Origin of the sequence: Lentibacillus populi (assembly GCA_014642895.1) — a bacterium.
GTDB lineage: Bacteria > Bacillota > Bacilli > Bacillales > Amphibacillaceae > Lentibacillus_C > Lentibacillus_C populi.
This window is the reverse complement of record BMJD01000005.1, coordinates 1-115,343: the sequence shown is the minus strand read 5'-3', so window position 1 is coordinate 115,343 and position 115,343 is coordinate 1. Positions and strand designations below refer to the sequence as shown.

The following is a 115,343-nucleotide window of genomic DNA, read 5'->3' as shown; positions in this document are numbered from 1 at the left end:
GGGAAGAGAGCAACATCAACAGTGGAAAGGTGAGCATCGACAGAGAAGAGAGCAACATCAACAGTGGAAAGGTGAGCATCGACAGGGAAGAGAGCAACATCAACAGTGGAAAGGTGAGCATCGACAGAGAAGAGAGCAACATCAACAGTGGAAAGGTGAGCATCGATAGAGAAGAATGCAAAGTCAGTCGGGGCTTTCGCAGATTAATACGGAAAACAATCAGAATGGAAGCTTTGATTAAGATTAATATAAAGAATCCATTTTGAATAAAGATTGATCAAAATGGATTCTCATCTATCAAATTTCAAAAAAGTTAGATCATTTTCTGCTTGTGTCACTCAACAGTCCAGCAGCTAATGTAATATTAATCAAATAGTTGAAACACAGACTTATGCTTACCCGGGTAATCGGAGTTTTGTGGATAATTTTCAATACTTGGGGCGAGATATTTTCTTGCACTATTTTTCCCAACATAGTGGAGTTTCATTGACTTCAGTAGATAATACATTACACTTGGTGAATCAATTTTTAGTAGTTCACGGCATTGCCGGTTGGTGATTGTATTATTAAAAAGTAGGAAATAATCCAAAATAATACGCTCATGCAACAATTTAATCTCTGCAGTACAGCTTCGGCAAGTCCACTTCTTGTTTATGCGTTCGACTGCTGTCTGCCAGCATGAGGGACAAACAATTCCATCAATAAGGTGCTTCTTTTGAATATTATATTGTTTTATTAAGTTGGGGTGATGTGGTATATCCCCACTTAATATGGCATTATTTAAATTTTTTATTTGAATATTGCTTAGCACAGTTTCAGTGTAATTGTCTGTTAATGCTTTTAAATGTAAATGTAAACTTTCCTTCCGTATCAATTTTCGATAAATAACGGGATCGTCCTGTTGGATTTTAATTATCGTTGATGGGTTACTGCTTACGACTAATGTTTCGATTGGGATAGACATGTTAAATTGCTGCAGCCATGCTTTTAAATGCATTTTTTGTGTCTCTGCCTGTAAAACAGGATCCTGAAATGCGGTGATTTTTCCACCATTAATCTGAACTAACTGATGCAACTCCGGATCGTATTCAATTGTACCAGCGAGATTTTTAATTTCTACAATGCATAAGAATGTTTTGGAAACGATCAGTGTATCAATTTGAAAATTCTTATTGTGGATTTTCAGGCGAATGTTGTGGAAAATGTAGAAGTTTTTATGGGGAAAAAGCGATAAGTTATAATCTACATCTTTTTCACCGCGATACCCGGCATTAAATCGATTAAAGTCTTCTGTGAGCTTTCGGTGTGTCCGGTAACCTTCTTTCAAATTCCGAAACAATGCCTCATAGCATAAAATAACGTATGGTTTTGTTCTATACTTTACCGTAAACAAATAAAAATCCTCCTCCTAGTGGTTGATATTGTAAGATATTCGACAAAAAAGATGAAATTCCTTTATTAATATAGGAACTTTTCATGATCTATTTGCCGATAATATCAAAATGCCCATGGAATATCAGGGGGAGAGTACGAAGCATCAACAGTAGAACGCGCAACATCGATAGCAAAAAGCAGAACATCAACAGTAGAACGCGCAACATCGATAGCAAAAAGCAGAACATCAACAGTAGAACGCGCAACATCGATAGCAAAAAGCAGAACATCAACAGTAAAACGCGCAACATCGATAGCAAAAAGCAGAACATCAACAGTAAAACGCTCAGCAACGTCGGCAGTAAAACCCGAAACACCAAATACGTCCCTCAACATCTTTCATATAGTCTAGCCCGGAATATGCAATAAATAAAAAATGCCTCTCAATCAAGGAGGCATTTCCATTAATACATTGCCGCAATTTCCTTCTGCAGCCTCTGATCCTGTACATACTCATCATAGCTCATCTCTTTATCGATGATTCCATTTGGTGTAAGCTCAATCAAGCGATTGGCAATACTTTGGATGAACTGATGATCATGCGATGTAAAGAGAATGGATCCTTTAAACTTGATTAATCCATTATTTAAAGCGGTAATCGACTCCAAATCCAAGTGGTTCGTCGGTTCATCAAGCAGTAAAACATTGGCATGGCTGAGCATCATTTTTGACAGCATGCAACGGACCTTTTCGCCACCGGATAATACACTTGCTTTCTTTAATGCTTCTTCTCCCGAGAATAGCATTCGTCCAAGAAAGCCGCGTAAAAATGTTTCAGTTTCGTCCTCCGGTGAATATTGCCGTAACCAGTCCACTAGTGGCAGATCATTGTTTTCGAAGTACTCCGAGTTGTCCTTTGGAAAATAGGATTGGGAAGTGGTGACACCCCATTTATACGTACCAGTGTCAGGCTCCATTTCTCCCATAAGAATTTTAAATAAGGTTGTCTTGGCGATATCATTTTTCCCGACAAAAGCGACTTTGTCATCTTTGTTGATCGTAAAACTAACGTTATCCAATACTTTTTTACCGCCAACCGTTTTGGTCAAACCTTCTACACGGAGTAAATCATTGCCGATTTCACGACCCGGTGTAAAAGCAATATATGGATATTTGCGGGATGATGGTTTAATGTCATCCAATGTAATAGTTTCCAGCAGCTTTTTCCGTGATGTCGCTTGTTTGGATTTGGAAGCATTCGCGCTAAATCGGGCAATGAATGATTGTAATTCCTTGATCTTCTCCTCTTTTTTCTTGTTCGCCTCCTGTGCCATCTTTAATGCAAGCTGGCTTGATTCGTACCAGAAGTCGTAGTTGCCAATATAGATCTGAATTTTGCCGTAGTCGACATCGGCAATATGGGTACACACTTTGTTTAAAAAATGCCGGTCGTGAGAAACAACGATAACGGTATTTTCAAAGTTAATCAGGAATTCCTCCAACCATTGAATGGCTTGGATATCCAAACCGTTTGTCGGCTCATCAAGCAATAAAATGTCCGGATTTCCGAATAATGCTTGGGCGAGCAATACCTTAACCTTCTGATCACCAGCTAAATCAGCCATTTTTGTTGTGTGAAGTGATTCATCAATACCTAATCCCTTAAGCAGGATCGCAGCGTCTGATTCAGCCTCCCAGCCATTCATTTCGGCAAATTCACCCTCAAGCTCTGCTGCACGCATTCCATCTTCCTCGGAAAAATCTGTTTTCATGTAAATAGCGTCTTTTTCCTGTTTTACCTTGTATAAACGCTCGTGCCCCATTAGAACAGTATCGATAACTTGATAGTCCTCATAGGCGAAATGATCCTGTTTTAATACAGCCATCCGCTCACCCGGAGACAGCGAAACATTGCCGGATTGGGCTTCCACTTCACCGGATAATACTTTCAGGAAGGTGGACTTGCCGGCACCATTCGCACCGATCACTCCATAACAGTTGCCATGGGTAAATTTTAAATTTACATCTTCAAATAATTTTTTATCACCATATCGCAAACTGATATTTGTAACAGTTACCATTTGTTTCATATCCTCCTTAGAAAAACTCGGCATCCGCCTCGTCCTTAATCGTGGGTGCCGAAGTTTTTCTTATACTTTAATATTATAAAAACGTAAACTTTCTTAAAGAGGATGTTCAAAAAGTCACCAAATGATAAGCGGCGACTTTTTGAACACGCACTTAAAGTAAAAAAAAGTAATCATGGCTAGCTTAAGGGATTTACAGGGTTTCGTCAATCTTAAATGTGCATATAATAGAAAAAGCAATGTAAATTGTAAACCTAATCAGGAAAACATTCACAAAATAGCAAAAATCAGCTTGTATATTTTCGGCTTTTTCGGTAAAGTTTTAGGTAGTGTTTATTTTCATTAATTTTTTTATGAAAGGACTATATTTTTACAGGAAAATATGTAACAATGAAGCAACGTGATTTTTGTTTTGTGATTAGCATATACAGTCATTATACCCTAGGAAGCTTAATGGAGGGGACATTATGGGGGAGAAAACGATCTATTTCCTCTTTACTGACACGGGCACATACTTAGCCAAGGCAATCAATTATTGTACAAAGCAATCCTTGAACCATGTTTCCATAGCTTTTGACCATGAGCTAAAGGAGGTTTACAGCTTTGGAAGAAAAAGGCCTAGAAATCCATTTATCGGCGGATTTGTCAGAGAAGATATACGCAGTGACTTTCTGAAAGAGTCAGCCTGTGCCATCTATTCGTATCGTTTATCCGAGGCGGATTGTGAAAAAGTGCTTCGAAAAATCAAAGAAATTGAAGCACGAAAGCATGACTATAAGTATAATTTTCTTGGTCTGATCGGGGTTTTACTCCGAATTGAGATTGAACGGGAACACGCCTTGTTTTGCTCTCAATTTGTTGCGACGGTTTTACGGGAAACAGAATCATTTGATGTTAAAAAACCGCCTTGTTTCGTCACACCGGCAGACATCCGTAATCATATAGGGCTAAACCTGATTTACCGGGGGCGGCTTGGAGATTATCAGCAGTGTATGAAGCAAGCCGAGCACAAATTGGTAAAAGGCGAACAAACATTATCAAAGCAATCATTTATTTATACATTATCAGAGAAAGTTAAACAGTTTGTCATCAGGTAGGGAGCCATTCACATTTGTCGATGGTTCCTTTTTTATAGAGGATGTGGGAGCTGTTTAGGGATCCTATTGCGAGCAGAATAGAACTTGAATTTATATCCTTTCTTATCTTTAAAAATATAGCCAAATGATTAGCGGTCAACCTCAGACGCCTTACTTGTGTCTACTGATCGATATCGGCCGACTTAACCTTCAGGATTAATCTGGCAGCTTTTTTTAACAATTAAAAGGAGGTAAACAAAATGGAGCGGACAAGCAATTATCGCTTACTTAAAATTAAGGAAATTTTATTTAATGAGACCGATGATTTTCATGAGCTTGGAATCGATGAACTACAGGAGCGGTTAAAGGAGATCATGAATGATGCTACCTATGATAGCCGTACGATTAAACGTGATTTGCAAACGCTTGATGATATGGACTTTGAAATTGTCCGTAATACCGGCAAGTTTGGCAAAACATTTTTCAGTCATCAGGCGCGACTGTTCGAAACCTATCAATTGCGGTTAATCATTGATGCAGTGCTATCTGCCCGCTTTATCACAACGAATGAAAAAAAACAATTAATTAACAAAGTGAAACAACTGACAAGCAAGCATACTGCCAAAACATTGCCTGAGCCGATTTTATTCAGTCAATCAGCCAATACGAATTATGAGTTAGTCAAGCTTAATATCGATTGTGTTCATCGGGCAATTGCTGAGAGAAAAGTACTTACATATCAATATGGCAAGTTCAATGTCAACAAGGAGTTTGTTTATCATCGTGACGGTGCCATTTATCATGTTGCACCATATGCCTTAATCTGGCAAAACGATTATTACTACTTAATTGGTTTGTTTCAGGAAACAGATGAAATCCGCCATTACCGACTTGACCGTATCCGCAACATCTCCATAACCGAACAAACCTTTACGAAAAAGGATTTTCAGCTGAATGATTATGTGAATCAAAGCTTTCATATGTTTGCCGGTGATGAAATATGGATCAAGGTTCGTTTTCATATGAATCTGGTAAATGTCGTATTGGATCGCTTCGGGCATGAGGCAGATATTAAGCAGATTGATGAAGACTATTTTGTCCTGACAACGAAAGCAAAATTATCGGATGGGTTGCTTAACTGGATACTTACATGGGGGCATCAAGCAAAAGTGTTATCACCGGATTATCTTGTGGAAAGGGTGAAGGATAAAATCAGGCAGATGCAGGATGTATACGAAGATTAAGGAGAACAAAAGGAAAGACGGGGATTTTTGAAAAGTCCCGTCTTTTAACAAGTGCTAGTAAAGTTTTGCTAACTCAATCCCTAATGTCTCATAAGGGATTTCAATCTTAAACGCTATGTCATTTGCTTCCAAATCAAACCGATCAATACTTACCTGGAAATTACTTTTGATTTCCATGTCCTTTACAGCTACATAAATTTCCTCATTCTTTGGGTCAATGGTTACCCAGTCAGGCATTGGCAAATACTTTTTCATGTATTCCATTATTTTCCGATTTGGCAGTTCCAGCAATCCGACAGAAATCGATTTCTGCTTGAGAACGACATTCCCATCATCCTGGACAATTGGTTCGAGATGAACGGATAATGGCACAGTTGTCGAAAATACCGGCAGCTCACCAATTAAATGGACATCATCTTCAAGTGAAACCCGGTAATGATGCTTGGAATCGTTTAATAGTTTATCAATATAAGCATTGACTAAATCGTTTAGGTTCTGTTTCGTTGTACGTACGATAAATTCAGAGCCTTCTTGTGCATTTTTGCTGTCCGGTTCTGGAACGGCTGTATCGGAAACAGGCCAAAAAATAAATAGAATCAGCATGATAACAATGAGCACATTAAGGGAAAGCAAGCCATAAAATAATCGCTTCCACTTATTTCGTGATTGCCTGCTTTTCCTTGGTTCTGACATACTACCTTCCCCCCTTTATCCAGATAGTAATCAAGAAGTATTGGTTACCATTCCTTTACTCTGTCAAATATTCCAATACCCGCTTGGCGATGCGCTGATAGCCAAGGGTGTTTGGATGGAAATTATCCTCGGCATATAAATCAACATTAGTATCTGCTAATAAATCTATTGTCGGTATAAATGCAGCATTTTCATACCCACTTGTGACATTTTTTCCGATCGTATTCCAGTCCTTAACAATAATACCGAGTTCTTTTATCTCCGGGAAATACTTTTCAAACGGGTTATAAAAACCGATCAGGTAAATTTTGGTTTTTGGGTTTAATTCGTTTATTTTATCAAAAATTTTGGTTAACCGGTTTTTATAATCATCGCGTTCCTTGGCAAAGTCATTGTAAGATAAACTAGTGAAATTTTCCTTGAGTACTTTCATGATGTCATTTGCCCCAATTGTGATGATGACAATATCGGATTCTTTAATGGATTGGACAATTTGCGGATTGCCAAGACGCTTAAGCAACTGGTCGGATCGATTCCCACGCTTACCGTAATTCTCAAACTCTGCCAGATGCGTTCTTTTATTTATCGTATTGTCGAGGATTCCGACATAACCGCCTTCTCCAGACGAATCACCGACTCCTTGTGTTAAAGAATCCCCAATTGCGACAATGTGTGCTTCCTTGTTTGTAAAGTAATCAATTGTGCTTTGTACCGCATCCTCCACGAACGTTTTAACATGTGTTTTAGCATCATCATTTTCAGATTCTTCCCTTTTCTCCTGTTCCTGTTTTGGCTCGCCCGTCTTGTTGTTATCATCGGTTGCTTCTTGCACAGATGGCACGCTTTTAAAGGTCTCCTGTACTTCTGTATCCGAACTGGTAAAAATGAAAAAAACTCCAATGCCAGTAAAAACTAGTATTATAATCAAAATAAATGCCATTTTTCGCCTCATGTCCATCACACCTATATGGAAAAAATTCTTGTTGTCCTGTGCAGGGAATTTATCTATCTATAAAAATATAACTGTTGTTCCAATAGTATATGTATACCCGTTTTCATTGGCAAGTATATCATGTTTTATTCGTTCATTTTTTTTGTTATAAATTTGTAATGAAATTGAGAAATTGTCGTGGAAAGAGAAGGAGGCTGTCCATTGATGAATGGGGACAGCCCATGGTAAAGTGAAACTTCATTCAGTGGGGGGATTCCGACGCACAGGACGTGCTAGTGCAGGCGAAGGTATTCGGACGTGACGGTTTTCCTCCCCACCTTCTTCGTTTTTGGTTTACTCACGCTAAGGACGGAGGTATTAAAGCCCATTAATACGTGATAAAATTCTACGGAAAAGCTAATGCAGCCACCGGCGATGCTGGCACTTCCGGATGTCCCCATATGTGGCAAAAATCCTCGATCATGGCACTGGCTGTCGGGAGAGAACCCGCGCCAGGGCCAACCAGTGTTAATGGGCCGAGAATATCCGCTTGCAGATGAATGGCATTGCTGACACCGTCGATTGCATATAATGGATGGGTTTCCGGGACGGCTACAGGCTCTATGCTTGCCGAAATAGTATCATTCGTAAAGGTAATTTCTGCAATATGTTTAATACGTCTATTAGCATGCGCCTCTTCTATGTGCATTTCTGGTGTGATTCCTGTAATGCCAGTTCGTCTAACCTTCTTCCATACCGGCTGTTTGGCAAAAATAAGCTCACTTAAAATCATCAGCTTATAAAAAGCATCGTAGCCCTCAATATCATTCGTTGGGTCAGCCTCTGCATAGCCCAGTTGCTGTGCTTCTTTTAATGCGTGGGAAAAAGTTGCCTTCTCTTCCCTCATTTTCGTCAATATATAATTTGAAGTACCATTAAGGATTGCTTGCAACTTGTCAATTTGATTCACATTTAACAGCCTTTTGACGGTTTGAATAATCGGAATTCCTCCGGCTGTTGTTGCTTCAAATCCAATCGTTACCTGATTTCGGGCGGCAAGTTCTGTTAATTCTTTTCCATGAAAAGCGAACATTTCTTTATTCGCCGTAATGATATGTTTTCCTTTTTCTATGCAGTGTTTCAGGTAGGTAAAAGCTGGTTCCCGCCCGACAATTGCTTCAAAAACAACATCAATGGCCGGATTTGATGCAATCTTATCGATATCCGCCGTAATTATCGCATCACCGGCTTTATTTTGATGCTTTTCCGGGTGTTCTACCAAAATAGCTGATACAGAAATCGGAAAACCGGTTATTTTTTGCAAGCGGTTTTGATGTCTCTGGATCGTTTCATAAACCCCGCTTCCAACCGTTCCAAAACCAAGTATTGCTACGGACAGTGTCTTCATAATCGGAATACCTCCCTTGTGCTTTATCACCCTTAAACTTGAACAGTCGTTTGCTCAGGTTTTTTACTGCGGAGGCGGGCAAATTCGTCATAAGGTTTTACTCCTGTAATCACCTTAATACCTGCTGCCTCGGCATGTTCCAATGTTTGATCCGTAACATTAGGCTTTTCAATCCATAAAATTTTGCCTTGCTTATTGATAAACTGCTCGATGAAGCTTGCAGGTACAGATCCTTCTTCCAGCCAAACGGCATCAATCGTAAATGGCAGATCATTCAACTGCTCATCGTCATTTACCGTTACAATTTGATATCCGAGTCGTTTTAATTTATCCGTTTGCAGCCCTGAGTCATTTTCCTTGCTGATGACAGCGATTGCCTTTTGTCTTACATTGCCACCTGTCCGGTCAAATGGTGAAGAAAGCAGCCATTTGACAGCGTCCTCGTTTGTTGTTTGGAATGAGGCTTTAGAATTGGTTGCCTTGGCAATAGCTTGGTCCAGGTCAACTAAAATATCATGAACACGCTCAATTCCAATTGACAGGCGAACCAGTTCTTCTGATACACCACTTTTTTGTAAATCTTCCGGACTTAATTGCTGGTGTGTGGTGGATGCCGGATTGATAATCAGCGATTTTGCATCACCAACATTGGCAACATGTGACCATATCGAAATATTGTCGATTAATTTTCTTCCCGCTTCACGGCCGCCCTTTATACCAAATGTAATAATGGAGCCAAAACCGTTTTGTAAATACTTGGTTGCTAAGACGTGTGCTGGATGATCCTTCAATCCTGGATAATTAATCCATTCTACAGCTGGGTGATTGTTTAAATATGCGGCAACCTCTTCTGCATTTTGATTATGACGTTCCACCCGCAAATGCAACGTTTCCAGTCCTTGCAGAAGCAGAAAGGCATTTTGCGGGCTCAGGCATGCTCCGATATCGCGCAAAAGCTGTACGCGTAACTTTGTGGCAAAAGCGGCTGGGCCAAGATCGGCATAGCGTATCCCATGATAGCTTTCATCTGGTTCGGTAAAGCCAGGGAATTTTTCATTATCTCAGTTAAACCGTCCGCCATCAACAACAATTCCACCAATTGAGTTGCCATGCCCACCAATCCATTTCGTGGCAGAATGGATGACAATGTCTGCTCCCCACGTTAATGGTTTGGCACTGTATGGTGTTGCAAATGTATTATCGACAATTAATGGAATGTTGTTGCCGTGGGCGATTGCTGCAATCCCTTCGACATCGAGAACATTAAGACTTGGATTAGTAATAATTTCACCATATATTGCTTTCGTTTTCGGAGTGATGGCAGCTCGAATCGCCTCGAGGTTTGTGCCGTCAACGAATTTGACATTTATCCCATACCGTGGCAGTGTAATGGCAAACAGGTTGTATGTTCCGCCGTACAGGTTGCTGTCGGCAATAATCTCATCCCCTGCACCTGCCAGGTTAAGTATGGCTAGTGTGATAGCCGACATACCGGATGATGTGGCAACAGCAGCAACCCCGTCCTCCAGCTGTGCTAAACGCTCCTCAAGAACAGCGACCGTGGGATTGCCGATTCGTGTATAAATGTTGCCTGGCTCTTGCAGGGCGAATAAGTTTTGTGCATGCTCCGTGTCGCGGAACACATAGGAAGTAGTTTGGTAAATTGGTACTGCCCGAGACCCGGTTGTTGGGTCTGGTTCCTGTCCTCCGTGAAGTAATAGGGTTTCCTGATCGTGAAAATGAAAATTTGTCATGAAAAACTCCTCCTTTTTAATTTGTGTTCAAAAAGTCGCCGTTTCAACTGGTGACTTTTTGAACGTCTCTTTTAATAGTCGAAAGCTTCGGTCAAATAAGGATAGAGAGAGGGGAAAATAAAAAGCCCCCTTCCTTAAGAAGAGGGCGTATCATCAACGTTCCTCCTCTTATCTTCCAGATCGTAATTGACCTGTAGGATGTAGCACCTTTCAGATCTGATGTCCAGTCTGATGGTTGCCGGGCTTCACAGGGCCTATTCCCTCCACCACTCTTGATAAGAGATTAAAGTTTGGAAAATTTAATTTAACAAGAATTATATACCTGACTTTGTGTATAAGTCAACTGTTTTTTTAAATTATTTTTTTAGGGTACGGGATTGCAAGAATGCAGGGACTTGGGGGAGAAACATCAGCCGGAAAGCAAAAATATCAGCCGGAGCCTGGAAACATCAGCCGGAAAGCAGAAATATCAGCGGGAGGGCGGAAGCATCAACCGGAGGGCAGGAACATCAGCGGGAGAGCAGAAACATCAACCGGAGAGCAGAAATATCAGCGGGAGGGCGGGAAACATCAGCGGGAGGGCAGAAACATCGGCCTGAGAGCGGAAACATCAGCGGGAGGGCCGGAACATCAACCGGAGAGCAGAAACATCAGCCGGTGCGCGATGCTCCGTCCATCCACTGCCAAGAACGATCCGCTGACCTTCCTCAACTAGACATTCGTTTCTCCACGCGTTTTAACGGGCGCCGCTGTGCAGAGCTCATATAAATAATTAGTGCAATCCAAATTAGCGAAAACGATACGAGATGGGCACGTGAAAATGTTTCATGATAAAGAAACACACCCAATAGCAGCATAATGGTTGGGGCAATGTATTGCAGAAAGCCAACCATTGATAACGGAATTTGTTTTGCGCCGCTTGCAAATAACAATAGCGGAACAGCTGTTGCAACTCCGGCACCAATCAACAGGAGCGAAGTACTGGTGAAAAGACTATCCATCGTTAACACATGATTCGGTATCGCGATCAAATAAATAAGGGCAATCGGGGTTACGATCATCGTTTCAATTGCCAAACCGAACATTGCACCGATATCAACAGTTTTTTTCAATAACCCATACAGTCCGAAGCTAATCGCCAGCAATAAGGAGATCCATGGGAATACTCCATAGCTGACAGCAAGATTAATGACCCCGATGGCTGCAACGAGAAATGACAATAGCTGTCTTCGTGTTAATCGTTCTTTTAAGATAATAATTCCCAGCAAAATACTGATTAGCGGATTAATATAATACCCCAGACTTGCCTGAATGACATGGCCGTTGTTGACAGCCCAAATATAGGTAAGCCAATTGATACTAATCACGATCGATGCAGTCGTGATACCGAACAATTTCTTTTTATCCTTAAAAATTGCTTTACATTCCTGAATAAATCCGGGCCATTTGCGAACAGAGAGAATGACCGCAATCATAAAAACAAATGACCAAACAATTCGATGGGCAAGAATGACGCCAGCAGGAACATTGTCGACCAGCTTCCAGTAAATTGGCAGGAATCCCCAGAGCAAATAGGCAAAAGCAGTATAGATAATTCCAAGTTTCTTATCCGTTTGGTTCATATTGTTTCCCTCTCAATCTGTTAAAGTACGTAGTCAAAGATCACCAAATGAGAACAACAGTACCACGTTAATAGCCAGCATCGATATTAACACCATGCGTTGCAAGAATGACGAGACGATGACGCTTTTGAGGAACGGGGCTTTACAGGGCTTGCCAACTTCTCTTGTTGGCGGTTGAATGGCGGTTTTAATAAGGCTCCCCTATCGCTAACTCTACACTTTTCGTTTATCATTTGATGACTTTTTGAACACCTGGCAAACGGAATTTTTGCAAATCAAAGTAAGACAATTTTAGAATGTTGATTTAAAAAACGCAATGATCTTGCCTATAAAAAATGAAGTATCCGTAACATGGATAAAGACGGCATTCTGGCTTGTTAATGACAGAGGTTCTTGGTGTTTTTAATAATCCCGAGAACGCTTTCAATATCAGCTCATTTCCGCTATCATAGAAGTAGACAAATAAAAGGTTAAAAAGGGGAGAGGGCAGGATGGCAGGGAAATATAAGCATTTTGAAACGTCGGTCATTCATGAAGGTTACGATGCAAAAGACATGTTAGACAGTTTAACAACACCATTATTTCAAACGTCGACATTTACATTTGAAACAGCAGAACAGGGTGAACGGAGATTTGCAGGGGATGAAGCAGGGTTTATTTACTCACGTTTGGGAAATCCGACGGTGAGTGTTTTGGAAGAGCGAATTGCCGCCCTCGAAAATGGCGAGCGGGGACTCGCATTTGGTTCTGGCATGGCTGCAGTATCCGCCGTATTAGTGGCGCTGACGAAGGCGCACGACCATATTGTCTGCTCATCCGGATTGTACGGGTGTACGTTTGGGCTTTTGGCCATGATGGAAGAAAAGTACCATATAACACATGATTTTTCAGGGATGGAATCCACTGAAAAGCTTCGTGCCATAATCAAACCGGAGACCGCGTGTATTTATGTGGAAACACCGATCAATCCGACGATGAAGCTGATTGACCTGGAAATGGTTGCGAATGTTGCCAAGGAATTTAATGTCCCAGTTGTGGTGGATAATACATTTTCCTCACCATACTTGCAACGACCGCTTGATTTGGGGTGTGATGTTGTCATTCATAGTGCAACAAAATATATCGGTGGGCATGGAGATGTCGTGGCAGGTCTTGCTGTCGGGAAAAAGGAATTTTTGGATTCGGTGCAAATGACGACCCAGAAGGATATCGGCGGGATTATTTCCCCATTTGATGCATGGCTCTTAATCAGGGGTTTAAAGACGTTGCCGATCCGTCTTGACCGGCACTGTGATAATGCCGAGAAAATTTTTGTGAAGCTGCGGAATCACCCGAAAGTGGCAAACGTATATTATCCTGACGACGAAGCCCATCCGGATTATCTGATTAGGGAAAAGCAGATGAAACGTGGCGGTGGTGTTATTTCGTTTGAAATCAACGGAACGAAACAGGATGCACAGGCGCTGTTAAATGCATTGTCGTTTTTGAAAATTGCGGTTAGCCTTGGAGACGCCGAGACGTTAATCGAGCATCCAGCAACCATGACCCATGCGGTTATCCCGGAAACGTCGAGACTGAAAATGGGAATAACCGATCAACTCATTCGCTTATCAGTCGGATTGGAAGCATGGGAAGATATTTGGCATGATTTGGAACAGGCGCTGGATAAAATGTAGGGAACGCGGATAATGGAAAATGACCTTGTAAGTCGTACTGCTCTTTAAGTGGTACGGCTTTTTGCGATACAATATGGAGTGGCTTTTTTTTCCATGCTTGTTTTTTGCCAATACTAGTATACAATAATAACTTAGCTGAAGCTTTTTACTGGATTAATCCGTATTAATTAACAGGAAGTACCTGGTGTGTTGGCGAAGGGAGGATCTCCATGGTTTTCATTCCCTATTTTTTAGGTTTTATAATCATTTTCAACATTGCACTTGCTTTTACGATTATTTTCCTTGAACGTAAGGATCCGCAGTCTACATGGGCATGGCTGATGGTCTTGTTATTTATTCCGATTGCCGGTTTCTTTTTATATTTAATATTTGGCAAAAATTTAAGCAGACAGCGGATATTTACGTGGGATACGAAAAGCAGGCTTGGAGTTAAAAAAGCGGTACAGGCGCAAATGCGGGCACTGGAAGAGGACCGGTTTGTGTTCAAGCATCCTGATATTGCTGCCTATAAAGATCTGTACTTTTTACATTTACGAAACAATGATGCAATTTTCACCCAGGATAATCGGGTAGATATATATACCGATGGCAAGGAAAAGTTTGCTGCCCTAATCAAGGACCTGGAGCAAGCAACTGACCATATTCATTTGCTTTACTATATTATTCGCTACGATCAGCTAGGTAAACAGATTGCGGATTGTTTAGTTAAAAAGGCCAATGAAGGTGTGGAGGTACGTGTTCTTTATGATGATATGGGCTCGCGATCATTAAGCAGAAAATTTATTAAGCGGATTCGGCGTGCGGGAGGTCAGATCGAAGCATTCTTCCCGCCAAAGATTCCTAAGGTAAACTTTAAAATTAACTACCGTAACCACCGGAAACTGGCAATCATTGATGGCCGGATTGGCTATATTGGTGGCTTTAATATTGGTGATGAATACCTTGGGAAGGCTAAAAAGTTTGGCTATTGGCGGGATAATCATTTGCGGGTTGTTGGTGATGCGGTTACGAATATGCAAACCCGTTTTATCCTTGATTGGAACCAGGCATCACGAAATGATATTTTGTATGAAGATCGCTATTATGCGGCCGTTCCGGAGGGGGATGTTGGAATTCAGATCGTTTCCAGCGGGCCTGATTCGGAATGGGAACAAATAAAAAATGGGTACATCAAAATGATTTTATCGGCAAAGGAGTATGTTTATGTGCAAACACCGTACTTTATTCCCGATGAAAGTCTGCGTGATGCTCTAAGAATAGCAGCTTTATCTGGTGTGAATATTAAGGTTATGATACCAAATAAACCGGATCATCCATTTGTTTATTGGGCAACACTGTCCTATGTTGGCGATTTATTAAATGCTGGTGCAGAGGTTTACATTTATCAAAATGGTTTTTTACACGCGAAAACAATTATTGTCGATGGCAAAATTGCTTCTGTGGGAACGGCTAACATTGATGTACGCAGTTTTCGCCTGAATTTTGAAGTGAATGCATTTTTATATGATGCGGTAATTGCCGAAAAATTGGTCGAGGCATTTCAACATGATATTTCCCTGTCAACGCAAATGACCAAAAAATTGTATGAAAAACGCTCGTTGGGAATCCGTTTTAAAGAATCACTATCCCGGTTATTGTCACCGATTTTGTAATAAGGAGGAACTGTTAGCGTTTCGTGTGTTGGAGAGTAGTACATTACCAATAATTCCCGACAGTAAAATATTTCTTAGCATGAATTCAATAGGAGGAGAGGTAGTAAAATGGACAGAAAACCATGTTCAAATTCATTAGCAGTTAAAACATCACACGTTTTACCACCGGATACGAACAACCATGGTACATTGTTTGGTGGAAAATTAATGGCGCATATCGATGATGTAGCAGCGCTTGCGGCTATCAGACATGCACGGCTGCCGGTTGTTACGGCTTCAACTGATTCCGTGGATTTTCTCGAGCCTGTCAAAGAAGGAGACTCCATTTGTGTTGAGGCCTTTGTCACGTGGACACATAATACGTCGATGGAGGTATTCGTTAAAGCCGTTACGGAAGATTTATTGACAGGCGAACGGAGCGTTTGTACAACTGCCTTTTTAACGTTTGTAGCGGTCGATGATAATGGACGCCCTATTCCAGTCCCGGAAGTTTATCCGGAAACCGAACAGGAAAAACAATTGCATCAATTTGCCCCTGAACGTGCTGCGCAGCGGAAAAAAAGAAGACAGCATGCAAAAGAACTGGCAAAAAATTTCGGTACAGCTTACCCTTGGAACTAAGAAAAGCGGAAGCGCCCGGTTAGCGGCGTATGTGCTGGACTGAACCGCAGGAGATAAAGGAAACACGGTGAGCTGGAAGCGAACCGATGTTGACTTATCGTACGGAGGTGAAGGAAGCACACTAGCCGCTGGGCGCTGGAGCTGGACATGGCACATTCTGGTAATGAATTGTTACAGGTAAAATATATATGCTTTCTTTACTACGAACGAAAAATATGAAAAATGAAAAGTTTGTTTCGGAACAAAGAATAAGCTACAATATTTAAATATAACATATGAACAGGAGCCTGCTTGAACGGCTTCTTTTCTTATGAATTATTTTCCTTCTTGCACTTATTTTAGGGATTTCTGCTTATCCTTATTGCATACATCAGTATGGACTGTACAACACAAGTTTCCACTTTTCTAAAACGTTTCTTTTATATAAATATCGGGAAATGTAAAAGAATACATATAGTGTAAAGGGTTTCATCAATTTGAAGGGAGAATTTCACCATGGGTTTCATTGAAAATTTAGTAGGGGAAGTTAATGACGTATTGTGGGAGTATGTCCTGATTATCGTTTTAATTGGATTAGGTCTATGGTTCACAGTAAAGACAAATTTTGTTCAGTTCAGAATGTTTCCCGAGATGTTCCGGGTTATTTTTGATAAGCGGGCTGTGAGTGCGGAAGGAAAAAAGGGTACATCATCGTTTCAGGCTTTTGCCATCAGTGCTGCATCAAGGGTTGGAACAGGTAACCTTGCTGGTGTTGCAACTGCGGTAGCCGCTGGCGGTCCTGGTGCTGTCTTTTGGATGTGGCTGATAGCATTGCTAGGTTCGGCGTCTGCCTTTGTAGAAAGTACATTGGCACAAGTTTATAAGGTGCCAGAGAAAAATCAGTATCGTGGCGGGCCTGCTTATTACATGGAGAAGGGGCTTAATAAGCGATGGCTGGCAATTGTCTTTGCGATTACGATAACATTCACATATGGGCTTGTTTTTAACTCTGTCCAGTCAAATACGATTAGTCTGGCATTCTCCGGTGAATTTGATTTTAATAAAAATTACATGGCTGTTATATTGGCTTTATTAACTGCTATTGTAATCTTTGGCGGCCTGAGAAGCATTGCCAATGTAACACAAATTATTGTGCCGATAATGGCAATTTTATACATTTTTATAGCAATTTATGTACTTATTATTAATATTACAGCAGTTCCTGATATGATTGGATTGATTATTGAAAATGCCTTTGGAATACGTGAAGTGGCTGGTGGCGGATTTGGTGCCGCGATTATGATGGGGATTAAGCGTGGTTTATTCTCGAATGAGGCTGGTATGGGTAGTGCGCCAAATGCTGCAGCAACGGCTGAAGTTACACACCCGGCCAAGCAAGGATTAATTCAGGCTTTAGGTGTATTCTTTGATACGATACTCATTTGTAGTGCAACAGCATTTATTATCATTTCGGCTGGGGGCTATGAGGGAAGTGAGCTGGATGGTATTCAATTGACACAAAATGCTTTTGGAATTCATATTGGCGACTGGGCTGCAGTGTTTATAGCGATTGCAATCTTCTTGTTTGCCTACAGTTCGATTTTAGGCAACTATTATTACGGTGAAAACAATATTGGTTATGTGAAGGACAGTAAAGTAGGTCTATTCATTTACCGCATCGCCGTCCTTGCAATGGTCGTATTTGGGGCAATTGCGACATTCGACCTCGTCTGGGCACTTGCAGACCTGACGATGGCGATCATGGCATTAATCAACCTTTACGCCATTACGAGATTGTTTAAAGTTGCAAGTCGTGTCCTGAAAGATTATCAAGAGCAGCGTAAGGCAGGGAAAGACCCAGTCTTTTACCGCGATACCCTGGAAGATGATACAGGCGTTGCATTTTGGGACCGTGAGCAAGCGGAACACGCTGACAAATAAGGCTAAAGGTTAATCGCCAGGTATTGGCTAATTTTGCTGGTGAACGCGATAGCCTGGTTATTTATCTAAAAGGAAAACTGTCCGCCTGGAGGCGGGCAGTTTTCAATAATTCTCGGATAAGCGGCCGAATGTGATACTGACCACTGGCTTTTTGCTATGCCCGGTAATTTTATTTTCGGATAAAACGCGGGGAATTCGCTGATATCGTGCAGAACCGGCTTGAAATCGTCCGGAGACCGGGGATCGTCGGGAATGTAGGATATCATGCGGAACTGCGAGAAATCGTTCAGAACTCCTGAATTGCAGGATACCTTCCTGACTCCAAAGAAACTATCCAAAATTAGCGAAATATCGTCTAAGCTGGCGAAACATTATCCACGAATTGACGATAAATCTGAGGAAAAGTAAATTCACCTCTTGCCAAAACAGAAGAATTGATTTAGTATTGGTATTACATAATTAATACAATATATTGTATTAATTATTAACAATAAAACTATATATAGTATTTTAACCTAGGCTAAGATGCCGTTTGGCTTAATTGGGAATCTGGTGAAAGTCCAGAACTGCCCCCGCAACTGTAAATGCTGACGAAAGTGAAGAGATCCACTGTGTACGTGGTATACGGGAAGGAATCAGGAGTAGGTGGAAGCATCAGTCAGGAGACCTGTCTAGTATAAGGTGAAATTTCAGCTTCTTCGGGGATTGAGAAGATGGGATGATGGTGCTGTAGGTGTGTGTTCAAAAGGGAGGATAAATGTGTCTTTATTTACTGGATCTTTTGAACAACCTCTGTAGGGACAAGTTACCCTTCGTTTAGTTGTGCTGTCGTTTCATCCACTCAAATAATATTGGGTGGATTTTTAATTCCCGGAAAAGGATGTTCAAAAAGTAAGGGTTGACTTCGGGCACTTGTTTTGGACATATATCGGAAAAGGGAGGAAGAAGAAATGAGTTTACAAACAGCTTCAGTCATGGATGACATCATTGCCGAACTGGATGCAGCTGCACAAAAATATCATCTGGATACAGCAAGCATCACACAACAAATAAAGGCTTTAGACGTATCAAAAGAGGAAGCAAACCAGCAGGCATTATTCTATGCGCTGAATAATATTGCGATGGATCAGCCGGGGTGGACTTTTGTTGCTGCCAGAATGTATTTAAACGAATTATATCAGCAGGCGGCCACAAACCGCGGCTATAACGAAGACATAAAATATGGCGATTTTTATCAACTAATCAGGACGCTTTCAGAGAAAGGAATCTATGCAGAAGATCTGCTCTGTTTTTACGAAAAAGACGAAATCAAAGCATTGGAAAAAGAAATCGATCCTGAACGGGATCAATTGTTTAATTATATCGGCCTGTTTTTGCTTGCTGACCGTTACATAACAAAGGACCATGAACATCAGATTTATGAACTGCCGCAAGAGCGATTCATGATTATCGCCATGACATTGATGAAGCACGAACCAAAGGAAAACCGACTGGAATTGGTAAAAGAAGCTTACTGGGCAATGAGTAACCTGTATATGACTGTAGCAACACCAACACTTGCCAACGCGGGAAAAAGCTTTGGTCAGCTTTCCTCGTGCTTTATTGATACGGTTGATGACTCACTTGATGGGATCTATTTAAATAACTGGGACATTGCCAGACTTAGTAAAGATGGCGGCGGGATCGGTGTTTATTACGGAAAAGTGCGAGCACTTGGATCGGATATTAAAAAATTCAAAGGAAATTCATCCGGTGTTGTTCCCTGGATCCGTTTGCTGAATGATACAGCGGTCAGTGTTGATCAGCTTGGCCAGCGTCAAGGAGCTGTTGCGATTTATCTGGATGTGTTTCATAAGGACATCATGAATGGTTTCCTTGATCTGAAAACGAATAATGGGGATGAAAGGCGTAAAGCTCATGATATTTTTACCGGTGTAGCGATTCCTGACTTATTTATGGAAAAACTGCAGGAAGTTGATGAGAATGGCCGCAGTATTGGCCAGTGGCACACTTTTTGTCCGCATCAGGTGAAACAGATAATGGGATGGAAAGATGAATTCGGTAATGCACTTGGTTTAGAGGACTTTTATGACGAAATAGACCAGAAATACTTTGCCGAAAAATACGAGGAAGCGGTGAACCATCCGTTGCTCCCCCGGAAAACGTATCGGGCGATGGATATTATGGCGCGAATCATGGTTGCCCAGCTCGAAACCGGTACACCGTACATGTTTTACCGCGATGAAGCGAACCGGCAGAACCCGAATAAACATGTACGTGGGGCTGGTCGTACATCGATTTACTGCAGCAATTTGTGCACGGAGATTATGCAAAATATGTCCGCGACGATGATTACCAATGAATATCAAGATAATGAAGGAAATATTGTCATTGTAAGGAAACCTGGTGATTTTGTTGTTTGTAATCTATCATCCATTAATCTTCCGCGTGCAGTAGAGGCAGATGTATTAGATCGACTTATTCCGATCCAAATGCGGATGCTTGACAATGTAATTGATTTGAACACGATTATGGTTGGACAAGCGCAAGTAACGAACCAGAAATACCGTGCAGTGGGATTGGGAACTTTTGGTTGGCATCATCTATTGGCACTGAAAGGTATTTATTGGGAATCCGATCAAGCGGTAGCATATGCGGATGAATTGTACGAGAATATTGCCTATCATGCGATTAGGTCATCGATGCAGCTTGCTAAAGAAAAGGGAGCATACAGTAATTTCTCAGGTTCGGAATGGCAGACGGGTGCCTATTTTAACCGGAAAGGGTACAATAAAGATCGCTGGCTGGAACTGAGAGAACAAGTTGCAAAGCATGGTATCCGTAACGGTTGGCTAATGGCTGTAGCACCCAATTCATCGACTGCGAAAATCGGTGGCTCAACAGACGGGATTGATCCGATCTATGCTGTAGAATATGCCGAGGAAAAGAAGAATTTCAAATTCAAAGTTACAGCACCAGATTTGGATCATACGACATATGCCTTTTACCGCAGATCCCGGCATGAATTGGATCAGCACTGGAGTATTAGACAAAATGCGGCGCGACAACGTCATGTCGATCAATCGATTAGCTTTAATTTATACGTCCGGCATGATGTTAAAGCAAGGGATTTGTTGAATCTGCACATGGACGCTTGGAAGCAAGGGTTGAAAACAACGTATTATGTGAGAAGCACTTCGCAGGCGGAGATAGAAGAATGTGAAGCATGTCATAGTTAGGAGACGCAATTAACTGTTTGCAGATTTGACAGGAAGAAATCGGCCTATCGCTGATTTCTTTCCGTAAATACTCCGGTAATGTTTTGATTAAATAGGGGAGGAATAAAATAAATGACTGTCAATACACCGATAAAGCGAATCAATTTATTAAACCCGGAATTTCCTAATAAATCGACCGGTATCATTAATGGAAAATCTTCCGGGCTATTAAACTGGAATGATATCGCTTATCCGCAGATGTACGATTTATATCAAGCATTGTTGTCAAACTTCTGGAAGGCTCAGGAGATAAATATGCAGGATGATATTAAACAATGGGATTTATTAAGTCAAAATGAACAAGATATTTTCTTACGGGTCAATACCCAGCTGGCGATGCTGGACAGTCTGCAAACACCAACAATGAATCAGGTGATGGACTATGTTTCGGATTCAAGTTTTAAAGCTATTTTTGCTGTAATATCCCAGCAAGAAGCGGTTCACAATGAATCATACTCGTATATTTTAAGCTCGTTAGTACCACTAAAAGAGCAAAATGAACGCTTTGACCAAGCGAAAAGTGATCCGATTGTTTTAAAGCGGAATCAGCTTATTTTAAATACCTATGACGCCTTCAGAAATAATCCGACACCAGAAAATATTTTCAAACTTGGCGTGAACTCGATCAATTTGGAAGGAATTTATTTTTATGCGGGATTTGCCTTTTTCTATAATCTGGCACGTCAGCAAAAGATGTTGAAATCAAGTACGATGATTAGTTATATTCAACGTGATGAAATGCAGCATACGTACTTTATTACCCAATTCATCCGGATCCTGCTTGCTGAAAATCCGGAGTTAAATACAGATGAAAATATTGATTATATCTATCAATCGATTACCAATGCTACAGAATTGGAAAAAGAATGGGCGCATCATATTTTAGCTGATATTGAAGGAATTGATTTGACCGAATTTGATCAGTATGTCGAATATCTTGCCAACAAACGGTTGCGTCAATTAGGAATGAAAAATCTTTACGAGGAAAGAAAAAATCCAATGCCATGGATCCATGTATTTAGCGATGAAATGATCAATGAAACGAAGTCTGACTTCTTTGAACAAAAGGCAAGGACATATTCCAAAGTAACCCAGTCCAATGGGTTTGAAGAATTGTAGGTGATAGTTTTGCGAATTGCGGTTGTTTACGCGTCGGTAACAGGTAATACAGAAGAATTGGCGGAAATGATCCAACAACAATTTACCGCCTCTTCTATTCACGTTGACCTTTTTTCGGTCAAGCATTTTCCACTTAATTGTATTACCGATTATGATGGGATTGTGATTGGTACGTATACTTGGGCAAATGGCACCATTCCTGGAGAAATGCTTGCACTATATGAGCAAATTGAGTCAGCCGATACACAACAATTAACGACAGGTGTATTTGGTACGGGTGACAGCTTCTTCCCTTATTTTTGCGGAGCGGTAGAGGAATTTCGCGATATGCTGTACGTCCATACGAATTTAGCAGTGACAATGAAAGTAGAACTTAGACCTCAATCACAGGATTGGAGCAAATGCCGGAAATTTGTCGATTGCATTTTAGAACAGCTGGAGCACGAGTTGCAACCAATAGGGTAATCGAGTCGGAAGCATGAACAGATGAACAGATTAGAAAACGACGTATAGGAGATAATAAGCGAGAAGTATTACGTCAATTATTGTCGATATTTCCCGGGAAATAAGCTCCCTCATAATATGTGAGGGGGCTTAAATTTCGAGCAGACGAGGCAGGGAAGATCTAACTACTATAATGTTCAATATATCACCTATTAACCACCAGTAGCCTATCATATTTTACCCACATCAAGTAACTTGTTAAATTATTATTTTAAAGGTATGAAGTTGGGATCTAACGGTTACAGGTTAAATTTTCACTGTAAACTAAATCACCACTCGTGTTAATCGTAACGAATTCAGTACAACCGACAACGAACTAAACGCCATTGCGGCTCCTGCTATCCAAGGGGCCAATAATCCAAGCATCGCGAATGGGATCATAATGATGTTATATAAAAATGCCCAAAGGAAATTCTGTTTAATATTTGTCATTGTTTTTTTGCTGATGGTAATGGCATCGATCAACCGTTTTAAATCGCCTTTGATGATCGTTACATCTCCGGTTTCGATTGCAATATCTGAACCAGTTCCTATCGCAATTCCTACATCTGCAGACGCCAATGCCGGTGCGTCATTTATCCCATCACCGACCATCACTACTTTATTACCTTGATTCTTCAACTGCTGGATGATGCGTTCCTTATCCTGTGGTGTTACTTCAGTTTGATAGTTTTTAATAGCTAGTTTTCTGGCAACAGTCATTCCGGTATTTCGGTTGTCACCTGTCAGCATGATGATACCCAATCCAGCTTGTTTTAAGCGAGAAACAGCAACGATTGATGATGCTCTTATTTCGTCTGCAACAGCGATGATCCCGGCAAGGCGTGAATCGATAAAGACGATCATCACTGTTTGTCCCTTTTCAGTGAGATCATAAACCAGACTATCTGCTTGCGGAGGAATAAATATATTATTTTTTTTATAGTATCCAGGATTTGCAATGATTACCTTTTGTCCGTTCACCATTGCTTTAACACCGTAACCCGGCATAGAAACAGCTTTGTTTACCCTTGGCAGGAAATGGACTTTCGATTTTGCTTTTTGGGTAATCGCTTTAGCAATAGGGTGATTTGAGGTTTGTTCCACCGCGCCAACGATCTCCAAAAATGCATTTTCGCTTAAACGATTAACGTAAATATTCGTTACTTCAGGTTTTCCATTTGTTAGTGTCCCGGTTTTATCCATGATAACTATTTTGCACTTTCCGAGGATCTCCAGAAATTTTCCTTCTTTAAACAAAATTCCCATTTGTGCGGCTCGTCCACTCCCGACCATAATAGATGTGGGCGTTGCAAGCCCGAGTGCGCAAGGACAGGCGATAATGAGTACGGCAATAACCTTATCTAAAGCTTCACCAAAATCACCTGGTTGAAAAGTTGTATACCATACCGTAAATGTGGCGAAAGCGATCAGTACAACAATTGGTACGAATACACCTGTGATCTTATCCGCTATATGCTGAATGGGTGCCTTAAAGGCTTGGGTCTCCTCAACAATGCGGATTATTTTCGATAAAGTTGTTTCCGACTCTGTTTTTGTGACGTTGATTTTCAGTACCCCATTTTGATTGATAGTTCCTGCATATACGTGACTTCCAACCGTTTTTTCAACGGGGATACTCTCACCGGTTAACAATGCCTCGTCAATTGTCGTAAAACCGTCAACAATTTGCCCATCAATCGGCACTTTTTCCCCGGGCTTCAGAATAATGGTGTCTCCCGGTTTGATGCGTTCAACAGGTGATTTCAATTCTTTATTGTCGAAATAAAGTGTGGCCGTTTTTGTCTGTAATTGATATAACTTTTTAATAGCTTCGGTCGTATTTAACTTTGTCTTTGCCTCCAAAAGCTTTCCCAATAAAATGAATGTAATGATGAATGCACTCGTATCGTAATACAGCACAATGGAATCTGCAGACGCAGGATTTTTTACCATAGCAATTGTTAGAAAATGACTGTAGAAAAAGGCTGCTGATGTACTTAACACTACGAGGACGTCCATGGTTGCACTGCCATTTTTTAGTGCCTTCCATGCACGCTCATAAAACGCAAACCCAATTATAAATTGAATAGGTATTGTAATTATAAATTGGAAAAAAGGGTTGGTAAATAGTTCTGGAACGTAAACAAAGGAAGCCCATTTGAAATGAGCTAACATTGCCCATGCGAGTGGAAATGTGAGCACAGCCGAAAGAATAAATTTCCACTTCAGAACACTGACATCTTTTCTTTTTTCACTTGTTGAATTACTATACTTGTTGATTTTCTTTGCTTCAAAACCGATTTTGTTAATCCTTCGGGTAATTTCAGCAATGCTTGTTCGATTTTTATTAAACGTGACCCTTCCTTTTTCCGTCGCTAAGTTAACAGAAATCTCCCTTACCCCATCGATTTTCGCGACAGTTTTCTCTATTCTTGCGGCACAGGCAGCACAATGCATTCCTCTGACATCTAAATAGTTTGTCTCGTCCATGTCTTTCTTCACCAGCTTTATCCTGATTTTAGTATATTCTATTAGATCTAACATTTGTTTAGAACAACGTATAGTTACAGAGAAGAGGGAACATTGACACGATGGCGTGTGCAAACTGATACAAGTATAGGAATATCGACTTTACCTGGGAAAAGCACCAACGGGAGTACTGGAACATCAACGCATATGAGCGAAATATCAACGTGAGGAGGGATCCGAGCAACATTGACAGTAAGAGCACGAGATCAACAGCAAAGTGGAAAACATCGGCAGAAAAATACAAAACATTAACACGCAAGCAGAAACATTATCGAAATAATAGAAACGTCGGGTCGTTCGAGCAAAATATCACATAAATAACAGCCAAACTCTCTCCGGAACCCGAATGTTTGGCTGCACGAAGGTCTTTCACTTTTACGGAGCATTTATGGGCTTATTTGTTTATGCAAGTATGCTCCAGCAAAATGGGAATTTGCCTCTTTGCCGCCAAGTTTAACCGTGATCATCAGACCAATTTTGTGCAATCCCATCATGAAGACACCTGCCGCCAATTGATCAAGCTTCGTGTTAAACGGTGGCGGAAGTAACGAGACAGGACCCGAACCGGACTGTAATGGAAAACAGAGATTGGAGGTTGCTTGAGCAAGTAATGGATTATTTGTGCCATCAAATAGTGCATTCAAGATGAACAAAACACAGGCCGGCATTAAAATAAGCCCACTCAGCAATGCATACCGTTTTTTCTGTTTATTCGATAAGCGCTGTTTTGGATCAGGGGTTGCGATTGGCCACCACATACCAAAGGATAAAACAAACAGAAAACTTAAATATCCATTATGAAGAGAATTACTTTTTGTCAGAACGGTTAAGACAATTGGCAAATGGTACATAAAGAATAGAATAGCAAACGTAATCAGGGCAATCATCGACGGGAGCAATAACTTGCATATTTTTTTCATCCAGGGGGTTTTCCATAAAAATTCAAATAGGTGTTTTGGAATTCCCAACAATATAACAGGCGGGACAATAAAATAAAGGATGCTCATCTGCGTCATATGCAGACTAGATGAGAGGTGACTAAATTTTGCTAAAGGACTACCAGTTATCACGTATAACAATCCGATGCCAAACAAAAAGAGAAGGACTTGCGGATGAGTCAGGTTGATCTTCGCAACTCGTTTAACGAAGAATACGTATAAGCTGGCTATACATAAAAGACCAGTCAAGAAAGGAATATGCCATGTGATCGGTCCTAATAGCAGTATCTTATCAAACATGAGCCAACCCCTCCTTGTTTTGATTAGCTATTATACCACATTAACAGAAGTACACTATGTCAATATCGAATTTGGGAATAGCGGGGCACTCGGGCTTGCGTCCAATTAAGGAATAAAAAAGAACACCTCGCTCTTATAACCCGTCAAGTTTGATGACTACGGTTTACATTCCATAAAATTAACAGCATTGAAATCCCCACTGCATGAAGTACTTAATAATATAAGGATATTCATGGTTATTGCTGAGGGATTTTTAGAATTTATGTGCGTATTCAAAAAGTCGCCACTTATCATTTGGGACTTTTTGAACATCCTCTTTAAGGGGAATTTAAAACAGTTTGGTTTGTACCGTCTTTCATGGATGGGGAAAAATTTCGTCACCGTTTTACCATATGTTTGGATAGGCTTGGGTTATTACTAAAAACGCTCAGTATTGTGTGAGAATATAACAAATCTTTGAATAGCTTAAAAAGGGCTGATAGTTGGAAAGTTTACCAAGTATTCACAGATCGTTCACATAAATTTCATTGATAAATCGAACTGTAATCGCTATACTTTGTTTGGAATTGTTATTTTTAGTTATAAATAATCAAATTGTGAATGGGGAGAAAATATGTTACCAATAGAACGCCAAAATCGTATTAAAGAATTGGTACGAGATAAACAAAACATAAAAATTACAGATTTAAGCGAGCTGTTGGGTGTATCGGAAATGACCATTCACCGAGATATTAAACCATTGATCAATGAAGGGGTTGTTATGAAAACCTTTGGAGGCATTTCGTTAGTTCGGGAACAACAACCCGGTAATCATTCTAACGTCGAAGTTTGTGTCTTTTGCAGCCGAAAAATTCAAGACAGATTAGCGTACCGGCTTATTCTATCAAACAATGAAACGGAAATGGCGTGTTGTGCACATTGTGGACTGCTCCGCCATCGTCAACTAGGTAAAAAGGTTGTTCAAGCAATTTGTCCTGATTTTTTTAAACAAACGACCATTAGTGCCCCGTTAGCCTGGTATGTAGTGGACGCATCTGTAGATATTGGCTGCTGTAAACCACAGGTTCTAACATTTGAGCAGAAAGAACCTGCGGATAATTTTGTCAAAGGGTTTGGTGGCCAGGTGAATACATTCAGTGAAGTAATCGAGGTTATTTTCCAGAAAATGAACGGTGGGCATTCGTGTTGCGGTAAACACCACCAAGAATAGGAAACCTAATAAAGCTGCTAGTCGGAAGCGAAAACCGCCGATCGACGTGAAAAAAATTACCAATCCAAGCTAGGAAAGCTGCCAATCGGACGCAGAAGGCAGCCTAGCCAATTCGGAATGGTGGGGGTCCAACTTGCCTATCTTCTGATGTAAACAAAGTTACTTGAGTTGGAAAATGATGGAGGGATTATCATGATGAAGAAGTTAGTAATGTTGGTTTTGTTCATTTCATTAGCTGTACTCGCTGCTTGTGGTAATGATGATAATGCAAGTGGTGGTGATGAAATCAAAATGCTGGATGTTGTTTTTAACGTTCCGAAGACTGCTAAAGTAGATGAAACTGTCGAACTAAAAGCGAATGTTACATACGGTGATGAAAAAGTGAAAGAAGCGGAAGAAGTCGTTTTTGAATATTGGGAAAAGGGAGATGAAGACAACAGTACAAAGGTCGATGCGAAAAATAATGGCGATGGAACATACACGGCAGAAGTAGCTTTTGACCATGAGGGCATTTTTGAAATGTATGCACATACGACAGCTGAGGGTCTGCACAAGATGCCGAAAAAGTCAATTACGGTTGAAAAAGGTTCAGATACGAAGAATTAGGAAGGGAACGAAATGGGCCGCGGGTTCTTCATTTCTTTCAATAGATAAATGATTTTTGTTAAGAATGTGAGTTAGGAAATTAGCTGAGCTGTCCCCCACTATAGCCTGTTTTAGGAAGGGTGACGGGAATGCTTGCTTTCGCTTCAACAGGAAAGAGAGAAATAATCTGTGAGAGGAGGGGATTACAATAAATAAAACAGCAGGCAGTTTACATAGCAAAGGGTTTACCCGTTGTGCTAAGTTTATTGCCTTACTCATCGGGTTTTGGCTCACATTCCTTTATACTTCAAATGTTGAAGCGCATTCCACTTTATTGGAGATGACACCAGCTGAAAAGGTAGTCGCAGAGGAATCGCCACCGACCTTAAAATTGCGTTTTAACGAGCCGATTGAGCAGGATCTTGCTACGGTTACCATTTACGATTGGAATGCAAAACCGGTCTTTACAGGGAATCCCGATGCGGGCGGGCCAGAGCGGTCTCCACTCCTTGAGTTTACGCTGCCAGAGCTGATACAAGGGACTTATACTGTTCAATGGAATGTGGTCTCGTTGGACGGTCACCCCGTTAGTGGTTCATACGCTTTTGCTGTAGGTGAGCCAACCGCGGGCGGGGCTAAGTCGGTCGCTGGCGCTGGGGAGAATGCAGGACCTCTAATTGCCGCCCGTACGATTGTGGAAGGATTAATACTTTTGGGGGCAGGTTTGTTCTGGTTTGGCTGGCTAGCTGAGAGACGTCATTTTCCAAGCCTTGATACAACATTTAAGAAAGGTAGACGAGTTGGTGCTGCGGCCCTTTTGTTAGGAACAATCGTCGAACTGGCAACATATGGTACGGCCCTGCCACCGGGGTTGATGAAAACGGTATTCAACGGAAGATGGGATTTATTAATTCAGTTTCCTTTCATACTTATGCTGTTCGCGCAATTGTTTGTTCTGATTATGCTGCTCATTCCGGGAATGATGCGTGGCTGGTATTTGTTTATGTGGTTGTTACTTGCTGTCATTCCAGCCTTTGGTGGCCATGTTTGGGGATTGGAAAACTCAACGCTTGCTTTGATTCCGCGGATTATCCACCAGCTGTCAATTGCTTTTTGGCTTGGGGCGCTTGCGTATGTTATTTTACTCGTAATTTGGCAGCGAAAGCAGGACAAAGATATTTTATGGAAGGAATTTAGGCCATTTTTTGTAACCAAGATGATGATTGCTTCGGGATTAGTAATCGTTTCCGGATTTATCATGGTCTTTCTCCAGACTGGTTGGACTGCGGTGATAACCGATTGGATGGGATGGAGTACCTTGTTGCTTATTAAAATCATCTTGACGATCCTTATGCTATGTTTGGCGCTATTCCAAACGTTAAGATGGAGAAAACGTGAGAAGTTTACTACATCTCGTGTTATCCGGGTGGAATGGATTGTCGGTTTGGTTGTCATTGTAATAGGTGTATGGATGAGTCAAACAGCTTACCCAACTGCTGTTAAGTCATATGAAGATACATTGGCAGATGGTCAGGCCAAAGCAGCCGTCTACATCGATAAGCTAAAAACAGGCGACCAGAAAATGACCATCGAAATTCCTGAAGTGAATGGTGAACAACCGGAAGAAGTGACCGTTGCTATTTCCATGCCCGACCATGGAATGAAAGATGGCCCATTTACTGCAGAAAAAGCGGAATCCGGTGATTATGGAGTAGTATTACCATTTTCCATGTCTGGAACCTGGCGTCTCGATATTATAGCGAAATATCCGGGGGGTGACCAGAAAGAATGGACAGATGGTGATATATTTGTTACCGGAGACGGAAATCATTGATGATAAATTATAAATAGGAGGTTCAGTTAAATGATAAAAAGAACAAAATGGTTCATACCATTATTCGCAGTGCTCTTCCTGTTCGTAATGGTGCCTATTGCTGAGGCACATGTGACGGTACATCCGAGTGAAAGTTCAACAAATGCCTACGAAAAATACACAGTGCGTGTCCCTGTAGAGAAGGATACGAATACAACCGAAGTAAAATTGGAAGTCCCGGAAGGTATAAATCTTGTTTCTGTTTTACCGATGCTAGATTGGGATTATAAATTGAAGAAGGACGACAATGATGTGATTACCTCAGTAACATGGCTTGCAAAGGATAAAGGCATTGGACCGAATGAATTTATCGAGTTTTCTTTTATCGGGGCAAATCCTGGTGAGCCTGGAGAATTCAGCTGGAAGGCTCACCAGACATATGACGATGGATCAGTTGTCGATTGGGTTGGTCCTGCTGATGCAGATGAGCCAGCTTCTGTGACAAAGGTTGTCGAGGGGGATGGTGCTGCACCTCACGGGGATAACCAAATAGCTGATTCGGGTAATACAACAGAGGAAAAAGCCGATGAAGATAATACCACCTCAGGCACTACTAACAACTTGTTACCGATTTCACTCGCAACAATTGCAATCCTGTTAGCGATTATCAGCTTATTCCGTAAACGTGCCTGACATATATAAACAAATTGGAAAGTTATGGTTCGAAGCGTTACCAAACGATACAATGAGACTTTTAAACACAGACTTATTAAAAAACCGATTATCTCACAATAGTGATGCATAATCGGTTTTTAACATTCATAGGCCAAATTCAATAGGTAATCCCATCTTCATATAGAAGGTCAGAAAGGGCATTAAAAGTAGCCTTTTATGCTTTAAAAAACGGGTTGACTTTGTTACTTTATTGCTTTACCATAATAAAGTAATATTTTTTAAAATAAGCTCAACCAGAATAATAAACGGGTTAAATTAGCCGTTGATAATCCAAATATACTGTTTCTTGTATTTTTGAGGTTATAAATTCATAGATTTGTAGAAATAGATAAAGAAAATTACCAAATTGGAGGCTATGAAAATGGAAAAGCCCAAAAAAAAGATCTCATTAGGTTTAGCGTTGATCCCGTTTTTGGTCATGATTGTGGCCATGACATTTGTCATTATTGTGTTTGAAGGGTCGCCGCATATTCCTATTCTTCTTGGGGCGGTTGTGGCTGCTTTTATCGCATGGATGTGTGGTTATTCGTGGAGTGATTTGGAGAAATTTATTTACCAAGGAATTACGAAAGTGCTGCCTGCGGTGATTATTTTGATATTGGTTGGCCTGATTATCAGTGCCTGGATTGGTGGGGGAATTGTTACGACTATGATCTATTATGGACTGGAAATTATTTCACCATCATTTTTCCTTGCTGCCATGCTCATTATTTGTGCTATCGTTACCGTGATGATTGGCAGCTCATGGTCGACAATTGGAACGATCGGTGTTGCTGGAATGGGGATTGGAATCAGTATGGGGATCCCGCCTGCTATGATTGTCGGTGCAATTGTTTCTGGTGCCTTTTTTGGTGATAAAATGTCTCCCCTTTCTGATACAACCGTTCTTGCATCCGGAATTGCTGGATCGAAATTGTCTGAACACATTAAACACATGCTTTATACAACGGTACCTGCTTTTATTATTGCTTTTATTGTGTATTTTTTTATGGGGTTGAAGTTTGCTGGTAATACAGTCAATACGGAAAATATTGATGCTGTAATGAATAATTTGCAGGCTAATTTTGTCATTTCGCCATGGCTGTTACTGATCCCGCTTGTTGTCATTCTTCTGGTAGTTAAGAAAGTTCCAGCCCTGCCAGCACTGACTGTGGGAATTATTTTAGGATTTCTGGCAGATATCTTGATTCAAGGAGGGAGTATCGGGGAAGCAGTTAATGCTCTGCAAGGCGGATATTCCATTAAGACAGGAAATGAAACGGTTGATCATTTATTGAAACAGGGCGGATTGGATTCCATGATGTATACCATATCGTTAGCCATGGTAGCCATGATATTCGGCGGCCTGATGGAGAGTACCGGAATGTTAAATGCCATCGTCGAACAAATTTTAAAACTGGCGCGTACAGGTAAAAGCCTGTGTGCAACCACTGTCGTTTCATCCTTTTTCACAAACGTGATAACGGCAGAACAGTATATATCGATTATTATTCCAGGTAGAATGTATGCAAAAAGCTTTAAGGATAAAGAACTGCACCCGAAAAATCTTTCCCGTGCCCTAGAAGACGGTGGAACCATTACCTCGGCATTAGTGCCTTGGAGTACAGATGCTGTTTTCGTATTGAGTACGTTAGGTGTCAGTGCATGGGCCTATGCACCTTATGCCGTGTTAAATTATTGTGTGCCAATTATATCGATTATTTTTTCCTTGATCGGGTATTCGGTTGTTTATACAAATAAAAAGGAAGCAACCGATTAATAGGTTGGCTTGCATCTCCAGAAGAAAGCGGTGATGCCAATTCTTAAGGTGTTTCTATATTAAGTAGCCCATAACGATGAAACTCCAATTGAATCATATACGCAGGAGCGAATCTCCTGTAAAAGAATGTTCGTGTTGCTCCTTGCAACTACGCCAAACCACACTAAAGCACATACCTCGCGGAACAGGGCAGTGTGCTTTTCCTTTATAAAAAAGCAGGCTGTCTCATCAACAGCCTGCTGCAACTTAACCGTTTTGCTCCTTAATTTCTTCCATCGTAATCCAGTCTTCCGCCCATTCCTGAATTTCTTTGATGACTGGTTCTAATGCTTTTCCCTTTTCCGATAATGAATATTCGATTCGAACCGGGAATTCCGAGTATATATTTCGCTCAACAATTCCTTCTTTTTCTAGCATTTTTAACCTGTCAGAGAGCAATCTTCCGCTGATTGGCAAGTCTGTTTCCATTTCTGAAAAACGTTTGGTACCTTTTAACAGTTCGAACAAAATAAGCCCGACCCATCGTTTACTCATAAGCTGCATTGCCTTTTCAAAACGTGGACATAATTCTTCCATGAAGATCACCTTCACTATGGTATAATTAGTTTTATCTTGACATTATTATATCATAACCCAGCAATGGCTTTAATGAGAGCTATGACATAAGTAATTACGAAAAGTAACCTAATATGATCATAACATATGAAAGGCTTTCCGTAAATAAATACATGATGATCCGAAAAGTCGCAAAAATAAATCGCACAATTAAAAAATTATTTGGTAATCCTTTTATTTTTATGAAATAATAGTCGTAGGGGATGTTCAAAAAGTTGTAATCAGAACAAAGAAATGCGGGCACAAAGAACGTGCCAGGTCGACGTTGGCTAATGATTTGGCGATCTTGGTGACCTGTTAATTTGACAACTTAAGAACACGTATTAAACGAAATTTTTGGGAGGTAGAAACGATGGTAAGTAAACAAACACAGGAGAAATATGCTGAATTAGCATTAAAGAAGGGAGTCAACTTACAAAAAAATCAGGCACTCATGATTAATGCGCCAATTGAAGGTGCAGATTTTACCAGAATTGTCGTTCGAAAAGCATACGAATTGGGAGCTAAAGATGTACACATTAATTGGGGTGATGACGAATTAACAAAGCTATTTTATGAAAATGCACCAGACGAAGTTATCAATGACTTCCCCGATTGGAAAGTAAGGCTGCATGATACATATGCCGAAGATGGTGCAGCTGTTTTGTCCATACGTTCGACGAACCCCGATTTGTTAAAAGATATTGATCCGTCACGTGTTGCTAAAGCTAGCAAGGCGCGCGCACAGAAGATGAAGAATTTCCGGCAATACACGATGAACGATCGTATAACATGGTCAATCATCTCGATTCCAACTGGTGATTGGGCCCAAAAAATTTTCCCGGATAAATCAAAAGAAGAGGCGATAGAAAGCCTGTGGGATGCCATTGTAAAAATTGTCCGGGTTGACAAGGATGATCCAATTGCTGCCTGGAAAGAACATAATGCAACATTAAAAACGGCTCGTGAACTGCTGAATAAGAAAAATTACAAAAAACTAATCTTTAAAGCACCGGGAACAAATCTGGAAATGGAACTGCCTGAAGGTCACATTTGGAAAGGGGGTTCGGCAGTATCAGAGAAAGGAATTACCTTTAATCCCAATATGCCGACGGAAGAGGTTTTTTCTATGCCACATAAATACGGTGTGAATGGTACAGTTTCCAGTACAAAGCCATTAAATTATGGTGGAAGCTTGATCGACAATTTTACGTTGACATTTAAAGATGGAAAAGTTGTTGATTTTAAAGCAGAACAAGGGGAAGATACGTTAAAACATTTACTGGATACGGATGAGGGCGCACGGAGGCTTGGCGAAGTCGCACTCGTACCACATGAGTCACCGGTTTCCCAGTCCGGACTGATTTTTTACAATACGCTATTTGATGAAAATGCTTCATGCCACATCGCACTCGGAAAAGCATATCCGACTAATTTGGCAGGCGGTGCGGAAATGAGCGAGGATGACCTTGATAAGCATGGTGTTAATGACAGCTTGAACCATGTCGATTTTATGATTGGGTCGGAGCAGCTTGACATTGATGGAGTCAAGGAAGATGGGACTTCAGAAGCGGTATTTCGTAATGGTACGTGGGCGTTTGATATTAAATAAAATGTGAGAACGCCATGCAGTCCAGATTGGGTGCATGGCGTTTGTTAATGTGCAATGTCGGCAGGATCACATCGTCCGGAATCACGGAAGTATCAGCCAGAATAGCGGAATATCAACCGGAACTCTGGAAGTATCGCCCGGAACCGTCTGAATATCAGCCGGAATCGCAAAACATCGACCAAAATGGCGGTAACATCGGCCGGGATCACTAATCTATGTCATCATTACATCAGTCCGTTCTTTACCAAAACCGCTTTTATTTTCGTATAACTATAGTCTTCGGGAAGTGCCTCACGTAACGGTTTCAATCTTGGCTCATCAATTTCCTCACGTGCGGCCAAAACTGCCGCCTCTTCCGCTTTATCAAAAAAGATATTCCAGGCAATTGGATATCCGTCTTTGAATGCTTTAAATATATGTCCCTCAATCGTTTGGGGAGAGAGCTCCCGGATAGCTGCAATGTCCTTGATTGATTTTCCAGATTGAAACAGTTGATAGCTGACAATATGACTTGGACCATCTTCGTCATTCCTTTTCACAGACCTTGGTTTAACCGGGTCGGAAATTCGTATTTTTGCTTTTACTTCCGGATTAGCGGCTCGCCATTCTACAATGGCACCGAGAAATGCATCACCGTACTGCTCAAATTTTTTCTCACCAACACCTTTAATCGTTAGCATGTCTTCTTTATTATCCGGGAAATAACGGCTTAATTCCTTTAATGTTGCATCAGAGAACAAGACATACGGTGGCACACCTTTTTCATCGGCAAGTTTTTTCCGTAGTCTACGCAAATTATCAAACAAGTCCAGATGGTAATCCGCTTCTTCCGTTACCGGAATTGGTGCTGTATAGATCCAAACTGTCCGGCGTCCTTTGAGCACTTCGACAGATTCTTTGTTCAACTTTAATGTAGGAAAACGGCCTTCCTCGGTATCAAGCAGCTTCTCGGCGACCAAAAAATGGATCCGTTCGGTTAATTCCTTTTCTGTATAAGCGGATAGGATGCCGTATGTTGTTAGCTTATGTAACCCAAAATTATGCAGCTTTTTATCGTTTGACCCTTTTAAAACTTTAGCCGTCATGCCAACACCGAAACGTTCGCCCATCCGTTTTACACAGGAAAGGATCATTTGTGCTTCTTCCGTAATATCGGTCTTTTCCTGCCGGTTGAGGCAATTGCTGCACCTTCCGCACGTTGTTTCAGCAGGTTTATCGTCGAAATATTCCAGGATGAAAGCAGTTAAACAACCGTGTGTATGGCAGTAGTTGATCATTGCCTGCAATTTTCGGTATTCAGCACGTTTGGCCTCGTCATCCATCAACGATTGTTCAATTAAAAATTTCTGCAGCTGCACATCCTGAGGTGAAAATAACAGGATGCAGTCACTTGGTTCCCCGTCCCGTCCAGCACGCCCTGCTTCCTGGTAATACGACTCGATTGTCATTGGCATTGCATAATGAATCACATAGCGCACATTCGATTTATCAATTCCCATACCAAATGCGTTTGTAGCGATCATGACTGTTTTCTCATCCTGAATAAATGCTGCCTGTGCACGCTTTCGTTCATCCTCCCCCATTCCAGCATGATATTTTTCACAGGCGATCCCTCTTCTCGAGAGCTGTTCGTATAACGTATCAGCCTGTTTCCGTGTTGCAGTATAAATAATCCCTGATTCATTAAGGTGTTCTTGTAAAAAAGAACGAACATAGGTGGCCTTGTCCTTCCCTTTCACAACATGAAAAGATAGGTTTTCTCGTTCAAATCCGGTATTAATTACATGGTTGTTTTTAATGTTCAGTAAAGATTGAATGTCGGTAATAACCTCTTCTGTAGCAGTTGCAGTTAAGGCTACGAAGACAGGGATATTCGTTAACCGGGTTAAATTGGGAACGATCGATCTGTAGCTCGGTCTGAAATCATGTCCCCATTGGGAAATACAATGGGCTTCATCAAATGCAACCAGTGATAGTGGAATGTTTTTAACAACATTAACAAAACTGCCGGATTCAAATCGTTCCGGAGCAACGTACACAAATTTATAGCGTCGGGCTGCCATGTTTTTTAAGCGCACTTGCTGTTCATTTGCTGACAGGGAGCTGTTAATAAATGTGGCAGGAATACCCAGGGCATTAAGGCCATCAACCTGATCTTTCATTAATGATATTAATGGAGAAATGATGATCGCGGTTCCATCAAGCGAGAGGCCGGGGATTTGGTAACATAAGGACTTCCCGCCGCCTGTTGGCATAACAGCGAGTGTATTGTTTGTCTGTAAAATATTAGCGATTGCTTCCTTTTGGCCTGGACGAAATGATTCATAGCCAAAATAGGTTTGCAAAATTTTTTCTTCTTCGCCCATCTTGTTCAACTCCTTTGCTAGTAGGTAAAGAAAGTATAAAAATTTAGGCTCTATTCTGCTTGCGTCAGAGTTGGCCATGTCCAGCTCCAGCGCTAAAGCCAAGTTAAACTTCACACTCCTTCACTACGATAAGTCAACATCGGTTCGGGTAGGAAGGAAGGCCAACTAAAAGCGGACTTTGCGTCCAACTCACGTCTACCCCTATGAAGGGGCATGTTTCCTTTATCTTATTGCGGAGTGCTCCAGTTTGTACGTTGCTAAACGGGCACTTGCGCTTTTCTTATATAATCCTAACATATTTTTTTGACTCAGATGGCGTATTTTTTAAAATGATAATTTCGCAAATTTAGATGCCATAAAATAGAATTTTGTTGTTCAAACAGTGTTTAAAACAGTAAAAAGAGCTAACTTATATTGTTAGCTCCTAATGAGAATAATCTTGTGCAGCAGGTTCTCGAAAAAGCAATCCGATTAATCCGCCGGCTATAGCGGGAACAACCCAGCCCAGTCCGATGGAGAAAAACGGTAAATATTCCATGAATGGGGTAATTGTCTCTAACTTGAATCCATATGCAACCAACCCATCATACAAACTGGTAAGGGAGGTTAACACTATTGCCCCACGGTATACAGCCTTTGATCTGTGAAATAAGTTTTGCATAAATGTTAACAATATAAGTACAATGGCTATTGGATAAATAAATGTAAGGACTGGCACTGAGTAACCGATAATAGTGTTCAATCCTTGATTGGCAATGAGAAAACTGCCAATTGTTATAATAAGAACTATCCATCGATAGGAAAGGGCAGTAATTTTAGTGAAAAATTGCCCGCAAGCGACGACTAATCCTACTGAAGTGGTAAAGCATGCCAGGGTAACGATCACTCCAAGTAATAACGCACCGTAATTGCCAAACATGATAGTTGCAGCATTGGATAAAATATCGCCGCCATTGTCATAACTTCCTGTAGAGGCTAATTTTGCCCCGATCCAGCCGATCGAAACATAGACCGCCATTAATCCGATCGCGGTGATTAGCCCGGCTTTCAAGGTTGATCTGACCAATTCCCTCTGGGTGGATACCCCGCGTTCTTTAAAAGCATTGACGACAATAATGCCAAATGCCAGTGCAGCAATGGCATCCATTGTCAAATACCCTTCAACAAATCCTGTGAAAAAGGGGTTAGCCGCATATTTATCTGTCGGGCTTTCAAGCGGGTGATCCAATAGTAAGAATCCGCCAACACTCAGTGCAATGATGGCAATTAACAAAATAGGTGTTAAGAATTGGCCAATTCGATCTACCATTTTTGACGGGTTTAAGCTTACCAAATAAACGAGAATAAAAAAGATCGTTGTAAAAATAAGTAATGAAAGTGTTGATGTGTTGCCTGTAAAAGGCTCTACACTCATTTCGTATGCAACGGTTGCCGCCCGGGGGATGCCAAAGAAAGGTCCAATTGCTAAATAAACGAGCGATGTAAAAATAAGTCCAAATAATGGATGAACCCGGTCAGCTAATTCACGAGCGTCATTTTTAACAAAAGAAATGGATGTGACAGCGAGGATTGGTAAACCAACCCCGGTAATGACAAATCCAGTGATCGCAGTCCAGTAAGAAGTACCAGAGTCGATTCCAAGTGTAGGCGGGTAAATTAAGTTCCCCGCTCCAAAAAATAAAGCAAAAAGCATAAATCCAATCGTGAAGATGTTTTTATTCATGTGATGATCCTCCTGCTATAATATCCGGCGTACCTGATCAGATGGTTATTTTCTATATTATCTGATAATTTGTATCAAAAAGTAGTTTGAAATGTCGCAAAGCAAAGTAATTTTAACAAGATTAATAAATGCTTGTCAATCCGAGTAACGTGTTTCGTTTTGACTATTTTGTGACATCTGGGAAAAGTAGAAGTGCACGATAAAGTAAAACTTCACCTGAGTGGGGGTTTCCGGCGCATAGAACGTGACGGTTTTAGTCTTTGTACCTATGATCGAATCTTTACGGACTGTTTATCCCCCACCTTCCCGTTTTTGGTTTACGCATGCATAGGGGTGGGGTATTACACCGGTAAATACGTGATAAAATTTTTCGGAATCCACGGTTAAAATTGTTTACATTATTTCAAACCGCGTTTAAAATACCTATATATTTAAGAAAAGAATGGGGGTATGATATGTTTCCATCTGTTTTGTTTGAAATTATGTTAATAGGCCTTCTCGGGATTGGCTCACAGTGGTTATCATGGCGCTACCGGATGCCGGCTATTGTTGTCATGTCGGTTGCCGGGTTAATAGTGGGACCATTTTTGGGCATCATGAATCCCCAGGAAGACTTTGGAACGCTATATAAACCAATCATTACTGTCGCAGTAGCGATTATCCTGTTTGAAGGCAGCTTAAATTTGAATTTTAAAGAACTGCGCGGGCTGGGACGACCGGTATTTCGCATTTCGACAATTGGTGCGTTTATTGCCTGGATATTAGGGTCACTGACTGCGCATTATATTGCAGGCCTGTCGTGGGCAGTTGCTTTTGTAATCGGTGGTCTGTTCATTGTAACCGGTCCTACCGTTATTTTACCTTTATTGAGACAATCCAAATTAAAACCGCGTCCTGCCAAAATATTAAAATGGGAAGGAATTATTGTAGACCCAATCGGTGCGCTGCTCGCGGTATTTGCCTTTGAGATTATTTCTTATTTGACCGACAACGATCCTAGTGGTGTTTCACTTCTTTTATTTTTTGCTGCCTCGGTTTTTGCTGCAATACTTGGCTGGGCATTCGGCAGGGGAATTGGCTGGATGTTTGAAACAGGGAATATCCCTGAATATTTAAAGTCACCTACAGTGTTTATTGTTGTCATCATGTGTTTTACCATAGCGGATGAAATTACGCATGAAACAGGACTGCTTGCTGTTACTGCTATGGGGATGACGCTGGCAAATATGGGAATAAGCTCCGTTGAAGATATGCGCCATTTTAAGGAAAATATGTCCATCTTACTAATATCGGCGATCTTTATTATGCTTACTGCTTCCTTAAATATAGACACGATTTTGCATATTTTTGAACCAAGAATTATCGGGTATGTGGTATTGATGATGATTGCAGTACGACCACTATCGATTTTTCTGTCAACGATTGGAACTGACTTGGCGCTTAATGAAAAAGTGCTAGTCGGCTGGATTGCTCCACGGGGTATTGTAGCATTGACAGTTTCCAGCTATTTTGCTGCGATATTAGGGGATGCCGGATATGAAGATGCATCGATTATTACGACGCTAACCTTTGGGCTTGTCTTTTTTACGGTTGTTGCCCACGGTTTTTCAATTGGCTGGCTGGCAAAAAAACTTCATTTATCGATGGAGGGCAGGCCTGGGACGATTATTGTCGGCAGCAACACATTTACCGTAGAATTGGCAAAGTCGCTTATCAAAGCCAAAGCACCGGTAATCATTGTCGATTCCTCATGGGAAAAATTGCGAAAAGCTCGTGAAGCGGGGATCCCGTTCTATCACGGGGAAATGCTGTCAGAGCAAACAGAATATCATTTGGATACAACACCTTATGAATATTTAATCGCGGCAACTGATTATCATTCTTATAATTCACTCGTTTGTACAACGTTTATGCCGGAATATGGCCGAACCAATGTCTATAAGGTAAGTCCGTATAAGCAAATCGATAGTGACACAAATGATATTGTCAATAAAATTGGTGGACGTATCTTGTTTGGGGAGGAAGTTTCCACAGAAGATTTAAATCAGAACATTGCATCTGGCTTTGTTGTTAGACAAACAACTTTAACCGATCAATATAACTATAAGCAATATGTAAACGAACGTGATGATGCAGCGGTTCTCCTATATATGATCAAACCGTCTGGGAAAATTATTTTTTATGCCGAAGAGATGAAGGCAACACCTGAATCCGGTGATATTGTTGTCAGCCTTGCTCCACAGGATAAAAAAATCCAGGCAAAACTGGAAAACCGGCGAAATGGTACGAACGAGAATGGAAAGTAGGTAAAAATTGATTTAATCGTACTTGTTAAATAGCCCTATAATAAACGAGCGCAGATGAAGTCTGCGCTCGTTTATTTATAGGTGGCCATCTATTTGTTAAAAACATAGTTTGATCATTTGTAAAAAAGACTGATGTTTTGAAATAAAGATCGATCATTTGGCATAGAGTTTGATAAACTTCCCCATTAATATTGTGATTAAAGGGAACGGTTGTTGATAATGTCCTTTGCTTTGGCGCATATACCTTGGTAATTCCTTTTAACCTTAGATAAGTCAGCCTAAAATGCGGTATTAATGTTCTAATATTTGAAAGGAATCTTACAAGGTTTGGCGAATCTATTAACGAGGATAATCAGTTTGCTTTGTCATTAACTTACCTTGGAAAGGGGTGAATAATTTTGGGCCAAATCGATAAACGCAATCGTTTGGATGAGGAGTCTTTTAGTTATCGGGTCACCAAAAACAATACAGTTTTTATTGATTGGCAGAACAAACAAGTAAAGATTCTTAAGGGGAAGGAAGCCGAGAAGTTTCTGAACAAAATTAATCGTGTTAGGGATGAAAAAGAGCTGCAGCTATTAATGGCTAAAATAACCGGAAACTTCAAAAGAGGAAATGAACGAACTGTTAATAAAAATAAACGGTAAATATATTAAGAGCGTGTTTTGATCAATCTTTTTTCGAAACACGCTCTTTCCTTTTGTTTGTTCAAGTTTTTTAGTATCAATTTTACCAAACCTTTTTTAAGTAACATCTATTTCTTCTAATTTGCGATACATGTCCGCGATTTCTTTCTCTAATTCGATCAGTTTTTTTTCTGCAGTCGCCGTATTCTGACCAACCAATACCAATTTCTCAGCATCACCCTGGATTCGGACATAATCCGATTTCAGCTCCGCGATTTTAGCCTCAATTTCTTTTTTTGTCATGTTTATCACTCCTATTCCTATTCTAACGGATTTTCTCTTTACAAAAAAGGATATTACGCTAAAATTAGTGAAAAAGGAGAATTGGATGAACATAACACTAGTATCCTCACCACAGGAATTTTCCCGGCTTATTGAACCATTGTTAATGCAAAAAGAAGCTTGCAACAATCTGATGCTTGGTATTATTCAGCGCTTATTGGATGACCCAGAAGGAGAGGAATACGGTTATTTAGGCTATGTAGAACAAGATCATAAGGTGGTATTTGCGTTCATGCAAACCCCAAAGAACTGGATATTAGCTGATGCATCCAATGTAGATGAACGTGTCGTGCAAACGATAACCCAGTTTTTGTTTAACCGGCACATCCATATTCCCAGTATTATAGGGCCGGAAAAAGTAGCTACTATGTTTGTTAAACAATGGGAACAACTCAGGGGCTTGAAAGCAACCATTCATATGGAACAATTAATCTATCAGCTGGATAATGTAAATACAGTACCTATCGCGGAGGGGGAATTAATCCCTGCATCCGAAACCGATCACGACCTGATTGCCCTGTGGCTTGTTCAATTTGGGATTGAGGCAAACGAACATATTTCTGAGGAACACGCAAATAAAGCTGCTGCCAAATTTATCGGTAATCAATCCATGTACGTATGGCAAGTGAAGGGTGAGCCGGTTTCCATGGTCAACCGGTCCAGAAGAACAAAACATGGTGCAACAATCAATGCCGTGTTTACTCCTGACATCCATAAACAAAAGGGATATGCGACTAGTGCAGTTGCAACGTTATCAGAGAAGCTGCTGGAAAGCGGGTTTCAATTTTGCAGTCTATATACCGACTTGAAAAACCCTGTATCCAATAGTATTTATAAAAAAATTGGTTATTATGTTGTTGGGGACTCCATCGTTTATAAATTTTCGTAATGCTATCAAAAGGAAGGGCGAGCAATAATTTGTCCTTTCTTTTGCCAGCTATATTAACGCATCCTCTTTATTGTCTTTCGAGTCCTGATACGTTCTATAAAAATGGACAATAATCGTTTTCACAACCGCATAGAACGGTACGGCAAAGAGGATGCCAAGGAAGCCAGCGATACTTCCGGCAGCCAGAATCAACGTAATAATCGTTAACGGGTGCAGCTTTAGTGCCCGCCCCATAATATTTGGCGAAATAAGATTACCTTCGAGCTGCTGGGCAACAATCATGACAATCGCAACCCAAACAGCCATCATCGGATCCTGGAAAAAGCCGACGATCATTGCTGGAACAACCGAGATAAATGGGCCGATAAATGGGATGACACACATTATCATACCAAATAATGCTAAGGTCAAGGCGTATTTCAAATGAATGATTAGATAACCAATAAATAATAATATACCAATACATAGACTGACAAAGAGCTGTCCGAGAATATAAGAAGCCAATGTTTCATCGATTTTGTGCAAAAGACTGCGAATATTGGCTGCCTTTTTCTTATTAAATATTTTCGTGACAAACGGGACGAATTTGTCACCATCCTTAAGCATAAAAAACAGGAAGAAAGGAACCAATACCAAGGAAAAGACAAATCCGATCAACTGGCTGATAAACCCGAATAAAAATGACATGGCACCTTCAATGTACGATTGCAGATTGGACGTTACATGGTTAATTGCCTGATTCATATCAGCGGGAATCATGTCCTGGTTTGATTGCCATAAAGTGATTAAATTTTGCGCTCCCTCAACCATTTCCGGCACATTGTTAATCAAATTGGTGAATTGTTTTTGGGCAATCGGAGCGATGTAATTGATAATCAGATAAATAATAAGAATTAATAGAATGAACACAATAAAAATAGCCAGGACGCGATGGACCCGATATTTTTCCAGAAAGTGCACGACTGGTCTTGTTATGTAAAAAAGGACACCGGCACCTACAACGGGCAAGGCAACGGCTGCCAAATACTTAAAAATCGGATCGAATAAAAAATCGGTTGCGGAGATTAACAAGATTAATAGAAAGACTAAAATAAAAACGACTAACGTTTGGAACCAGCGCTTACTGTACACGAACATCACCACTTTCCTCTTATATAATTATTTTAACGATAAACGGCAAAAATAGGAAGTATCTTTTATTCTTTCCCGAAACGGGTGGAGATAAACAAATTCAGGCCGACAAAAATAGAATTCATTTTAAAAGTATGCTAGAATTTGGGTCATAGAACAGGTTGAGAACAAAGGCGATGGAGCCGACCGTGGCCTACTCTGCTGTTAGCAGAATAGAGTCTTAGTCTATATTTTGTATCTTTTGAAAAAGGGGATAGGACAGCGAATGGAACAATGGGAAAAAGCTTATGATAAGTGGCAATCGTTTCCGCATCTTGAGCCATCATTGAAGAACGAACTAGCCAATATGAAAGATAATACGACAGCTTTAGAGGATGCTTTTTATAAAGAATTAACATTTGGCACAGGTGGAATGCGTGGCATTTTAGGACCTGGCATCAATCGGATGAATATTTATACAGTAAGAAAAGCGGTAAATGGTCTGGCAAATTATTTGCAGGTTAATTGTGTCAATGTAAAAGACCGAGGAGTTGCCGTGTCCTATGATTCCCGCCATATGTCGCAGGAATTTGCGCTTGAAACTGCTAAGGTGCTAGGAGCGTATGGAATTAAAGCGTATGTATTTGATTCGTTGCACCCGACTCCACTGTTGTCATTTGCGGTAAGATATTTAGGGACAGCTGCTGGGGTAATGATAACAGCCAGCCACAATCCACCTGAATACAATGGCTTTAAGGTGTATAACGAGGATGGAGGGCAAATCACACCAGCCGAAGCAGAAGCCATTATCGGATTTATTAATGAAATGAAAAACGAATTAACAGTCCCGATTGTAGAAAGAAAACAACTAGAAGAACAGGAACTGCTAAACTGGATTGGGGAGGAGGTTGATAATGCCTATCTCGCCCAGTTAAAACAGATCTCTAGACTTAGTGATCAGGAACAGCAGGTAAAGAAGGATTTGCAAATTGTCTTTACAGCTCTTCATGGCACATCATACGATTTAGTTTTAAAAGGTCTTGCACAATTGAACTTTTCGAATGTTGCTGTAGTCAAGGAACAGGCAGAACCTGATCCCGAGTTTTCAACAGTAGCTTCACCGAACCCGGAAGAGCACCAGGCGTTCACCATGGCGATTGAACAAGGTAAAATGGTAAATGCGGATATTTTAATTGGTACAGACCCTGATGCTGACCGTCTTGGCGTTGCCGTCAAGGATAGCACGGGAGAGTATACCATTTTAACAGGTAACCAGTTTGGTTCGCTCGTACTGGACTATATTCTGTCTCATAGTGATAAAGCACTATTAACAAACGCTCGCATGTTAAAAACGATTGTAACAACCGAAATGGGAAGCGCAATTGCTAATGCTTATGGAGTCGAAACGATTGATACATTAACCGGATTTAAATATATCGGGGAAAAAATCCGCCAATTTGATACAACAGGAGAAACGTTCATTTTTGGTTTTGAAGAAAGCTATGGTTATTTAATCGGCAGTTTTGCCCGGGATAAGGATGCCGTACAAGCGGCACTTATGGCTTGTGAAATGGCCTATTTCTGGAAAAAGCAAGGGTTGACGCTGCTTGATGCATTAGATGTTCTTTATGAGAAACATGGATTTTACCTGGAAGGCTTGTCCCAGCTCACGTTACAGGGTAAAGAAGGTGCGGCGCAAATCAAGGCAATCATGGATGACGTTCGGAAAACCCCTTTAACTGAAATAGCTGGATTAAACGTACTGCAAGTGGAGGATTATCTCTCCGGTGAGCGCACCATAATAAATAAGAACCATAATGTGGAAAAAATCGAACTTCCAAAGGAAAATGTGGTCAAATATATTTTAGAACATGACAGCTGGGTATGCTTAAGACCCTCTGGTACCGAACCGAAAATTAAATGCTATTACGGTGTTTGTGAAAAAAGCCGTGAAGCAAGTGAGGAGAGGTTAGCCTCGTTAAAAAGTACAATGGAAGCAGTTATGGAAAGGAAATAAGACAAAGGATAGTTTTTTATCACGCATAAACGGGCTGTGATACCAAGTGGGGGAGGAATTTGCCCCCCAATGTGACCTTTATCATCTATGATAAGGGTCTTTTTTGATGACAAAAATGGTGTAATTTTCTAATTCCCAAATGTTTAAATTTGGTAACTTTACTTATGCTTAACATTTCAGTATAGGAACTTTACCTTGGAACAAACTATAAAAAAATTGAAAGGACATGATCAGATGCTAAAAAACTTCATCCGAATAGTTATCGTTTTATGTACGATCGGCTCGGCTTGCCTTCTTTCTAAGAGATCGTTTGTTAAGTATTTACCTGTTACATTATTTTCATCTGCCTCCGTACTTGCTGAAATTTTATATTTTACTGTTCATAAGCTATGGAAGGTTAAAGGTGGGCCAGGTTCACTAATATGTAACACATCAATTTTGGTTTTGGGTCCTTATTTTTTTGGCACCTTACTGAGTTTTCAATTATCAAAAGGAAAGCTTATTAAATACGCTTTAATCAATATTATCGCAGACTTCATTTATGCCTTTCCCCTAATAAAATTATTCAAGAAACTGGATTTCTTTAAATTGAAAGTAAACTCGATTCAATTTTATGTATTGATCGTAACTAATGCATTTTTAAACTTTGGATTCCAAAAGTTTTATGAAAGGGTTACCCTTCCGGAAAAAACAAGTGATTAACCTTTTAAACGTTTAAAATATTTAAATTTGAATTCAATAGTTTATGAGCTTCATGAAAAAATAAGCCTTTTGCTTTGCAGCTTGGTTTGACAGTACAAGTTTTTTGTTGATCAAAAGAGGACCTTTCTGGCATAGGAGTCTCGGGCACTTCCGCCTTTAGTTCATGACAATAGGTGCATTCTGATTGATTGTTACATTTACTGGTAGCATAATAAATATACGGTTAGGCGGTTCTTATGGTTGAGTTTTGCAGGAATGGGTAAATCAATAGAAGAAGGGTACCTGATAAGAAGAATTAGATGGTGGAGTACTGTTTCGTGAAAAAAACAGAGCTGGAATTCAATCCATCGCACAATAGTATAGTGCAGGAAGGAGTGATTAGGAAATGCCAGTAGCTATTAAACGGGTTTACGAAGATGCCAGGGATAAAGACGGTGTACGTATATTGGTTGACCGTGTATGGCCAAGAGGGATGTCAAAAGAAAAAGCGAAACTCGATCATTGGATGAAGGAAGTCGGCCCGTCCAATGAGTTGCGGAAATGGTTTGGCCATGATCCGGACAAGTACGATGATTTTAAGAAGAAATATAAAGAGGAGCTTAAAAGCGGAACGCAGCACAAGGAACTTGAGAAACTAAAGCAAATAACGAAGGAACATGATAAGAACATTACATTATTATTTTCCGCCAAGGACGAAAAATATAATCAAGCACAAGTATTAAAGGAAATACTTGATCAGCAACAATAAAAGAGTTTTTAAGATTAACAACAAAACTGAGGTGATCAAATGGCGAAACATCATTTTCATTTACATGCAGACTGGCCGGGCGGACGTAATAGTGAGGGGTATATGGATGCCGGCAATCTAAAAACGAAAATTTCCATCCCGCCAGAAATGGATGGACCGGGAATTGGGACAAATCCGGATGAGATGCTGCTGGGTGCTGCAGCAACATGCTATATTATTACGTTGGCCGCCATGATCGAACGGGCAGAATTACCTTTGCAAAAAATGTCACTTGAATCGGAAGGGATTGTCGATGTGACGAATGGTGTATTTACATATAAAAAGATCATTCATAAACCGACAGTATCCTTGAAAAGTAGTGCAACCACGGAACAAATCGACAAACTGCGAAAATTGGTTGAAAAAGCCGAAATAAGCTGCATGATTTCACGTGCTATAAAAGGGAATGTTGAAATCGAATTGCAAGCTGCAATTAGATAAAGTGAAACTTCATTCAGTGGGGTTTCCAACGTACAGGACGTGCTTGTGCAGGCGAAGGCATGTGGACGTAACGGTTTTACCTCTCCTTCCGTCCCCACCTTCACGTTTCTGGTTTACTCACGCTTAGAGGCGGAAGTATTACAGCCCGTTAATGCGAGATAAATAGTCTGCATTCAGTCGAAATCAGATAACAAGTTAATATGAAATAAAAATGAAAATGGGCAAACACATATTTTCCATGTGAATTGCCCTTTTTCAATAGGGGAAATAGCTGCGCCAAATTTTTTTCTTGACACATTGTTCCCTATCCTTGTATAGTATTAAAGCATACTAAGGTTATCGGAATTATTTATTTTAATTTCGGTTTAATAAAAAACTATAGCAGATAGCTTCTGCCTAATGAAACAGGAGGGAGACAAACAGTGGATACATTTTTAATAATCGTGAACATTGCGGTTTTAATCGCTATTATTGGACTTCTTATTTGGATGCAAAAGAAACACTTGTCATTTACAAAACGCGTGTTTACTGGTTTAGGTGTGGGAATTGTGCTTGGAGCTGTTTTACAAGCAATCTATGGCACCGGTTCTGACGTATTAACCCAAACCACCGATTGGTACAATATCGTCGGCAGCGGGTATATCAATCTGCTCATGATGATTGTTGTTCCACTCGTAATGGTGTCGATTATTCAATCGATTATCAATTTGGAAAAATCATCTGAACTTGGGAAAATGTCAGCCTGGATTATCGGAATTCTTGTGGCAACCGCAATGATAGCGGCACTTGTAGGGATTGGCAGTGCAGCATTATTCGATCTGAATGCCGATCAAATCGAGGCGGGCCAAGCAGAAAATGATCGCAGTGCAATGCTGGAATCCACGTTAGATGAAGTGGAGGGTATGTCAGCACCTGATAAGATTTTAAGCTTCATCCCGTCAAATATCTTTCTGGATATGACACAACAACGGTCGACATCGGTTATCGCAGTTGTTATCTTTTCGATCATTGTTGGTGTCGCAGTTCTCGGGTTGCGAAGAAAAAAACCAGAACAGGCTGAATTGTTTACGAAAATAGTCAACTCGCTTTATGCCGTTGTCATGCGTATCGTAACCTTGATTCTACGGCTAACGCCATTTGGCATTCTTGCGCTAATGGCAAATACGGTCGCATCTACTGATTTTGCCGGTATTATCGAACTAGGAAAATTTGTCATAGCTTCCTATGTTGCGATTATTGCAATGTTTATTGTTCACCTGATTTTGGTAGGCGTATTCGGATTAAGTCCGATGACGTACTTGAAAAAGGTGTTACCAGTGTTAAGCTTTGCATTTACATCACGATCAAGCGCTGGTACGATTCCGTTAAACATTCAGGCGCAACGAAATTCACTTGGTGTGCATGAAGGAATTGCTAATATGTCAGCGTCATTTGGAGCAACAATCGGTCAAAACGGTTGTGCCGGATTATACCCGGCAATGCTTGCGATTATGATCGCACCATCAGTCGGAATAGATCCATTCACATTTGGATTCATTGCTAAATTGGTTATCATTGTCGGTATCAGCTCGTTTGGTGTGGCAGGAGTTGGTGGAGGAGCTACATTCGCAGCGATTATTGTGCTTTCATCCATGGGTCTGCCAGTAGGACTCGCCGGACTCCTTATTTCAATTGAAGCGTTAATTGATATGGGACGTACTGCACTTAATGTCAATGACGCCATGCTTTCGGGTACCTTAACATCACGAATCCTGGGAAAATTGAACCTGAAAACATTTAATGATAAAACGGCAATTGAAAAAGATATAGCTATATAAAAAAACGGCCACTTAAGTGGTCGTTTTTTGTTTCGATCAGGTGGGCATCTTTTCGATCAAGGATTGCTAAATTTGAATCGACCACACCCCAAAAACGATCGAGAAGCCGTAATTTTCGAACGAGCACACCCTTAAATCAATCGGAGCCATGAATTTCTACCGAGCCCAGATCAAAATAATCGAGTACCTGCCGAATTATTTCCCGATCAGCCCTATCACTTTCTCCAAATTTTGCCTTTCCTTTTCGATAAAATATCCGGCAAATGGGCAACCGAGCAGTTTTACCCGTTCAACGGTATTGGCAATCGTAAATGGAATGGGTGATAATCCATCTTGCAATTCCTCCCAGAACAATGGTGTGGCAACCGTCGCCTCTTCTGTCTTTCTCGGGGAATACGGGGCAATGATCGTTTTATTCCGTCCGTGCTGTACATAATCAATATAAAGACGCCCGTGCCGGTTCTTCTTCATCCGTTCCGTGGTAAAATGTTGTGGATATTCCTGTTCAATCGTCTTGGCAATCGCTTGGGTAAATAAAGCTGTTTCTTCATAGCTAATACTTTTTTCCGGGATTGGAATGTGAACCTGCAACCCTTTGTTGCCGGACGTTTTTACAAACGCAGCAAGTTCCAGATCATCAAGAATCTGTTTCAACAACTTTGCCGCAACAACGGCAAGTGAAAATCCTTCGCGATCAGGTGGGTCAAGGTCAAATACAATCTCAGAAGGATACGTATTTCCAGCTTTTTGAAAAGGAACGTGGTATTCTATCGCACCATGATTACCGAACCATAATAATGCATCCAGTTTATTGCAAACAATGAATGTCTCCCCTTCCATTTCCATACTGTCAATAGAAGGCGGTGCATAATCCGGCAAATGTTTTTGAAAAAAAGACTCTGCGGACACACCGTCCGGGCAACGGATTAAGGTAAGCGCGTGTTCCTTTAAAAACGGTAGCATATATGGGGAAATTTCCCGCAAATAGATAAGCAGATCTCTTTTCGTCAGGTTTTCTTTTGGCCAAAATACTTTGTCTGTATTGGACAGTTCTAATTCATCCGGAAGCATGGCCATATCCAGCCGTAATTTATTGAGTGTACAATCAGAGGCAGAAGTATTGACGAGCAGCCTTGCAAACTCAGGCTCGCGAATTTCGCTTTTTAACAAATCGAGTGTATGGATCTCCGCACAAATTGCCGGTGGCAGCTTGTATCCGTCTCCGCTTTTACTTCCCTTTTCAGTAAATAATTGCTTCAATGTTTGAATCGATTCTGAATCGGGGCTGTGTTTACATTTGCCAACTTCCAGCAATTCATTGTTTTCGTATACGTTTGCGGTAAAATAATCATTATTGGGATCGAAATAGCTGAGCACACATTGGACCTGACGCCAATTTTTTATTTTAAACCAATCATTATGGTGTTTGCCTGCTCCGTAAACACTATTTTTTCGTTTAGCAACGATTCCTTCACCTTTGTATGTAAAAACAATGTCCCATAATTCGGCATGATTTTCATAATATGGGACATAACATAAACGATGCAGCGATGAAATATTGAAGGGAAATGCTCCCTTTTTAAAAAAATCCTGCAGCATGTCTTTTCGCTGCTGAAATTTTTCCTGAGCTACATCCTTTCCCTTTAAAAGCGTTATATCGAATGCTAAAAATGTTGCTGGTCGTGTTTGCGCATTATTTTTAATCGATGTTTTGTTCTTCAATCTCCCACGCTTTTGTATCCACGAAAAATTTGCCTGGTAGGGATTATTTAATACAACCAGTTCTCCATCCAGTCTAAGCGGAAGTAACGACTGAATCTTTTCCTGATGGGCTAAGCAAAAATCGGCAATCTCCGGAAAATTTGGGGTTAGATCCTTATTATTTTTACTTGTCAATGTAATGTGCCCCTCTTGCCAATCAAGGACACAGCGAAAGCCATCATACTTCACCTCATACAGCCATTCATCATCAGCTGGAATTTGGGTACTGGCTATTGGTTTCATTACATGCATATTCGAAACACCTCTCTCCCTATTAAGATGTCTAGAATGGCCAAGAATAAACCGCAGACGTGGTAAAAATTCGGCGAAATTCGGGAAATGACTTGGCACCGAAGAGGCACGGATGCGGCGGCACAACAACGGGATAAAAATAAATGGTGGCGGAACACTATAGAAAAAAGGGAGGTCGTTGCCATGCACACGATGTGGAAAGGTACAATCAGCTTTGGCCTGGTCAATATTCCGGTCAAAATGCATGCTGCTACCGAAAATAAAGATGTAAAGCTTAGGCAGCTCCATAAAGAATGTCAATCCCCGATTAAGTATGAACGTGTTTGTCCTGTGTGTGACCGGGAAGTAAAGAATGACGAAATTGTCAAAGCATATGAGTATGCAAAAAACAAATTTGTCGTGTTAGATGAAGAGGAATTGCAAGCCTTGAAAAAGGAACAAGAAGATAAGGCAGTTGAAATTGTCGATTTTGTCCAATTAGAGGAAATTGACCCGATCTACTTTGAAAAAAGCTATTATTTATCGCCTAATGAGGGGGGCGGAAAGGCGTACGGGCTTTTGCGTGCGGCATTAATGGATACTGGGAAGATTGGTATTGCCAAAATGATTATTCGATCCAAGGAACAGCTTGCTGTTATCCGTGTTTATCAAAATACACTCGTTGTCGAAACGATACATTATCCTGACGAGGTACGCAAGGTTCAGGATGTTCCCAATGTCCCGGAACAAGCGGAACCGGAAAAAAAGGAATTGGAAACCGCTAAAATGCTGATTGATCAATTGACAACAGAATTTGATCCGGAGAAGTATAAAGATGAATACAGGACTGCACTGTTGGATTTAATTGAAGAAAAGAAAAATAAGGAGCAGGTCGTAACAGGTGAAAAGCAGCCAGTGCCAGATAATGTAACGAATCTGATGGATGCACTTCAGGCCTCACTGGATCGGGCAAAACAGGACAAACCAAAGCCGAAACAGCCCAAGCGGAAAACGAAAACAAATACAGGCGAGAAAAAGAAAAAGGTTGCAAAATAGAGATGGACAGGCACTTGCAGGGTTCCTGCGGGTGCCGGAGTCCGTCATAAATCCTTGCCATAACCGGTACGCTGGTCAATTAAACATTTCGGCACATTAAAATGTGGCATTTTCATGAAAAATATTACGCAATGGTATCTTTCTTTCATTCCATTTACAGTTCCCTAACAACCTTATGAATTCGCTGTTTTTCGCATGTATTTTTCTTTAAAAACGGGTAGACTTGATTATACAGAAGCGATACTTTATCAAAAAGGATGAGTTGCATGGAAAGAAATGCGTTTTTTGATAATGCGAAACTTGCATTAATATTTTTAGTCGTATTTGGGCACATGATTCAGCCATTTACAAATGGATCAAACGATATCAATACACTATATACATGGATCTACACCTTTCATATGCCTGCATTTATTTTCTTATCCGGATTTTTTGCCAAAGGCTCAGGAAATAAGGCTTATGTTCTTAAACTAGCAAAAAAACTAATACTGCCATATTTAATTTTTCAGCTTCTATATACGGCGTTTTACTTTTTCATCGGTAAAGACGATTGGCAATCAGGTGTTTTTTATCCACAATGGTCTTTGTGGTTCTTATTTAGTCTGTTCAGCTGGCACATGCTGCTCTATTGGTTTAAAAAGATACCACCAGTACTGAGTATTGCAATTGCGGTTGAAATTGGCTTAATCGTCGGCTACTTTGGCGAGGTTGGTCATACATTCAGCTTATCACGTACGTTTGTATTCTTTCCGTTTTTCTTGATCGGTTACTGGTTAAAAGAAGAGCATGTCATGCTGCTAAAAACAAAAGCAGCTAAAATTATTTCGGTAATTGTTATGCTGTCTGTGGCAGGAGCGATATATTTGGCTCCGGAGATTAATTCCGGCTGGCTGTTAGCTTCGAAATCATATGGGGATCTGGGGATGCCGGAGTTCGGCGGTTTGGCACGACTAATTGTCTATGTAACTTCTGCATTGATGGCGATGAGTGTTTTAGCCTGGATACCGAAAAGTAAACATAAGCTGACTATCTTGGGAACAAGAACACTCTACGTTTATTTATTGCACGGGTTTTTTATCCAGTTCTTCCGGGAAACAGATTTATTTGCAATCAATAATATAATTGATCTCTTTGGATTGGCCGTTATTTCAGCAGCAATTGTCCTCGTATTATCAAGTAAACCGATAAAAGTGGTTTGGCAGCCTTTTATTGAAGGGAAGATATCTAATATAAGAGGTTTCTTTGGTCAGACAAACAGAAGAACACAGCACAACCAGAACCTTAACACGTAATCTTAATTCCAATCCATTAAGGGAAGGTGACAGAAATGAAGGTTTGTGTATTCGGCGCTAATGGTTATGTAGGTGCTTCAGTGTATCAGCAGCTTCATCATACAGACACGGATGAAGTGGTTGGGACATATTTACAGGAACCAGCAATCCTGGAAGGTCTATACAAATTGGATGTCAATGAGCCTGAGTCGTTCTCAAATTTTTACAAGAAGGAAAACCCGGACGTAGTCGTTTGGACGGTCATGAGCGGACCAAACGAACACAAGTTAACTGATCAAGGCCTGATCCATTTGATCACACACCTGACGCCGCAAACAAAATTGGTCTATATTTCGTCTGACTTTGTTTTCTCTGATGGAAACGGGCCTTATGAAGAAGATGATCCATTATCCAACCTGCCTGATGATCATTCGTTTAGTAACTATGCAAATGGGAAGGTGAAGGCAGAGCGATTAATTGATAATGAATTAACCAATTATATCATTTTAAGGGCTGGCCCAATTTATGGGGAGAATGGAATTGGTAAGCTGGATGAACGAACCGATCAACTGTCTTACCATTTACGCTCCGGAAATCCAATCGAATTCCGGGATGACCTCATTCGCACCTTTGTGCATATCGATGATTTAACAAAGGCTATCGATGTAATGGTTCATAATGATGTGACAGGTGTTTACCATGTTGGTCCGGAAGAAAAACAAAGCTTTTATGAATTTATGAAACAGATGGCTAAACAAATGGGCTATGATGATCGGTTAGTTAAAAAGGGCAGTGAAATAGAAAAGGTTGATACCGAAATCCCGAAAAACACCTCGTTGATCACGGAAAAGATTAAGGATGTAGTAAGTATCGAATTTAAATAATCAAGTAAAAGCCACCACATAATTTTTGTGGTGGCTTTTACTATTAAAATAAAAAGTGTGCGATTAACGTAATAATCGGCAATGTAATAATAGTCCGCAGTAAAAAGATGATCAATAAGTCTTTAAACGACACCGGTACCTTGGAACCTAATAACAGTCCACCAACTTCAGACATATAAATCAGCTGAGTGACCGATAGTGCCGCAATGATAAATCTTGTCATATCCGCTTCGATTCCAGAACCGATAATGGTAGGCAGGAACATATCGGCGAAACCGACTAAAATGGTTTCCGAAGCCTCCGCGGCAAATGGGATCTGCATCGCTTCCAACAAAGGAATAAATGGGACACCGAGCCACTGGAAGAATGGCGTATACTCGGCAATGATCAGTGCAACCAGACCAAATGCCATTACCACTGGTGCAACACCCATCCACATATCAAGGACATTTTGCCCGCCTTCCTTAAAAAACTTGAACACGCTTGATTCTTTTCGCGCTTGTTCAATCGCTTTTTGATAACCGTATGATAAGCTATTATGACCCTCGGGAATTTGTTCCTCGTTATTTCCTTCTACTTCGTTGACATACGTATCCGGTTTTCGCGACAGTGGCGGAATCCGTGGCATAATGAGTGCGGCAATAAATCCGGCAGCAAGTACTGTTAAATAGAATGGTACGAACATATACCCAAGGTCGACCTGGCCTATAACAACCAATGTAAATGTGATCGATACAACAGAAAAGGTTGTCCCAATAACAGCCGCCTCACGTTTGGTGTAGTAGCCATCTTCATATTGCTTGCTTGTTAACAAAACGCCAATTGTCCCGTCACCGATCCAGGAAGCAAGGGAGTCAATGGATGAGCGCCCCGGCAACCGAAATAATGGCCGCATTACTTTGGTCATCAGCGTGCCAAATAAATCCAATAACCCAAAATTCATTAACAACGGTAAGAATAAGCCGGCAAACAGAAAGACCGCAAATAATGTGTGCAGTAAATCATCCAGTATCATTTGGCCGGTATCTTCACTATATACAGCCTCGGGTCCCAGCTGGAAGTAAACCATCACAGCGAAAACGGCTGCCAGTACCCTTGTCACAGTCCAAAAGTTGCTGACATAAAATAATTGCTGAAAAAAAGGTGTTCGGGCGAAGCTTTCCGGTCCGGATACTTTAGCAATAACCGTCATAAGTGCAGTAATAACGATAATTATCATCATAATGGCTGATAATTGACCGGCAAGTCCGGCTTGTACCCAATTAGCCAACACCGCGATAGGGATCGTTAGCCCATCACTTGTTGGAACAGGTACCATAAATAAAAAAATACCGAGCAATGATGGAATAATAAACTTAAGGCTATCCACCAGTGTATATTTCCTCTCGTTCATGAAGTTGTCCCCCTGTGTATTCTCCTCTTGTTGTTGATCTCTGAAGTTCTCCCTGCATTCCTTTATTATAGCAGAGGGGAGGTTTAGAAACAATTTAATATTTTTGCAAAAGAGAAATTAATCATGCATAAATGATAACCAATTTTTTCGCATATACTAATAGTACGTGTTCAAAAAACCTCCAAATTGGAAGGGTGACTGAGAACGCGATCTCCTCTAGCAACACTAGCATGACCTGTACACCAGCAAGTAGGTAGAAGCGGCTCGCAGCAAGAAACAGGCAGGCCGGAATTTGCCGCTATCATTTGGTGACATTTCTGATTGCCTTCTAATAAGGATTATGAAGAAATTCCATAAATTTCTTCATACATTGCTTAAATACAAGGGAAAAATATCTTCTACTAATCCACCTATGTCAAGGCCAGTTCAGGAGACAGTACGTCCTCTGGAAGCCATCTTCTTGGAGACTGTACAATGATTCAGGGAGGATTGTTTCTAACGGTCAGGAACTTCTATCCCCTTTTTTGAACACGCCCTGATAATTCCAACCAGCTAAAGAGAAGGTTTAACGTAACCATTATTTCGGGTAGAGTATGTTGAGGTGTTGATCGTGCAAAACGGCTTAAAATACAATGTCATTTATCGTTGTACGATTATTGTTTGGATGACGGTGAAATTTATTTTCCGGCTATATTTTTTCCATTTGCGGCATCGGATATGGGATGAGCGAACAAGGCAAAAATGGAATGAACTTTTGCGGGAAATGGCAAGTGAATATCGAACGAAGGCGATTAAACTTGGCGGTGTTTTGATCAAAGTCGGACAGTTTTTAAGTACCAGGGCCGATTTCATGCCAGATGTATTTATCCGGGAATTAAGCGGACTCGTTGACCGTGTTCCACCGATACCATTTTCTTATGCCAAAGAAGTAATGGAAGAAGAATGGGGCGGGAGTATTGATGATCATTTTGCGGAAATAATTGATAAACCGATAGCCTCTGCGTCGATTGGCCAAGTTTATCAAGGAAAACTGCATGATGGAACAATCGTTGCGATTAAAGTACGAAGGCACCGTGTCAAAGAAATCTTTTACATTGACTTTAAAGCATTAAAGATCGTGTTTTGGCTTATCCGTCTGTTAACATCATTTGGCAAGAAGACAGATTTAAATGCATTATACCGTGAACTTGTTTTGGTGATGGAACGTGAGCTGGATTTTGAAAAGGAGCTCGCGTTTGGAAAGTATTTCAAAGAAAGGTATAAGGATTACCATTCCATCCATATTCCTGCATACGAAGAGCAGTTATGCACGAATAAAATCCTTGTCATGGAATGGATTGAGGGTGCAAAAATAACGGATACAGTTTATATGGCGGAGCACAATATTAATGTCAGGCAAACGGCAAAAGCAGTATTTGATTTTTACTTTGAGCAATTTTTCAACCCTGGTCATTTTCATGCTGACCCTCATGCCGGGAATATACTAATCCAGCAGGACGGAACCATCGCGATCATCGATTTTGGCATGATTGGGGAAATCCGCAAACAGGATACCCATCTTTTCAAACGGCTGATTCAGGGGATAATCGTTGACGATTACGATAGAATACTAAAGACGCTTGATGAAATGAATTTTATTTTACCAAATGCAGACAGGGATAAATTAATAAAAATAATTAAGCAAACAATCGAAATGTACGAAAACGGCTCATTTAAAGAAATGAATGCACATATTATGGAACAAATCAAGGATGACATCCGCATATTTATTAAAGAACAGCCAATTCAATTGTCAGCTGACTATGCCTATTTGGGCAGGGCGATTTCCATTGTTCTTGGGGTATTGATCAGCATTTATCCGGAAATTGACTTTGAAAAACTGGCAAAACCTAAAATTAAGGAATGGTACGGCGGTAAAGGCTTTATCGATTCGATTTATAAGCAAGTTGTCAAAGATGCCGCAACACCCATTCTCTCTTTTCCAAATGCAATGTTAAATTGGCTGGAAAATGGGGAAAAGGATAGAAAATGGCAAAAAGAGCAGCAGCATACCAGATTACTAAATCAATTTTATTTGCTGCTCGAAATCGTAACGTTTATCATGGTGGCAGGCAGTATTGTATCAAGTATTTATGCCTATCAGGCTGGCAGGTCAATACTTTTTATCGGAAGTATTGTTGTCCTCGTCATCTTTTTCTTCATATTGAATTTCCTTTTCATCAAGCATTATCGTATGATCCGATCAATTAAATAGGGAGGCATCAACAATGGGTGACTTATTACGCAAGGGATTTTTATTAGGGTTAGGTGCAGCTGTGAGCGGTAAGGAGAAGCTGGAGCAGAAGCTAAAGGAACTCGTGGATAAAAATGAGCTGACCCAGGAGCAGGCACGAACCGTCTTAAACAACTTCATGGAAAAAGGAGAGACGAAAAAAAATGAATGGAGCGCCAAGCAATATGAGCAAACACAACAAATGATCAAAGACCTGGGCATCGCAACGAAAGACGATATTGATGCATTGCGATCACGAATCAAGGAGTTAGAGGAGAAAGTGAATAAGTAAGAAAACGAATGGAAGCGTCCGGGCTGAGCGCTTCCTTATTTGTTTTAAAGTTTACAAGAAGCTGTAGCAGGGAAATATCTATTTAGTAAATGGCCAAATTTTGCTTGGTTATCTAATAGGAAGAAGGGAGGCGATAAGAAATGACAACTAATCTGTTAATCACATTAATTGTCGTCTTGGGGATGGTAATTGTAGTCCCATTCGCAGTCTTCCTGCGAATTTACTTGCATGATCAGAAGCAAAAGGAACACTCGATATTGCGGAACTACCCTGTTTTAGGAAAAATACGTTATATCCTTGAAAAAGCCGGACCGGAATTCCGTCAATATCTTTTTAACAATAATAATGAGGGAAAACCGTTTAACCGGCGGGAATTTGAATTTGTTTATAAAGCAGCAAAATACAACGGCCGGATGATCGGGTATGGTTCGGAACGGGATTTTTCCGAGGAAGGGTTATATATCGTTAATCATATGTTTCCAAGTCAACGAGAGGAAATGAAGATTGATCAGCAGCCTAAAATTAAAACAAGGCTTTATACGATCGATAATGAAAAGCTTCTAAGTCGGAAAGAACACCATGAGGAAGCTATCCTTAACCCGTTTTATTTAACTGACGATGAAGCTATTATTCTCGGAAAAGATACCGTTCGTCATCCGTTTGAAATTAAAGGATTCATCGGCCAGTCGGCAATGAGCTTTGGTTCATTGGGGGATCATGCAATAACAGCACTTTCCAAAGGGCTGGGCATGGCTGGCGGTACATGGATGAATACTGGGGAAGGAAGCGTCTCCCCATATCATCAAAAGGGTGATGTAGATATTATTATGCAAATTAGTCCAGGGTTATTTGGTGTACGGACAAAGGATGGGGAGTTTTCCTGGCAGGAATTTAAAAACAGAAGCGAAATTGGACAGGTTAAAGCGTTTGAATTGAAATTAGCTCAAGGTGCAAAAACACGTGGGGGTCACGTGGAAGGCAGTAAAGTTACCGAGGAAATTGCGGAAATTCGTAAAGTAGAACCAGGGGTAACGATTAATAGTCCAAATAGATTCAGAGGGTTTCATGATGCAAAGGACTTACTGGAATTCGTCGATAACATGCGTGATATTGGCGGTAAACCAGTCGGTACCAAAATTGTTGTTGGTGATGAACATCAGGTGGAAAACTATATTCAGGCAATGAGCGAAACGGGAATTGTTCCAGATTTTATTACAGTCGACGGTGGGAACGGCGGTACGGGGGCTACTTATTATGAACTTGCTGAATCAGTAGGACTGCCAACATTTGCCGCATTGCCGCTTGTTGATGATATGCTGAAAAAATATCATTTGCGTGACAGAACAAAAATTATTGCCTCAGGGAAACTGATTACACCGGATAAAATTGCGATGGCACTTGCATTAGGCGCGGACATGATCAACATTGCCCGAGGTTTTATGCTTAGTGTCGGCTGTATTATGGCGCAGGTTTGCCATACAAATAATTGTCCTGTTGGTGTTGCAACGACAGATCCTAAACTTCAAAAGGCATTAAGCATTGAAGAGAAAAAATATCGTGTTTGTAATTATTTGGTCGCTCTGCGCGAAGGGGTTTTTGAAATGGCTGCTGTTGCCGGTTTGGACAGTCCGACAAAGTTTAATCGGGAGCATATTATTTACAAAGACCGGTTTAACCGGGTGAACAAGGTAAGGAGTTACTCCCATAGCGGCTAATAAAAAAGGAAGCAGGTGTTGTAAACTAGCAGCAGTGTGGAAATGGCCTTACCTGATAATGAATTACCGTATGAAATTAGACAACTTCTTTAATAAAGTGGTGAATATTTCGTATATTTGTAATTATAATGTTGATTCCTCTCAGAAATATTGGTACAATAAAGAGCAGAAAATGACTTTTGTTGTGATTGGGGGGGTTATAGCGTTTTGGAGAGCTTTTTACATGTATTAAAGGATACGGAAAAGAAGCTTGGCAGGCAGTTGCAAGAACGGGAAATTGAATTTTTGCAATGGGTGTATGATCGCTATACGGAAGAAGAGCAACAGAAGGAAAATATATGTCTATCGTAAAAGCCTTGGAGCAGAATCCAAGGCTTTTCAAATTGTCATAAACTTGTCTTTTCGCTATGCAGGCGTTACGTGTTATACTAAAGCAAGTTCTAGTAAAGGGGCGGTTTTTGATGTCCGTAACAAACAGTACAGTTATTCGAAAAATAATTAAAGAAGCTGAACAGGCAAAGGAAAAGCAAACGGATGATAAGCAAATGCTGAAGCATATCGCCAATGTAAAACTTTTATGTGAGCTGCTTTTAGAAGAAGAGGGCCCATTACAAGCAAATAGTAATGAAATAACAGCAGACGAAATAAGGACAATGATGGGCACGACCAATCATCAGTTGGTTGAGCAGCAACAGCCCAATCATTCTAAAAATGATCATGATGATGCCAATGGCGAATCAATTTTTGACTTTTAGTGTCAATCCAAGGGTTGCTGAATTGGGTTAGTAAGGGTCGGAGCTCGCTAGTTATTTTTTGAACAACCTTTTAAACAAGGAGTGGATCAATATGAAGTTATTTTTAGTGCTTGGTGTGATAAATGGATTTTTGGCAGTTGCCTTAGGAGCTTTTGGGGCACATGGTTTAGAAGGAAGGATCTCGGAGAAAGCACTAGGAACGTGGGAAAAGGCGGTCAATTATCAAATGTTCCACACGATGGCATTGCTTGTAACGGGACTGGTGATCAATAAAATTCAAACTGGCGGGGTGATGTGGGCAGGGTGGCTGTTCTTTATCGGAATCGTGTTGTTTTCCGGGAGCCTTTATATCTACTCCACCACTGGTATTAAAACGTTCGCCATGATCACACCACTTGGCGGAGTCGCATTTCTGCTTGGCTGGGTGTTGCTTGGATATGCCGTTGTCAAATATTTATAAGTTCAAATAGTTGCCAAGCTAGGACTGGAAGGTCTGGATCGCTTAGTGATGAGAGCTTTAAGGGTCAGGTCGCGGCAGGAAATGGGTTTATATTTGCCAAGGACGAGCTTGCTCAGGGCGGCTGGCATCTGTTGTTGGCGGTTGTCGTGGTTATTTTAGCAGAGGATCCCCCTATGTTTAGATACCGGAACAGCGGAGAAACAGGTAAGCGTCCGAGTTCGACTGCTGATCATTTGGTGGCTTTTTGAGCATCCTCTATAAATGAAAAATCATATACGTTGCGAAAATAAATAATAGTATTGCCTGCAAAAAATGTTTGCCGGCCTGGTTTGTCTGATGTGTGTGCCATTCAACAATTGCACCACTAAGCATACTAAAGGCAATCATATACAATGCAATGATAATCACGAAGGCAAAACCTTTAAGAAGGGCAATAATTCCAACGATTACAGCTACAATAATGAATAGTAGCTCCAAACGAATAAATTTTTCATATGGATGTCGCATATAAACTCCCCTTTTGGCTGAAAAACGGCAAGGAATTGAAAAGATCGCGGCAAACTGTATGTGAAGTCGGAAAACCCCGGTCGAACACGTAACAGTCCTGAACGAGCGCACAGGAATCCTGAACGAACTTGTACCTGGCTAAACTTACAAAAAGGATGACGCATCACAGAATTATGAACCCACTGTTTATAAAGCGGCTCATTCCATATGGTCATCCTTTCATGAAATAATGAGACATTACCTTGATGGATAACTGGCCAGTTGTCCCCCTGCTCCGCCGTACGGATATGCGTAATTGATTTCTTCATCGAATGTTACATAATCAAGATAAACCATTAATAACAAATACCGTCTGCCAGATTCAGGGTCACTTATGATGACGTGGTCCCGTCCAGCAGCTTCGATAATCCCCTTAAATACTTTCTGTTGTGTGTTTTCAAAGGTCATGTAAATGGTAGCTTCTTTACCTTTATTTAATCGTAATATGTTCTCGATATATGACTGTTGCTCTGGCAGCATCCCCTGTGTCGCTCCAGGTTGCTGTCCTTGCGGGAGTTGCTGTCCTTGTGCGTATTGCTGGGCTTGCGGGAATTGCTGGGCTTGTGGGGATTGCTGCTCTTGCCGAATTTGTTGTCTTGTATCATATACTGGATAATAGGCTTGGGAAGTCTGCGGGTAATAGTAGTATGGATAGGCTTGATAGGCGTTTGTATAGGATTGATTTGTACCGTCTTGCTTTTGACTCATAAAAAAACCTCCACTTAAATTTTAATATACTGCTGGGAAATCAGAAGCTATCAGGCGTAAAAAACAATGCACTTGTATCTACCGGCATTCCATCGACCATACCATTGGTACCGGGACACGTTCCTTCAGGTCCAAAAAAATAAATTTCCATTGATAATCTTTTCTGTTGATGATGTTTCTTGTTTGCACGCTGATAAAAGTATGTGCCACCGCAAACCCGCCAGGACTCTGAAAATCATATTTTCGTATTGAATTCTGGTAAAATCCAGGTAAGCAGACCTGATGCGAATTACTCGTATTACCGACCATTAGCGTATTTTGTGTTTGCCATCTGCCTCTTACTTACACATGTATCAATCGTGCAAGTAATTTGGGTACCCCTTTTCCGTCGGGGGAATAACAGCCGTAAAGTACACCTCATTTCTGTATATCTTTATGCTGGGCTTTTTAATGATGTGTATGATAATTTTAAGTGTAGTATGACAAAAATTGCTGTCGGGTATTTCTAGTTTGTAGATAACAGAAGAATAAGAAAAACACTAACGCGTCTTTCTAATATCAGAAGCCAGAGGTCGGATTGGGAAGAAATCGGTAGGTAGTCGATTTCAATATCTTTACTAAATGCCGATTTTTATACATTCGTATCCTTTAAAAAAGGTTTTCTGCACGTTTATACAGAAAACCTTTACTAACAGGATTATTATACTTGCAAAAAAGCTGGAACGTTTTCTTTTGGCAGATGGTTGCCAACGAAAAACTCACCAAATTCTCCAAAACGAGCACTAACTTCATCAAAACGCATTTCGTAAACGATTTTCTTTAATTGAACAGGATCATGAGCAAATAACGTCACGCCCCATTCCCAGTCGTCAAAACCGAATGATCCAGTAATGATTTGCTTGACTTTGCCCGTGTATTTACGGCCCGTTTTACTATGCTCGTACAATAACTTTGCACGAACATCCTTTTCCGTTGCATACCAGTTGTCTTCCCCTTGCCGGCGCTTGTCCATTGGGTAAAAACACATATGCTCCCATTTCGGCAAAATTGGTTTTAGCCGTTCTTGAATTCTTGGATATGATTCAAGGTCTGGCCCTTCCTTAGGCTCGGAGTATTTGGAAAGCTCGACAACCGAAACATAGGAATAAGCTGGCTGTAAGTATTCAGCAAATTTGGATTTATTAAATTCCGTTTCTAATTCATTTAATTCAACCATTGTCGGACGAAGAAACATGAACATGATGTCCGCTTTTTGTCCAACTACGGTATAGACAACATGACTGCCATTTTTCGCCGCTTCAACAGCTTCCCATTTTGTCAGTAATTGTTCAAATTCATGGATAGCTGCTTGTCTTTCCTCACTGGATGCCATCTTCCATGATGTCCAATCGATGCTTCGGAGGTCATGCAAGGAGTACCATCCATCCATTGTTTCAACTGCTTCAACCATCTATATCGCTCCTTTACGTACAATAAATAAAGCTGTTCTGTTTTTACTATATCACATTTGGGGAATGATAATCATGGAAAACGGATGTACTTTGGCGGTAGTATATTAATTTGTGAAAAGTTCGTGTCAATCGGGGTGAATAATAGATTAAAGGATAGGAATCGATTATCATTTTTGTATAAAGGAAAGGAAGGTTTTAACTATGAGCAACCTATTTACGGAAATAGCGAATACAATTGCGGATAAGAATAAACATATTGTGTTTCCGGAAGGGACGGATCAACGGATATTAGAGGCCGCAAGTAAACTGGGTGCTGCAGGAATTTTAACCCCGATCCTAATCGGGAATAAAGCTGGCATAAAACATACTGCTGAGGAGGTTGGTGTGGATGTTTCCTCATGTAAATTAATCGACCCAGCGGAATTTCAGGAGTATGAGCTGATGGTAGAAACATTTGTTGAAAGGCGCAAAGGGAAAGCGACTACCGAAGAGGCCCGTGAAATTTTACAGGATGAAAACTATTTCGGTACGATGCTCGTTTACATGAATCAGGCGGATGGTTTAGTAAGCGGGGCAATACACTCAACGGCAGATACGGTTCGGCCGGCACTGCAGATCATTAAAACAAAGGAAGGCATTAAAAAAACATCTGGTGTATTCATTATGGTCCGCGGCGAGGAAAAATATGTTTTTGCCGATTGTGCGATTAATATAGCACCGGACAGCCAGGATTTAGCCGAAATTGCAGTTGCAAGTGCAGAAACCGCAACGTTATTTGATATCGATCCCCGTGTGGCAATGCTCAGTTTTTCAACAAAAGGATCTGCAAAATCAGAGGAAACAGAAAAGGTTGCAGCAGCTGTCCGATTAGCTAAGGAAAAAAATGCGAATCTGTTAGTTGATGGAGAATTCCAGTTTGATGCTGCCTTTGTACCAAGTGTAGCACGAAAAAAAGCACCTGATTCCGTACTTGCGGGGAATGCAAATGTATTTATTTTTCCAAGTCTGGAAGCAGGGAACATCAGCTACAAAATAGCCCAGCGTCTTGGCGGGTTTGAAGCAGTCGGTCCCATTTTGCAAGGATTAAATCAGCCGGTCAATGATTTATCACGCGGCTGCAGCGCGGATGATGTATATAAGTTAGCACTGATCACAGCAGCCCAGGCTGAATAATTGGATGTAATCGAACTCGCAGTAGATTTTATGCAGTTTTGCTCGCATATCAGTGTGCGAGCAAATTTTGGCGGGGCTGGGGGCATCAACGGGAGAGTAGGAACCCCGGTTACTGTTCCCGGTCCTAAATTAAGCCATTTTGTGTAATAAATTCATTCCGCTTTTTCATTTGTTTTAGCCTGGTTTGGAAGGTCGCCAGTTCGCTTTCCGAAAAATCTGTTTCAACCACTTCATCACTTAATGCTTCCAATGTTGTATGGACACGCCTTTTTATATCATCCACAGTTAACTTCATACCAAGCAGTTCTGACAGTGAGGCCATTGTTGTTGGATCTACTGCAGGATACGTAAATTTTGTTTTTGCCCCTTGCAAACTGACATCATAAAATTTACGGATTAATGCAGCACGAGTAAAGCTCGACCCTTCCACATCCAAATAAATCTGTATCGCTGCGCCATCCTTGATCCGCCGCTGGGAAATTCCGGCAAATTTCCTGCCATCAATACTTAAATCATAATCTCCTGGACAATAGGAACCGACAATTTCGTACGCCTTAATGTTATCGGTAAGGTCACTTAGGATATATTGTACAAAACTGACCATCGCCTCATAGCATTCATAAATAGAAATATGCCGTACTCCGGGAAGGATGAGCGATATATTTAAAACTCCATCATCCAATGCGACAGCAAGACCGCCGGAATTACGAACAACTGCCTGATAACCTTGCTTCTGCAGCATGGAGATTCCATGTTCAATAAAGGGCAAGCGGGCGTCTGGGATACCGAGCACGACCGTATTGGGATGAACCCATAACCGGACAGAAGGTGGGGAAATTCCGTCACTGACCGAAGTAGCCAATGCATCATCAATTGCAAATGAGACCATCGCGGAAATCGGTACGTTATGGATATATGCTTCATTCGACTGATCGATATAGCGAAACGTCGTATGACGAATAATGTCTTTCCAGGTCTTCATCATGTGTTCTCCTTCAATTAAAAATTCCAAAGCAGAAAACTCCGGAGTATCGGCTGCTCTCCTCACTTCAGTTGTGCAAACGATTAACCAGCAATTTTACGTGCTGTTCCTCTTTTTAACTTTGACATTCTATTATATAATATAACAAAACTGTCGAAAAGAAACGGGTTGTTTAGTAATGGTTTATAAAGATGAGCAATTGGATGAGGAAAAGGTATTTAAGGATCCCGTACATCGATATGTCCACGTTAAGGACAGGGTAATATGGGACTTGATTGCGACGCCTGAATTTCAGCGGCTGCGGCGGATTAAACAGCTGGGCACGACAAATTTAACCTTTCATGGCGCAGAACACAGCCGTTTTAATCATTCATTGGGTGTGTATGAAATTGTCCGAAGAATTATTTTTAATTTCCGGAACGAGCCACATTGGAATACGAAAGAACGCCTGTTGTGTCTTTGTGCGGCTCTATTGCATGATCTGGGTCATGGCCCCTTTTCGCATTCATTTGAAAAGGTATTTAAACTGGATCACGAAGATTTCACCCAGCAAATTATTCTCGGGCGTACCCATGTACATACGATTTTGGAAAAAGTGGAACGAGGCTTTTCCCAAAAAGTTGCCGATGTGATTGCGAAAACATATGAGGATAAATTAGTGGTTAGTTTAATATCCAGTCAGATTGACGCTGATAGGATGGATTATTTGCAGCGTGACGCTTACTTTACTGGTGTAAGCTACGGCCATTTTGACATGGAACGGATTTTGCGGGTAATGCGTCCAATTGATGATCAGGTTGTCATTAAATCAAGCGGCATGCATGCAGTGGAAGATTATATTATGAGCCGTTACCAGATGTATTGGCAAGTATATTTTCACCCTGTCACAAGAAGTGCGGAAGTTATTTTGTCAAAAATTCTCCATCGGGCAAAGTATTTGTTTGAAAAAAAATATCGGTTCAAGCTGGAGCCTACCCATTTTATTTCGTTTTTTAACGAAAGGCCTGTACTTGACGAATATTTAAAACTGGATGAAGCAATTGTTTTCTATTATTTTCAGCTTTGGCAGGAAGAGGATGATCCGATTTTACGTGATCTGTGCGAACGATTTATGAACCGCCGGCTGTTTAAATATGTCGAATTTAATCCAAACCAGCAAATGAACCAGTGGATGGAACTATATCGTCTGTTTCAGGAAGCGGGTATTGATCCCGAATATTATCTTGTCGTTGATTCATCATCGGATTTGCCGTACGACTTTTACCGCCCTGGTGAAGAGGAGGAGCGGCTGCCGATTCATTTGCTGATGCCAAACAATGAGCTTAGAGAGCTGTCAAGACAATCGGATATTGTCGAGTCGATTTCCGGGAAAAAACGAACCGACCACAAGCTGTATTTTCCAGCAGATATAGTAAGCAGCATGCAAGATGGGAAGAAGCAACGGATTTTGGAACTTTTGGATAATGGGGGAGCGAAAAAACATGTTAACTAATCATGCAAAACTGATGCAATTTTTTTCCATCGCGAAGGAAGTTACCGGTCGAAAAAAACTGCAGAAAATGATTTATATTTTACAAAAAAACAATGTGCCGTTTGCAGAAAAGTACCAATTTCATTTTTACGGGCCTTACTCGGAGGAACTCTCGCTAAGAATCGAGGAACTGACCAATTTGGGATTTATTTCCGAGGAAAGGGAGGAAAAAAGCAATTATTATCAATACCATTATCAAATTACCGGAGACGGCCGGGAGTTTTTGAACCAATTCACGCTGGACATGCCGGATTTTACCTTAATGGTGGAACGATTAAACACAAAAAGTTCACGGTTTCTGGAGCTTGTTTCAACGATGCTTTATTTCGATGATTTACCAAGAAACGAGATCGCGGAAAAAGTCCATGTCGTGAAGCCGAAACAAAATTATACGGATGAAGAACTAAAAGAGGCTTGGATGTTTATCGATTCTTTGCAAGAAAATCAGTTGGCATAAAGGCGGCTATATGCGTACCTGGCCAGTAAATCGTTTATTTCGGACAGTATTTTATGGGAATTGGCTAGTAAATGCATGAAGTTGGACAGTATTTGTAAAATCTGGACAGTAAATGTACGAAATCGGACAGTAGTTACGATTTGACCAGTAAACGTATGAAGTCGGACACTATCTGCAGGTGAACTACAGCCCAGAAGATGTGAAATGGGCAATCGCCTGTGCTACAATAGGAATCAACATGATGAAGGAGGGTCCTTTAAAAATGAGTTCAGATCAATCTTCCAAAAATAAGAAAAGTAATCCATTCACGATTATAAAAGATGATCCACTTGATGGGGATAGAGGTTATGGTGCCGGATCAATAAGTCTTGAAAATATGTCATCGGTAATTGTTGATCCGAATGAAGACAGAGCATTTGTCGACATGGGTGCCATGCATGCGCGTAGTGAGGTGGAGCGCCGTGTCAAGTTTTTACCGGATAGGGATGCTGTTCCGAACGGGAAATTGTATTGGATTGTTTGGGTAACAGTCGAAAAGGGCGAAAACGGCCCATATTTTTCTGGGGTGTGCGGCAGTGAAATCCGGGTTGACCGTTCCATTAAACGTGCCTATAAATCAATGCCCGAGCATGTGACACATATGGAAAAGTCGTTAAAAGGCAAAATAATAGTTGCCCATATGGATGAACATTCCAAAAGATTATTAAGAGACTTCCTTGTTGATTTTAAAGGCGGGGAAATGTGGGAAAATTCCTCGGATGAGTTGAAGCAGGCACTTCCGGAATCGTGAACAATTTGTGAACGAATCATGAACAATTACGGAAATTCTTGTGCTTTGCGATATTAATTTGTAAAATATGTATACATGGGCTTACACATGTATTACTAGGACAATAAAGAAGCTGACCTTAAAGCGGGACGGACCTGCCAGAAGTCAGCTTCTTTATTTTGTGGTAAAGATACGATAAACGGTAGAGAACAGGATCAAAGCTGGAGAAAGTGCCTTCCAAACGGGAGCGACTCGTCTTCCGGTAAGACACCTTCCCCGATCCGGAGACACCGTTACAGGGTTACGCAAGCGCTTCCCGGCTCCCGCTGCCTAAAACAACATATCAAATAACTTCTTTAAAACCCCTTTTTTCTCAGCATCCTTCTGCTTGTCTTTTTTTTCACCGGCTCCATCCTCATCTGGAAAATGCAACGAACAATATTCTTTCGGTTCTGTACCTTTTTTAAAATACATGACACGGCTGTGTTTGCAGTAACGGGTTGCTCGCTTGCCGGTTTCCGGATCGATGGGCACGGCGACAACCCCGGATGGTACGTCAAACTTATGTGGCGGGATATGTTTATGGGCCGCTTCCATAAATCCGGCCCAAACATTTTTTGCATAGGAACCTTCTGCAACTTTTTCTATTGGGCGATTGTCGTCATAGCCTGTCCAAATACCCATTACCAGATCAGGGCTGTAGCCAATCATCCAGCTATCGGAATTCGTTGTTCCCGATTTGCCCGCATAAGTACGGGTCAGTTTATCTGCTATTGACGAACCAGTCACAGCCATATACCCATTTAACGAACGGTCAAACATTCCCGTCATTAGTTGCGTTAAAATAAATGTACGCTGGGCATCGAGGATTTGTTCACCTTGTGCATTGTCACGTTCATAAACGGTTTTTCCTTTGCGGTCAACAATTTTTTCAATGGTATGGCTGGAAATGTCGTGACCTCCGTTAGCCAGGATTCCGTAGCCCGTCACCATTTCATTGACAGATATTGAAGCAGTTCCCAATGCGAGTGATGGTACCTTGGGCAATTTGCTTTCAATCCCGAATCGCTGTGCCGTATCAATCAATTTCTCCACGCCTAAAAACAGGTTCGTTTTTACCGCGTAAACATTATCGGACAATGCTAATGCCTGTGCAAGCGTAATTGGTTCATTTGCGTAATACCCATTGTAATTGCCAGGCTGGTAAACCTGCCCATCCTCCAGTTCAAAAGTGGTTGGCTTGCTCATGAGCATGGTTGTTGGAGTATAGCCGTTTCCGAGTGCTGCATAATATAAAAACGGCTTAAAGGCAGATCCCGGCATCCGTTTTGCCTGGATAGCCCGATTGAATGTGCTATTCTGGTAATCACGGCCGCCAATAAGTGCGTGAATCCCGCCTGTATCCGGATCCATTACAATTGCTCCTGCCTGGATTTTACTCCTTTCCTGAAAAACATCATTAACTTCCTGTTCCAGTTGTTTTTGCTGATTGATGTCTAACGTTGTATGAATTTGATAGCCGCCGGCACGTACTTTTTCTTTGTCAAGATCTAAAATCCCCGCAGCCTCCTGTAAAACAGTATCAAGAAAATATGGGGCAAGCTTGTCTTGTTTCTCCTCGACTGTTTCAGCAAAAGCAAGTTTTTCCTTTGTTGCCAGTAAGAAAGATTCGTTATCGATTACCTTTTTATCGCGCAATAATCCTAATATCCATTTTTGCCGTTCTTTTGCATTCTCCATGTTGTTGAATGGCGAATAATAGGCGGGTCCTTTTGGAATTGCAGCCAGCATCGCAGCTTCTGCAAGTGACAGTTCATTTGCCGATTTATCGAAAAAATACCGGCTTGCCGCTTCCACGCCATATGCACCATGCCCATAATAAATCGTATTTAAATAGCCTTCCAAAATCTCATCTTTTGAATAAAACATTTCCAGGCGGATCGTGTAAAAGGCTTCTTGTAATTTTCTTGTCCAAGTTTTTTCAAAGGACAAATATAAATTTCGGGCATATTGCTGTGTTAGTGTACTGGCGCCTTCTTTTAGCGACATCGTTTTCAGATCCGTCCAAAGAGCGCCGGCAATGCGCGGAATATCAAATCCATTATGGTCATAGAAATGCTGGTCTTCGGCAAGCAGTATAGCCTTAACCAGTTGTGGTGATATGTCGTCTAAGTCTACCCAGTAGCGGCTTCCGTTCCCGCTCTCTTCGCCAACCACCTGGCCGTCCTGGCTATAGTAAATGGTATTTTGTTCTGTTGACAGCTTCGGTGGTCCGAGTAGAAAGCTGACCAAATAAACACCCGCTATAAAGATAATAGCTGACAGGATAATACCGATCGTCAGTTTTCTAAAAAAATGTTTCTTTATCCAGCTCATCATTTTAGCTCCAATTTTCGTGTGTGCATTCATCAATCATTATGGGAAAAGGAAAACGGAAATAAACACCACTTAAGAAAAAAATGGCACGTATCCCACACTTTTTCGTTGATAATGTGCGATTCCAGTCGATATGTCGCGCTTTTTGGTTGATGGAGGCGATTTCTTAGATTATTACACAATTATACGGACTTAATCTAAACGTAGAATTCGATGATTCAGGGGAAATGCTGAACAAACGTTCGAAATCGCTGAACAAACGCGAAAAACCGCTGATCAAACGCAAAAGTCGCTGAACAAACGTTCGAAACCGCCGATCAAACGCGAAAAGACGCTAATCAAAATGGAAAAGTCCGATGATCAACAAGAACACCACCAAAAATCAGCTTAATATTGAATTACTCCCCCATTTATCGCTATAATAGGTAAATATCCGATTAATCAAGCAGGAGCGATTTTATGGAAATAGAGCAAACCCGGGTTGCCGTCGAATTTTGCATGACGATTGAGGATAATGGTCAACTGGAAGAAACGAAAGCAGAAGCAACCGGAGTTTTATATAAAAAGGGCCAGATGGATGTACTGACATATAATGAACATACCGAGGATAACGATATAATCAAAAACCTGCTGACTATTCAGCCGGAAAAGGTCAGCATTAAACGAACGGGACCAGTACAGATGCACCAGCAATTGCGGCTAAAGCAACCATCGGAAAATCTATTTCATCATGCACATGGTACGATACATATGGAAACATTCACGGACCGGATAAATTATCAGCCGTTAAGCACCACCAGCCAAGGGAAACTGGCAATCGATTATCATGTCAGACTAAATGGACAACAAATAGCACGCAAGCATCAATTAACACTGACGTTGAAAGAGGAGGAGTAAACGAAATGAACGTATTAGCACAAACGGAAGAAACATTGAAACAAGAAATTGCCAAAGCGGTAATTAAAGCGAATCTTGCTGCAGAAGCTGAATTGCCGGATATTATTCTGGAGAAGCCGAAAGACAAGGCACACGGAGATTTTGCTTCAAACATTGCGATGCAGCTTGCCCGGATTGCCAAAAAGGCACCACGGCAAATCGCCGAAGATATCGTGGCAAATCTGGATCAGACAAAGGCAGCAATTGAAAAAGTCGAAATTGCTGGTCCTGGCTTTATCAATTTTTTCACGAAAAATGATCTTTTGGGTGAGCTGATTCCGACCATTTTACAAGCGGATCATGCATACGGCAGGTCCAATGCTGGTCGAGGGGAAAAAATCCAAGTTGAATTTGTCTCGGTTAATCCGACTGGTGATTTGCATCTTGGCCATGCGCGAGGGGCTGCATTTGGTGACGTACTTTGCAATGTGCTGGATACAGCTGGCTATAAAGTCCAGCGTGAATACTACATGAATGATGCTGGCAAGCAAATCGACAACCTGGCATTATCCGTTGAAACCCGTTATTTGCAAGCGTTAAATATCGATGCTGAAATGCCTGAGGACAGTTATCGCGGCAAAGATATTGTTGGAATTGGCGAAGAACTTGCAAAAAAATACGGAAATAAGTGGGTCAACGCAGATCGGGATGAACGGCTTGCCTTTTTTAAAGAATATGGCCTGGAATATGAAATGGGTAAACTAAAAAAGGATTTGACCGATTTCGGCGTACATTTCGATAATTGGTTTTCCGAACGCTCTTTATATAAAGATAATAAAATTACCGATGCGTTAAACACGCTTAAGCAAGGTGGTTATATTTACGAAAAAGATGGGGCGACATGGTTCCGCTCCACTGAATTTGGCGATGATAAGGATCGTGTTTTAATCAAACAGGACGGGGGTTATACGTATCTGACACCGGATATTGCCTACCATCAAAATAAGCTGGAACGAGGCTTTGATAAAATAATTAACGTCTGGGGCGCAGACCATCACGGGTATATTCCGCGGATGCGGGCGGCGATTCAGGCTTTAGGTTATGAAAAAGAAAAGTTTGCTGTAAAGATTATACAAATGGTCAACCTGTTTGAAAACGGTGAAAAAATTCGGATGAGCAAACGGACAGGAAACGCCGTTGCATTGCGTGAATTGATGGATGAAGTTGGTGTTGATGCGGTTCGCTATTTCTTCGTGATGCGTTCCAATGATTCCCAGCTTGATTTTGATTTAAGTCTGGCACGTTCCCAGTCAAATGATAATCCTGTTTATTACGTACAGTATGCCCATGCAAGGATTTGTACCATGCTGAAGCAAGCGGAAGATAGAGACTTGATTGACGAGCATTATGATGCAAGCTTGTTAACAGCGGAAAAGGAACTTGACTTATTGAAAAAATTAGGAGAATTCCCGCAAACCATTGCTGATGCAGCGGAAAAGGAAACACCACATAAGGTGACGCAATACATTTTTGAACTGGCTTCATTGCTGCATAGCTTTTACAATGCTGAAAAAGTGCTGGATGCCGAAAATCCGGAACGAACAAAAGCGCGGATTGCCTTAATGAAGGCCGTTCGAATTACGATTGCCAATGGCCTGAGCCTGATCGGTGTAAAGGCTCCTGAAAAAATGTAACTTAGTCTCCTCATCCAGTGTAGATGAGGAGATTTATTTTTTGTTTAAAGATATGTTCTCGGCAACGGAAGTTTTTTCCGTATTGAAGGGGCGTTTGTGCTTTTGTTTCATTGCTACTCCCTTACTATAATAAAAATGACAATTATCACATATATATATAAATATGTTGACTGAATGATCATTCATCATTTAAAGTAGTATTATAATCTTTTAAAGTTATGCTCTGACTTAGGAATTTTTCGGAAAATGCAATCGCTATCATTTTGGTTATAGTAGAGGCACCAGAGCTGGACGTGGCTTATCCATTCAATAACAAACTAGAGCCTGAATTTTATACTTTCTTTAAATAAGACAAAGGGGGAGCGGATAGGATATGGATACGTTTTTGTTGATCAATGCGATTCTATTTACAGCTATTGTTATGTATGGACTATATTTATTTGGTAGAGTCGTAGCAACACGGACAGCCTATATCAAACTGGGTAAAAAATCAACGTTTGATGGTGAAGTGAAGGAGCGCTTGCGGAGGATTGGCAAAATTGTTTTTGGGCAATCAAAACTGTTAAAGGATAAAAAATCCGGTATCATGCATGTCATGATGTTCTATGGATTTATCCTTGTTCAATTTGGTGCCATCGATATGTTTGTGAAAGGTCTGGCACCCGAAAGGCATTTACCATTTGGGGTATTTTATCCTGGGTTTACGTTTTTCCAGGAGCTTGTCACTTTAATGATTCTCGTTGCAGTTGCTATTGGCTTTCACCGCCGCTATGTGGAAAAAATTGTAAGGTTGAAACGTGGATTTAAAGCAGGACTAGTACTGATTTTTATTGGAACGTTAATGCTATCCGTATTGGTTGGAAACGGGATGGCCCAAATCTGGCACGGCCATGACGCAACCTGGACTGAACCGGTTGCCAGTTTGATCGGACTAGGCTTTGGCTGGATGTCCCCGACCGCAGCAGCAGTAGTGTTCTATATTGCCTGGTGGGTTCATGCCATTACCATTCTTACATTTTTAGTATATGTGCCGCAATCAAAGCATGCACACTTGATTGCAGCGCCGATCAACGTATTTTTAAGTAAACGGGTAACTGGAAAATTGAATAAACTGGATTTTGACATAGATGAGGATGCCGAAGAAAGTGAAGAGGAGATTTCCTTTGGCGTCGGGAAGGTAGAGGATTTTGAACAGTATCAGCTGATTGATTTTTACGCCTGTGTGGAATGTGGCCGCTGTACGGATGTATGCCCGGCAGCAGGAACGGGTAAAATGCTGTCGCCAATGGATTTGATGATCAAAATGCGTGACCATTTAACCGAGAAAGGGGCAGCGATTACTGGGAAAACGCCATGGGTTCCGGCGTATGCATTTGCCAATACCAAAGGCAACCAAATTGCAAAATCCGAGGCAGCTGCAAGTGTGGAAGATGTCAGCCTGATCGGTGATGTTATCACTATTGAAGAGCTTTCTGCATGTACAACTTGCCGGAATTGTGAAGATGCGTGCCCCGTGATGAACGAGCATGTTGATAAAATTATTGACCTTCGCCGTTATCTGGTCATGACAGAGGGGAAAATGGATCCAGATGCCCAACGTGCTGTGATGAACATCGAGCGTCAAGGTAATCCATGGGGCTTGTCGAAAAAAGACCGGATTAAATGGCGCGAATTAGATGAGTCTGTGTCTATTCCGACTGTTAAGGAATTGAAAAAGGAAGATAAAGAATTTGACTATTTATTCTGGGTAAGCTCAATGGGTGCCTATGATAACCGCAGTCAAAAAATTGCTATTGCATTTGCCAAACTGATGAATAAAGCAGGGATCCGTTTCGCGATACTAGGCAACAAAGAAGCAAATTCAGGCGATACAGCCCGCCGAATCGGCAATGAATTTTTATTCCAGGAAATTGCTGAGAAAAACATTAAAGAATTTGAAAAACATGACGTGAACAAGATCGTTACGATCGACCCACACGCGTACAATATTTTCAAAAATGAATATCCTGACTTTGGATTTGAAGCGGAAGTTTATCATCATACGCAATTATTGTTTGATTTGGTGATGAATGGAAAACTAAAACCGCAGCGGGAAATCAACGAAAGACTTACGTATCATGATTCCTGTTATTTAGGACGCTACAATGGTGTGTATGATCCGCCAAGGGAAATTCTCCAGTCGATACCAGGACTTGAACTTGTTGAAATGGAGCGCAGCCGGGAAAATGCGATGTGCTGTGGAGCTGGCGGCGGATTAATGTGGAGTGAAGAAACGACCGGTAACCGGATCAATGTCGCCCGAACAGAACAGGCAATCGCTGTTCAGCCATCCATGATTTCCAGCGCCTGCCCATATTGTCTAACAATGCTGAGTGACGGTACAAAAGCGAAAGAAGTGGAAGACGATATCGGCACAATGGACGTTGCGGAAATTCTGGCCTTATCCGTATTTGCCGAGGAACATTCGAAAACAGCATAATTCTTACTGTCCAATTTTGGCAAAGATGATCAAACTAGTAATCTTGTAGTGCGTGTTCAAAAAGTCGCCGCTTATCATTTGGTGACTTTTTGAACATCCTCTTGTATGTCAATTTTGCTTAATGATTCAAATTAATGATAGAATGGAAGAGAGGGTAAATAGCCCCCTCTTCATTTAAACTGTATATCTGAGCGAGCGTTCAATCGAATAAAGAAAGCGTTATCAAAGCTTGTTCTAATAGAAATACATAATTTAGAAGGGAATGGTTTAACAATGAGAAAAACAGTAATCATTTCAGGAGCAAGAACACCATTTGGCAAATTTGGCGGAGCATTAAAATCATTTACCGCTTCCCAACTAGGTGGAAAGGCAATCCGTTCCGCACTAGATCGTGCTGGTCTGACAGAATCGGAAATTGATGAAGTCATCATGGGAACGGTTTTGCAAGGCGGTCAAGGCCAGATTCCTTCACGACAGGCAGCACGGGAAGCAGGAATTCCATGGGAAGTAAAAACAGAAACGATTAACAAAGTATGTGCCTCAGGTCTCCGCAGCGTTACATTGGCCGATCAATTAATTCGTCTTGGCGATGAAGAAGTGATCGTTGCTGGTGGGATGGAGAGCATGAGCAATGCGCCATACTACCTGCCGGATGCTCGCTGGGGAAATCGCATGGGTGATAAAAAGGTAGTTGATTTGATGATACATGATGGCTTGACATGTTCGTTTAAAGGAATCCATATGGGTAACTATGGAAATTCAACTGCTGAAGAATTTGGATTGACAAGAGAACAGCAGGATGAGTGGTCACTCCGCAGTCACCAGCGAGCGATAAAAGCGATAGAGGACGGCAAATTCGCTGAGGAAATTGTCGCATTAGAGGTTCCGCAACGTAAAGGGGGAGCCATTGTTGTTGATACCGATGAGGCCCCCCGTAAAGATACAAGTATGGAAAAGCTGGCTACATTGCGCCCTGCTTTTGACCCGGATGGTACGGTCACAGCCGGTAATGCACCGGGAGTCAATGACGGCGCATGTGCATTTGTCGTTATGGCTGATGAAAAAGCAGCCGAGCTTGGCAAAACACCAATGGCAACGGTTCTAGGCCATGCAGAAGTAGCGGTTGAAGCTAAAAATTTTCCGCAAACCCCAGGACTTGTAATTAATAAACTGCTCGAGAAAACAGGATACTCCAAGGATGATATTGATTTATTTGAGATTAACGAAGCTTTTGCCGTTGTTTCTTTGGCTAGTGGACAAATTGCTGGTATAGATCCGGAAAAGGTAAATGTGAATGGTGGCGCAGTAGCACTAGGTCACCCGATTGGTGCTAGCGGCGCTCGCATTATTTTAACACTGATTCATGAACTAAAACGCCGCGGTGGTGGATTAGGGATTGCGGCGATTTGCAGTGGCGGTGGCCAAGGGGATGCCATTTTAGTGGAAGTACCTAAACAGTAAACTATAGGCAAGGGGCAGTCTCTTAAATAGTAATATTTTGTACGGGATGAGCGCGCGGGTAACATTTTTGGACCGCGCAATACCATCCAAGTACTGTAAAATAGTGCATCCTAAGCAGTAATAACACCATATGCAAAGGCATATCACCAATAAATATCATGGTGCTCAGATCATAAGGGAGGAATCAGACGAACATGGATATAAAAAAAGTGATGGTAATCGGTGCAGGACAAATGGGCTCAGGGATTGCCCAGGTCTGTGCCCAGTCAGGCTTTGATGTTTTTTTAAACGATATGAGTGAGCAAGCATTGGAAAAAGGCATGAAAAATATTGAAAAGTTATTGATGCGAGCAGTCGAAAAAGAGCGAATCACGGAAACACAGAAAACGGACACGTTAAATCGGCTGCATCCTTCGACAACATTAACCGATGCCGCTTCGTGTGATGTAGTCATTGAAGCAGTCGTCGAAAATATGGAAGTGAAGGCTAAGGTGTTTGCCGAACTCGACAACATCACACCAAAACATGCCATTTTAGCGTCGAATACATCCTCATTACCAATTACAGAAATAGCAGGTGCAACAAGTCGCCCCGATCAGGTAATTGGGATGCATTTTATGAATCCGGTTCCAATAATGAAACTGGTTGAAATTATTCGCGGACTGCAAACGAGTGATGAAACATATCAGACAATAGAAAACATGGCAAAACAATTAGCGAAAACGTCTGTTGAAGTGAGTGATTTACCAGGATTCGCTGCCAATCGTATTCTTATGCCAATGATTAATGAAGCAGTATTTGCATTATACGAAGGAGTAGCATCGGTTGAAGACATTGACACAGTGATGAAACTCGGCATGAATCATCCGATGGGACCTTTGACATTAGCTGATTTCATCGGTTTGGACACGTGTCTTTATATCATGGAAGTACTTTACGAAGGATTTGGCGACAGTAAATATCGCCCATGTCCATTACTTCGGAAATATGTGAACGCTGGCTGGCTTGGTAAAAAGTCGGGCCGCGGATTTTACCAATACGGCGATTAAAGCCACACTGCCGGAAGCGCAATAGATAAATATAGAAGGTCAAAACGATTTTTACGATAACAGCATGATAGACAAAAAGGGGGCGAATGGATGAACTTGTATTTATCCGAGGAACAGGAAATGATCCGTAAGATGGTGCGCGACTTTGCCCATAAAGAAGTCGCAAAAGAAGTGGAACGTATGGAACGAGAAGACCGTTTCCCAAGAGAGCTCATTCAGAAGATGGGGAAGCTTGGGCTGATGGGAATCCCAATCCCGACGGAATATGGTGGAAGTGGCATGGATCTCATCTCTTATATTATTGCGATAAATGAATTATCCAAAGTTAGTGCCACACTTGGCGTCATTTTATCCGTACACACATCTGTAGGGACTAATCCAATCCGTTATTTCGGTAATGAAGAACAGAAGAAACACTACTTGCCTAAGCTTGCCTCCGGTGAATATTTGGGTGCGTTCGCCCTGACAGAGCCTGGTGCGGGTTCAGATGCAGCCAGTTTGAAAATGAAAGCGAAAAAAGCTGGCGACAACTATATTTTAAACGGGTCAAAGATGTTTATAACGAATGGGGGGGAAGCAGACACGTACATTACCTTTGCCCGCACAAGCGATGAACGGGGAAAAAGCGGTGTGAGTACATTTATCGTCGAAAAAGATACACCGGGTCTAGTCATCGGCAAGAAGGAAAAGAAAATGGGGTTACACGGTTCCAATACGGTACAACTAAATTTCGACCAGTGTATCGTTCCGCAAGAGCAGCTGCTTGGTAAAGAGGGAGACGGTTTCAAAATTGCGATGGCCATTCTGAATCATGGGCGAATTGGAATTGCTGCTCAGGCTTTAGGAATTGCTGAAGCAGCACTTGCGTACGCCACAAACTATGCGAGTACCCGTGAACAATTCGGTAAGCCCATTGCCCATAATCAAGGAATTTCCTTTAAACTAGCTGACATGGCAACAGAGGTAGAAGCTGCAAAACTATTAACCTATCATGCTGCATCGCTTGTTCAGCAAAATAGTGCGTGTAGCAAAGAGGTATCCATGGCCAAAATGTACGCGGCGAAAACCGCAAGAAAAACGGCAATTGAGGCTGTGCAAGTATACGGCGGTTACGGATATACCAAGGACTACCCTGTGGAACGCCTTTTCCGGGATGCGAAGATAACAGAAATCTATGAAGGAACAAACGAAATACAGCATATCGTTATCGCCAAACATCTCTTACTAGACTGAAAAGCTCTAACTAGCTGGCACTGTTTAGTGCTTTCAAGCATGGGCGAGTGCAGTTTTTTGAATAAGATATATGGAATCAATTAGTATAGCGATTTAACACAGGACTTATTAGATATAAAAGATTATAAGGGAGGTGACCCTGGTTGTTTTAATGTTTTTAACATGGATTGCACCTAAAATGACCAGGAGTACAAAATGAATTTTCAACTAACCGATGAACAGGAAATGCTGCGTAAAATGGTTCGGGATTTTGCGAAGAAAGACGTCGAGCCAACAGCAGCTAAGCGTGATGAAGAAGAACGCTTTGACCGCGAAATTTTTAATAAAATGGCGGAACTTGGCTTGACCGGGATTCCATGGCCTGAAGAATATGGCGGGATTGGTGGGGATTTTGTCAGTTATGTCATAGCTGTAGAGGAGCTATCACGTGTTTGTGCCTCAACAGGTGTTACACTATCGGCACACCTGTCGCTTTGCAGCTGGCCAATCTTTAAATACGGAAATGAAGCACAAAAGCAAACATTCCTCACTCGTTTGGCAACAGGTGAAGCATTGGGCGCCTATGCGCTGTCAGAGCCTGGTGCAGGAAGTGATGCGGCAGCTATGAAAACAACCGCGAAAAAAGATGGCGATCACTATGTGCTGAACGGGAATAAAGTGTGGATTACCAACGGTGGTGTGGCTGATATTTATCTTGTTTTTGCCAAGACAGATCCAGAGGCCAGACATAAAGGGGTTAGTGCTTTTATTGTCGAAAAAGGCACAAAGGGATTTACTTTCGGCAAAAAAGAAAAGAAATTGGGCATTCGTTCATCCCCTACAACCGAATTAATTTTTGAAAATTGCCGTGTACCGAAAGAAAATATGCTAGGTGCGGAAGGAGAAGGCTTTAAAATTGCCATGGCAACCCTTGACGGAGGACGCAATGGCATCGCAGCACAGGCATTAGGTATTGCCCAAGGAGCACTTGATGCGGCGGTTGACTATGCAAAAGAGCGTGAGCAATTTGGCAAACCGATTGCACATAATCAAGGAATCTCGTTTAAGTTAGCTGACATGGCAACCGAAGTTGAAGCTGCCCGTCTGTTAACCTACCAAGCAGCATGGCTGGAATCACAAGGACAGCCATACGGAAAAGCATCAGCAATGTCAAAATTATTTGCAGGTGACGCTGCGATGCGTATTACGGTGGAAGCAGTCCAGGTATTCGGTGGCTATGGCTATACAAAGGATTACCCGGTCGAGCGCTATATGCGCGATGCAAAAATTACGCAAATCTATGAAGGAACAAATGAAGTACAGCGCCTGGTTATTGGCAGGATGCTGACGAAATAAAGTTGGAGCAATGAAATCGGCATTGAGCCGATTTCGCGCGACAACCCAGGGGGAACGCGCGACATGATGTCGAGTTCGTATTGGATGAAGCTAGTGATCCATACAGGTTGTTATCGGAATGCTATCAAAAATGGAAGAAGGAAGGGAGGGTGTACATGACGGACAAACAAATTCTTTCCTCTGTAAAGGATCAGGAGTTGATTGAAAAACGGCGCACCCAAATGGTTCAAGGAGCGATTACCCTTTTCAAGGAAAAAGGCTTTCATCGGACCACTACGAGAGAAATTGCCAAGGAAGCGGGCTTCAGTATCGGAACGCTGTATGAATATATTCGTACAAAAGAAGATATTTTGTTTCTAGTTGTCGATTCGATTCACCATCAGGTTCGTGACCAGCTGGAGGCAAAAATTAACTTGGCAACTCCATCCGTTGCAAACTTTGTCTCTGTGATTCAATCCTATTTTCACTTGATGGATGACATGCAGGAGGAGGTTCTCATCCTATATCAGGAAGTAAAATCGCTCAAAAAGGAATCAAGAGAATACGTGCTGCGTAAAGAGCGGGATATGATCAGTATGCTCGAACGAGTTATTGCTGCCTGTCTGCCTGATGAAATAGCGAAACAGGATGTGGAGCTTTTAGCAAACAATATTTTTGTCCAAGGGCAAATGTGGGGATTCAGAAGGTGGATACTCCAAAAGCAATTTACACTGGAAGAATATATTGACGGTCAAATCAATTACCTGCTGAAAGGTTTAAATATTAAGGCACAACCAGACGAGGGATTTACACAAAAGGGAGGAGTATAAATAATGGAAAGCCCGGAAGTTTACTATCCAAAAAACCCTGTCCGTATCGTATCCGCTTCCAGTCTGTTTGATGGGCATGATGCATCGATTAACATTATGCGGAGAATTATGCAGTCCAGTGGTGCAGAGGTTATCCATTTGGGGCATAACCGCTCCGTCGAAGAAGTGGTGCACGCCGCCATTCAGGAGGATGCACAAGGAATAGCTATTTCATCCTATCAAGGAGGTCATGTCGAATATTTTAAATACATGGTTGATTTATTAAAGGAACTCGGTGCAGATCATATTAAGGTTGTCGGCGGCGGCGGTGGAACGATTCTTCCCCGCGAGATTAAGGAGCTGCACGAATATGGTGTGACATGGATCTTTTCACCGGAGGACGGCAGGAAGTATGGACTCCAAGGCATGATTAATCGTATCTTGGAAAAATGTGATTTCGTTCCCCCGATTAATGTCAAAAAGGATCAGGAAAAATTGTTCAAGGGAGATCGTGGTGCTATTGCAAAATTCATCACCTATATGGAGAACGGTTCGGTCGATGATACGGAAAAACAGACAGTATTGAAAGTGATCCGGCAGAAGGCACATGATAAAACCCCCGTTCTCGGGATTACTGGTACCGGCGGAGCAGGAAAGAGCTCCTTGACCGATGAATTAATCCGTCGTTTCATCCATGAGATTCCGGATAAAAAAATCGCGATTATTTCGATCGACCCGACAAAAAGGAAAACAGGTGGAGCGTTGCTTGGTGACCGGATTCGCATGAATGCCATTTTTAGCGACCGGGTTTATATGCGGTCACTTGCAACCCGCGATTCAAGTACGGAATTATCCAAAGCAATCCAGGAAGCCATCGAAGTTGTGAAAGCCTCCGGTTATGACTTCATTATTGTGGAAACAAGTGGTATCGGTCAGGGGAATGCTGCAATCACCGATGTAACGGATCTGTCCATGTATGTCATGACAGCGGAATTCGGGGCTCCATCCCAATTAGAGAAAATTGATATGATTGATTACGCCGACTTTATAGTCATTAATAAATTTGAGCAAAAAGGGTCTGAAGATGCACTGAATCAAGTTCGTAAGCAATATGAACGAAGCCATATGCTCTTCCACCAGGACCAAACAAAGTTCCCGGTATTTGGGACCATTGCAAGCCAGTTTAATGATGAAGGTACGAATGCATTATTTGCCTCGATTGTCGATACGTTAAACGAAAAATACGATTGGAATGAGACGATCGACTTCAATCGGAATACCATTGCCGAAAAGCAGAACATGATCATTACCAACGAGCGCCGTCATTATTTGCGCGAAATTGCAACACATGTGCGCAACTATCATCATAATGTCGAAAAGCAAAGTGATATCGCGCGAAAGCTTTACCAGCTTGAAGGGGTAAAAGAAGTATTGGATGGAGACGCTGCCATCCAAACCATTGATGATAAAATTGCCAGCCTCGAGGAAGAACTTGATCCAAAAACAAAAAAACTGCTGGACAGCTGGGATGAAACAAAGGAAAGGTACAGTCAGGATAAAATGACATTCGCTGTTCGGGGTAAAGAAATCGAAATGGATATTGTCACCGAATCATTGTCAGGCTTAAAAATTCCGAAAGTTGCATTTCCCAATTATACAGACTGGGGTGAGCGGCTAACCTGGCTTTTAAAAGAAAATGTCCCTGGTGCTTTTCCATTTACAGCAGGAGTTTTCCCTTTTAAACGCAAAGGGGAGGATCCGACACGACAGTTTGCCGGTGAAGGGACACCAGAGCGGACAAACCGCCGTTTTCATTATTTATCAAAAAATAATGATGCGAAACGTCTTTCGACAGCGTTTGATTCGGTGACATTATACGGAGAAGACCCAGCAAAACGCCCGGATATCTATGGAAAAGTCGGCGAAAGCGGGGTTAATATTTGTACACTTAGAGACATGAAAAAGCTGTACGATGGTTTTGATTTAACGAATCCATTAACATCGGTATCGATGACGATCAACGGTCCGGCACCAATTATCCTGGCGATGTTTTTCAATACAGCAATTGATCAGCAACTTGCTAAATTTAAAGAAGAAAACGGCCGGGAACCTAACAAAGCGGAATATGAAAAACTGAAAGACGATACATTGGCCGTTGTTCGGGGAACGGTTCAGGCCGATATTTTAAAAGAAGATCAGGGGCAAAACACGTGTATTTTTTCAACTGAATTTGCGTTACGTATGATGGGGGATATTCAGCAATATTTTATCGATAAAAACGTCCGCAATTATTATTCGGTTTCGATATCCGGCTATCATATTGCCGAAGCAGGAGCAAATCCGATTACACAGCTTGCCTTTACACTGGCAAACGGATTTACTTATGTGGAATATTATTTGAGCCGGGGAATGGACATTAACAAATTCGCCAAAAACCTGTCCTTCTTTTTCTCAAACGGACTTGATCCGGAATATACGGTGATTGGCCGTGTTGCCCGTCGTATCTGGGCTGTGACCATGAGGGATAAATATGGCGCCGATGAACGGAGCCAGAAGTTGAAATATCATGTGCAAACGTCTGGAAGGTCTTTGCATGCACAGGAAATTCAATTTAATGATATTCGCACCACATTGCAGGCATTGCTAGCAATTCAGGATAACTGTAATTCTTTGCATACTAATTCTTATGATGAGGCGATTACAACGCCGACAGAGGAATCGGTACGACGAGCAATGGCGATTCAAATGATTATCAATAAAGAGTTCGGCCTAACGAAAAATGAAAACTCCCTGCAAGGTTCATTTATTGTTGAGGAGTTAACCGATCTTGTTGAGGAAGCAGTACTACAGGAATTTGAAAAAATGAATGACCGAGGCGGCGTATTAGGAGCAATGGAGCGGCAGTATCAACGTGGTAAAATCCAGGAAGAATCGCTTTATTACGAAGGCAAGAAACATTCAGGTGAACTGCCGATAATTGGCGTAAATACGTATTTAAGTCCAAATCCGCCTTCAGAGGAAGAGATTGATTCCATGGAGCTTGCCCGTTCATCGACTGAGGAAAAAGAACATCAAATCAGTGAGCTGCATAAATTCCAAAATGCCAATAAGGCGCATGTTGACGCTGCACTAAAACAGCTAAAGCAGGTTGCCACATCCGGTGGGAACATCTTTGCTGAACTGATGGAAACCGTCAAAGTGGCGAGTCTTGGACAAATTACGAATGCACTGTATGAAGTAGGCGGGCAGTACAGGAGAAATATGTGATTTCATGCGTTTTTTGATACGGAAGAAAAAAAGTGAACAAAGGCGCTGGATCCGGACGTGGCCTACCCTGACATGAGCGGAATAGTGCCGGATTTTTATACTTTCTTACCTGTTGAGAAAAACAAGATGTTTTTCTCAACTTTTTTATGGTTTTCCCTAGCATATTCAGTCTTGATTTGTTTATAATGTATGGTATGGTTTATTAGAAAATAGGCTAAAATGAAAGATTATTAATAAATGTCCATGATAAAAGCAAGGCTGATGATAAAATAGAAAAGGGAGTGCGTTACCGTGAGCTTGAAAACTTATAGCCACGAAGATTTAGCAGATATGTCGATGATCGAATTGGCAAATTTAATTTTATTAGATGAAAAAAAAGCGCTTGATTTTAGAGAGGTTTTTGAAAAAATTTCAGAACTAAAAGGCTTTACGGAAGAACAGAAAGAACAATTTATTGCGCAATTTTATACGGACCTAAACATTGATGGCAGGTTTATGACACTTGGTTCCAATATGTGGGGGCTGAAACGGTGGTACCCGGTTGAGCAAATTGATGAGGAAATAACAGCTGAACCAAAGAAAAAGAAGAAGGCGAAGAAAAAGAAAAAAGCGGAAGAAGATTTTGAATCAGATGCTGAACTTGATATTGTTGACGAAGACATCGAAGTACTAACGGATGATTTCGTTGCCGATGAAGAGGAAGAAGACTTTGATGATTTTGAAGATGACGAAGAGCTTGATGAGGATTTTGCCGATGAAGATGAAGAGGACATCGACGATGATGAAGAGGAAGAAGAGAATAAATAATCCAAAATGGCTGCTTGACTTTTTCCTATCACATGAGTACAATTTTTATTGGGCTCTTTAAATTAAAATCAATGAAGCGTTCCCCCTGGTTGGGGGGAACGCTTTTCGTATTTTAAAGAGGCAAGCAAATAAATTTACGTTTAAATCACACATGTTGATGAACATTAAACGGTAATGATGCAGTTTTCTCAAAATGAAGCACCACCATATACAGTACAGAAGGAAGAGGGATGGATAATGACAAAGTATATTTTTGTAACGGGCGGTGTTGTATCATCGCTTGGAAAAGGGATTACAGCAGCTTCTTTAGGGAGATTATTAAAAAATCGCGGTTTAAAGGTGACCATTCAAAAGTTTGATCCCTATATCAATGTTGACCCCGGTACAATGAGCCCATATCAGCATGGTGAAGTGTTTGTAACGGAGGATGGCGCGGAAACGGATCTGGATTTAGGTCATTATGAACGTTTTACCGACATCAACTTGAATAAATACAGTAACATTACAACGGGAAAAGTTTATTCAAGTGTTATTAAAAAAGAACGACGTGGTGATTACCTTGGTGGCACGGTTCAAGTTATTCCCCATATTACAAATGAAATAAAAGAGCAAGTATTTCGGGCTGGACAAGCAACTAAAGCGGACGTCGTAATTACAGAGATTGGCGGTACAGTGGGGGACATTGAATCATTGCCATTTTTGGAGGCAATCCGCCAGATTAAAAGTGATATCGGCCGCGACCATGTCATGTATATTCATTGTACACTTGTTCCATATATTAAAGCGGCAGGTGAAATGAAAACAAAGCCGACGCAGCATAGTGTGAAGGAGCTGCGTTCATTAGGAATTCAGCCGGATGCGATTATTTTACGAACGGAACTACCAATTAGCCAGGACATGAAAGATAAAATTGCTCTTTTCTGTGATATTAACGAAAAGGCGGTTATTGAAATGCGTGACGCCGATACGCTTTATCAAGTACCGATCGCACTGCAGGAACAGCATCTGGATCAATTAACTTGTGACCATTTCGGGCTGGATTGCAAGCCGGCTGCTATGGACGAATGGAAGCAGCTGGTCAATAAGGTGCGAAATTTGTCAAAAACAGTAAAAATTGGCCTTGTTGGAAAATATGTCGAACTTCCTGATGCCTATATTTCGGTTGTCGAATCATTGAAACATGCCGGATTTCTTTACGATACAGATATCGACATTCATTGGATCAACGCGGAGAAGCTGGATAAGGAAACAATTAAGAAGGAACTTGCCCAGGTTGATGGAATATTAGTCCCTGGAGGTTTTGGCGACCGGGGTATTGAAGGAAAAATTGAAGCAATCCACTATGCTCGGGAAAACAATGTTCCATTTTTCGGCATTTGTCTGGGAATGCAATTGGCTACCGTTGAATTTGCCCGCAATGTATTAGGGCTTGAAGGGGCACACTCAGCAGAAATAAATCCGGAAACATCATATCCGATCATTGATTTATTACCCGAACAGAAAAACATCTCTGATTTAGGTGGTACATTAAGGCTAGGGATATATCCATGTAAATTGCAGGATGGTACAAAAACGAAAGCTGCATACAATGGAGAGGATATCGTTTATGAACGGCACCGTCACCGATATGAATTTAATAATGAATACCGCAATCTAATGGAGGATAATGGCTTCATCTTCTCCGGCACGAGTCCAGATGGAAGATTGGTGGAAACGATTGAACTGGACAACCATCCATGGTTTATTGCCTGCCAGTTTCACCCGGAATTTAAGTCACGCCCTACCAGACCGCAACGTTTATTTGCCGGCTTTATTGACGCTGCGATAAAACATCAGTAATCACCTGATCAATATCAGCGACCATTGTGTTTTGCACTGTCCACTACAGTATGAATCATATAATTTTTAAAACTTGAAACCCGCCTATAATAGGCGGGTTCTTATTTGCATATAATTTTCATAATTTGGAATATATCCGTATTTGTGTTTTTGTTCTCTAAAAAGAAGGATATTGGCTATTTTTATCGAAATAACATTATGGAGGAACAAAGGCGCAAGCGCCCGGTTAGCGAAGTATAAACTGCGCCCTGCCAAGCAGGGTGGTTCGGTGTTGCTGCCGGGAGCAGCGGTTTTAACCGAACATTCCTACGAAGGAGATAAAGGAAGTTTACTACAGCTTTAGCGCTGGAGCCGGACGTGGCCTGCTCTGCTGTAAGCGTAATAGCGTCTCAAATTTTGTACTTTCTTTACTTAAGATAAAGAGATACTTATAAGGATGGTTAGAGTCTATGAAAAAAGAGATATTAATAGTTGATGATCAACCTGGTATACGATTATTATTACAGGAAGTGTTTGAAAATAGTGGCTATCATGTTGTGACAGCTAAAACGGGGAAGGAAGCGTTGGATAAAATACATAGTGGTACGTTTGATTTGATGATGCTTGATTATAAATTACCTGTTGTTGATGGTGTAAAGGTTCTCCAACAATTAGAACTTGAAGAGATTAACATACCGGCAATCGTCATGAGTGGTCTGGTTGAGGAACTCGTCAAGGAATTGGCGAATTATCCGAATGTAAAGGAAGTTGTCGGCAAACCTTTTAATATTAATAGCATATGCACCATTGTAAACAAACTGCTTGGGTGTGAATCATAAAGTGAAACTTCATTCAGTGGGGTTCCTTCCTCCCTCACTGAAAGTTAGCCTGAGAACCACACGATGTGGGTCACGAAGACGTAGACATAAAAGGAGGTGGCATTTTTCTTATTGTTTCTAAAATCAGCCATTTACGAGCTGTAAGGGAAATCAAGTGGCGGGAGTATACATATGTTGCGACTTTAAACGTGAATTGGTATTCTTATACTGTAATTAATACTAATTTGTATAGATAGATGTACCTTGTCTATGAAGGAGGATAATAGGATGCCATTAGTGTCGATGAAAGAAATGCTTGAAAAAGGAAAAGCAAATGGGTATGCTGTTGGACAATTCAATATCAATAACCTGGAATATATTCAGGCTATATTACAAGCGGCCGAAGAAGAAAAATCACCAGTTATTCTCGGTGTTTCGGAAGGTGCCGGAAAGTATATGGGCGGCTTCAAGGTTGTTGTCGCGATGGTTAAAGCGTTAATGGAGGAATATGGTACAACCGTGCCTGTTGCGATCCACCTGGACCATGGTTCAAGCTTTGAAAAGGCTGCACAGGCAATTCACGCCGGATTTACCTCTGTTATGATCGATGCCTCACATGATCCACTTGAAGAAAATATTGCCGTAACAAGTAAAGTAGTTGAATTGGCACACATTCATGGTGTATCCGTGGAAGCCGAACTCGGTACAGTGGGCGGACAGGAAGATGACGTTGTGGCTAATGGCGTAATCTACGCAGACCCTAAGGAATGTTTAGAACTGGTTAATCGTACAGGAATTGATTGTTTGGCACCAGCACTAGGTTCCGTTCACGGGCCGTATAAAGGGGAACCAAACCTTGGATTTGCTGAAATGGAGGAAATCTCCAAAACAATCGAACTTCCTTTAGTATTGCATGGTGGTACAGGAATTCCAACAAAGGATATCCAACATTCTATTTCATTAGGTACGGCAAAAATTAATGTAAACACCGAAAATCAAATTGCCCAAGCGAAAAAGGTCCGGGAAGTATTAAATGAAAAACCTGACCTGTACGATCCGCGAAAATATTTAGGACCAAGCCGTGATGCCATTAAAGAAACCGTTATTGGCAAAATGCGTGAATTTGGTTCATCAAATCAAGCGTAAAAGCACAAAAGCGGAAGCACACTAGTCCCTGGGGCTGGGCAAGGAAAATAATTTTGCCCATTTGGACAACGAAATCGGCTTTAAATTGCCGATTTCTTTCATCTGACTTCTATTTACATGTTCTTTAAAATATATGTAGGGAAAGAGAGGATACAACGACATGAAATTTTTTATTGATACAGCAAATATTGATGAGATTCGCGAGGCAAATGCACTCGGAATCCTGGCCGGTGTTACAACGAATCCGAGTCTGGTCGCAAAAGAGGGCGTGTCTTTCCATGACCGTCTCCGGGAAATAACGAAAGAAGTTTCCGGATCTGTAAGTGCAGAAGTAATTTCGGAAGATGCAGAAGGGATGATTAAAGAAGGAAAAGAGCTTGCGGCAATTGCCCCTAACATCACGGTTAAAGTACCAATGACCCTGGAAGGACTTAAAGCCGTAAAAGCGTTCAGTGACTTAAACATCAAAACAAATGTAACATTGATTTTTAACGCGAACCAGGCATTGCTTGCTGCACGTGCAGGGGCAACCTATGTGTCGCCATTTTTAGGACGCTTGGACGATATTGGTCAAGAAGGTATGGATTTGGTCGCAACGATTGCAGAAATTTTTGACCGTCATAGCATTGCAACAGAAATCATTGCAGCATCAATCAGACATCCATTACACGTCACAGATGCAGCCTTAAACGGTGCACACATTGCTACTATTCCATATAAAGTACTGTCACAGCTTGTGAAACACCCATTAACCGACCAAGGAATTGAAAAGTTTCTTGCTGATTGGAACAACGCAAAATAAAATCGCATGAAATTGGAAAAAATGTGCAAGATAATAACAAAGGTGCTGTAGCTGGAGGATCAAAAGCGGAAACGCTCTGTTAAAAGGGAAAGCCGACTAAAAACCGGTGCGTTAATACGGGGTCTGCATCATCTGCATCCACCGTGTGTCATTTGTGCTGGGCGGTCAGTGGTGGTCTGATAATCGGTATAGCACGAGTTACAAAAAATTATTCGAAATGTGTGTGTTCAAAAGCTTATTTTGAACAACCTCAAAAGGCGGGGTTTTCCAATTGCAAAAAATGTTAGTAGAAGGCGGTCATACATTAAATGGCAAGGTGCGAATCAGTGGGGCGAAAAATAGTGCTGTTGCTCTTTTGCCTGCCGCTATATTGGCTGATTCTGATGTAACAATTGAAGGACTACCAGAAATCTCTGATGTTTACACGCTTGGAGATCTGCTTGAAGAAATTGGTGGCAAGGTAATGTGGAATGGTCAAACGGTACATATTGATCCGGAACATATGATTTCCATGCCGCTGCCCAACGGAAAAGTGAAAAAACTGCGGGCATCGTATTACTTTATGGGGGCAATGCTGGGTAAATTTAAACAAGCCGTTATCGGTCTCCCTGGCGGCTGCCATTTAGGGCCGAGGCCAATTGATCAGCATATCAAAGGGTTCGAAGCGTTAGGTGCGAAGGTAACCAATGAACAAGGTGCTATTTACATCCGTGCTGAAGAACTTACCGGTGCCAGGATCTATTTAGACGTTGTCAGTGTCGGTGCAACGATAAATATCATGCTTGCAGCGGTAAAGGCAAAAGGTAAAACAATCATTGAAAATGCCGCAAAGGAACCGGAAATTATTGATGTTGCAACACTTTTGACGAATATGGGTGCACAAATTAAAGGTGTTGGAACCGATGTTATTCGGATTGAAGGCGTTCCATCATTGCACGGATGCAGACACACCATTATTCCTGACCGCATTGAGGCAGGAACATACGCGATAGCCGCTGCCGCAGCTGGCAATGAAGTTGTTATCGACAATGTTATTTCCCAGCATTTAGAATCGCTGCTTGCTAAATTGCGCGAGATGGGGGTAACGGTTGAAGAAGGGGATGAACAGTTGTTAATTGCTTCCAAACAGCCATTAAAAAGTGTCGATATCAAAACGTTAGTTTATCCCGGTTTCCCAACCGACCTGCAGCAGCCATTTACAACGCTGTTGACAAAAACAGTTAATACAGGTGTTGTAACGGATACCATTTATTCAGCCCGACTAAAACATATTGACGAACTAAGGCGAATGAATGCTATAATAAAAGTGGAAGGTGGATCAGCAATCATTTCCGGTCCTGTGCAGCTTGAAGGAGCCAGAGTGAAAGCAACCGATTTACGTGCAGGGGCTGCGCTTATTGTAGCTGGTTTAATGGCCAATGGCATTACCGAAATAACCGGACTGGAGCATATTGACCGAGGATATGAAAAAATAACAGAAAAACTAACCGACCTCGGTGCAAATGTCTGGCGTGAAGAAATGAATGACCAGGAAATAGAGCAATTTCAAAATTCATGAACAAAGGCGCAAGCGCCCGTTAGCGACGTATATGCTGCGCCCTGCCAAGCTGGGTGGTTCGGTGTTGCTGCCGGGAGCAGCGGTCTTAACCGAACATTCCTACGTAGGAGAAGGAAACATGCCCCCGCAAAAGGGGTAGACGTGAGTTGGGCGCAAAGCCCGTACTTAGTCGGCCTTCCTTCTTACCCGAACGAGGGGATGTTCGACTAAGAACGCCACGTCCTGTGGCAACGTCGAACTGACCTACATCCTGTAGGCCCGACTTATCGTACGAAGGCGGGTGTTGCATACTAGTCGCTGGGCGCTGGAGCCGGACGTGGCCTACTCTGGCACGAGCAGAAGAGAGCCCTGATTTTTATACTTTCTTATCTGTAAACAAAAGTGTAGCACCTGGTTAGTGGCTGGGTAGTGAGCTGTATGTAGCCAATCCTGATGGTTGGCTCATAAAAATGGAATGTTTATTTTGAAATTGCTAAAAGAGATAAATAAATGCGGACAGTTAAAAATGTCCGCTTCGCTTTTCACGATCCATGGAATGAGGGGATTTTGCATAAAGGGGAGAAAAACCATGGAAAGAAGTTTAACAATGGAAATCGTACGTGTTACAGAGGCAGCAGCATTAAAATCGGCCCGTTGGATGGGACGAGGTAAAAAGGATGAGGCTGATGATGCTGCAACCTCTGCTATGCGTGCTGTATTTGATACAATTCCGATGCAAGGGACTGTCGTCATTGGCGAAGGTGAAATGGATGAGGCGCCAATGCTCTATATTGGGGAGAAGCTCGGAACAGGTGAAGGACCACGCGTTGATGTAGCGGTTGACCCGTTAGAGGGAACGAACATCGTTGCCCAAGGTACATGGAATGCGCTTGCCGTCATTGCAATCGCTGACCATAAAAAACTGCTCCATGCACCGGACATGTACATGCAAAAGCTTGCTGTTGGTCCGCAAGCAGTTGGCAAGGTAGATATAAATGCTTCCACACTTGAGAATCTGCTGGCAGTCGCAAAAGCAAAAGGCAAAAATATCGAGGATGTTGTCGCAGTCTTATTAGATCGCCCGCGCCATGAAAGATTGATTGAAGAAATCAGACAAGCAGGAGCAAGAATCAAACTAATTCCCGATGGCGATGTTGCTGCTGCGATGAACACCGCATTTGATGATACAGGCGTTGATATCTTGTTTGGAATCGGTGGAGCTCCTGAAGGCGTGTTATCCGCAGTTGCATTGAAGTGTCTTGGCGGTGAAATCCAGGGAAAACTGATCCCGTCAAATGATGAAGAACGGGATCGCTGCAAGAAAATGGGGATTACTGATTTTGATAAAGCATTAACAATGGAAGACATCTGCGGTGGTGATGACGCTATTTTTGCGGCAACGGGGGTAACGGACGGCGAACTGCTGAAAGGTGTCCAGTTCAAGGGCCAAAAAGCAACGACACAAACCGTTGTAATGCGCGCAAAAAGTGGAACTGTACGCTTCATCGATGGCGAACACAGCTTGCAAAAGAAACCAAACCTCGTAATCAAACCGTAAATGGAAAACGTAAAGTTTCTGTTTAACGGCATGTAGACGGAGTACAGCAAATCCCGGTGGAAACATTCTCTATAAGTGCATGTTCAAAAGTCACCATATATCATCTGGTGACTTTTGAACCCCCTCTGTTAGCCCAGTGCTTGCTGTAGACGTAATAACAAGGAAGCCTATTATGTACCGGCTTCCTTCTCTATTAATTCATATCTAACTTTTTTATCAAAATAGAGTTGAATAATACTGCTGAAAAAGGTAATATTGTAGATGTTTAATAATAGTTAAGAATGGCTAATATAATTTGTAAAAGAGGATGTTCAAAAAGTCCGGTGAAAATGGCGCATTAAATTTCTTTGCTAGTTTGGTTGGACTGTTGCCCCCAAGTCTTCGATGTACAAGAAATAAGGTACGGTTTTTAGCCGACGTTGATCCTTTTATCTTCCTTTTTGAACAAACTTATAAACAAACTTCAATTCTAGCTTCCGACAATTCTTCATTTCTTCAAGGCATTCTTCAGGTAAAGAAGTGAAATCTCAGGTGAAATACGTTCATGGCAGTCGGTTTTAAGTGTCCAAACACTATTGTGGCAATGATGAAATTCTTATGGAATATTGATTAAATAAATAACTCGTGTTGATAACTGTAACATAATACAATTTGAAAAATGAATAGGCGTGGTGATGGAATGGCTACATTGACAATTTCTCATTTAGAAACACTCACATTAAAAGAAATTTATACACTGGCAAAGGAATATAAAGTATCCTATTATGCCAAGCTAACAAAACGGGAACTTATTTTTGCGATTTTAAAAGCACAGGCGGAAAAAGATGGGTATTTATTTATGGATGGTATTCTGGAAATCATCCCATCGGAAGGGTTTGGCTTCTTGCGTCCGATAAATTATTCCCCTAGTGCGGAGGACATTTATATTTCCGCTTCGCAAATCCGGCGTTTTGATTTACGTAATGGTGATAAGGTTTCCGGTAAGGTGCGGCCACCGAAAGAAAATGAACGCTATTACGGTCTGCTGCATGTCGATGCTGTAAATGACGAAGACCCAGATTCTGCAAAGGAACGTGTTCACTTTCCAGCATTAACCGCACTATATCCGGATCGATTAATGAATTTGGAAACAGGAACAAAAAAGTTATCTACTAGAATTATTGATTTAATGACGCCGGTTGGTTTTGGACAGCGTGGATTAATTGTTGCACCGCCAAAAGCGGGGAAGACAATGCTGTTAAAGGAAATCGCCAACAGTATTTCCGAGAACCATCCAGATGCCAAGCTGATTATTTTACTGGTGGACGAGCGCCCGGAAGAAGTAACCGATATCGAACGTTCAGTCCATTCCGATGTTGACGTTGTCAGCTCAACATTTGATGAAGTACCAGAGAGTCATATTAAAGTGTCAGAGCTTGTCCTGGAACGGGCAATGCGCCTAGTCGAACATAAGCGTGATGTTATTGTATTGATGGATAGTATAACAAGACTTGCCCGGGCATATAACCTGGTCATTCCCCCAAGTGGCCGAACACTTTCCGGTGGTATTGATCCGGCCGCATTTCACCGGCCAAAACGCTTTTTCGGTGCAGCGCGAAATATTGAAGAAGGTGGAAGTTTTACTATTTTAGCAACGGCATTAGTGGACACAGGATCACGGATGGACGATGTGATCTATGAGGAATTTAAAGGTACCGGCAATATGGAATTACATCTTGATCGCAATTTGGCGGAAAGAAGAATTTTCCCAGCCATCGATATTTTACGGTCTGGTACCAGAAAAGAAGAATTACTTGTTCCAAAGAGTCACCTTGATAAAATCTGGGCTATCCGCAAAACGATGCAGGATTCAAATGATTTTCTCGACCGCTTCCTAAAGCGGCTTAAGGCATCGAAAAGCAACGAGGAATTTCTCCAGCAACTTGAAGAGGATATGAAGCGCCGCGGCACGAAAAGATAGATTTACTGACGCTGTCCTATTGCAATCGATAGCGCACACTGGTATAATCTCTTTATGTGAGTTTAGATAAGGTAAAACACCTATGACGGCTCTTGCAATAACTCTGTTTCTTAAGGATTCAGGGCAAAAAGGAGTGGAAAGACATGAAAAAGGAAATTCATCCAGAGTACAGAAAAGTTGTATTTCTTGATACTAGTTCAGATTTCAAATTCTTGAGCGGATCAACACAAAGCTCCGACGAAACAATTGAGTGGGAGGATGGCAACACGTACCCACTAATCCGTGTTGAAATTTCATCAGCATCACACCCATTCTACACAGGCAAACAAAAAGCAGACAAAGTCGGCGGCCGCGTAGACCGATTCAAGAAAAAATATAATATGAAATAAAAAGTGGAGCCGACCGTTTAGGGGCGTATGGACTGGACTGAACCGCAGGAGATAAAGGAAACACGATGAGCTGTAAAGCGAATCGATGTTGACTTATCGGACGGAGGTGAAGGAAGTCCACTAGCCCCTGGGAGGCGGAACTAGATTAAATAAAAGACTGAGGCGACTGTTTAGAAGCGGACGCATAAGCAAGGGACCGGAAAACACCCGGTCTTTGGTGTTTGGAGTGTCCATTGCTTATGACGGCAGCTTCTAGGAGCCGAAGCTTTTGAAGTAAAAAGTCGAGAGATCAAGGTTTCTTGACTCCTCTTTACAAAAACAGGCAAATTGTCTAAACGTTGCCTGTTTTTTTACTTGAAAAATACAAAAGATAAACAATGAATTTTATAGCAGAAGTGGTAAACTTATTACATAGGAAGAACACTGAGAAGGGAGAGACCCGCTCATGTATGTAATGAAACAAAGTGGTTGGGTAGAAGTTATTTGCGGCAGCATGTTTTCCGGTAAATCAGAGGAACTAATCCGCCGGGTCCGCCGTGCAACATATGGAAATTTAACGGTACGAGTTTTTAAACCTGCTATCGATGATCGATATGCCAATGACTCAGTTGTATCTCATAATGGTACATCAGCAATCGCCCGCCCAATCAGCAGTTCAGAGGAAATTCTGGAGAATATTGATAAAACAATTGATGTTATTGGGATTGATGAAGTGCAATTTTTTGACGAAAATATTGTAGCGGTTGCTGAGGAATTAGCGAACAAAGGAATTCGTGTCATTATTGCAGGGTTGGATACGGATTTCCGCGGAGAGCCATTTGGGCCAATGCCGAAATTAATGGCATTAAGTGAATCGGTAACCAAGTTAAATGCGATTTGTCCAATATGCGGGTCTCCCGCAAGCAGAACACAGCGCTTAATTAATGGAAAACCTGCATCCTATGATGATCCGGTTATTTTAGTTGGTGCGTCCGAGGCATATGAACCAAGATGCCGCCACCATCATGAAGTGCCGAATAAGCCAAGTAATCAAATATTAAAGAGCTTTGTTAACTTGATCGAGTAAAAAGAGTACGTGGGTGCTCTTTTTTTATTTCATTTCGTTATCTAAGTGCGTGTTCAAAAAGTCGGCGCTTATTAATCGGCGGCTTTATGAACATCCTCTCTAAGCTACAGCTTATGTATTCGAATTGAAGGATTTTTTGCTAGAACCCAACGACAATCGACTACAGCAGAATCAGCCCGCCCTTTAGCAAATAATTACCGCTTTTTTTCGTGTTATGGGCTACCCGCAGAAGCTCTTCTTGAACTTCTCCTTGAAAGGCTAATTCGTTTTAAGCAGAGGTGGAGACTGCAGGGGCTTTGCGTCAAAATTTCTACCTATTAAATAGATAAAAAGTACTATAAAACACCAACAATAAATTTAGGTAATATTAATCAAATTTTAAATATAAAGCAGATTTTTAGTCGTATGATAGGTACTTTATACCAATTATCGAAACAGTAAGGAAAATCATGGTTGACAGTGTAAAAGTAGTTCATTAGGATTGAATTAGGAACGGGTTTATCAATGCTTAAACCCAACTGATTTAAAGCTTTTATCTTTGCAAGTAATTATTTTATAAGGGAGATGAAGAAACATGGCAGGACAAATTCGCATGACGCCAGAAGAACTTCAGGCTAAAGCAAAGCGTTATGGTCAAAGTTCAGACCAAATCAGCCAAATTTTAAGAGATTTATCCAGTTTGCAAGAAGAACTAAGAGGGGAATGGGAAGGTCGTGCGTTCGAACGATTCGACGATCAGTTCAGAGAATTATCTCCAAAAGTCGAAAACTTTTCTCAGTTAATGTATGAAATTCAGGTTCAACTTGAGAAAACAGCTGATGCAGTGGCTCAACAAGATGAAGCTTTATCACAAAACTTTGGTCTTAGATAAGAGACTTTATTTGAGTTGAAATAAGTGAATTCGTGTCCATTCTTCACTACTTATGAGCTACACGACAATTGTTGTGTAGCTCATGTTCATTAAGCTTCTCTCTCCTTGCAATATTTTTCAATAATTTGGTATTATTTTAATTTATTATTTATTTTTTATAAAGAATGAGCAGGAGTTGTTGACAAATGAAAAAGGGGTTTAAGCAATTAATATTGTTTCTGGTTTTAATGGTCGTCCTGGCTTCGGGTTCATCTTATTTATCGCTAAACCATGTTACAAAAAGTAAAAATGCCAAGGATGTTCAGACAATGGCAATTGCATTGGTAAATGAAGATGAAGGGGCAACATTTAATAACAATGATTTGTCATTTGGTGATGCTTTTGTAAAAAGTTTGGATAAGAACAATGAACATGACTGGTATGTTGTCAGCCGCGGTGTTGCCGAGAGCGGCCTTGAAAGAAATACATACGATATGATGGTTGTTATTCCAAATGATTTTTCTGAAAAGGCATTATCAATAAGTTCAGAAGCACCGGAGCATGTTGTGCTAAATTATAAAATAAACGCATCTGGTAATAAGAATTTTCAAGCGGAGGCGGAGAAAACCGCCAGTTCCATACTAAATGACTTTAATCGCCGGATTATTGATGTTTATTTTGCAAGTGTTATAGGTAATTTGCAGGAGGCACAAGATAACATTGGTGAGGTTGTAAAGGAAGAGGCATTATACACGAATACATATAACAACTCGATACACAGCCCCCTTGCAAATTATACGGATCAATTTAGTAATGTAAAAGACAGTGCCAAGACATCCAAAGATAGTTTTAGTGGTCTGGAAGATACATTAGGCACTTTTGGGAAACAGTTAAGTGATGACGCTAATATGAATCAAGACTATTTATCTAGCATGAGTGACACCTCGAAATTGCTGGAAAACAATAGTGTTTTGTCGATGAGTTTTTTGGAGCAGTTAAATCAATTTAATGCTGGGTTGAATAGTGGGGATGTTGAAGAGCAGCTGCGGAATTTGCAGACGGCTAACAGATATATCAATTACCAATTTGGGAAGTCTGGTAATGAATTAAATGAAAATACGGAAACTATTAATGCTTATATCAATCGTTTAAAAGGGTTTCTTGATGATACCTATAAAAGTGTAGATAAATCACAAGAGAATGTAAAAGAAACTTTGGATAAGGTTGAAACGGATTTAACAAAAATGCTTAATGATGCATTAGGCGATAAAGAAAAAATAGGTAATTTGTTCAGCAAATACGACAAAAACGCGAAACAAAAAATTCGTGAACAAATAAAAATGCTGTCATCTTTAAATGAGGAAGATATCGATAAATTAGGATTACCGGATAATATAGCATTAGAGCTTAAAAATGTAATTGCGGTAACAAATAAATATATAAGGGAAAAAATTGATCCTGAGCTAACACCTCCTGTAGGTAGCAATCCGATTGACCAACAGGTTTGGGAGTTGAAAAAACACTTAAATAATCAAGGAGTAATAGCCACTGACACCGAAGATATACGACATGATGACAACAGGAATCACTTATTTGAACTTGAGATTCCGGAACAATATGAACTGAAATGGCTACTCATAAAGTTACCAAGGGATAAAGACTATAAAAAAGTTCCTTTAAAAGAAATTGATAATAATGTTTATACAACTAATCTGGGTGCACTTGTTACAGGTGAAATTGGAGTAAAAGCAAAGCTTAAACTCAAAAATCCTGACAGCCCAATTAATGCATTTCACCCAGTAACCTGGAGTTGGAAGTTAGGACCAACAGATGAAGCTATTGAGAACAATCCTGATTTATTTTCTTTTCAAGAAGAAAATATTCCGCTGATTGCCAATATGAGTACGGAAGATGATCAGGTCAGTGAGGATAACACTTCCTCATCGAAGGACAAAGATACAAGTTCTGTGCCTGAAGAAGCTGATCAAAGTTCAAAAGCTCCTGTAGAAGAAAGTGATCAAAAAACTGAAACAGACAAGAAAGAACCAGGTGATGGTGATAGATTAGGGGAAAATGAACAGGTTGATCCAGAAGAAGATATAAATCCAGGAGATGATAATAAAAACTCTGATGATTCTCAACCACCAGAGGACAACACCGGCGAGGATGAGCCAGCGGAAGAAATTGTAAGCGACTATTATTATCACAAATTGATGGTTCCGGCTGATTTAGATAGTGCAGTTGACCAATTGATCAATGCAGTAACCAATACGATCAACCCTTACCAAAAATTAATTCCGCAGTATGAGATGTATTTTGGGCTTGAGTTATCATGCGAAAAAACAAGTAATATTGAAAATTGTCCAGATTTAAATGCAACATTAGGTGATGGTACATCGTTAAAAGACATAGCTAAAGAACACAAGGATTCGCTTTACTTTTTATATAATGAGGCTGATTTCTCTGGATTATTGGCAAGCAGAATTATTGAAGAAGTGCTAGGGCCGGTTAGTCAGCAATTTGAAAAACAAATAAACAATTTTAATGGTCATGTTAAACTATTGGATCAATATATTAATGGTGATGAAGAAAAGGGGATTGAAGGCTTAGCAGCTCAAGTAGCAGCAACGACTAAGCAAGCTGCTGTTTTGAATGACAGCCTAGCTCAAACTCTCGAAAACATCACAAAATGGCGCGAACAAAGTTTACAGCTGCTTGAACAACAGTCAGAAATTCAGGCAAACAACGAGGAAGAACATACTGCAGTTATGACATTGGGCAGTGAGTTTCAGCCGCTGTTAATGTCGAGTCAAACACTTGCTGAGCAAGCGCAAACGAATCTTAATTCTGCAGAAAATGTTTATCAAACCTTTGATAATATTGACGAGCAAGCGAGTCAAATTCAGCAAAGCGGAACTAATTTAGTAAGTAAAGCAGGGGAATTGTCTGTCAATATGACCAACAACCTGCTGGAGGATCAGGAGTTTGCGGATAATTTTGCTGATGTTCTAGCAAATAGCCGGATTGGTGACAGGCAGAATGAAGATCTGTATGATTTCCTATCCAATCCTGTGCAAACGAAGAATAACGGAACAATTGTGGCCGGTGATGATAAATTCACACCATACTTTCTTGTGTTAGTTTGTTTCATTGTTGCTTTGTTTACAGCCTATGTGATTTCGACAAACAATCAAAGGCGCATAGCTGATGACCAATTTGAATCAGAGAAATCCCTAATGGGGAAAAACACGCTCATAACAACAATTACAGGAAGTATCGGTGTTGCAGAGGGGATCATAATTGGTCTGCTATCGGGATATTTCCTCCATATAAGCGAAGGGGAACTGATCAAGTGGACCGGGTTAATCACCTTGGTTATGGTAGTAATGCTGTTAGTAGCAACGTATTTATTAAGACAATTGAAAATGATTGGTATGTTTATCCTGCTTGTTGTACTAAGTCTGTATCTATTTTTAACAAAAGCGCTAGGGTCCGGTATTGCAGGGTTGGAAACATTACGCATGTATTCACCATTGCAACATGTTGAGACATTGATATCCAAAACGGCGCTGGGAGCAACAAGCTATGGAACAGGTGTGTTTGTTCTCCTTGGTCTGGCACTGATTGGTGTTCTTGCTAATTTGCTTGTCCTATACCGCACTGCAAGAAAAGGGGAAGAGGATGATGAACGTGTTGCAGAAGCTAATTAAACTGGTGTCCACGGGTATCTTTTGTCTGCTGCTGATGCTGCCATTTCAGGCATCAGCAGCAGACAGTCCTAAAAAAAATGGGGAACTGGAATGGAAGCTAGATCGAATTATTCAGAACGAATCTGGAGATAACCGGAGGAATACAGCAACCGAATTGGAAAAAACCTTCCCTGATTTGTTTAAAGAGGAAACAACATCTGTAATCGAGGAAAAACAGGTCGAAAGCACAGAATCAATTGAGAAGCTGGGGGAATCCCTATTTACGATGGAATCAGAGGGAAATACAACAATTAAAAAATTGGAAAACGCTTTGTTTACATCCGAATATACTGCTCCAACAACATCGTCCGAAAAGGCTCAAGAAGAACAAGAAAGTTCATGGTTAAATAATGCGCTTGTAGCTGGGTTAACCGGATTAGTATGTGTTGTATTTGGTGGTATTTATATCATGATGCGAAAATTGTCAGATTAGGAGAGTAGAAAATGCTGCATGATACCCATATTGATGTGACAATAGATTTTAGCAACCGAGGAGACGCAGGTCTATATGACTTGCGAATTCCGGTGCAGCTATCGATCAAACAGTTACTGTTAAATGTAATGGAAACATTGAAACTTGATTTGGCTGATGGATCACGCTGTGCTATTAAAGTGATTACAAAAGATTTACTTCTGGCGGATGATGACATACTGGCGGATTATCCAGTGACAGATGGTGATATTTTAACAGTTTTGTAGAAAGGAATTTTCCGAGCTGACAGGTTTATTGGACCGCAGACGGAATATAAGTTTTCCGCTAAATGAAGGTTAACTTTATTCCAGAATGCGGTATGTTTATATGGTTGTTCAATATGGAGGAGTCAAAGGATATGAAGGAAAAAACGATTCAGTTTGATAAACTCTCACTTCAGTTTACGATTGAGGATGATATCTGGCAATTAAAACTGCCTAAATCACAGACACGCATAAAAGATGTCCGGCAAATGGGTGTGATGATTGAGGCACCTGAATTTTTTGTGCCGGTAAAAGTAAGTGATGAAGCAGATTTGTTTACCTTTTCCTTTTTTGTTGATCGGGAAAGAAAACAGTGGAAAGACGTGCTAAAACTTAATCGAAATGAGAAATTACGGCTTTTATGCAACGTATCCCGGTTCGAAAAGGGGTTGTCGACAAGGGTGACGTTCTTTCTTCATCCGGATAATCTGGTGTTTGATGATAATTTGCTGCCATTAGCCGTATATCGTGGAATCCGTGGTTTGGTTCCACCTTTTGATGTGGATGAAGCGGGTTTTCTTAAACAGCTAAAATGTTTAGCTATTGCTCTTTTGTCAAAAAAATATACCTTTGATGAACTGTATTACGGTTCATTGCAAAATGCGAAGGATACTGAATTTGAACGCCGAGTCAACGAAATAAATGACCTGACGCATTTAATTGCATTTTTAGAAGAAAGCTACCGGGCTGAGCAAAAGAAAACAGAAAAGAATATGCAAATTGTTCCGATTAAACGTTTTCGTCTGTTTAAACAATTGGCGATTATCATGATAGCCGTCTCTGTTTTATTGGCCGCACCACTTGTTTATTACGGGTTTGTAAAAGTGCCATACCAGGAGGAACTATTGGCAGCCCATGATGAATACCTTGCATCAGATTATGGAGAGGTCATTCATACACTAGAGGATACGGATGCGGAAAAGTTACCCGATGCAACTAAATATATCCTCGCTTATTCCTATATAAGTGTGGAAGATTTATCCGAACAAGAAAAAGAAGTCATTATGAAAAATGTAAGCTTGAAAAGTGATAAAAATTATTTGTTGTATTGGATTTATAATGGCCGCGGTGACTTCGATGAGTCGGTTGAAAAGGCAAAATATATTGATGATCCCCAGCTGATTATGTATGGTCTGATCAAAAAAATCGAGCAGGCAAAAAATAATCCGGATTTAACTGGTACCGAACGTGATGAAAAAGTAAGCAAACTGCAGGACGAACTGCACAAATATCAAGAAGAATATGATCTGCTCCCTGAAGAAGAAGCAACAAGCAATGATCCAACAAATGAAGCACAGGATATGCAAGAGGAAAATCTTGAAGAAGGGAATACGGAAGAAAATCCCGATCAAACAAACTCTGATAAGGAAAATACGCAACAACAGAAAGACAAAAAAGATGATGAAAAAAAGAAAAAGGATTAACAAGCGAATGGCAAAGTTGGACGGCAGGCAGTTCAACTTACAAGATGGATTGGTTTAGAGAGGAAGAAAAAGGATGGCACAGAAGACATTAGTGATAAGTTATGGTGATCAATTGCATAAATGCCATTTACCCGAAAATGACGCTAAAGAGATAACAATCGGAAATGATTGGTCTCGAACCGTAACGTTTTTGGCACTTGACCATTCCCTTTCTGTAACATGGGATGGGAAGGCGTGCAATATTGAAAGTAATGTACTACATATCAACGAGAGCTTAACAATTAATCAAGCAGATCCATTACATTTTTATCTAACAGATGTAAAGGAACGACATATATATGATACAACGGGTAAGCATAGTGTGACGTTCGGTGGCAACGAATATGATGACGTTCAGATAGAAGGGGTAAACGTAGATTTCACGTTAATCCGGGAGCATGCACAATCACTGTTTAAACTGGAAATCCATAAAGGGGATATCTACCATAATTATTACCGAACAACCGGAAATGTGTGTCTCGAACCAGGCGATGAACTCTTTTTTGATGGTGTTACCGTTCTTATTAACGATGAAAGCATACAAGTGATAACAGCGAAGCGCTTATCATCGAAATTAGTCCCGCTTGTGGAAACAGATAGTCATTACAGTGACGAATATCCTGACTATCATCGCTCACCGAGAATCATTTACAGGGAACCGGAAGATAAACGAACGATCGCCAAGCCATCCAATAAACCATCTAAACCAAGTGAACAGCTGGCTCGAACAATTGTACCACCACTGGTCATGATTGCAGCACTCGTTCTTATCACACTTGTACAGCCTAGAGGGATATATATTATCGTCATGCTTGCTATGACAGTTACGACAATCATCTTTTCGATCACTACTTATATAAAAAATGTTAAAAAATATAAAGCTGATATGAAAAGGCGTGACAAAACGTATAGAGAATATTTACAACGAAAGACGAAGGAATTGTACCTTGCCAGTGAAGAGCAGCGCCATGCCTTGGAATATCATTTTCCCGATGTGGAACAAATTCGGGATATGGCGATACATGTAGATGCCCGTACGTACGAGAAAACGATGTTTCATCATGACTTTTTGCAATTCCGCACAGGTTTAGGAAAAGTGGATTCAAGTTTTGATATCGAATTTAATGAGGAAGAGTTTACACAGGAAAAAGATGAGCTCGTCGATGCAGCGCGTGCACTTCTTTCCCAATATCAAGGAATAACGGATGTACCTGTTGTAACGTCGCTAATGAATGGTCCGGTTGGCTACATTGGTCAGCGGGAACTTGTTTTGGAGCAGCTGCAGTTATTGGTCATGCAAACAGCTTTATTTCATAGTTATTATGACGTCCAATTTATTACGATTTTCCCGGAAGAAGAGAAAGCAGATTGGAACTGGATGCGCTGGCTTCCACATGCAAGCCTGCAGGATCTGAACGTTCGCGGGTTTGTCTATCATGAACGGTCAAGGGATCAGGTTTTGCATTCGATGTATCAGGTGTTAAAAGAGCGAAAACTTGCTTTGGATGAAAAAGCCAATAAGAATGAAAAACTCTATTTTTCACCCCATTATGTCGTGCTCATTACAGATGAGAAGCTGATTCTGGATCATACTATCATGGAATTTTTTAATGAGGATCCAAGTGAACTAGGGGTTTCACTAGTTTTCGTGGAAGACGTGTTGCAGTCGCTTCCGGAGCATGTCAAAACGGTAATTGATATCCGGGATGCAAAAAGCGGGAACATTTTACTTGAAGAGGGGGAACTGGTCAACAGATACTTTACCCCAGACCATTTTCCGGCGGGTTTTAACAAGGAAGATGTTTCAAGGGCACTCGCGCCGCTTAACCACTTGCAAAACTTGAAGAATTCGCTTCCGGAGAGTGTTACTTTTCTCGAAATGTACGGTGTGGAGAAAGTGGAGCAGCTGAGCATTTCAGGACGCTGGGAACGGAATCAGACATATAAAAGCCTGGCCGTTCCGCTGGGATTGCGTGGCAAGGAAGATATTGTTCAGTTAAATTTACACGAAAAAGCACATGGTCCGCATGGTTTGGTCGCCGGTACAACTGGTTCCGGTAAATCAGAAATTATTCAGTCCTATATTCTATCCCTGGCAGTAAATTTCCACCCTTACGAAGTTGCCTTTTTACTGATTGACTATAAAGGCGGCGGGATGGCAAATTTATTCAAAAATCTGCCACATTTAGTCGGAACCATCACAAACCTGGACCGTGCGCAATCAATGAGGGCACTTGCCTCCATTAAGGCAGAGCTGCAAAAACGCCAGCGACTCTTTGGCGAATATGATGTGAACCATATTAATCAATACCAAAAGCTTTATAAACAAGGGGAAGCAAGTGAAGCGATGCCACATCTATTCCTGATTTCGGATGAATTTGCCGAACTAAAATCGGAACAGCCAGACTTCATGAAGGAGCTTGTTTCCACCGCCCGGATTGGTCGTTCGTTAGGTATTCACCTGATTTTGGCCACGCAAAAGCCGAGTGGTGTCGTCGATGATCAAATTTGGTCTAACTCGAAATTCAAGCTTGCCCTTAAAGTGCAGAATACGAGTGATTCAAACGAAATCCTAAAAACGCCTGATGCGGCAGAGATCACACTACCAGGTCGTGCCTATTTGCAGGTCGGCAATAATGAAATATATGAATTGTTTCAAAGTGCCTGGAGCGGCGCAGATTATGTGCCGGATAAGGACGACCAGGAATTGGTTGATACGACGATTTATGCGATCAATGATTTAGGACAGTACGACATTTTAACCGAGGATTTAAGTGGATTAGACAAGAAAGAACAAATCGAAAAAGTCCCAACAGAGCTTGATGCGGTGATTGATTATATTCATGATTATACGGAGTCACAACAGATCGAGCCACTGCCAAGGCCATGGCTGCCACCATTGCCTGAGCGGATATTCGCGAAAGATCTGCATCCGGTTGATTTCGAGGAAGCATGGCAAGAACCGAAGAAACCGTTAAAGACTACTATTGGCCTGTTGGATCAGCCGGAATTGCAGGCGCAAGAGCCGCTTACGCTTGAGTTGGCAAAAGACGGACACATCGCGGTTTTCTCAAGCCCTGGATACGGCAAGTCAACATTTTTGCAGACATTGGTGATGGATTTAGCGAGACAGCATAACCCGGAACACTTGAATGTTTACTTGTTGGATTTTGGTACAAATGGATTGTTACCGCTGAAAAATCTCCCGCATGTGGCGGATACCATTTTGCTTGATGAAGTAGAAAAGATGGAGAAATTAATTCGTTTATTAACAACGAACATAAAAGAACGTAAGCAGAAACTAAGTCAGTACGGTGTCGCCAACATGGAAATGTATGAGCAAGCCAGTGGCGAAACGGTACCAAATATCTTTGTCGTCATCGATAACTATGATTCCGTTCGTGATGCAGACTTCGGCGACGAATTTGACCGATTAATCACCCAAATCGCCCGAGAAGGTGCAAGTATTGGTATCCATCTAGCCATCAGTGCTGGACGACAAGGTGCAATGAGAATGCCATTGTTATCCAATATTAAACTTCAAGTCGCCCTTTACCTGATTGATCAGACAGAGGCACGGGCAATTGTAGGAAGAACGGATCTGGAGATTGAGGAGATTGCCGGTCGTGGGTTAATTAAGCTAGAAGATCCTGCTTTGTTTCAGGCGATGTTGCCAGCAGAAGGGAAGGAAGCATTGGCCATTATTGATGCGATTCAGGAGACGGCGAGACGGATGGATGAGTATTGGGATGGGGAGCGGCCAGAAGCTATTCCGATGATGCCTGAAGGAGCTATTGATTTTGAGCAGTTTAGGAAAAACAAAAGGGCTCGGGAAATGGCGCAAAAACAAATGCTTCCGCTTGGACTTGACTTTGAAGAAGTTATGCCAGTAGCATTTGATCCGACGAAATATGGGTATCTAACGGTAGTGAGTGACAGGAAAGATGGGCTTGATAAAATGACCCATGCCCTGGCTAAAAATATGACGATGCTGAACGATGCCTATTATACGATATTAATCGATACAAATGATCAGCCGCTTGCAGACATAGGGAACCAATTAAATGCATACTTTTCAGAAGCGGAGAGTGTTACTGCAGTAAAAGGGAACCTGACAACTGAAATCAATAATCGATTGCAAGGAGAGGCAGACCAAACAAATTGGCTTGTCATGATTAAAGATTTGAAAGACTTTGCATCCCGAAGTAAGTTAGGTGATGAGGAGTTGCCATTACTATTGGAAGAAGGACCATCTGTTGGTATTCACTTTATTATATGCGGGGATTACGGCTTTATTGGCAACAGTTATGAACCGGCGTCCAAATACGTCCGCAGGCAGTCAACAATTGGTCTACTAATGATGCGGCTTGGGGATCAGGATATCTTTAACCAGCCGTTTATCCGAAAAGAAAAATATCCTAATCCATATGAATGTTATTTCGCCATGGATCATGAACATGTGAAAATAAAAATTCCGGAGTAAGGAGGGGCGCAGATGGTTAGTGATTCACTCAGTAGTTTGCAAAAGCAAAAGGAAACGGTCAAGGCAGGAATGGAAAATTCAAGGAACATGATTTCGGCTGCACAAGACAAAGTTAAACGCCTGCAGGAGGCATCGAGTTCTATGCAGACCAGCATTCAGAGTTTGAGAAACATCAAGTCGAACATTGATGATTTTGAAGTAAACAAGGCAAAATGGGAGGGGGAAGAGGAGAAACAGTTTGAAACAAAATATAACTCTTATGGCATCTATGTAGGCGTGTATGACTCTGATACGAGAAAAGCAAAACAACAAATTGATGAAGATCTTGAGGCGGCAAGACAAGAAAAGGCTCATGCCGAGACTGGATTAGAAAATTTGCAACGTATCCTGGATGGTTTGGAATCCGATATTAAAGCAGCGAAGGAGGAGTAATGGAGATGGCCGAAGAAGTAGGTATAAAAATAAGTGAATTTAACTCAAATATTTCCAAACTGCGGTCAGCTTGTTCCAGCATTAAGAGCAGCATCAAGATAAGCCGAGAATTTGAAAAAACGAATCTCAAACCATTTATGGATGATCTGGAAACAACGATTGATGCCATCAAGTTGCTAGAAAGGTATAAGCAGATGTTGGATTCCGACATTGATGCGCTGGATAATGTTGGGAAAGAAATGGCAGAAAACGATGAGCAACTGGCTAAAGTAAGTGGACCACAAATGATGCGCGCATAAGGAGGGTAACGAATGGCAAATAAAGTGGATATATCGGAGGTAACCGATTTTTCGAATGACTTGCAAAAAGCTTCCGCCGATTTTCGATCCCAGTTAGACAAGGTAAGAGAAAATATCGAAATGATTAATGGCATGCGTTCTTTTTCCGGAAAAGCAGCAAAGGAGGCGAAACAATATTTTGGTGAATTGCATTTAACAATATTGGAATCATTCCGGGGATTGTTTGCTGACCTTGAGGGAAATTTGCGGCAACATATCAAGACATTCGCATCCGACGTGGATTACAGCGATTCTGCCATCATTAAAAGCAACTATTTGCAAGAGGTCAAAGAAGACATTAATGAAGTGTTTGAGGATTTGAAAAAACAGGACGAAATCATCCATGATACAATTCAAGAAGTGTCCGATATTTCTTCCTCCACTCCCCCGTCTTTTTCGGATGTAGATGAGTGGAAGAAAAAGGCGATCAAGAAAATGATAGAGTTGGATGAAGATTTAGCCGCGTTCAACGGTGTAGGTGATGAAACAGATGTGAAAGCGATCATGCACCAAATTGAAACAGTGATGAGCAATGCCAAAACGAGTGAAGGGAAAGCGCGGTTTGCGGATTTTGAAGGTGCTTCTCAAGGTAGTGAGTTAGCGAAGTTACAGGATTATAATGAGGATAAGAAAGCAGAAAGAAATGCAGAAATTGAAAAGGGAAGGAAGACTAAGGATGCAGAATTAAAAAATTTAAATGATGGTGCGGATGATATACTAAATGCGGCATTTAATGATTTTGAAGAGGGTAAGATAGATAAGGAAACGTATTTAAATATTTTGAGTGGACTTAAAAAATTTGACAAAGATGTTAGCGAAGGTAAGGAAGACATCGAAGTTTCACCAGAACTTATTGATTATTTAAATGAAAATGACAATGATAACACGGATGATGTTGTAGATACTTCTGGTAAAATGACAAAACATGGAATAACAGTTGCAACTCTTGCAAAAGCGTATGACTTACACAAAAAAGGATTTGAAATTGAAAAATATAAGACAAAAGGGAAAAAAATGATCCGTTACAGGGTGCATAACCCAGAAGTTGCGGGAATAAATAAATCTAAGAATCGGAACACCAAAATATATGATAAAGAGTATGTGAAACAACAAGTGAACAGAGGAAAGTCTGGCGATAAAATACCTATTGCGGATAAAGTAAATGCTAAGGCAGGGGCTATAAGTGGATTAAAAACAAAGGCTGGTTGGTTGGGTGTTGCAATTGATGTAGGATTGAATGCAAAAGACAATATAGAAGATGGTGAATCTGTCCAGAGAATAGTTGGAGATGCAGGTGTTGATGTCGGCATTGGAGCTGTGTCATTAGCCACAGCCGGAGCTGCTGCAGCATTTGCGGTAGGCACTATGGGCGCACCAGTATTAGCAGGTGCAGCTATAGGAGTTGGGGTGTCTTACGGAATTTCCTTCGTAGCAGGGATCGAAATTGGTGGAAAAAGCGTCACTGATCATGTAAAGGATGGTGTCCAAGGTGTTGCTAATGGTATTAAAAGTGGTGTGAAAACAATTGCAGGTTGGTTTAAATAAGTTTTATATATGAATATGTTATTATAAAGAGAGGTGGAAATATGAAAATAAACCCCAAAATGAGACATCAGGATTTAGCTCAGCATGTTAATGAACAATTAGAATTTATTCCCGTAGAGGACGTTAGATCATCCGTAATAGTAATGATTCTTGTTATATACGATGTGCCTTTACTTATGGGTTTATTAAGTATATTTGAACTTGAATATTTATGGATTGTCTCACCTTTTATTCTTATCCTTCATTTATGGGGGACCAGACTTCTCATAAAAAATCCTTATTCTACACAGTTTGAGATGGTTTTATTTATGGGAATATGGGGTTCATTCGGGGCAATTTCCTTATTTGTTATGGTACAGGGGATGTCGTATTATACGCTTCATATTACCTCTGTGTTTTACTATATCGTTATCAATTTGACGTCCATCCTGTTGACGTATATTTTTGTAAAATACCAAATTGATAAATACTCCGGTGACCCAACGAAGGAAAAGAAACGTGGAAACAAATCAAAATATATGGGGGCATTAGCTATCGCCCCAGCAATAGGGTATATGCTAGGACAAAGTGTGCAAGAAACGATTGTTTTAAAATTTGTTATTGCATTAATCGTTATATACTTTTTCGCCATTTTTCTTGTGTATGCTGCAGCAAAGTTTTTACATCGTTACTTTTTTATGAAAGCGAATATGGACTATGTAAACTATCATCCATATTCCAACAAAAAAAAGGAAAAACTTATTAAACAAGGAGTTGAGATAAAATAATGGAGACACTATTACCGAACGGAACTATAGTCTTGTTAAAAGGCGGAAATAAACGTTTAGTGATTTATGGAAGAAAACAAATAGTTACAGGTGAAGGGGGAGAGGATATTCAGACACAGGAAGAGGAAATAACAGAACAAACGATGTATGACTATATTGGTGTTCCATACCCGGAAGGTTATATTAGTCAAGAGTACACTTATGCATTTAATCATTCTGACATTATCGACATTATATTTCGGGGCTATGAAGATGAAGAAGAAGAGGAGTTCCAAAAAACTTTAAGACAGGTTTAAAGACTTTAGAAAATGAATATGAGTAAAAAGGGGAGGCAAAATCCTCGGAGAATATAAAGGAGTTAAGTGGGCCTATCATGTGTTGGGTGACTTTAACTTCTTTTTTTTATAAGCATCTATTTAAAGGATGTTAAAGAAGACATTAATGAAGTATTTTGGGATTTGGAAAACAGGACAAAATCATCCATGATACAATTGAGGAAGTATCCGATATTTCTTCCGCTACCCCCTCTTTTTCGGATGTAGACAGTGGAAGAAAAGGCGATAAAGAAACTGATAGTGCTGGATGAAGGTTTATCCTCGTTCACCGGTGAGGCGATGAAACAGAAGTGGAAAAGTAATGCATCAAATTGAAGAAGCTAACAGTAAAATATAAACTCATAAGCCGAATTCTGTTTTGTAAAATTACATTATTTGTCGGGGGTTTTCCGTCTTTTTGGGAACTTTTTTAATTCTAAGTTAAAGATAAATTGAAGAAGATTACTGTAAATGAACCGTTCTAACAGGAAGGCAAACTTAACTTCTATTAGACGGAAACATATATAGGTTGGGTTTGACGTGTATGAAAGGTGGGTTTTATATGAAGGGAAAGGTGCCGTTATATGGTACGATAGCAGGTTTAATTTGTATTTGCTACGATAGGAATATATGGAGGAATTAAAACGCTCTTATATTCTAGTACCTGCTATCTTTATTCTTATAGCCTATTTCTTATTTAAGCTTTTACCTCAGTTATGGGCTTCTATCATAGTGGTGGCAAGCTTGGCTGTGTTTGGTGTGTATTTTCTTTTCGGATTATGGAGTCTTACTATTATTGTGTTATGTTACTTATCCTTTTTAATTTTTGTGAACTATGTAGTCAAAAACGATAAATGGTCATCGGTGGCGATGAATATTGCATCAATCGTATTTATGCTAATTTTATTTTTCCTTGTAGTAAAGAAAAATATATTATAAGTATGGAAGGTTTCGGAAAGGTGGATTAAACTGAAAAGATGGTTATTGGCGCTATTAGCTAGTTTCACTGTAGTCGTACTTGCTGCATGTAATGATGTAGCCGAGTCAACAGGTGGTTCAAACAAAGAAGATAGTGATATGACAGCGGAGGAAGTCTATTCACTAAAGCTTTAGATGCTTCAGAGATTTCCGGGGTTGAAGACAAAGGAATCGTACAGTAGCTGCGTTTAGAGACTAGTTAATGTTCCCTATCAATCTTTGCTATGGGACACTTTACTACGAACACGTCAGGAGAGGAACTATCATGGAAAAGAAATTGATTCCCTTCTATAGGGAAGCCTATCGTAACAGAATGGGGTATACGTTATTTATTGACATGAACACAATGGGGATATATCGGGTATATGATGATAATTATCGTTTTTTCCAGAGCTCGCAGTACTGGTTCTATTTTTTAGGGGGTTATTGGATTCTAAAAGGGATAGGTGACTTTAACATACATATGAACTTTCTCCCAAGTGTCCTTATCTTACTTGTTATTGGCGGGGGATTCTTCTGGTATGGATATCACCATTTGTATAAAAAAGCGATGGAAAATATGAATTTAAAAAATACCTATTTGACAAAGGATGAATTTATAGGTTACGCCAAAACAGGCCGCCAAAATGCACGTTTGCTCATAATCGTATTGATGGTTATTATCATTATCTACCTTTTTCTCCTGAAGTTTTACCTTGCAGTGCCTGCAATTGACTTATTAATTATTATAAGCTTACTTTCGTTTGTTATTGGCGGGATAATTCGATCGCTCCCTATCCAGCGACTTCGCCTAAACTATCAAAACAGTTTTTTGGAGAAAGTAGCAACCGAAGTACATAATAAAATGGCACAGTAAAGCCGCTTTCATTAAAAAATGAAAGACATAAACTAGCCAGGAGCTTGGGTAGGTAAGCAAGTAGATAGAGAATAGAATAGTTTCAAAGATACGGCAGGTGATATTGCAAATAAGCTACAATAAATAAGGAAGTAGCAAAAATTTCTGGTTATGCGTTTGACCAATTAGAGTGTTGATGCGTATACGTCGGGCTAAGGGGTGAAATGTTTGAGCCTAAAGAAATACATAATCATAGCAATCTTGTCCACAGTTATCAATGTTTCAACGGATTAACCCCCGAATTTTGGACAATAACACTCTTAAACTAGCTTTTCCTTAAAATTACGTTATTTTCTCCAGTTTATCTTCTTCTTTTGTCCGCCTGAGATTATAGCCAATGCTTCCATTCCATCAAGGGTAAAGGCTTTGCCCTCGCTACGCTTCGCCCTTGATTCCATTCCAGGATTGGCTGGTTTCAAGGCGTGGACAAAAGGAAGAAAAATGGAAGGGGGATTAAACCCGTATTTCCTTTATGTCTGCCTTCTT

The 115,343-nt window shown here is 41.0% G+C and carries 91 protein-coding genes, 1 pseudogene and 2 riboswitches (1 of these 94 running past the window's edge); of the genes and pseudogenes, 70 read left to right on the top strand and 22 right to left on the bottom strand.

Annotated elements, in window-relative coordinates; genetic code table 11:
• A protein-coding gene (locus IEX12_RS05545; protein WP_188724774.1) for a hypothetical protein crosses the window boundary here: on the top strand, window positions 1–266 show its 3' portion. Its footprint begins 16 nt before the window's first position; 266 of the gene's 282 nt are visible here — the last part of the coding sequence; its start codon lies beyond the left edge, outside the window; its stop codon occupies window positions 264–266.
• Between the two features lie 98 nt (window positions 267–364).
• Here the strand turns inward: IEX12_RS05545 and IEX12_RS05540 are convergent, their stop codons facing one another.
• The 3 genes from IEX12_RS05540 to IEX12_RS05530 form a co-directional block, all read right to left on the bottom strand.
• Window positions 365–1,393, bottom strand: a complete 1,029-nt coding sequence (locus IEX12_RS05540; protein ID WP_188724773.1) for a nuclease-related domain-containing protein — start codon at window positions 1,391–1,393, stop codon at window positions 365–367.
• 104 nt (window positions 1,394–1,497) lie between these two features.
• On the bottom strand, window positions 1,498–1,770 hold the full coding sequence (locus IEX12_RS05535) for a hypothetical protein (RefSeq protein WP_188724772.1): 273 nt from the start codon (window positions 1,768–1,770) through the stop codon (window positions 1,498–1,500).
• Window positions 1,771–1,838: 68 nt separating this feature from the next.
• Window positions 1,839–3,455 (bottom strand): ABC-F family ATP-binding cassette domain-containing protein, encoded by a 1,617-nt coding sequence (locus IEX12_RS05530; RefSeq protein ID WP_102414387.1) that lies wholly within the window; start codon window positions 3,453–3,455, stop codon window positions 1,839–1,841.
• Between the two features lie 473 nt (window positions 3,456–3,928).
• Here IEX12_RS05530 and IEX12_RS05525 point away from each other — a divergent pair, with 473 nt between their 5' ends.
• Together IEX12_RS05525 and IEX12_RS05520 are read left to right on the top strand one after the other, a co-directional pair.
• Window positions 3,929–4,558, top strand: coding sequence for a hypothetical protein (locus IEX12_RS05525; protein ID WP_155555401.1), 630 nt, complete (start codon window positions 3,929–3,931; stop codon window positions 4,556–4,558).
• 239 nt (window positions 4,559–4,797) lie between these two features.
• On the top strand, window positions 4,798–5,781 hold the full coding sequence (locus IEX12_RS05520; RefSeq protein ID WP_188724771.1) for a helix-turn-helix transcriptional regulator: 984 nt from the start codon (window positions 4,798–4,800) through the stop codon (window positions 5,779–5,781).
• Window positions 5,782–5,835: 54 nt separating this feature from the next.
• Here IEX12_RS05520 and IEX12_RS05515 read toward each other — a convergent pair whose 3' ends face one another.
• The 5 genes and pseudogenes from IEX12_RS05515 to rarD form a co-directional block, all read right to left on the bottom strand.
• Window positions 5,836–6,474, bottom strand: a complete 639-nt coding sequence (locus IEX12_RS05515) for a YpmS family protein (RefSeq protein WP_155555403.1) — start codon at window positions 6,472–6,474, stop codon at window positions 5,836–5,838.
• A 55-nt stretch (window positions 6,475–6,529) separates the two neighbouring features.
• Window positions 6,530–7,426: an SGNH/GDSL hydrolase family protein gene (locus IEX12_RS05510; RefSeq protein WP_155555404.1), complete on the bottom strand. Its 897-nt coding sequence runs from the start codon at window positions 7,424–7,426 to the stop codon at window positions 6,530–6,532.
• A gap of 385 nt (window positions 7,427–7,811) precedes the next feature.
• Window positions 7,812–8,813, bottom strand: a complete 1,002-nt coding sequence (locus IEX12_RS05505) for a homoserine dehydrogenase (protein ID WP_155555405.1) — start codon at window positions 8,811–8,813, stop codon at window positions 7,812–7,814.
• A gap of 32 nt (window positions 8,814–8,845) precedes the next feature.
• Window positions 8,846–10,567: pseudogene (locus IEX12_RS05500) on the bottom strand (PLP-dependent aspartate aminotransferase family protein).
• A 165-nt stretch (window positions 10,568–10,732) separates the two neighbouring features.
• Window positions 10,733–10,849: riboswitch (SAM riboswitch) on the bottom strand.
• 425 nt (window positions 10,850–11,274) lie between these two features.
• Window positions 11,275–12,189 carry an EamA family transporter RarD gene (gene rarD / locus IEX12_RS05495; RefSeq protein WP_102414389.1) on the bottom strand — a complete coding sequence of 305 codons (915 nt, stop codon included), beginning with the start codon at window positions 12,187–12,189 and terminating at the stop codon, window positions 11,275–11,277.
• 491 nt (window positions 12,190–12,680) lie between these two features.
• Between rarD and megL the strand changes: the two genes are divergently transcribed.
• The 7 genes from megL to IEX12_RS05460 all read left to right on the top strand — a co-directional run bounded on the left by megL (window position 12,681) and on the right by IEX12_RS05460 (window position 22,920).
• Window positions 12,681–13,865, top strand: a complete 1,185-nt coding sequence (gene megL / locus IEX12_RS05490) for a methionine gamma-lyase (RefSeq protein WP_102414390.1) — start codon at window positions 12,681–12,683, stop codon at window positions 13,863–13,865.
• Between the two features lie 209 nt (window positions 13,866–14,074).
• Complete coding sequence (cls, locus tag IEX12_RS05485) at window positions 14,075–15,517, top strand: cardiolipin synthase (protein WP_102414391.1); 1,443 nt, start codon at window positions 14,075–14,077, stop codon at window positions 15,515–15,517.
• Between the two features lie 108 nt (window positions 15,518–15,625).
• The gene (locus tag IEX12_RS05480) at window positions 15,626–16,138 is read left to right on the top strand and encodes an acyl-CoA thioesterase (RefSeq protein ID WP_102414392.1); all 513 of its coding nucleotides are present in this window, start codon (window positions 15,626–15,628) and stop codon (window positions 16,136–16,138) included.
• Between the two features lie 495 nt (window positions 16,139–16,633).
• A complete protein-coding gene (locus tag IEX12_RS05475) occupies window positions 16,634–18,058 on the top strand; it encodes an alanine/glycine:cation symporter family protein (protein WP_102414393.1) in 1,425 nt (474 codons plus the stop codon).
• Between the two features lie 506 nt (window positions 18,059–18,564).
• Window positions 18,565–18,747: riboswitch (cobalamin riboswitch) on the top strand.
• A gap of 261 nt (window positions 18,748–19,008) precedes the next feature.
• On the top strand, window positions 19,009–21,297 hold the full coding sequence (locus IEX12_RS05470) for a ribonucleoside-diphosphate reductase subunit alpha (protein WP_102414394.1): 2,289 nt from the start codon (window positions 19,009–19,011) through the stop codon (window positions 21,295–21,297).
• Window positions 21,298–21,408: 111 nt separating this feature from the next.
• On the top strand, window positions 21,409–22,455 hold the full coding sequence (locus tag IEX12_RS05465; RefSeq protein ID WP_102414395.1) for a ribonucleotide-diphosphate reductase subunit beta: 1,047 nt from the start codon (window positions 21,409–21,411) through the stop codon (window positions 22,453–22,455).
• Window positions 22,456–22,920: a flavodoxin domain-containing protein gene (locus tag IEX12_RS05460; RefSeq protein WP_308777387.1), complete on the top strand. Its 465-nt coding sequence runs from the start codon at window positions 22,456–22,458 to the stop codon at window positions 22,918–22,920. It abuts the gene before it with no gap.
• Between the two features lie 303 nt (window positions 22,921–23,223).
• On the opposite strand, the gene IEX12_RS05455 is transcribed toward IEX12_RS05460, so the two are convergent.
• Both IEX12_RS05455 and IEX12_RS05450 read right to left on the bottom strand, forming a co-directional pair.
• On the bottom strand, window positions 23,224–25,443 hold the full coding sequence (locus IEX12_RS05455; protein ID WP_286170942.1) for a heavy metal translocating P-type ATPase: 2,220 nt from the start codon (window positions 25,441–25,443) through the stop codon (window positions 23,224–23,226).
• A gap of 413 nt (window positions 25,444–25,856) precedes the next feature.
• On the bottom strand, window positions 25,857–26,708 hold the full coding sequence (locus IEX12_RS05450) for a cytochrome c oxidase assembly protein (protein WP_102414397.1): 852 nt from the start codon (window positions 26,706–26,708) through the stop codon (window positions 25,857–25,859).
• Between the two features lie 613 nt (window positions 26,709–27,321).
• Here IEX12_RS05450 and IEX12_RS05445 point away from each other — a divergent pair.
• From IEX12_RS05445 to nhaC, 5 genes are all read left to right on the top strand, one after another.
• Entirely contained in the window at window positions 27,322–27,918 is a 597-nt protein-coding gene (locus IEX12_RS05445; protein ID WP_102414398.1) for a DeoR family transcriptional regulator, read from the top strand.
• A gap of 192 nt (window positions 27,919–28,110) precedes the next feature.
• Window positions 28,111–28,524 (top strand): FixH family protein, encoded by a 414-nt coding sequence (locus tag IEX12_RS05440; protein WP_230856204.1) that lies wholly within the window; start codon window positions 28,111–28,113, stop codon window positions 28,522–28,524.
• Window positions 28,525–28,843: 319 nt separating this feature from the next.
• On the top strand, window positions 28,844–30,337 hold the full coding sequence (locus tag IEX12_RS05435; RefSeq protein WP_230856205.1) for a copper resistance protein CopC: 1,494 nt from the start codon (window positions 28,844–28,846) through the stop codon (window positions 30,335–30,337).
• Between the two features lie 30 nt (window positions 30,338–30,367).
• The gene (locus IEX12_RS05430; protein WP_155555410.1) at window positions 30,368–31,009 is read left to right on the top strand and encodes a YcnI family copper-binding membrane protein; all 642 of its coding nucleotides are present in this window, start codon (window positions 30,368–30,370) and stop codon (window positions 31,007–31,009) included.
• A gap of 403 nt (window positions 31,010–31,412) precedes the next feature.
• The gene (gene nhaC / locus IEX12_RS05425; protein WP_188724770.1) at window positions 31,413–32,810 is read left to right on the top strand and encodes a Na+/H+ antiporter NhaC; all 1,398 of its coding nucleotides are present in this window, start codon (window positions 31,413–31,415) and stop codon (window positions 32,808–32,810) included.
• A gap of 246 nt (window positions 32,811–33,056) precedes the next feature.
• On the opposite strand, the gene IEX12_RS05420 is transcribed toward nhaC, so the two are convergent.
• The gene (locus IEX12_RS05420) at window positions 33,057–33,386 is read right to left on the bottom strand and encodes a winged helix-turn-helix transcriptional regulator (protein ID WP_088052085.1); all 330 of its coding nucleotides are present in this window, start codon (window positions 33,384–33,386) and stop codon (window positions 33,057–33,059) included.
• A gap of 391 nt (window positions 33,387–33,777) precedes the next feature.
• Between IEX12_RS05420 and IEX12_RS05415 the strand changes: the two genes are divergently transcribed.
• The gene (locus tag IEX12_RS05415; RefSeq protein WP_188724769.1) at window positions 33,778–35,016 is read left to right on the top strand and encodes an aminopeptidase; all 1,239 of its coding nucleotides are present in this window, start codon (window positions 33,778–33,780) and stop codon (window positions 35,014–35,016) included.
• 14 nt (window positions 35,017–35,030) lie between these two features.
• Entirely contained in the window at window positions 35,031–35,228 is a 198-nt protein-coding gene (locus tag IEX12_RS05410; protein WP_188724768.1) for a hypothetical protein, read from the top strand.
• A 12-nt stretch (window positions 35,229–35,240) separates the two neighbouring features.
• Here the strand turns inward: IEX12_RS05410 and recQ are convergent, their stop codons facing one another.
• Entirely contained in the window at window positions 35,241–37,382 is a 2,142-nt protein-coding gene (gene recQ, locus IEX12_RS05405) for a DNA helicase RecQ (RefSeq protein ID WP_088052089.1), read from the bottom strand.
• Window positions 37,383–37,806: 424 nt separating this feature from the next.
• Window positions 37,807–39,105 (bottom strand): branched-chain amino acid transport system II carrier protein, encoded by a 1,299-nt coding sequence (gene brnQ / locus IEX12_RS05400; RefSeq protein WP_102414400.1) that lies wholly within the window; start codon window positions 39,103–39,105, stop codon window positions 37,807–37,809.
• Between the two features lie 455 nt (window positions 39,106–39,560).
• On the opposite strand from brnQ, the gene IEX12_RS05395 reads away from it, so the two are divergent.
• Window positions 39,561–41,411 (top strand): cation:proton antiporter, encoded by a 1,851-nt coding sequence (locus IEX12_RS05395; protein WP_155554784.1) that lies wholly within the window; start codon window positions 39,561–39,563, stop codon window positions 41,409–41,411.
• 398 nt (window positions 41,412–41,809) lie between these two features.
• Window positions 41,810–42,058: a hypothetical protein gene (locus IEX12_RS05390; RefSeq protein ID WP_102414402.1), complete on the top strand. Its 249-nt coding sequence runs from the start codon at window positions 41,810–41,812 to the stop codon at window positions 42,056–42,058.
• A 96-nt stretch (window positions 42,059–42,154) separates the two neighbouring features.
• On the opposite strand, the gene IEX12_RS05385 is transcribed toward IEX12_RS05390, so the two are convergent.
• Window positions 42,155–42,340 (bottom strand): SE1832 family protein, encoded by a 186-nt coding sequence (locus IEX12_RS05385; RefSeq protein WP_102414403.1) that lies wholly within the window; start codon window positions 42,338–42,340, stop codon window positions 42,155–42,157.
• Between the two features lie 85 nt (window positions 42,341–42,425).
• On the opposite strand from IEX12_RS05385, the gene IEX12_RS05380 reads away from it, so the two are divergent.
• A complete protein-coding gene (locus IEX12_RS05380; RefSeq protein WP_159457811.1) occupies window positions 42,426–43,268 on the top strand; it encodes a GNAT family N-acetyltransferase in 843 nt (280 codons plus the stop codon).
• Window positions 43,269–43,316: 48 nt separating this feature from the next.
• Here IEX12_RS05380 and IEX12_RS05375 read toward each other — a convergent pair whose 3' ends face one another.
• Window positions 43,317–44,405, bottom strand: a complete 1,089-nt coding sequence (locus tag IEX12_RS05375; RefSeq protein WP_250889651.1) for an AI-2E family transporter — start codon at window positions 44,403–44,405, stop codon at window positions 43,317–43,319.
• Between the two features lie 259 nt (window positions 44,406–44,664).
• On the opposite strand from IEX12_RS05375, the gene IEX12_RS05370 reads away from it, so the two are divergent.
• From IEX12_RS05370 to IEX12_RS05350, 5 genes are all read left to right on the top strand, one after another.
• Window positions 44,665–46,395, top strand: a complete 1,731-nt coding sequence (locus IEX12_RS05370) for a phospho-sugar mutase (protein ID WP_188724767.1) — start codon at window positions 44,665–44,667, stop codon at window positions 46,393–46,395.
• Window positions 46,396–46,590: 195 nt separating this feature from the next.
• Complete coding sequence (locus IEX12_RS05365) at window positions 46,591–47,097, top strand: hypothetical protein (RefSeq protein ID WP_188724766.1); 507 nt, start codon at window positions 46,591–46,593, stop codon at window positions 47,095–47,097.
• Between the two features lie 385 nt (window positions 47,098–47,482).
• Complete coding sequence (locus IEX12_RS05360) at window positions 47,483–47,845, top strand: DUF488 domain-containing protein (protein WP_088052100.1); 363 nt, start codon at window positions 47,483–47,485, stop codon at window positions 47,843–47,845.
• 39 nt (window positions 47,846–47,884) lie between these two features.
• Entirely contained in the window at window positions 47,885–48,325 is a 441-nt protein-coding gene (locus IEX12_RS05355; RefSeq protein ID WP_188724765.1) for an OsmC family protein, read from the top strand.
• A 422-nt stretch (window positions 48,326–48,747) separates the two neighbouring features.
• The gene (locus IEX12_RS05350; RefSeq protein ID WP_088052103.1) at window positions 48,748–50,142 is read left to right on the top strand and encodes an L-cystine transporter; all 1,395 of its coding nucleotides are present in this window, start codon (window positions 48,748–48,750) and stop codon (window positions 50,140–50,142) included.
• A gap of 195 nt (window positions 50,143–50,337) precedes the next feature.
• Here the strand turns inward: IEX12_RS05350 and IEX12_RS05345 are convergent, their stop codons facing one another.
• Entirely contained in the window at window positions 50,338–52,155 is a 1,818-nt protein-coding gene (locus IEX12_RS05345; RefSeq protein ID WP_155554779.1) for a DNA ligase D, read from the bottom strand.
• A 183-nt stretch (window positions 52,156–52,338) separates the two neighbouring features.
• Here IEX12_RS05345 and ku point away from each other — a divergent pair, with 183 nt between their 5' ends.
• The 3 genes from ku (at window position 52,339) to IEX12_RS05330 (ending at window position 55,345) form a co-directional block, all read left to right on the top strand.
• A complete protein-coding gene (gene ku, locus IEX12_RS05340) occupies window positions 52,339–53,190 on the top strand; it encodes a non-homologous end joining protein Ku (RefSeq protein WP_088052107.1) in 852 nt (283 codons plus the stop codon).
• 266 nt (window positions 53,191–53,456) lie between these two features.
• The gene (locus IEX12_RS05335) at window positions 53,457–54,482 is read left to right on the top strand and encodes an acyltransferase family protein (protein WP_155554778.1); all 1,026 of its coding nucleotides are present in this window, start codon (window positions 53,457–53,459) and stop codon (window positions 54,480–54,482) included.
• Window positions 54,483–54,517: 35 nt separating this feature from the next.
• The gene (locus tag IEX12_RS05330; protein WP_088052111.1) at window positions 54,518–55,345 is read left to right on the top strand and encodes a sugar nucleotide-binding protein; all 828 of its coding nucleotides are present in this window, start codon (window positions 54,518–54,520) and stop codon (window positions 55,343–55,345) included.
• Window positions 55,346–55,388: 43 nt separating this feature from the next.
• On the opposite strand, the gene IEX12_RS05325 is transcribed toward IEX12_RS05330, so the two are convergent.
• On the bottom strand, window positions 55,389–56,738 hold the full coding sequence (locus IEX12_RS05325) for a YjiH family protein (protein ID WP_155554777.1): 1,350 nt from the start codon (window positions 56,736–56,738) through the stop codon (window positions 55,389–55,391).
• A gap of 610 nt (window positions 56,739–57,348) precedes the next feature.
• Between IEX12_RS05325 and IEX12_RS05320 the strand changes: the two genes are divergently transcribed.
• From IEX12_RS05320 to IEX12_RS05295, 6 genes are all read left to right on the top strand, one after another.
• Window positions 57,349–58,992, top strand: coding sequence for an ABC1 kinase family protein (locus tag IEX12_RS05320; protein ID WP_230856091.1), 1,644 nt, complete (start codon window positions 57,349–57,351; stop codon window positions 58,990–58,992).
• 13 nt (window positions 58,993–59,005) lie between these two features.
• The gene (locus IEX12_RS05315; protein WP_088052114.1) at window positions 59,006–59,302 is read left to right on the top strand and encodes a phasin family protein; all 297 of its coding nucleotides are present in this window, start codon (window positions 59,006–59,008) and stop codon (window positions 59,300–59,302) included.
• 140 nt (window positions 59,303–59,442) lie between these two features.
• The gene (locus tag IEX12_RS05310) at window positions 59,443–61,017 is read left to right on the top strand and encodes an FMN-binding glutamate synthase family protein (protein ID WP_088052116.1); all 1,575 of its coding nucleotides are present in this window, start codon (window positions 59,443–59,445) and stop codon (window positions 61,015–61,017) included.
• Window positions 61,018–61,224: 207 nt separating this feature from the next.
• Window positions 61,225–61,368 carry a hypothetical protein gene (locus IEX12_RS05305; RefSeq protein ID WP_188724764.1) on the top strand — a complete coding sequence of 48 codons (144 nt, stop codon included), beginning with the start codon at window positions 61,225–61,227 and terminating at the stop codon, window positions 61,366–61,368.
• Window positions 61,369–61,478: 110 nt separating this feature from the next.
• The gene (locus tag IEX12_RS05300) at window positions 61,479–61,772 is read left to right on the top strand and encodes a DUF5327 family protein (protein ID WP_088052117.1); all 294 of its coding nucleotides are present in this window, start codon (window positions 61,479–61,481) and stop codon (window positions 61,770–61,772) included.
• 91 nt (window positions 61,773–61,863) lie between these two features.
• A complete protein-coding gene (locus IEX12_RS05295) occupies window positions 61,864–62,232 on the top strand; it encodes a DUF423 domain-containing protein (RefSeq protein WP_088052119.1) in 369 nt (122 codons plus the stop codon).
• Between the two features lie 255 nt (window positions 62,233–62,487).
• Here IEX12_RS05295 and IEX12_RS05290 read toward each other — a convergent pair whose 3' ends face one another.
• The 3 genes from IEX12_RS05290 to hemQ form a co-directional block, all read right to left on the bottom strand.
• On the bottom strand, window positions 62,488–62,739 hold the full coding sequence (locus tag IEX12_RS05290; RefSeq protein WP_088052120.1) for a hypothetical protein: 252 nt from the start codon (window positions 62,737–62,739) through the stop codon (window positions 62,488–62,490).
• A gap of 237 nt (window positions 62,740–62,976) precedes the next feature.
• Window positions 62,977–63,486 (bottom strand): spore coat protein GerQ, encoded by a 510-nt coding sequence (gene gerQ / locus IEX12_RS05285; protein WP_155554775.1) that lies wholly within the window; start codon window positions 63,484–63,486, stop codon window positions 62,977–62,979.
• A gap of 700 nt (window positions 63,487–64,186) precedes the next feature.
• Complete coding sequence (hemQ, locus tag IEX12_RS05280; RefSeq protein ID WP_088052125.1) at window positions 64,187–64,936, bottom strand: hydrogen peroxide-dependent heme synthase; 750 nt, start codon at window positions 64,934–64,936, stop codon at window positions 64,187–64,189.
• Between the two features lie 202 nt (window positions 64,937–65,138).
• On the opposite strand from hemQ, the gene pta reads away from it, so the two are divergent.
• Window positions 65,139–66,110, top strand: a complete 972-nt coding sequence (pta, locus tag IEX12_RS05275) for a phosphate acetyltransferase (protein WP_088052128.1) — start codon at window positions 65,139–65,141, stop codon at window positions 66,108–66,110.
• A 124-nt stretch (window positions 66,111–66,234) separates the two neighbouring features.
• Here pta and IEX12_RS05270 read toward each other — a convergent pair whose 3' ends face one another.
• Complete coding sequence (locus tag IEX12_RS05270; RefSeq protein ID WP_088052130.1) at window positions 66,235–67,092, bottom strand: lipoate--protein ligase family protein; 858 nt, start codon at window positions 67,090–67,092, stop codon at window positions 66,235–66,237.
• A 178-nt stretch (window positions 67,093–67,270) separates the two neighbouring features.
• On the opposite strand from IEX12_RS05270, the gene IEX12_RS05265 reads away from it, so the two are divergent.
• The 3 genes from IEX12_RS05265 (at window position 67,271) to IEX12_RS05255 (ending at window position 69,870) form a co-directional block, all read left to right on the top strand.
• Window positions 67,271–68,584, top strand: a complete 1,314-nt coding sequence (locus IEX12_RS05265; protein WP_088052132.1) for an HD domain-containing protein — start codon at window positions 67,271–67,273, stop codon at window positions 68,582–68,584.
• Complete coding sequence (locus IEX12_RS05260; protein ID WP_188724763.1) at window positions 68,574–69,080, top strand: YwgA family protein; 507 nt, start codon at window positions 68,574–68,576, stop codon at window positions 69,078–69,080. Before IEX12_RS05265 ends, IEX12_RS05260 begins: the two co-directional genes overlap by 11 nt.
• A 262-nt stretch (window positions 69,081–69,342) precedes the next feature.
• Window positions 69,343–69,870, top strand: a complete 528-nt coding sequence (locus IEX12_RS05255; protein WP_088052134.1) for a YwhD family protein — start codon at window positions 69,343–69,345, stop codon at window positions 69,868–69,870.
• Window positions 69,871–70,179: 309 nt separating this feature from the next.
• Here IEX12_RS05255 and IEX12_RS05250 read toward each other — a convergent pair whose 3' ends face one another.
• The gene (locus tag IEX12_RS05250) at window positions 70,180–72,225 is read right to left on the bottom strand and encodes a transglycosylase domain-containing protein (RefSeq protein ID WP_188724762.1); all 2,046 of its coding nucleotides are present in this window, start codon (window positions 72,223–72,225) and stop codon (window positions 70,180–70,182) included.
• 459 nt (window positions 72,226–72,684) lie between these two features.
• On the opposite strand from IEX12_RS05250, the gene IEX12_RS05245 reads away from it, so the two are divergent.
• From IEX12_RS05245 to IEX12_RS05095, 32 genes are all read left to right on the top strand, one after another.
• Window positions 72,685–73,122: a YwiB family protein gene (locus IEX12_RS05245; protein WP_088052137.1), complete on the top strand. Its 438-nt coding sequence runs from the start codon at window positions 72,685–72,687 to the stop codon at window positions 73,120–73,122.
• A 5-nt stretch (window positions 73,123–73,127) separates the two neighbouring features.
• Window positions 73,128–74,795 (top strand): arginine--tRNA ligase, encoded by a 1,668-nt coding sequence (argS, locus tag IEX12_RS05240; RefSeq protein WP_188724761.1) that lies wholly within the window; start codon window positions 73,128–73,130, stop codon window positions 74,793–74,795.
• Between the two features lie 373 nt (window positions 74,796–75,168).
• Window positions 75,169–77,274 carry a heterodisulfide reductase-related iron-sulfur binding cluster gene (locus tag IEX12_RS05235; protein ID WP_102414421.1) on the top strand — a complete coding sequence of 702 codons (2,106 nt, stop codon included), beginning with the start codon at window positions 75,169–75,171 and terminating at the stop codon, window positions 77,272–77,274.
• A 273-nt stretch (window positions 77,275–77,547) separates the two neighbouring features.
• The gene (locus tag IEX12_RS05230; RefSeq protein ID WP_088052140.1) at window positions 77,548–78,735 is read left to right on the top strand and encodes an acetyl-CoA C-acetyltransferase; all 1,188 of its coding nucleotides are present in this window, start codon (window positions 77,548–77,550) and stop codon (window positions 78,733–78,735) included.
• Between the two features lie 194 nt (window positions 78,736–78,929).
• Window positions 78,930–79,784, top strand: a complete 855-nt coding sequence (locus tag IEX12_RS05225) for a 3-hydroxybutyryl-CoA dehydrogenase (RefSeq protein ID WP_088052141.1) — start codon at window positions 78,930–78,932, stop codon at window positions 79,782–79,784.
• Window positions 79,785–79,874: 90 nt separating this feature from the next.
• Entirely contained in the window at window positions 79,875–81,017 is a 1,143-nt protein-coding gene (locus tag IEX12_RS05220) for an acyl-CoA dehydrogenase (protein WP_088052142.1), read from the top strand.
• 195 nt (window positions 81,018–81,212) lie between these two features.
• Window positions 81,213–82,352, top strand: a complete 1,140-nt coding sequence (locus tag IEX12_RS05215; protein WP_088052143.1) for an acyl-CoA dehydrogenase — start codon at window positions 81,213–81,215, stop codon at window positions 82,350–82,352.
• 155 nt (window positions 82,353–82,507) lie between these two features.
• Window positions 82,508–83,161, top strand: a complete 654-nt coding sequence (locus tag IEX12_RS05210; RefSeq protein WP_088052145.1) for a TetR/AcrR family transcriptional regulator — start codon at window positions 82,508–82,510, stop codon at window positions 83,159–83,161.
• A 3-nt stretch (window positions 83,162–83,164) separates the two neighbouring features.
• Window positions 83,165–86,407 carry a fused isobutyryl-CoA mutase/GTPase IcmF gene (gene icmF, locus IEX12_RS05205; RefSeq protein ID WP_088052147.1) on the top strand — a complete coding sequence of 1,081 codons (3,243 nt, stop codon included), beginning with the start codon at window positions 83,165–83,167 and terminating at the stop codon, window positions 86,405–86,407.
• Window positions 86,408–86,698: 291 nt separating this feature from the next.
• The gene (gene rpoE / locus IEX12_RS05200; RefSeq protein ID WP_088052149.1) at window positions 86,699–87,214 is read left to right on the top strand and encodes a DNA-directed RNA polymerase subunit delta; all 516 of its coding nucleotides are present in this window, start codon (window positions 86,699–86,701) and stop codon (window positions 87,212–87,214) included.
• 237 nt (window positions 87,215–87,451) lie between these two features.
• Entirely contained in the window at window positions 87,452–89,053 is a 1,602-nt protein-coding gene (gene pyrG / locus IEX12_RS05195; RefSeq protein WP_188724760.1) for a CTP synthase, read from the top strand.
• A gap of 449 nt (window positions 89,054–89,502) precedes the next feature.
• Window positions 89,503–89,871, top strand: a complete 369-nt coding sequence (locus IEX12_RS05190) for a response regulator (RefSeq protein WP_155554766.1) — start codon at window positions 89,503–89,505, stop codon at window positions 89,869–89,871.
• A gap of 267 nt (window positions 89,872–90,138) precedes the next feature.
• The gene (locus IEX12_RS05185) at window positions 90,139–90,996 is read left to right on the top strand and encodes a class II fructose-bisphosphate aldolase (RefSeq protein WP_088052154.1); all 858 of its coding nucleotides are present in this window, start codon (window positions 90,139–90,141) and stop codon (window positions 90,994–90,996) included.
• A 160-nt stretch (window positions 90,997–91,156) separates the two neighbouring features.
• Complete coding sequence (gene fsa / locus IEX12_RS05180) at window positions 91,157–91,798, top strand: fructose-6-phosphate aldolase (RefSeq protein ID WP_088052155.1); 642 nt, start codon at window positions 91,157–91,159, stop codon at window positions 91,796–91,798.
• A gap of 271 nt (window positions 91,799–92,069) precedes the next feature.
• Window positions 92,070–93,356, top strand: coding sequence for a UDP-N-acetylglucosamine 1-carboxyvinyltransferase (murA, locus tag IEX12_RS05175; RefSeq protein WP_088052156.1), 1,287 nt, complete (start codon window positions 92,070–92,072; stop codon window positions 93,354–93,356).
• A gap of 568 nt (window positions 93,357–93,924) precedes the next feature.
• On the top strand, window positions 93,925–94,893 hold the full coding sequence (gene glpX / locus IEX12_RS05170) for a class II fructose-bisphosphatase (RefSeq protein ID WP_088052157.1): 969 nt from the start codon (window positions 93,925–93,927) through the stop codon (window positions 94,891–94,893).
• 679 nt (window positions 94,894–95,572) lie between these two features.
• On the top strand, window positions 95,573–96,853 hold the full coding sequence (gene rho / locus IEX12_RS05165; RefSeq protein ID WP_088052159.1) for a transcription termination factor Rho: 1,281 nt from the start codon (window positions 95,573–95,575) through the stop codon (window positions 96,851–96,853).
• Window positions 96,854–96,996: 143 nt separating this feature from the next.
• Entirely contained in the window at window positions 96,997–97,242 is a 246-nt protein-coding gene (locus IEX12_RS05160) for a type B 50S ribosomal protein L31 (RefSeq protein WP_088052160.1), read from the top strand.
• 445 nt (window positions 97,243–97,687) lie between these two features.
• Complete coding sequence (locus IEX12_RS05155; RefSeq protein ID WP_102414424.1) at window positions 97,688–98,308, top strand: thymidine kinase; 621 nt, start codon at window positions 97,688–97,690, stop codon at window positions 98,306–98,308.
• A 574-nt stretch (window positions 98,309–98,882) separates the two neighbouring features.
• Window positions 98,883–99,179, top strand: coding sequence for a WXG100 family type VII secretion target (locus IEX12_RS05150; protein WP_088052162.1), 297 nt, complete (start codon window positions 98,883–98,885; stop codon window positions 99,177–99,179).
• Window positions 99,180–99,364: 185 nt separating this feature from the next.
• On the top strand, window positions 99,365–102,868 hold the full coding sequence (gene esaA / locus IEX12_RS05145) for a type VII secretion protein EsaA (RefSeq protein ID WP_188724759.1): 3,504 nt from the start codon (window positions 99,365–99,367) through the stop codon (window positions 102,866–102,868).
• Complete coding sequence (gene essA, locus IEX12_RS05140) at window positions 102,843–103,340, top strand: type VII secretion protein EssA (protein ID WP_088052164.1); 498 nt, start codon at window positions 102,843–102,845, stop codon at window positions 103,338–103,340. The genes esaA and essA overlap by 26 nt, the downstream gene beginning before the upstream one ends.
• An 11-nt stretch (window positions 103,341–103,351) precedes the next feature.
• On the top strand, window positions 103,352–103,606 hold the full coding sequence (locus IEX12_RS05135; RefSeq protein ID WP_188724758.1) for an EsaB/YukD family protein: 255 nt from the start codon (window positions 103,352–103,354) through the stop codon (window positions 103,604–103,606).
• Between the two features lie 131 nt (window positions 103,607–103,737).
• Window positions 103,738–105,066, top strand: a complete 1,329-nt coding sequence (gene essB / locus IEX12_RS05130) for a type VII secretion protein EssB (protein WP_188724757.1) — start codon at window positions 103,738–103,740, stop codon at window positions 105,064–105,066.
• Window positions 105,067–105,139: 73 nt separating this feature from the next.
• Window positions 105,140–109,588: a type VII secretion protein EssC gene (gene essC, locus IEX12_RS05125; protein ID WP_188724756.1), complete on the top strand. Its 4,449-nt coding sequence runs from the start codon at window positions 105,140–105,142 to the stop codon at window positions 109,586–109,588.
• A gap of 12 nt (window positions 109,589–109,600) precedes the next feature.
• Entirely contained in the window at window positions 109,601–110,020 is a 420-nt protein-coding gene (locus IEX12_RS05120) for a YwqH-like family protein (protein WP_102414429.1), read from the top strand.
• Window positions 110,021–110,025: 5 nt separating this feature from the next.
• Window positions 110,026–110,319, top strand: a complete 294-nt coding sequence (locus IEX12_RS05115) for a TIGR04197 family type VII secretion effector (protein WP_188724755.1) — start codon at window positions 110,026–110,028, stop codon at window positions 110,317–110,319.
• Window positions 110,320–110,331: 12 nt separating this feature from the next.
• Window positions 110,332–111,903 carry a T7SS effector LXG polymorphic toxin gene (locus tag IEX12_RS05110; protein ID WP_102414431.1) on the top strand — a complete coding sequence of 524 codons (1,572 nt, stop codon included), beginning with the start codon at window positions 110,332–110,334 and terminating at the stop codon, window positions 111,901–111,903.
• Window positions 111,904–111,944: 41 nt separating this feature from the next.
• Window positions 111,945–112,670, top strand: coding sequence for a hypothetical protein (locus IEX12_RS05105; RefSeq protein WP_088052176.1), 726 nt, complete (start codon window positions 111,945–111,947; stop codon window positions 112,668–112,670).
• Window positions 112,670–112,966: a DUF4176 domain-containing protein gene (locus IEX12_RS05100; protein ID WP_102414432.1), complete on the top strand. Its 297-nt coding sequence runs from the start codon at window positions 112,670–112,672 to the stop codon at window positions 112,964–112,966. Before IEX12_RS05105 ends, IEX12_RS05100 begins: the two co-directional genes overlap by 1 nt.
• Before the next feature lie 1,002 nt (window positions 112,967–113,968).
• Complete coding sequence (locus IEX12_RS23315) at window positions 113,969–114,097, top strand: hypothetical protein (RefSeq protein WP_286170938.1); 129 nt, start codon at window positions 113,969–113,971, stop codon at window positions 114,095–114,097.
• A 130-nt stretch (window positions 114,098–114,227) separates the two neighbouring features.
• The gene (locus tag IEX12_RS05095; protein ID WP_155555231.1) at window positions 114,228–114,818 is read left to right on the top strand and encodes a hypothetical protein; all 591 of its coding nucleotides are present in this window, start codon (window positions 114,228–114,230) and stop codon (window positions 114,816–114,818) included.
• Window positions 114,819–115,343 lie beyond the last annotated feature (525 nt).

Bases quoted from the DNA above. Each gene is read 5' to 3' on its own strand.
- IEX12_RS05300 (WP_088052117.1), top strand. From the start codon at position 61,479: ATGTCCGTAACAAACAGTACAGTTATTCGAAAAATAATTAAAGAAGCT.
- IEX12_RS05135 (WP_188724758.1), top strand. From the start codon at position 103,352: ATGCTGCATGATACCCATATTGATGTGACAATAGATTTTAGCAACCGA.
- rarD (WP_102414389.1), bottom strand. From the start codon at position 12,189: ATGAACCAAACGGATAAGAAACTTGGAATTATCTATACTGCTTTTGCC.
- IEX12_RS05105 (WP_088052176.1), top strand. From the start codon at position 111,945: ATGAAAATAAACCCCAAAATGAGACATCAGGATTTAGCTCAGCATGTT.
- hemQ (WP_088052125.1), bottom strand. From the start codon at position 64,936: ATGGTTGAAGCAGTTGAAACAATGGATGGATGGTACTCCTTGCATGAC.
- IEX12_RS05100 (WP_102414432.1), top strand. From the start codon at position 112,670: ATGGAGACACTATTACCGAACGGAACTATAGTCTTGTTAAAAGGCGGA.
- IEX12_RS05210 (WP_088052145.1), top strand. From the start codon at position 82,508: ATGACGGACAAACAAATTCTTTCCTCTGTAAAGGATCAGGAGTTGATT.
- IEX12_RS05225 (WP_088052141.1), top strand. From the start codon at position 78,930: ATGGATATAAAAAAAGTGATGGTAATCGGTGCAGGACAAATGGGCTCA.
- IEX12_RS05315 (WP_088052114.1), top strand. From the start codon at position 59,006: ATGGGTGACTTATTACGCAAGGGATTTTTATTAGGGTTAGGTGCAGCT.
- IEX12_RS05395 (WP_155554784.1), top strand. From the start codon at position 39,561: ATGTTTCCATCTGTTTTGTTTGAAATTATGTTAATAGGCCTTCTCGGG.
- IEX12_RS05345 (WP_155554779.1), bottom strand. From the start codon at position 52,155: ATGCATGTAATGAAACCAATAGCCAGTACCCAAATTCCAGCTGATGAT.
- pyrG (WP_188724760.1), top strand. From the start codon at position 87,452: ATGACAAAGTATATTTTTGTAACGGGCGGTGTTGTATCATCGCTTGGA.
- IEX12_RS05310 (WP_088052116.1), top strand. From the start codon at position 59,443: ATGACAACTAATCTGTTAATCACATTAATTGTCGTCTTGGGGATGGTA.
- IEX12_RS05160 (WP_088052160.1), top strand. From the start codon at position 96,997: ATGAAAAAGGAAATTCATCCAGAGTACAGAAAAGTTGTATTTCTTGAT.
- IEX12_RS05435 (WP_230856205.1), top strand. From the start codon at position 28,844: ATGACACCAGCTGAAAAGGTAGTCGCAGAGGAATCGCCACCGACCTTA.
- IEX12_RS05295 (WP_088052119.1), top strand. From the start codon at position 61,864: ATGAAGTTATTTTTAGTGCTTGGTGTGATAAATGGATTTTTGGCAGTT.
- IEX12_RS05430 (WP_155555410.1), top strand. From the start codon at position 30,368: ATGATAAAAAGAACAAAATGGTTCATACCATTATTCGCAGTGCTCTTC.
- IEX12_RS05445 (WP_102414398.1), top strand. From the start codon at position 27,322: ATGTTACCAATAGAACGCCAAAATCGTATTAAAGAATTGGTACGAGAT.
- IEX12_RS05520 (WP_188724771.1), top strand. From the start codon at position 4,798: ATGGAGCGGACAAGCAATTATCGCTTACTTAAAATTAAGGAAATTTTA.
- IEX12_RS05250 (WP_188724762.1), bottom strand. From the start codon at position 72,225: ATGAGCTGGATAAAGAAACATTTTTTTAGAAAACTGACGATCGGTATT.
- IEX12_RS05375 (WP_250889651.1), bottom strand. From the start codon at position 44,405: ATGTTCGTGTACAGTAAGCGCTGGTTCCAAACGTTAGTCGTTTTTATT.
- rho (WP_088052159.1), top strand. From the start codon at position 95,573: ATGGCTACATTGACAATTTCTCATTTAGAAACACTCACATTAAAAGAA.
- IEX12_RS05470 (WP_102414394.1), top strand. From the start codon at position 19,009: ATGAGTTTACAAACAGCTTCAGTCATGGATGACATCATTGCCGAACTG.
- IEX12_RS05185 (WP_088052154.1), top strand. From the start codon at position 90,139: ATGCCATTAGTGTCGATGAAAGAAATGCTTGAAAAAGGAAAAGCAAAT.
- IEX12_RS05465 (WP_102414395.1), top strand. From the start codon at position 21,409: ATGACTGTCAATACACCGATAAAGCGAATCAATTTATTAAACCCGGAA.
- IEX12_RS05385 (WP_102414403.1), bottom strand. From the start codon at position 42,340: ATGACAAAAAAAGAAATTGAGGCTAAAATCGCGGAGCTGAAATCGGAT.
- IEX12_RS05235 (WP_102414421.1), top strand. From the start codon at position 75,169: ATGGATACGTTTTTGTTGATCAATGCGATTCTATTTACAGCTATTGTT.
- IEX12_RS05110 (WP_102414431.1), top strand. From the start codon at position 110,332: ATGGCAAATAAAGTGGATATATCGGAGGTAACCGATTTTTCGAATGAC.
- IEX12_RS05290 (WP_088052120.1), bottom strand. From the start codon at position 62,739: ATGCGACATCCATATGAAAAATTTATTCGTTTGGAGCTACTATTCATT.
- essA (WP_088052164.1), top strand. From the start codon at position 102,843: ATGAACGTGTTGCAGAAGCTAATTAAACTGGTGTCCACGGGTATCTTT.
- IEX12_RS05255 (WP_088052134.1), top strand. From the start codon at position 69,343: ATGAGTTCAGATCAATCTTCCAAAAATAAGAAAAGTAATCCATTCACG.
- IEX12_RS05265 (WP_088052132.1), top strand. From the start codon at position 67,271: ATGGTTTATAAAGATGAGCAATTGGATGAGGAAAAGGTATTTAAGGAT.
- IEX12_RS05420 (WP_088052085.1), bottom strand. From the start codon at position 33,386: ATGGAAGAATTATGTCCACGTTTTGAAAAGGCAATGCAGCTTATGAGT.
- IEX12_RS05230 (WP_088052140.1), top strand. From the start codon at position 77,548: ATGAGAAAAACAGTAATCATTTCAGGAGCAAGAACACCATTTGGCAAA.
- recQ (WP_088052089.1), bottom strand. From the start codon at position 37,382: ATGGGCGAAGAAGAAAAAATTTTGCAAACCTATTTTGGCTATGAATCA.
- IEX12_RS05330 (WP_088052111.1), top strand. From the start codon at position 54,518: ATGAAGGTTTGTGTATTCGGCGCTAATGGTTATGTAGGTGCTTCAGTG.
- IEX12_RS05220 (WP_088052142.1), top strand. From the start codon at position 79,875: ATGAACTTGTATTTATCCGAGGAACAGGAAATGATCCGTAAGATGGTG.
- IEX12_RS05245 (WP_088052137.1), top strand. From the start codon at position 72,685: ATGGAAATAGAGCAAACCCGGGTTGCCGTCGAATTTTGCATGACGATT.
- IEX12_RS05325 (WP_155554777.1), bottom strand. From the start codon at position 56,738: ATGAACGAGAGGAAATATACACTGGTGGATAGCCTTAAGTTTATTATT.
- icmF (WP_088052147.1), top strand. From the start codon at position 83,165: ATGGAAAGCCCGGAAGTTTACTATCCAAAAAACCCTGTCCGTATCGTA.
- brnQ (WP_102414400.1), bottom strand. From the start codon at position 39,105: ATGAATAAAAACATCTTCACGATTGGATTTATGCTTTTTGCTTTATTT.
- megL (WP_102414390.1), top strand. From the start codon at position 12,681: ATGGCAGGGAAATATAAGCATTTTGAAACGTCGGTCATTCATGAAGGT.
- IEX12_RS05095 (WP_155555231.1), top strand. From the start codon at position 114,228: ATGGAAAAGAAATTGATTCCCTTCTATAGGGAAGCCTATCGTAACAGA.
- IEX12_RS05505 (WP_155555405.1), bottom strand. From the start codon at position 8,813: ATGAAGACACTGTCCGTAGCAATACTTGGTTTTGGAACGGTTGGAAGC.
- IEX12_RS05155 (WP_102414424.1), top strand. From the start codon at position 97,688: ATGTATGTAATGAAACAAAGTGGTTGGGTAGAAGTTATTTGCGGCAGC.
- IEX12_RS05525 (WP_155555401.1), top strand. From the start codon at position 3,929: ATGGGGGAGAAAACGATCTATTTCCTCTTTACTGACACGGGCACATAC.
- IEX12_RS05535 (WP_188724772.1), bottom strand. From the start codon at position 1,770: ATGTTGAGGGACGTATTTGGTGTTTCGGGTTTTACTGCCGACGTTGCT.
- IEX12_RS05260 (WP_188724763.1), top strand. From the start codon at position 68,574: ATGTTAACTAATCATGCAAAACTGATGCAATTTTTTTCCATCGCGAAG.
- IEX12_RS05410 (WP_188724768.1), top strand. From the start codon at position 35,031: ATGCAGTCCAGATTGGGTGCATGGCGTTTGTTAATGTGCAATGTCGGC.
- pta (WP_088052128.1), top strand. From the start codon at position 65,139: ATGAGCAACCTATTTACGGAAATAGCGAATACAATTGCGGATAAGAAT.
- ku (WP_088052107.1), top strand. From the start codon at position 52,339: ATGCACACGATGTGGAAAGGTACAATCAGCTTTGGCCTGGTCAATATT.
- essC (WP_188724756.1), top strand. From the start codon at position 105,140: ATGGCACAGAAGACATTAGTGATAAGTTATGGTGATCAATTGCATAAA.
- gerQ (WP_155554775.1), bottom strand. From the start codon at position 63,486: ATGAGTCAAAAGCAAGACGGTACAAATCAATCCTATACAAACGCCTAT.
- IEX12_RS05370 (WP_188724767.1), top strand. From the start codon at position 44,665: ATGGAACAATGGGAAAAAGCTTATGATAAGTGGCAATCGTTTCCGCAT.
- IEX12_RS05450 (WP_102414397.1), bottom strand. From the start codon at position 26,708: ATGTTTGATAAGATACTGCTATTAGGACCGATCACATGGCATATTCCT.
- IEX12_RS05115 (WP_188724755.1), top strand. From the start codon at position 110,026: ATGGCCGAAGAAGTAGGTATAAAAATAAGTGAATTTAACTCAAATATT.
- glpX (WP_088052157.1), top strand. From the start codon at position 93,925: ATGGAAAGAAGTTTAACAATGGAAATCGTACGTGTTACAGAGGCAGCA.
- argS (WP_188724761.1), top strand. From the start codon at position 73,128: ATGAACGTATTAGCACAAACGGAAGAAACATTGAAACAAGAAATTGCC.
- IEX12_RS05270 (WP_088052130.1), bottom strand. From the start codon at position 67,092: ATGAAGACCTGGAAAGACATTATTCGTCATACGACGTTTCGCTATATC.
- esaA (WP_188724759.1), top strand. From the start codon at position 99,365: ATGAAAAAGGGGTTTAAGCAATTAATATTGTTTCTGGTTTTAATGGTC.
- IEX12_RS05355 (WP_188724765.1), top strand. From the start codon at position 47,885: ATGGCGAAACATCATTTTCATTTACATGCAGACTGGCCGGGCGGACGT.
- IEX12_RS05335 (WP_155554778.1), top strand. From the start codon at position 53,457: ATGGAAAGAAATGCGTTTTTTGATAATGCGAAACTTGCATTAATATTT.
- IEX12_RS05120 (WP_102414429.1), top strand. From the start codon at position 109,601: ATGGTTAGTGATTCACTCAGTAGTTTGCAAAAGCAAAAGGAAACGGTC.
- IEX12_RS05380 (WP_159457811.1), top strand. From the start codon at position 42,426: ATGAACATAACACTAGTATCCTCACCACAGGAATTTTCCCGGCTTATT.
- IEX12_RS05190 (WP_155554766.1), top strand. From the start codon at position 89,503: ATGAAAAAAGAGATATTAATAGTTGATGATCAACCTGGTATACGATTA.
- nhaC (WP_188724770.1), top strand. From the start codon at position 31,413: ATGGAAAAGCCCAAAAAAAAGATCTCATTAGGTTTAGCGTTGATCCCG.
- IEX12_RS05530 (WP_102414387.1), bottom strand. From the start codon at position 3,455: ATGGTAACTGTTACAAATATCAGTTTGCGATATGGTGATAAAAAATTA.
- IEX12_RS05440 (WP_230856204.1), top strand. From the start codon at position 28,111: ATGATGAAGAAGTTAGTAATGTTGGTTTTGTTCATTTCATTAGCTGTA.
- IEX12_RS05150 (WP_088052162.1), top strand. From the start codon at position 98,883: ATGGCAGGACAAATTCGCATGACGCCAGAAGAACTTCAGGCTAAAGCA.
- IEX12_RS05475 (WP_102414393.1), top strand. From the start codon at position 16,634: ATGGGTTTCATTGAAAATTTAGTAGGGGAAGTTAATGACGTATTGTGG.
- cls (WP_102414391.1), top strand. From the start codon at position 14,075: ATGGTTTTCATTCCCTATTTTTTAGGTTTTATAATCATTTTCAACATT.
- IEX12_RS05360 (WP_088052100.1), top strand. From the start codon at position 47,483: ATGCCAGTAGCTATTAAACGGGTTTACGAAGATGCCAGGGATAAAGAC.
- essB (WP_188724757.1), top strand. From the start codon at position 103,738: ATGAAGGAAAAAACGATTCAGTTTGATAAACTCTCACTTCAGTTTACG.
- fsa (WP_088052155.1), top strand. From the start codon at position 91,157: ATGAAATTTTTTATTGATACAGCAAATATTGATGAGATTCGCGAGGCA.
- IEX12_RS05515 (WP_155555403.1), bottom strand. From the start codon at position 6,474: ATGTCAGAACCAAGGAAAAGCAGGCAATCACGAAATAAGTGGAAGCGA.
- IEX12_RS05510 (WP_155555404.1), bottom strand. From the start codon at position 7,426: ATGAGGCGAAAAATGGCATTTATTTTGATTATAATACTAGTTTTTACT.
- IEX12_RS05480 (WP_102414392.1), top strand. From the start codon at position 15,626: ATGGACAGAAAACCATGTTCAAATTCATTAGCAGTTAAAACATCACAC.
- IEX12_RS05215 (WP_088052143.1), top strand. From the start codon at position 81,213: ATGAATTTTCAACTAACCGATGAACAGGAAATGCTGCGTAAAATGGTT.
- IEX12_RS05415 (WP_188724769.1), top strand. From the start codon at position 33,778: ATGGTAAGTAAACAAACACAGGAGAAATATGCTGAATTAGCATTAAAG.